At 67.4% G+C, this 112,628-nt stretch carries 107 protein-coding genes, 1 pseudogene and 1 riboswitch (1 of these 109 running past the window's edge); of the genes and pseudogenes, 46 read left to right on the top strand and 62 right to left on the bottom strand.

Annotated elements, in window-relative coordinates; genetic code table 11:
* Positions 1–271 carry the start of a CaiB/BaiF CoA-transferase family protein gene (locus A5775_RS18300; protein WP_067255446.1) on the bottom strand. Its footprint begins 899 nt before the window's first position, so only the first 271 of its 1,170 coding nucleotides appear in the window; its start codon is at positions 269–271; the stop codon falls past the left edge of the window.
* Positions 272–334: 63 nt separating this feature from the next.
* A complete protein-coding gene (locus A5775_RS18295; RefSeq protein ID WP_067255442.1) occupies positions 335–1,255 on the bottom strand; it encodes an NAD(P)H-binding protein in 921 nt (306 codons plus the stop codon).
* An 89-nt stretch (positions 1,256–1,344) separates the two neighbouring features.
* On the opposite strand from A5775_RS18295, the pseudogene A5775_RS18290 reads away from it, so the two are divergent.
* Positions 1,345–1,758 (top strand): annotated as a pseudogene (locus A5775_RS18290) (winged helix-turn-helix transcriptional regulator); the annotation flags it as partial.
* Between the two features lie 88 nt (positions 1,759–1,846).
* Positions 1,847–2,542 carry a DUF427 domain-containing protein gene (locus A5775_RS18285; protein WP_067255437.1) on the top strand — a complete coding sequence of 232 codons (696 nt, stop codon included), beginning with the start codon at positions 1,847–1,849 and terminating at the stop codon, positions 2,540–2,542.
* Here the strand turns inward: A5775_RS18285 and A5775_RS18280 are convergent.
* The 3 genes from A5775_RS18280 to A5775_RS18270 are packed head-to-tail and all read right to left on the bottom strand — an operon-like array spanning position 2,526 to position 5,528.
* Positions 2,526–3,701: an acyl-CoA dehydrogenase family protein gene (locus A5775_RS18280; protein WP_067255435.1), complete on the bottom strand. Its 1,176-nt coding sequence runs from the start codon at positions 3,699–3,701 to the stop codon at positions 2,526–2,528. The two genes, A5775_RS18285 and A5775_RS18280, sit on opposite strands and share 17 nt — an antisense overlap.
* The gene (locus tag A5775_RS18275; RefSeq protein ID WP_067255433.1) at positions 3,702–4,622 is read right to left on the bottom strand and encodes an LLM class F420-dependent oxidoreductase; all 921 of its coding nucleotides are present in this window, start codon (positions 4,620–4,622) and stop codon (positions 3,702–3,704) included. It lies immediately after the preceding gene.
* Between the two features lie 15 nt (positions 4,623–4,637).
* On the bottom strand, positions 4,638–5,528 hold the full coding sequence (locus tag A5775_RS18270) for an acyl-CoA thioesterase II (RefSeq protein WP_067255431.1): 891 nt from the start codon (positions 5,526–5,528) through the stop codon (positions 4,638–4,640).
* Between the two features lie 131 nt (positions 5,529–5,659).
* On the opposite strand from A5775_RS18270, the gene A5775_RS18265 reads away from it, so the two are divergent.
* From A5775_RS18265 to A5775_RS18250, 4 genes are all read left to right on the top strand, one after another.
* Complete coding sequence (locus A5775_RS18265) at positions 5,660–6,136, top strand: polyketide cyclase (RefSeq protein ID WP_067255518.1); 477 nt, start codon at positions 5,660–5,662, stop codon at positions 6,134–6,136.
* A gap of 72 nt (positions 6,137–6,208) precedes the next feature.
* The gene (locus A5775_RS18260) at positions 6,209–7,036 is read left to right on the top strand and encodes an SMP-30/gluconolactonase/LRE family protein (protein WP_067255429.1); all 828 of its coding nucleotides are present in this window, start codon (positions 6,209–6,211) and stop codon (positions 7,034–7,036) included.
* Between the two features lie 19 nt (positions 7,037–7,055).
* Positions 7,056–7,889, top strand: a complete 834-nt coding sequence (locus A5775_RS18255; protein ID WP_067255427.1) for a thioesterase family protein — start codon at positions 7,056–7,058, stop codon at positions 7,887–7,889.
* A gap of 52 nt (positions 7,890–7,941) precedes the next feature.
* Positions 7,942–8,484 (top strand): TetR/AcrR family transcriptional regulator, encoded by a 543-nt coding sequence (locus A5775_RS18250; protein WP_067255426.1) that lies wholly within the window; start codon positions 7,942–7,944, stop codon positions 8,482–8,484.
* Here A5775_RS18250 and A5775_RS18245 read toward each other — a convergent pair.
* The 3 genes from A5775_RS18245 to A5775_RS18235 are packed head-to-tail and all read right to left on the bottom strand — an operon-like array spanning position 8,481 to position 11,702.
* On the bottom strand, positions 8,481–9,821 hold the full coding sequence (locus A5775_RS18245; RefSeq protein ID WP_067255425.1) for an FAD-binding oxidoreductase: 1,341 nt from the start codon (positions 9,819–9,821) through the stop codon (positions 8,481–8,483). The two genes, A5775_RS18250 and A5775_RS18245, sit on opposite strands and share 4 nt — an antisense overlap.
* A gap of 22 nt (positions 9,822–9,843) precedes the next feature.
* Positions 9,844–10,584 carry a glucose 1-dehydrogenase gene (locus A5775_RS18240; RefSeq protein WP_067255424.1) on the bottom strand — a complete coding sequence of 247 codons (741 nt, stop codon included), beginning with the start codon at positions 10,582–10,584 and terminating at the stop codon, positions 9,844–9,846.
* A 17-nt stretch (positions 10,585–10,601) separates the two neighbouring features.
* Positions 10,602–11,702 (bottom strand): diacylglycerol kinase, encoded by a 1,101-nt coding sequence (locus tag A5775_RS18235; RefSeq protein WP_067255423.1) that lies wholly within the window; start codon positions 11,700–11,702, stop codon positions 10,602–10,604.
* A 111-nt stretch (positions 11,703–11,813) separates the two neighbouring features.
* Between A5775_RS18235 and A5775_RS18230 the strand changes: the two genes are divergently transcribed.
* On the top strand, positions 11,814–12,713 hold the full coding sequence (locus tag A5775_RS18230) for an alpha/beta hydrolase (RefSeq protein WP_067255421.1): 900 nt from the start codon (positions 11,814–11,816) through the stop codon (positions 12,711–12,713).
* On the opposite strand, the gene A5775_RS18225 is transcribed toward A5775_RS18230, so the two are convergent.
* Entirely contained in the window at positions 12,710–13,345 is a 636-nt protein-coding gene (locus A5775_RS18225; RefSeq protein WP_067255418.1) for a TetR/AcrR family transcriptional regulator, read from the bottom strand. The two genes, A5775_RS18230 and A5775_RS18225, sit on opposite strands and share 4 nt — an antisense overlap.
* A gap of 157 nt (positions 13,346–13,502) precedes the next feature.
* Here A5775_RS18225 and A5775_RS25530 point away from each other — a divergent pair, with 157 nt between their 5' ends.
* Positions 13,503–13,628 (top strand): hypothetical protein, encoded by a 126-nt coding sequence (locus tag A5775_RS25530; protein WP_003874194.1) that lies wholly within the window; start codon positions 13,503–13,505, stop codon positions 13,626–13,628.
* A 63-nt stretch (positions 13,629–13,691) separates the two neighbouring features.
* On the opposite strand, the gene A5775_RS18220 is transcribed toward A5775_RS25530, so the two are convergent.
* The 4 genes from A5775_RS18220 to A5775_RS18205 all read right to left on the bottom strand — a co-directional run bounded on the left by A5775_RS18220 (position 13,692) and on the right by A5775_RS18205 (position 17,286).
* Complete coding sequence (locus A5775_RS18220) at positions 13,692–15,116, bottom strand: NAD(P)(+) transhydrogenase (Re/Si-specific) subunit beta (protein ID WP_067255417.1); 1,425 nt, start codon at positions 15,114–15,116, stop codon at positions 13,692–13,694.
* Positions 15,113–15,460, bottom strand: coding sequence for an NAD(P) transhydrogenase subunit alpha (locus A5775_RS18215; protein WP_067255405.1), 348 nt, complete (start codon positions 15,458–15,460; stop codon positions 15,113–15,115). Before A5775_RS18215 ends, A5775_RS18220 begins: the two co-directional genes overlap by 4 nt.
* Positions 15,461–16,570 carry a Re/Si-specific NAD(P)(+) transhydrogenase subunit alpha gene (locus A5775_RS18210; RefSeq protein ID WP_067255403.1) on the bottom strand — a complete coding sequence of 370 codons (1,110 nt, stop codon included), beginning with the start codon at positions 16,568–16,570 and terminating at the stop codon, positions 15,461–15,463. It abuts the gene before it with no gap.
* A gap of 245 nt (positions 16,571–16,815) precedes the next feature.
* The gene (locus tag A5775_RS18205) at positions 16,816–17,286 is read right to left on the bottom strand and encodes a nuclear transport factor 2 family protein (protein ID WP_067255515.1); all 471 of its coding nucleotides are present in this window, start codon (positions 17,284–17,286) and stop codon (positions 16,816–16,818) included.
* A gap of 153 nt (positions 17,287–17,439) precedes the next feature.
* Here A5775_RS18205 and A5775_RS18200 point away from each other — a divergent pair, with 153 nt between their 5' ends.
* Positions 17,440–18,660, top strand: a complete 1,221-nt coding sequence (locus tag A5775_RS18200) for an acyl-CoA dehydrogenase family protein (protein ID WP_067255512.1) — start codon at positions 17,440–17,442, stop codon at positions 18,658–18,660.
* Positions 18,653–19,486, top strand: coding sequence for a tyrosine-protein phosphatase (locus A5775_RS18195; RefSeq protein WP_067255401.1), 834 nt, complete (start codon positions 18,653–18,655; stop codon positions 19,484–19,486). The genes A5775_RS18200 and A5775_RS18195 overlap by 8 nt, the downstream gene beginning before the upstream one ends.
* 14 nt (positions 19,487–19,500) lie before the next feature.
* Here A5775_RS18195 and A5775_RS18190 read toward each other — a convergent pair whose 3' ends face one another.
* The 10 genes from A5775_RS18190 to A5775_RS18145 all read right to left on the bottom strand — a co-directional run bounded on the left by A5775_RS18190 (position 19,501) and on the right by A5775_RS18145 (position 29,796).
* Positions 19,501–20,364 carry an SDR family oxidoreductase gene (locus tag A5775_RS18190; protein WP_067255399.1) on the bottom strand — a complete coding sequence of 288 codons (864 nt, stop codon included), beginning with the start codon at positions 20,362–20,364 and terminating at the stop codon, positions 19,501–19,503.
* Between the two features lie 61 nt (positions 20,365–20,425).
* Entirely contained in the window at positions 20,426–21,859 is a 1,434-nt protein-coding gene (locus tag A5775_RS18185; protein ID WP_067255397.1) for an aldehyde dehydrogenase family protein, read from the bottom strand.
* Between the two features lie 106 nt (positions 21,860–21,965).
* Positions 21,966–23,528 (bottom strand): LCP family protein, encoded by a 1,563-nt coding sequence (locus tag A5775_RS18180; RefSeq protein ID WP_067255395.1) that lies wholly within the window; start codon positions 23,526–23,528, stop codon positions 21,966–21,968.
* 112 nt (positions 23,529–23,640) lie between these two features.
* Positions 23,641–24,516 carry an SAM-dependent methyltransferase gene (locus A5775_RS18175; RefSeq protein WP_231995209.1) on the bottom strand — a complete coding sequence of 292 codons (876 nt, stop codon included), beginning with the start codon at positions 24,514–24,516 and terminating at the stop codon, positions 23,641–23,643.
* Positions 24,517–24,575: 59 nt separating this feature from the next.
* Positions 24,576–25,517 (bottom strand): class I SAM-dependent methyltransferase, encoded by a 942-nt coding sequence (locus A5775_RS18170; RefSeq protein ID WP_067255390.1) that lies wholly within the window; start codon positions 25,515–25,517, stop codon positions 24,576–24,578.
* Between the two features lie 33 nt (positions 25,518–25,550).
* Positions 25,551–26,492, bottom strand: coding sequence for a class I SAM-dependent methyltransferase (locus A5775_RS18165; RefSeq protein WP_067255387.1), 942 nt, complete (start codon positions 26,490–26,492; stop codon positions 25,551–25,553).
* A gap of 55 nt (positions 26,493–26,547) precedes the next feature.
* Positions 26,548–27,180 carry a TetR/AcrR family transcriptional regulator gene (locus A5775_RS18160; protein ID WP_067255378.1) on the bottom strand — a complete coding sequence of 211 codons (633 nt, stop codon included), beginning with the start codon at positions 27,178–27,180 and terminating at the stop codon, positions 26,548–26,550.
* A gap of 2 nt (positions 27,181–27,182) precedes the next feature.
* Complete coding sequence (locus A5775_RS18155) at positions 27,183–28,166, bottom strand: pirin family protein (RefSeq protein WP_067255376.1); 984 nt, start codon at positions 28,164–28,166, stop codon at positions 27,183–27,185.
* Positions 28,167–28,244: 78 nt separating this feature from the next.
* On the bottom strand, positions 28,245–28,793 hold the full coding sequence (locus A5775_RS18150) for a Dps family protein (protein ID WP_067255510.1): 549 nt from the start codon (positions 28,791–28,793) through the stop codon (positions 28,245–28,247).
* A 91-nt stretch (positions 28,794–28,884) separates the two neighbouring features.
* Entirely contained in the window at positions 28,885–29,796 is a 912-nt protein-coding gene (locus A5775_RS18145) for a DNA-3-methyladenine glycosylase (RefSeq protein WP_067255374.1), read from the bottom strand.
* Between the two features lie 63 nt (positions 29,797–29,859).
* Here A5775_RS18145 and A5775_RS18140 point away from each other — a divergent pair, with 63 nt between their 5' ends.
* A complete protein-coding gene (locus A5775_RS18140; protein ID WP_067255371.1) occupies positions 29,860–30,258 on the top strand; it encodes a nuclear transport factor 2 family protein in 399 nt (132 codons plus the stop codon).
* On the opposite strand, the gene A5775_RS18135 is transcribed toward A5775_RS18140, so the two are convergent.
* The 4 genes from A5775_RS18135 to A5775_RS18120 form a co-directional block, all read right to left on the bottom strand.
* Positions 30,252–30,632: a DUF427 domain-containing protein gene (locus tag A5775_RS18135; protein ID WP_067255368.1), complete on the bottom strand. Its 381-nt coding sequence runs from the start codon at positions 30,630–30,632 to the stop codon at positions 30,252–30,254. The two genes, A5775_RS18140 and A5775_RS18135, sit on opposite strands and share 7 nt — an antisense overlap.
* A gap of 64 nt (positions 30,633–30,696) precedes the next feature.
* On the bottom strand, positions 30,697–31,512 hold the full coding sequence (locus A5775_RS18130; protein ID WP_067255508.1) for a class I SAM-dependent methyltransferase: 816 nt from the start codon (positions 31,510–31,512) through the stop codon (positions 30,697–30,699).
* An 18-nt stretch (positions 31,513–31,530) separates the two neighbouring features.
* Positions 31,531–32,586 carry an NAD-dependent epimerase/dehydratase family protein gene (locus tag A5775_RS18125; protein ID WP_067255366.1) on the bottom strand — a complete coding sequence of 352 codons (1,056 nt, stop codon included), beginning with the start codon at positions 32,584–32,586 and terminating at the stop codon, positions 31,531–31,533.
* A complete protein-coding gene (locus A5775_RS18120; protein ID WP_067255500.1) occupies positions 32,583–33,089 on the bottom strand; it encodes a nuclear transport factor 2 family protein in 507 nt (168 codons plus the stop codon). The genes A5775_RS18125 and A5775_RS18120 overlap by 4 nt, the downstream gene beginning before the upstream one ends.
* 88 nt (positions 33,090–33,177) lie before the next feature.
* Here A5775_RS18120 and msrA point away from each other — a divergent pair, with 88 nt between their 5' ends.
* Positions 33,178–33,690, top strand: coding sequence for a peptide-methionine (S)-S-oxide reductase MsrA (gene msrA / locus A5775_RS18115; protein ID WP_067255363.1), 513 nt, complete (start codon positions 33,178–33,180; stop codon positions 33,688–33,690).
* Between the two features lie 15 nt (positions 33,691–33,705).
* On the opposite strand, the gene A5775_RS18110 is transcribed toward msrA, so the two are convergent.
* Positions 33,706–35,037: a cytochrome P450 gene (locus tag A5775_RS18110; RefSeq protein WP_067255361.1), complete on the bottom strand. Its 1,332-nt coding sequence runs from the start codon at positions 35,035–35,037 to the stop codon at positions 33,706–33,708.
* Between the two features lie 144 nt (positions 35,038–35,181).
* Between A5775_RS18110 and A5775_RS18105 the strand changes: the two genes are divergently transcribed.
* Both A5775_RS18105 and A5775_RS18100 read left to right on the top strand, forming a co-directional pair.
* A complete protein-coding gene (locus A5775_RS18105; protein WP_067255359.1) occupies positions 35,182–35,787 on the top strand; it encodes a TetR/AcrR family transcriptional regulator in 606 nt (201 codons plus the stop codon).
* Between the two features lie 108 nt (positions 35,788–35,895).
* Positions 35,896–36,108, top strand: coding sequence for a molybdopterin-binding protein (locus A5775_RS18100; protein ID WP_067255498.1), 213 nt, complete (start codon positions 35,896–35,898; stop codon positions 36,106–36,108).
* Positions 36,109–36,135: 27 nt separating this feature from the next.
* Here A5775_RS18100 and A5775_RS18095 read toward each other — a convergent pair whose 3' ends face one another.
* Positions 36,136–37,023 carry an alpha/beta fold hydrolase gene (locus tag A5775_RS18095; RefSeq protein WP_067255358.1) on the bottom strand — a complete coding sequence of 296 codons (888 nt, stop codon included), beginning with the start codon at positions 37,021–37,023 and terminating at the stop codon, positions 36,136–36,138.
* Between the two features lie 29 nt (positions 37,024–37,052).
* Complete coding sequence (locus A5775_RS18090) at positions 37,053–38,297, bottom strand: sulfotransferase (protein WP_067255356.1); 1,245 nt, start codon at positions 38,295–38,297, stop codon at positions 37,053–37,055.
* Positions 38,298–38,325: 28 nt separating this feature from the next.
* Here A5775_RS18090 and A5775_RS18085 point away from each other — a divergent pair, with 28 nt between their 5' ends.
* Both A5775_RS18085 and A5775_RS18080 read left to right on the top strand, forming a co-directional pair.
* Entirely contained in the window at positions 38,326–38,901 is a 576-nt protein-coding gene (locus tag A5775_RS18085; RefSeq protein WP_067255354.1) for a TetR/AcrR family transcriptional regulator, read from the top strand.
* A complete protein-coding gene (locus A5775_RS18080; protein ID WP_067255352.1) occupies positions 38,898–40,001 on the top strand; it encodes a DUF1214 domain-containing protein in 1,104 nt (367 codons plus the stop codon). The genes A5775_RS18085 and A5775_RS18080 overlap by 4 nt, the downstream gene beginning before the upstream one ends.
* 1 nt (position 40,002) lies before the next feature.
* Here A5775_RS18080 and A5775_RS18075 read toward each other — a convergent pair whose 3' ends face one another.
* From A5775_RS18075 to A5775_RS18060, 4 genes are read right to left on the bottom strand one after another with little or no spacing between them, the layout of a single operon-like run.
* Entirely contained in the window at positions 40,003–41,055 is a 1,053-nt protein-coding gene (locus tag A5775_RS18075; protein ID WP_067255350.1) for an LLM class flavin-dependent oxidoreductase, read from the bottom strand.
* A complete protein-coding gene (locus tag A5775_RS18070; RefSeq protein WP_082953066.1) occupies positions 41,055–41,579 on the bottom strand; it encodes an SRPBCC family protein in 525 nt (174 codons plus the stop codon). The genes A5775_RS18075 and A5775_RS18070 overlap by 1 nt, the downstream gene beginning before the upstream one ends.
* A 44-nt stretch (positions 41,580–41,623) precedes the next feature.
* Positions 41,624–42,730: an acyl-CoA desaturase gene (locus tag A5775_RS18065; RefSeq protein WP_067255496.1), complete on the bottom strand. Its 1,107-nt coding sequence runs from the start codon at positions 42,728–42,730 to the stop codon at positions 41,624–41,626.
* A gap of 49 nt (positions 42,731–42,779) precedes the next feature.
* Positions 42,780–43,871 carry a ferredoxin reductase gene (locus tag A5775_RS18060; protein WP_067255346.1) on the bottom strand — a complete coding sequence of 364 codons (1,092 nt, stop codon included), beginning with the start codon at positions 43,869–43,871 and terminating at the stop codon, positions 42,780–42,782.
* A 43-nt stretch (positions 43,872–43,914) separates the two neighbouring features.
* Between A5775_RS18060 and A5775_RS18055 the strand changes: the two genes are divergently transcribed.
* Positions 43,915–44,616: a TetR family transcriptional regulator gene (locus A5775_RS18055; RefSeq protein ID WP_197512702.1), complete on the top strand. Its 702-nt coding sequence runs from the start codon at positions 43,915–43,917 to the stop codon at positions 44,614–44,616.
* A 32-nt stretch (positions 44,617–44,648) separates the two neighbouring features.
* Here A5775_RS18055 and A5775_RS18050 read toward each other — a convergent pair whose 3' ends face one another.
* Positions 44,649–45,002 (bottom strand): hypothetical protein, encoded by a 354-nt coding sequence (locus A5775_RS18050; protein WP_067255344.1) that lies wholly within the window; start codon positions 45,000–45,002, stop codon positions 44,649–44,651.
* Between the two features lie 66 nt (positions 45,003–45,068).
* Positions 45,069–45,674 (bottom strand): GNAT family N-acetyltransferase, encoded by a 606-nt coding sequence (locus A5775_RS18045; RefSeq protein WP_067255494.1) that lies wholly within the window; start codon positions 45,672–45,674, stop codon positions 45,069–45,071.
* A gap of 53 nt (positions 45,675–45,727) precedes the next feature.
* Here A5775_RS18045 and A5775_RS18040 point away from each other — a divergent pair, with 53 nt between their 5' ends.
* The 3 genes from A5775_RS18040 (at position 45,728) to A5775_RS18030 (ending at position 48,965) form a co-directional block, all read left to right on the top strand.
* Positions 45,728–46,825 carry a F420-dependent hydroxymycolic acid dehydrogenase gene (locus tag A5775_RS18040; RefSeq protein WP_156660760.1) on the top strand — a complete coding sequence of 366 codons (1,098 nt, stop codon included), beginning with the start codon at positions 45,728–45,730 and terminating at the stop codon, positions 46,823–46,825.
* A gap of 65 nt (positions 46,826–46,890) precedes the next feature.
* A complete protein-coding gene (locus A5775_RS18035; protein WP_067255342.1) occupies positions 46,891–47,589 on the top strand; it encodes a GAF and ANTAR domain-containing protein in 699 nt (232 codons plus the stop codon).
* 80 nt (positions 47,590–47,669) lie between these two features.
* Complete coding sequence (locus A5775_RS18030; RefSeq protein ID WP_067255488.1) at positions 47,670–48,965, top strand: acyl-CoA dehydrogenase family protein; 1,296 nt, start codon at positions 47,670–47,672, stop codon at positions 48,963–48,965.
* A 6-nt stretch (positions 48,966–48,971) separates the two neighbouring features.
* Here A5775_RS18030 and A5775_RS18025 read toward each other — a convergent pair whose 3' ends face one another.
* Positions 48,972–49,427, bottom strand: coding sequence for a MaoC family dehydratase (locus A5775_RS18025; RefSeq protein ID WP_067255340.1), 456 nt, complete (start codon positions 49,425–49,427; stop codon positions 48,972–48,974).
* Between the two features lie 289 nt (positions 49,428–49,716).
* Between A5775_RS18025 and A5775_RS25690 the strand changes: the two genes are divergently transcribed.
* The gene (locus A5775_RS25690) at positions 49,717–49,890 is read left to right on the top strand and encodes a hypothetical protein (protein ID WP_197512700.1); all 174 of its coding nucleotides are present in this window, start codon (positions 49,717–49,719) and stop codon (positions 49,888–49,890) included.
* A gap of 184 nt (positions 49,891–50,074) precedes the next feature.
* Here the strand turns inward: A5775_RS25690 and A5775_RS18020 are convergent, their stop codons facing one another.
* Genes A5775_RS18020 through A5775_RS18010 form a run of 3 tightly spaced genes read right to left on the bottom strand, consistent with a single transcriptional unit; the run spans position 50,075 to position 51,477 of the window.
* Positions 50,075–50,476, bottom strand: a complete 402-nt coding sequence (locus tag A5775_RS18020; protein ID WP_067255337.1) for a DUF302 domain-containing protein — start codon at positions 50,474–50,476, stop codon at positions 50,075–50,077.
* Between the two features lie 53 nt (positions 50,477–50,529).
* A complete protein-coding gene (locus tag A5775_RS18015; RefSeq protein ID WP_067255335.1) occupies positions 50,530–51,144 on the bottom strand; it encodes a hypothetical protein in 615 nt (204 codons plus the stop codon).
* A gap of 30 nt (positions 51,145–51,174) precedes the next feature.
* Entirely contained in the window at positions 51,175–51,477 is a 303-nt protein-coding gene (locus A5775_RS18010) for a metal-sensitive transcriptional regulator (protein WP_067255333.1), read from the bottom strand.
* 65 nt (positions 51,478–51,542) lie between these two features.
* On the opposite strand from A5775_RS18010, the gene A5775_RS18005 reads away from it, so the two are divergent.
* The 7 genes from A5775_RS18005 to ag85C all read left to right on the top strand — a co-directional run bounded on the left by A5775_RS18005 (position 51,543) and on the right by ag85C (position 58,896).
* Positions 51,543–51,974 carry an MmpS family transport accessory protein gene (locus A5775_RS18005; RefSeq protein ID WP_067255330.1) on the top strand — a complete coding sequence of 144 codons (432 nt, stop codon included), beginning with the start codon at positions 51,543–51,545 and terminating at the stop codon, positions 51,972–51,974.
* On the top strand, positions 51,971–54,877 hold the full coding sequence (locus A5775_RS18000; RefSeq protein ID WP_067255328.1) for an RND family transporter: 2,907 nt from the start codon (positions 51,971–51,973) through the stop codon (positions 54,875–54,877). The genes A5775_RS18005 and A5775_RS18000 overlap by 4 nt, the downstream gene beginning before the upstream one ends.
* Before the next feature lie 44 nt (positions 54,878–54,921).
* Positions 54,922–55,419, top strand: coding sequence for a metallophosphoesterase (locus A5775_RS17995; RefSeq protein WP_067255485.1), 498 nt, complete (start codon positions 54,922–54,924; stop codon positions 55,417–55,419).
* A 57-nt stretch (positions 55,420–55,476) separates the two neighbouring features.
* Positions 55,477–55,938 (top strand): MarR family winged helix-turn-helix transcriptional regulator, encoded by a 462-nt coding sequence (locus A5775_RS17990; protein WP_067255326.1) that lies wholly within the window; start codon positions 55,477–55,479, stop codon positions 55,936–55,938.
* Positions 55,935–56,774, top strand: a complete 840-nt coding sequence (locus A5775_RS17985) for an ATP-binding cassette domain-containing protein (protein WP_067255324.1) — start codon at positions 55,935–55,937, stop codon at positions 56,772–56,774. The genes A5775_RS17990 and A5775_RS17985 overlap by 4 nt, the downstream gene beginning before the upstream one ends.
* Complete coding sequence (locus tag A5775_RS17980) at positions 56,764–57,582, top strand: ABC transporter permease (protein ID WP_067255322.1); 819 nt, start codon at positions 56,764–56,766, stop codon at positions 57,580–57,582. Before A5775_RS17985 ends, A5775_RS17980 begins: the two co-directional genes overlap by 11 nt.
* A 282-nt stretch (positions 57,583–57,864) precedes the next feature.
* Positions 57,865–58,896 carry a diacylglycerol acyltransferase/mycolyltransferase Ag85C gene (gene ag85C, locus A5775_RS17975; RefSeq protein WP_067255320.1) on the top strand — a complete coding sequence of 344 codons (1,032 nt, stop codon included), beginning with the start codon at positions 57,865–57,867 and terminating at the stop codon, positions 58,894–58,896.
* 57 nt (positions 58,897–58,953) lie between these two features.
* On the opposite strand, the gene A5775_RS17970 is transcribed toward ag85C, so the two are convergent.
* The 4 genes from A5775_RS17970 to A5775_RS17955 all read right to left on the bottom strand — a co-directional run bounded on the left by A5775_RS17970 (position 58,954) and on the right by A5775_RS17955 (position 64,063).
* Positions 58,954–59,658, bottom strand: coding sequence for a YoaK family protein (locus A5775_RS17970; RefSeq protein WP_067255318.1), 705 nt, complete (start codon positions 59,656–59,658; stop codon positions 58,954–58,956).
* A gap of 44 nt (positions 59,659–59,702) precedes the next feature.
* Positions 59,703–61,058: a maltokinase gene (locus A5775_RS17965; protein ID WP_067255315.1), complete on the bottom strand. Its 1,356-nt coding sequence runs from the start codon at positions 61,056–61,058 to the stop codon at positions 59,703–59,705.
* Between the two features lie 52 nt (positions 61,059–61,110).
* Positions 61,111–62,892, bottom strand: a complete 1,782-nt coding sequence (gene treS, locus A5775_RS17960; RefSeq protein ID WP_067255483.1) for a maltose alpha-D-glucosyltransferase — start codon at positions 62,890–62,892, stop codon at positions 61,111–61,113.
* A 121-nt stretch (positions 62,893–63,013) separates the two neighbouring features.
* On the bottom strand, positions 63,014–64,063 hold the full coding sequence (locus tag A5775_RS17955; protein WP_067255313.1) for a S1C family serine protease: 1,050 nt from the start codon (positions 64,061–64,063) through the stop codon (positions 63,014–63,016).
* Between the two features lie 139 nt (positions 64,064–64,202).
* Between A5775_RS17955 and A5775_RS17950 the strand changes: the two genes are divergently transcribed.
* The gene (locus tag A5775_RS17950; protein WP_067255310.1) at positions 64,203–64,628 is read left to right on the top strand and encodes a TIGR03668 family PPOX class F420-dependent oxidoreductase; all 426 of its coding nucleotides are present in this window, start codon (positions 64,203–64,205) and stop codon (positions 64,626–64,628) included.
* Between the two features lie 154 nt (positions 64,629–64,782).
* On the top strand, positions 64,783–66,951 hold the full coding sequence (locus tag A5775_RS17945) for an elongation factor G-like protein EF-G2 (RefSeq protein WP_067255307.1): 2,169 nt from the start codon (positions 64,783–64,785) through the stop codon (positions 66,949–66,951).
* 10 nt (positions 66,952–66,961) lie between these two features.
* Here the strand turns inward: A5775_RS17945 and A5775_RS17940 are convergent, their stop codons facing one another.
* Positions 66,962–68,569 (bottom strand): FadD7 family fatty acid--CoA ligase, encoded by a 1,608-nt coding sequence (locus tag A5775_RS17940; RefSeq protein WP_067255305.1) that lies wholly within the window; start codon positions 68,567–68,569, stop codon positions 66,962–66,964.
* Positions 68,570–68,824: 255 nt separating this feature from the next.
* Here A5775_RS17940 and oxc point away from each other — a divergent pair, with 255 nt between their 5' ends.
* The gene (gene oxc, locus A5775_RS17935) at positions 68,825–70,573 is read left to right on the top strand and encodes an oxalyl-CoA decarboxylase (protein ID WP_067255303.1); all 1,749 of its coding nucleotides are present in this window, start codon (positions 68,825–68,827) and stop codon (positions 70,571–70,573) included.
* Here the strand turns inward: oxc and A5775_RS17930 are convergent.
* The gene (locus tag A5775_RS17930; RefSeq protein WP_067255481.1) at positions 70,557–71,489 is read right to left on the bottom strand and encodes a LysR family transcriptional regulator; all 933 of its coding nucleotides are present in this window, start codon (positions 71,487–71,489) and stop codon (positions 70,557–70,559) included. The two genes, oxc and A5775_RS17930, sit on opposite strands and share 17 nt — an antisense overlap.
* A gap of 374 nt (positions 71,490–71,863) precedes the next feature.
* Here A5775_RS17930 and A5775_RS17925 point away from each other — a divergent pair, with 374 nt between their 5' ends.
* Positions 71,864–72,619, top strand: coding sequence for a L,D-transpeptidase family protein (locus A5775_RS17925; protein WP_067255301.1), 756 nt, complete (start codon positions 71,864–71,866; stop codon positions 72,617–72,619).
* 108 nt (positions 72,620–72,727) lie between these two features.
* The gene (car, locus tag A5775_RS17920) at positions 72,728–76,309 is read left to right on the top strand and encodes a carboxylic acid reductase (protein WP_231995208.1); all 3,582 of its coding nucleotides are present in this window, start codon (positions 72,728–72,730) and stop codon (positions 76,307–76,309) included.
* 11 nt (positions 76,310–76,320) lie between these two features.
* Here the strand turns inward: car and A5775_RS17915 are convergent, their stop codons facing one another.
* The gene (locus A5775_RS17915; RefSeq protein ID WP_156660759.1) at positions 76,321–76,956 is read right to left on the bottom strand and encodes a hypothetical protein; all 636 of its coding nucleotides are present in this window, start codon (positions 76,954–76,956) and stop codon (positions 76,321–76,323) included.
* A 119-nt stretch (positions 76,957–77,075) separates the two neighbouring features.
* Here A5775_RS17915 and A5775_RS17910 point away from each other — a divergent pair, with 119 nt between their 5' ends.
* A complete protein-coding gene (locus tag A5775_RS17910; protein ID WP_067255299.1) occupies positions 77,076–78,020 on the top strand; it encodes an NADP-dependent oxidoreductase in 945 nt (314 codons plus the stop codon).
* Here the strand turns inward: A5775_RS17910 and A5775_RS17905 are convergent.
* Both A5775_RS17905 and A5775_RS25525 read right to left on the bottom strand, forming a co-directional pair.
* The gene (locus tag A5775_RS17905) at positions 78,012–79,814 is read right to left on the bottom strand and encodes an NRAMP family divalent metal transporter (RefSeq protein WP_067255297.1); all 1,803 of its coding nucleotides are present in this window, start codon (positions 79,812–79,814) and stop codon (positions 78,012–78,014) included. The genes A5775_RS17910 and A5775_RS17905 overlap by 9 nt on opposite strands.
* A 72-nt stretch (positions 79,815–79,886) precedes the next feature.
* Positions 79,887–80,102 (bottom strand): hypothetical protein, encoded by a 216-nt coding sequence (locus A5775_RS25525; protein ID WP_156660758.1) that lies wholly within the window; start codon positions 80,100–80,102, stop codon positions 79,887–79,889.
* A 246-nt stretch (positions 80,103–80,348) separates the two neighbouring features.
* Positions 80,349–80,521, bottom strand: a riboswitch (M-box (ykoK) riboswitch).
* Between the two features lie 111 nt (positions 80,522–80,632).
* On the opposite strand from A5775_RS25525, the gene A5775_RS17900 reads away from it, so the two are divergent.
* The gene (locus A5775_RS17900; RefSeq protein ID WP_067255295.1) at positions 80,633–81,292 is read left to right on the top strand and encodes an O-methyltransferase; all 660 of its coding nucleotides are present in this window, start codon (positions 80,633–80,635) and stop codon (positions 81,290–81,292) included.
* Between the two features lie 19 nt (positions 81,293–81,311).
* Here A5775_RS17900 and A5775_RS17895 read toward each other — a convergent pair whose 3' ends face one another.
* From A5775_RS17895 to A5775_RS17860, 8 genes are all read right to left on the bottom strand, one after another.
* Positions 81,312–83,306, bottom strand: coding sequence for an acyltransferase family protein (locus tag A5775_RS17895; RefSeq protein WP_067255292.1), 1,995 nt, complete (start codon positions 83,304–83,306; stop codon positions 81,312–81,314).
* 231 nt (positions 83,307–83,537) lie between these two features.
* Positions 83,538–84,968, bottom strand: coding sequence for an aldehyde dehydrogenase family protein (locus tag A5775_RS17890; protein WP_067255290.1), 1,431 nt, complete (start codon positions 84,966–84,968; stop codon positions 83,538–83,540).
* 28 nt (positions 84,969–84,996) lie between these two features.
* Positions 84,997–86,709 carry a thiamine pyrophosphate-binding protein gene (locus tag A5775_RS17885; RefSeq protein WP_067255288.1) on the bottom strand — a complete coding sequence of 571 codons (1,713 nt, stop codon included), beginning with the start codon at positions 86,707–86,709 and terminating at the stop codon, positions 84,997–84,999.
* Entirely contained in the window at positions 86,710–87,849 is a 1,140-nt protein-coding gene (locus A5775_RS17880; protein WP_067255286.1) for a CaiB/BaiF CoA-transferase family protein, read from the bottom strand.
* 13 nt (positions 87,850–87,862) lie between these two features.
* Positions 87,863–88,831 (bottom strand): SDR family NAD(P)-dependent oxidoreductase, encoded by a 969-nt coding sequence (locus tag A5775_RS17875; RefSeq protein WP_067255284.1) that lies wholly within the window; start codon positions 88,829–88,831, stop codon positions 87,863–87,865.
* Positions 88,828–90,687: an NAD(P)/FAD-dependent oxidoreductase gene (locus tag A5775_RS17870; protein WP_197512698.1), complete on the bottom strand. Its 1,860-nt coding sequence runs from the start codon at positions 90,685–90,687 to the stop codon at positions 88,828–88,830. Before A5775_RS17870 ends, A5775_RS17875 begins: the two co-directional genes overlap by 4 nt.
* A complete protein-coding gene (locus A5775_RS17865) occupies positions 90,684–92,084 on the bottom strand; it encodes an SRPBCC family protein (protein ID WP_067255282.1) in 1,401 nt (466 codons plus the stop codon). The genes A5775_RS17870 and A5775_RS17865 overlap by 4 nt, the downstream gene beginning before the upstream one ends.
* Positions 92,084–92,938, bottom strand: a complete 855-nt coding sequence (locus A5775_RS17860) for an SDR family NAD(P)-dependent oxidoreductase (protein WP_067255280.1) — start codon at positions 92,936–92,938, stop codon at positions 92,084–92,086. Before A5775_RS17860 ends, A5775_RS17865 begins: the two co-directional genes overlap by 1 nt.
* Positions 92,939–93,157: 219 nt before the next feature.
* On the opposite strand from A5775_RS17860, the gene A5775_RS17855 reads away from it, so the two are divergent.
* Genes A5775_RS17855 through A5775_RS17830 form a run of 6 tightly spaced genes read left to right on the top strand, consistent with a single transcriptional unit; the run spans position 93,158 to position 100,648 of the window.
* Complete coding sequence (locus A5775_RS17855) at positions 93,158–94,792, top strand: SMP-30/gluconolactonase/LRE family protein (protein ID WP_067255278.1); 1,635 nt, start codon at positions 93,158–93,160, stop codon at positions 94,790–94,792.
* Entirely contained in the window at positions 94,792–95,541 is a 750-nt protein-coding gene (locus A5775_RS17850) for a GntR family transcriptional regulator (protein WP_067255275.1), read from the top strand. The genes A5775_RS17855 and A5775_RS17850 overlap by 1 nt, the downstream gene beginning before the upstream one ends.
* A gap of 4 nt (positions 95,542–95,545) precedes the next feature.
* A complete protein-coding gene (locus A5775_RS17845; RefSeq protein WP_369827888.1) occupies positions 95,546–97,180 on the top strand; it encodes an AMP-binding protein in 1,635 nt (544 codons plus the stop codon).
* Between the two features lie 2 nt (positions 97,181–97,182).
* Positions 97,183–97,965, top strand: a complete 783-nt coding sequence (locus A5775_RS17840; RefSeq protein WP_082953065.1) for an SDR family NAD(P)-dependent oxidoreductase — start codon at positions 97,183–97,185, stop codon at positions 97,963–97,965.
* Positions 97,962–99,491 carry a long-chain fatty acid--CoA ligase gene (locus A5775_RS17835; RefSeq protein ID WP_067255271.1) on the top strand — a complete coding sequence of 510 codons (1,530 nt, stop codon included), beginning with the start codon at positions 97,962–97,964 and terminating at the stop codon, positions 99,489–99,491. Before A5775_RS17840 ends, A5775_RS17835 begins: the two co-directional genes overlap by 4 nt.
* Complete coding sequence (locus A5775_RS17830) at positions 99,488–100,648, top strand: NDMA-dependent alcohol dehydrogenase (protein ID WP_255362117.1); 1,161 nt, start codon at positions 99,488–99,490, stop codon at positions 100,646–100,648. The genes A5775_RS17835 and A5775_RS17830 overlap by 4 nt, the downstream gene beginning before the upstream one ends.
* 4 nt (positions 100,649–100,652) lie before the next feature.
* On the opposite strand, the gene A5775_RS17825 is transcribed toward A5775_RS17830, so the two are convergent.
* Positions 100,653–101,042 (bottom strand): polyketide cyclase / dehydrase and lipid transport, encoded by a 390-nt coding sequence (locus tag A5775_RS17825; RefSeq protein WP_067255267.1) that lies wholly within the window; start codon positions 101,040–101,042, stop codon positions 100,653–100,655.
* A 66-nt stretch (positions 101,043–101,108) separates the two neighbouring features.
* On the opposite strand from A5775_RS17825, the gene A5775_RS17820 reads away from it, so the two are divergent.
* Both A5775_RS17820 and A5775_RS17815 read left to right on the top strand, forming a co-directional pair.
* Entirely contained in the window at positions 101,109–101,486 is a 378-nt protein-coding gene (locus A5775_RS17820) for a nuclear transport factor 2 family protein (RefSeq protein WP_067255265.1), read from the top strand.
* Between the two features lie 43 nt (positions 101,487–101,529).
* A complete protein-coding gene (locus tag A5775_RS17815; RefSeq protein ID WP_067175893.1) occupies positions 101,530–101,751 on the top strand; it encodes a hypothetical protein in 222 nt (73 codons plus the stop codon).
* Between the two features lie 93 nt (positions 101,752–101,844).
* Here A5775_RS17815 and A5775_RS17810 read toward each other — a convergent pair whose 3' ends face one another.
* Together A5775_RS17810 and A5775_RS17805 are read right to left on the bottom strand one after the other, a co-directional pair.
* On the bottom strand, positions 101,845–102,606 hold the full coding sequence (locus A5775_RS17810; protein WP_067255263.1) for a DUF899 domain-containing protein: 762 nt from the start codon (positions 102,604–102,606) through the stop codon (positions 101,845–101,847).
* A gap of 14 nt (positions 102,607–102,620) precedes the next feature.
* Positions 102,621–103,388 (bottom strand): SDR family NAD(P)-dependent oxidoreductase, encoded by a 768-nt coding sequence (locus A5775_RS17805; RefSeq protein WP_067255261.1) that lies wholly within the window; start codon positions 103,386–103,388, stop codon positions 102,621–102,623.
* 159 nt (positions 103,389–103,547) lie between these two features.
* Here A5775_RS17805 and A5775_RS17800 point away from each other — a divergent pair, with 159 nt between their 5' ends.
* Both A5775_RS17800 and A5775_RS17795 read left to right on the top strand, forming a co-directional pair.
* Positions 103,548–104,504, top strand: coding sequence for a sigma-70 family RNA polymerase sigma factor (locus tag A5775_RS17800; protein ID WP_067255471.1), 957 nt, complete (start codon positions 103,548–103,550; stop codon positions 104,502–104,504).
* A 160-nt stretch (positions 104,505–104,664) separates the two neighbouring features.
* On the top strand, positions 104,665–109,500 hold the full coding sequence (locus A5775_RS17795) for a cation-translocating P-type ATPase (protein ID WP_067255259.1): 4,836 nt from the start codon (positions 104,665–104,667) through the stop codon (positions 109,498–109,500).
* Positions 109,501–109,522: 22 nt separating this feature from the next.
* Here the strand turns inward: A5775_RS17795 and A5775_RS17790 are convergent, their stop codons facing one another.
* Positions 109,523–111,097, bottom strand: a complete 1,575-nt coding sequence (locus tag A5775_RS17790) for an AMP-binding protein (protein ID WP_067255257.1) — start codon at positions 111,095–111,097, stop codon at positions 109,523–109,525.
* A complete protein-coding gene (locus A5775_RS17785; protein WP_067255469.1) occupies positions 111,087–111,992 on the bottom strand; it encodes an SDR family NAD(P)-dependent oxidoreductase in 906 nt (301 codons plus the stop codon). Before A5775_RS17785 ends, A5775_RS17790 begins: the two co-directional genes overlap by 11 nt.
* A 298-nt stretch (positions 111,993–112,290) precedes the next feature.
* Here A5775_RS17785 and A5775_RS17780 point away from each other — a divergent pair.
* The coding region (locus A5775_RS17780; RefSeq protein ID WP_156660756.1) for a cutinase family protein at positions 112,291–112,628 on the top strand (338 nt) is incomplete at its 3' end.

Below are 112,628 nucleotides of genomic sequence, written 5' to 3'. Positions count from 1 at the left end.
CGCCGGCGAGTAATTCGAACGCGGTGGCGCGTCCCGCGTCGGTGCCGAGGTCCAGTACGACGCTGCGCTTGGACCGGTTGTCCATTTCGAACGGCGGGTTGAGGCCCATATCGCAGCCCAGCATCCGGCCGAACAGGCGCGCCGGATCACCGGTGGGCGGCTCGATCTTGATCACGTCGGCGCCCCAGTCCGCCAGGATGCCGCCGGCGGCCGGCCCGGCCACCCACACCCCGAGCTCGACGACTTTGACGCCTTCCACCGGTCCCGCCATGGGTAAGTTCCTACCCTGTCGGCGGGCGAAGGCGCACGCATCCCCCCGATTGCGCGGTATGGGTCAGCTCGCCACGCGCTCATCGCCCACCGCGAATCCGCCGTCGTGGACGAAGGCGGCGCGGTTGGCGTCGACGTACTCGGGCACGGTCATGGGTTTGTGCCCGCTGATCACCTCGACCAGGTTGTTCTCGCGGGCGAAAATGCCGTCCTGGTAGTCCTGCGCGACGCTGCTGATGTGCTGGACGAAGAAGTCCGGCCAGCCCTGCGCGGTCAGCCCTGCGGCGAAGGTGGGGATGCCGATCGGCTCGTAGCGCACTGCGATGCCAAGCGCGTCCGACATCTGCCCGGCGATGCCGTAGTGGTCGAGTTCCTCGGCGCCCACCAGCGGATAGATCTGGCGATCGTGGGGAGCCGGGTTTTGCAGGATGGCCGCGATGACGCCGGCCTGGTCGCGTCCGGCTATGGGAGCGTGGCGGCCGTTGCCGAACGGCAGCCGCAGCACGCCCTCGTCGCCGTTGCGGGCCCACTGCCATTTGAGCCATTCGGCGAAGAACGTCGGGCGCAGATGCGTGGTGCCGAAGGCAAACCGGTCCAGCAGGCGCTCGGCGATCCAGTGCTGTTGTGCAGCATTGCTTTTCGCTTCGCGCCGTGCGGAGATCTGGGACATGTTGACCACCGCGCGCACGCCCGCCTCGCTGGCGGCCTGGGCGAAGATGGCCGTGGCCGGCAGCAGGCTGCCCGGGGCGATCGGGTAGCAGAAGTAGGCGGCGCTGACGCCGGACATCGCCGAGCTGACGGCATCGAAGTCGAGCAGATCGCCAACCGCGATTTCGGCGCCGATGGCGGCCAGCGTGTCGGAGCGCTGGTCGCGGCGGTGCACGAACGCGCGCACCCGGTGCCCGGCGTTGAGCAGCATCTCGACGGTGGGTGCGCCGGTGTTGCCGGTGGCGCCGGTGATGAGAAACAGCTGATCCGATGACATTTCCCGACTCCTTGCTGAGTAACGATGACGTTAGTAAGATGTAAGCACGATATGCTGGATAACGCAAGCGTTAGTCAAAAGGGGCCATAATGGAGTTCGATAACCGGCTGCAGGACCGGCAGCAGTGGTCGATTGGCGAAAGCTGTTCGATGTCGAAGGTCCTCGAGCTGCTCAGCACCAAGACCGCCTTCCAAGTGGTCCGCGAGTTGTTCTTTGGCACAAGGCGATTCGAGGACTTTGCAGAACGCATCGCGACGTCGGCCCCGGCAGTGTCTCGGGCGCTCAAGCAACTCGAAGCCGCGGGCATCGTCGCCCGCGTCCCCTACCGGGAGCCGGGTAAGCGCGTCCGCGACGAGTACCGACTGACCGAGGCCGGGGAGGACTTCCTGCCGGTGTTCATGTCGCTGGTGCAGTGGGGAGACACCTATCTGCAGGATGGCCCCGCGCCGCTGTCGTTCGTCGACGCCGCCACCGGCCGGGCAGTTGGGGTGTGCGTGACCACCGACATCGACGCACCGGGAAAGCGGTCGGCCGACATTCAGATACAGCCACGTGATTGGCTAGAGCGGCGAGCGACCGGAAGGACGACGCATGAGTCTGGTAGCAGGGCGCGGTCCCCTCAGCAGCGATCCGGCGGGGCGCTTCTCGCCGGCGATCCCCGAGGGGCCTGAAGGGATCGTCTACGTCGAGCCGCATCCCCGGCGCGTGCAGGCGGTCAAGGACGGACGGCTGGTGATCGACACCGAGCGGGCGCTGATGGTGCACCGGCGGGGGCGTCCACTGGGCTACCTGTTCGCGACCGACGAGGTCGGGGGCCTGCCGAGTGAGCCGGAGCCGGAGGCACCGGGTTTCGTCCGGGTTCCCTGGGACGCGGTCGACACGTGGTTCGAGGAGGGACGCAAACTCGTGCACTACCCGCCCAATCCCTATCACCGCGTCGACTGCCGTCCGACGAAACGGCGCCTGCGCGTCCGCGCCGACGGCACCACGCTGGTCGACACGGACGACACGATGATCCTCTTCGAGACCGCGCTCGAACCGAGGCTGTATGTCGATCCGGCACACGTGCGCACCGATCTGTTGCGGCGATCCGAGACGTCGAGTTACTGCAACTACAAGGGCTTCGCGACGTATTGGTCGTTCGTCTCGGGCGAGAACGCCGTGGAGGATGTTGTCTGGTGCTATCCCGACCCGCCGCCGGAAAGCCTGCCCATCAAGGGGTTTCTCAGTTTCGACGACGCCCGCGTCGACGTGTTGGCCGAGCTGCCGGTCAGCGGCCGTAGCTAGGACGCCCGAGCCCCAGCTCGTGCTGGGCGATCATGTTGCGGAACACCTCCATGGTGCCGCCGTAGATTCCGGCGGGCACGCCGTGCCGGAAGATGAACTCGATGGCACCATCGTCTGCGGAACCTGTTGTATCGGTGGGCAGTGCCGACGCCGTCCCCAGCATGTCCATCAATTCCTGGGCGACCTCACGCATGGTCTGGATGAGCCCCACGCGCCCGTACATCCCGGGAGTCGACATGGCCGCCTCGATTCGGGCGATGCTGCGCCCGAGACGGTATTTCGTCGCCTCGTCGTCGATCGGCCGCCGCCCGCTGGCATCGGGCCTGGACAGGATCGCCGCGACTCCGTCGGCCGCCTCGGCCATCAGGTGGCCGTGCTCTGAGAGCATCGAAATGTTCTGCAGGCCATGGTCTTGGATCTCGGTAACGCCATGTTCGGCGTCGAGGGCGAACCGCATCACCGTCCAGCCACCGTTGACCTCACCGATCCGGTAGAGGTCATCGACCCGCACGTCGCTGTAGTACACGATGTTGGTGCGGTCACCATCCAAGGTGCGGATGCCCTGGATCTCGATGCCGTCGGAATCCAGCGGCACCAGAAACATGGTCAGGTTTTTGTGCTTGGGTCCCTGCGGATCGGTGTTGGTGAGCAGGAAGACGTACTTGGCGTTCTGCGCGTTCGACGTGAACATCTTGGAGCCGTTGATAACCCACCCCTCCCCGTCACGCACCGCACGCGTCTTGCAGGTAGCGACGTCCGAGCCGCCCTCAGGCTCGGTGTAGCCCAGGCATAGCCGTATCTCACCGGACAGCACGCCCGGCAGCACCGCGTCGACCAGCTCGGCCGCCCCGAACTGCTGCACCAACCGCGCGACGACCGCCGTGGTGCCCCAGTGGAACCACGGGGCGTGGGCGCGACCGATCTCGAGGTGGAAGATCCGGCGGCGCACCGGATTGAAGCCGCCTTCGGACTCCAGCTTCCAGTCCGATGTCAGATAGCCCGCTTCGCCCAATGCCAAATGCACTGGCTCACTGAAGTTTTCGCCGGTCTCCCGATCGCGTCGCCGTACCTCATCGGTGACATGTTCGCTGAGGAACTCCCGGAACTGATCGTGGAAATCCTGGTCCTCGGGCGAGAGCGCTACGCGGGAAAAGTCCATTCAGGCCGCGTCGATCACGAGGGTGCGGAAACGGTCGAGGGTCTCGAGCGCGTGCGTCATGCTGTCGCCGGGCAGGTGGACGCTGACCCAGGTCACCCCCAGCTTCGCCAGCGTGTCCAGGCCGTCCAGGTATGCGTCGGCGTTGAACGCGTCGTCGGCGGGACTGCCGCCCTCGAAGTTGGTGAACGTGATGTCGATCGCCGACCAATCCCGGCCCGCCGCATCACATCTGCGCCGCAGGTCCTCGATGCCCTCGGTGAGCTTCTGCACCGAGTCGATGACGGCCGTGCCGGCGGTCTGCGCCAGCTGGGGCGGGGCGGGAAACGGGCACCAGCCGTCGCCGTACTGCGCCACCCGCTGGCGCGATGCGGTGGTGTTGCCGCCGATCCAGATCGGCGGGTGCGGGCTGCTGACGGGCCGGGGGTGCGCGGTGATGCCGCGCGCGCTGAAGTGCTTCCCCTCGAAGGAGACGTCATCCCCGGTCCAGATGGCCCGGATCACCTGCAGCGCTTCCTCGAACAGCTCGGCGCGCTCGTCGTAGCTGACCCCCAGCGCCGCGAACTCGCGTTTGAGGTAGCCCACGCCGACGGCGAGCGTGAAACGGCCGCCGGATAGCAGGTCCAGGGTGGCGCCGGACTTGGCCACCACGAACGGGTTTCGGTACGGCAGCACCACGATGTTGGGGATCAGCCGCAGCGTCGACGTGGTGGCCGCCGCGAAACCCAGTGCGACGAAAGGGTCTAACGCGTCATGACCGCCGGCGTCCAGCCATCGCTGCGACGGCGCCGGGTGGTCGGTGAAGCCGAAACCGTGGATCCCGGCCGCTTCGGTGGCCGCGGCCACCTTCCCGATGCCGTCCCCGCTCGCCAATTCGGGGTTGTAGGGATGGCTGTGCATCGGGTGCGTGATGGTGAAGTGCATCTGACTTTCCAGCCGTCAGAAGCGCGCGCGGGAATCGATCGTGGTGTCACTGGTCCGCAGCGGGCGGATCAGCGCCTCCTGGGAGAACGAGGCCAGCAGCTCCCCCTCCTCCGCGTGCACGGCCCCGCGCACGTACGACATCCCCGCACCCACCTGGGTGCTCTCGTGCGTGTAGAGCAGCCACCCGCCCCAGCGCACCGGCTCGTGGAAGGCGACCGAGATGCTCATCGGCGCGGTGGACACGGTCAGGTGCGCCTGGGCGGTGCCGATGCCTTCGTGCGCGCGCATGGTGGTGGAGATCCCCAGGTGGCCGGTGAAGTACGCCACCAGCGCCTTGGCCAGATCGTCGCGCTGCGGGATCGGGTCGTAGTGCAGCCACGCGTAGAGCTCCGGCGGCCCGACCTCGTCGGGGCTGTTGACGTCGACGACGTCCACCAGGCGCAGCTCGCGGCCGACCATCGGCATCGGGGAGGGGTGGGCATCGGCCGGTGCGGCCACGTTGGGGCGCGGCAGGTGGTGCCGGATGACATCGGCGGTCGGGACATCGGCCAGCGCCGTGATGCTCAGACAGCGCCGGCCGTTCTGATGCACGGCGACGACGGCGGTGGCGGTGGACCGGCCCTCGGCGACGACGTCGAGGATGAGCTCGATCGGCGGGCCGACGGTCACGGCGCGGGAGAACACCGCGTGTGCCGAGCGCACCGACTTGTCCGGGAATCGTTTGGCCACCGCCACAATCGCCTGGGCGAGCACCTGGGTGCCCTCCACCACCTGGCGTTCGTCGCCGACCGCGATGCCGGTGTCACCGGTGAACCGGTCTTGCCCGTCGGCCTGCACGTCAAACAGATCCAGCAGGCCCTGCACCGTCCACTCGATCTGCTTAGATTCCTCGGAAGCTTTCGTCAAATCCGCTCCACCTCTCGCGCTAGCAGCTCACGGCTCAGCGTGACACTTTGAGTAGGATTTGTAAAGCTTGGCTAACAAGACCGCGGGTCAGCGGATCGAAGCGCCCACGGAAAGCACAGGGAGGCAACACCATTGGCATCGTGACCACCACCTCGGAGACCGCGTTCACGCACTCCGCCGAGACCGTGTACGACTTCGTCACCAACCCGGTCAACTGGACGAAGACCTACCCCGGCAGCGCGCACATCGGCGGCTTGCCGGAGCTTCCACTGAAGGTGGGTGACAGCTGGGAGGAAGCCGGACCCGATGGTGACCGGATCTTCAGCTGGCAGCTGGCCGCCGCCGTGCGGCCGACGCTGTTCGTGTTCACCTCGATCGGCCGCCTGGGCCATGACCGCGACGGTCACGGCGGGATGGAGGGCCGAATCACCGTGACCTACCACTTCACCCGGCCGGGCCAGGACGTCACGCTGTTCTCCCGGACCATGACGATCGAGGCGTACAAGCATGCGCCCCTGCCCGATCAGCTCTTCATCCAGGCCAATCCGGCGAGGATCGACGCCTACCACGAGGCCGTCGCGGCCGAACTCGGCCGATCGTCAGATTGACACCAGCACCCGCGGTGCATGACACTTTTTCGGTGTTTTGTAAAGCGGAAGGTCGGCCGAAGGCATGAGCGGATGATCCCCGAGCCGCTGGCCAACGGATTCTGCTTCGGCGAGGGACCGCGCTGGTTCGAAGGCCTGCTGTGGTTCTCCGACATGTTAGGCGAAGCGGTCCACACCTCGACCATGGGTGGCTCGCTGACCACACTGCCGCTGCCGGGGCACTCGCCGTCGGGCCTGGGTTTCCGCCCCGACGGGTCGCTGCTGATCGCGTCGACCGAGGACCGGCGGGTGCTGCGCTACGACGGCGAAACCGTCGTCACCATCGCCGATCTCGCCGACGTGGCGCCGGCCAACCTCGGTGACATGGTCGTCGACGACGTGGGCCGCGCCTACATCGGATGCCAGGCGCTGCGCGGCGGTGTCATCATTCGCCTCGATCCCGACGACAGCGTGACCGTCGTGGCCGAAGACCTGGACTTCCCCAACGGGATGGCGATCACCCCGGACCGCGCGACGCTGATCGTCGCCGAATCGACGGGCCGGCGGCTGAGCGCGTTTTCCATCGGTGGCCCCGACGACCCAGGCGGGCTGACCGACCGCCGGATCTTCGCGGACGGCCTGGACGGGCCGCCCGACGGCATCGCGCTCGACGCCGAAGGAGGCGTGTGGGCGTCGATGACGCTGGCCCATCAGTTCGAGCGGATCGTGGCCGGCGGCGAGGTGACCGACCGCATCGATATGGGCGACCGCGTGGCCATCGCCTGCGCCCTCGGCGGTCCGCAGCGCCGCACGCTGTTTCTCTTGTCGAGCACGGAAGCCTATCCCCAACGCCTGGTCGGCACCCGGCTTTCCCGGCTGGACGCCGTCACGGTGACCACCCCCGGCGCCGGCCTGCCCTGACACTTTGAAGAGGTTGACGATGACCGACGCCTACTACGAACTGATCGACCCGGCCGGCGACGATGCCGGCACGCTGGGCGAGAAGTTCCGGGCGACCGACCTGGCGCGCGGCACCTGGTCGGCGGCGATCCAGCACGGCGGTCCGGTATCGGGGCTGCTGGTCCGGGCGCTCGAGCGGTGCGAACAACGCGACGACACGCGCCTGTCCCGGGTCATCATCGATCTGCTGGGCGGGGTGCCGGCCGAGGGCGACCTGTGGGTCCGCTCCCAGGTGCAACGCCCCGGCAAGCAGATCGAACTCCTCAGCGCCGAGATGCTGGCCCCGGGGCCCGACGGCACACCCCGGCCGGTGGCGCGTGCCAGCGGCTGGCGGTTGCAGCACCAGGACACCCACGAGCTGGCGCACGCGGCGGCGCCCCTGCCCCGGCCGAGAACCGAGGCCTATGACCGCAACCTCAAGGCGAAGGACTGGGACCGTAACTACGTGCACAGCCTTCAATGGCTGTGGCTGACCGAGCCGCTGAGCGACGGCCCCGGCGAATCGTGGATCAATCCGACGGTCGATTTGGTCAACGGCGAGTCCATGACCCAACTGGAACGGCTGTTCGCGGTCGCCGACTGCGCCAACGGCATCGGGAGCAAGCTGGACATCAGCAAGTGGACGTTCCTCAACACCGATCTGGCGGTACACGTGTTTCGTGTCCCCGACGGTGATTGGATCGGGATCAGGGCGGAAACCAGTTACGGGCCGGATGGGATCGGGACGACGATCGGCACATTGTTCGACGAACAGGGCGCGGTCGGCGCCATCCAGCAGTCGGTGCTGGTGCGCCGGCGCCCGGGCCGGGCCTAACGTGGAGGCGAAAGACCATGACACTGCGGCGACACTGCGTAAAGCGTGAATCATGAGCCAGCCGGCGCGGGCGACGACGATCGCCGACACTGACACCTCGACCCGTCAGCGCATCCTGGCGGCCACCGCCGAGGTGCTCGGGCGCAACGGCAAGACCAAGCTGAGCCTGTCCGACGTGGCCACCCAGGCGGGCGTCTCCCGCCCGACGCTGTACCGCTGGTTCGCGTCCAAAGAGGAGCTGCTGTCGGCGTTTTCGGCCTACGAGCGACAGATCTTCGAAAGCGGCCTGGTGAAGGCCACGGCGGGCCTGAAGGGCGTGGAGAAGCTCGACGCCGTGCTGCGGTTCATCGTCGAATACCAACATTCGTACTCCGGTGTGCGCATGGTCGACGTCGAGCCCGAGCACACCATCGCCCAGTTCTCCTGGGTGATCCCGCAGATGCGCGAAGGGCTGCGACGGCACCTGCCCGGGCCCAACTCCGCGGTGAAGGCGGCGACGGTGATCCGGATTGCGATCTCGCACTACATCGTGCGCAGCGACGACGCCGACCAGTTTCTGGCGCAGCTGCGGCACGCGGTCGGCATCAAGGGCTAGTCGAACAACACCGCGGCGTTCAAATAGCCCGTCGGGTCCAGCGCGGCCTTGAGCGTCCGCATCGCGGCGATGTCGGCGGGCTCGCGCGACATGCCGAGGTAGGGCCGCTTGCGACTGCCGACGCCGTGTTCGGAGCTGACGTTGCCGCCGGATCGCGCGATGAGTTCCATCATCGGCCCGTAGAGGTGCTGCTCTTGCTCGCCCGGGCAACGCAACACGTTCAGGTGCAGGTTGCCCTCGCCGATGTGGCCGAACAGCACCGGCAGCGCCCCGGGGGCGTGCGTGTGCACCAATTCGACTGCGTGACTTTCGAATTCGCCGATCGCCGACAGCGGCAGCGACACGTCGAACTTCAGCGGCGGCCCGTATACGCCGAGCACGTCGGCGAGTGATTCGCGCAGCTGCCACAACCGTTGCTGCGCAGCAAGATCCACGCCCACCGCCGGTTCACCGCACATGGGCACGTTCTCGAGCAGTTCGGCGAGGCGCTCGGTCTGGTCATGGTCGGCGGCCAACTCCACCAGCAGTAGCCAGTCCCCGGTGACCGGCGCGCCCACGCCGCGATGCTCGCGGGTCAGCGCGGCCGCCCGGCCGTCGATCAATTCCAGGGCCGCGATGCCATCCACGTCGCGGAAGATGCGGCCGGCGGCCACCAGCGCCTCGAGGTCGGCGAGCCCGCAGATGGCCGTCACCCGGTGCGGGGGGATGGCATGCAGCCGCAGGTCCAGCCCGGTGATGACGCCGAGCGTGCCCTCGGCGCCCACGAACAGCGCCGGGAGGTCGTAGCCGGTGTTGTCGCGGCGCACCCGGCTGTGCCGACGCAGCAGCGAGCCGTCGGGCAGCGCAACCTGCACGCCGATCACCTGCTCGCCCATGTTGCCGTACCGGACGGTGCGCAGGCCGCCGGCGTTGGTCGAGGCCATGCCGCCGACGGTCGCCGTGTCGCGGGCGGACAGGTCCACGCCGAACACCAGACCGGCCGCGGCCGCGGCCTGTTGCACCGCGGCCAGGGTGGCTCCGGCGCCGACCTCGATGCGGCTCTCGACGGTGTCGACGTCCCCGACGGCGTGGAGCCGTTCGGTGGACAACAACACGTCGTCGTGTTCGGGGACGGTGCCGGCCACCAGCGAGGTCCGGCCGCCCTGCACCGTCACATGCGCGCCGGCGTCGCGGCACACCCGCAGCACCTCGGCGACCTGCTCGGCCGAGGCCGGTCGCACCAGCGCGCTCGCCCGCCCGCGGTAACGGCCGGTGTGGTCGACGCCGCGCGCCGCGAGCACGTCGGGGTCGGTGACGACGTGGTTCGGTCCGACCAGGCTCGCCAGACTGCGCAGCATGCTCGCGGTTATAGCACCCGCTCTAGAACTGCTTGTGCGGCACGTCGGTGACCAGGCCGCCGTCCATGATGAACTCGCTGCCGGTGGAGTAGGACGACTCGTCGCTGGCCAGGAACAGGATGAAGGTTGAGACCTCCCGCGACTCGGCCGGGCGGCCGAGCGGGATGGTGACCATGTCGTCGGGCAGGTGTTTGGTCATCGGGGTGCGGATGAAGCCGGGGTGCACGGAGTTGACGCGAATGTTGTGCGGTGCCAACTCCAACGCCGCGGACTTGGCCAGGCCGCGCACCGCCCACTTGGAGGCGACGTATGGGTGCACCATCGGCGCGCCGCGCAGGCCCTCGATGGACGACACGTTGATGATCGAGCCGCCCCCGGCCGCGATCATCGGCTCGACGGCCACCCGCATGCCCAGGAACGTCCCCGTCAGGTTGACGTCAATCACCTTCTGCCACTTGGCAAGATCGAAGCTCTTCAGCGGGCCGAGCGCGACGGTCCCGGCGTTGTTGACCAACACGTTGAGCTTGCCGAATTCGCCGATGGCGGTCTGCACGGCGGCGTCCCACTGGTCGGGCTGGGTGACGTCGAGGTGCACGTAGCGCACCGCGTCACCGATCTCGGCAGCCACCGCTTTGCCCTCGTCGTCGAGGATATCGCCGATCACCACCTTGGCGCCCTCGGACGCCAGCAACCGCGCGTGCTCGGCGCCCATCCCGCGCGCACCGCCACTGATGAGCGCAACTTTGCCGTCTACTCGACCCACCTGGGTCTCCTTTCGATTTAAGTGGTCACCAAAGTGCTTGGTGCGTAAAGGCCTCTTCCGGTGACCAGCGGCAGGTCGAGCGTGGTCCGGATGCCGGGCGGCGCCGCGATCACCGCCGGGATGGCGTTGACGACGCGACCCGCGGCGCCGGCGATCGCGGCGTGGTTGTGGTCGCCCTTGCGGCTACTCGGAATGATGTCGACCGCATAGGAGGGCTCGCCGGTGATCTCGACGCGGTAGGAGCCGTCGCCCGCGGCGGGCTGGGGCAGGTCGGGCCGCAGGTCGGGCCGCAGGCGGGTGACGTGCTCGATGACGATGGCGGGGTGGCCCTTGACCATGCCGCGGATCTCGAACTGCAGCACGGCGACGGTGCCCTTGGCGACGCGGCCGACCGCGATGTCGAAATCCTCGGGTGCGGGCTCGCGCTGGTAGGACTCGGTGATCTCGTCGACCTCGATGCCCAGGCCGGCGGCCAGCTGACGGATGGCGGTTCCCCAGGCGATGCTGAGGATTCCCGGCTGCAGCAGCATCGGGATTTCGTCCATGGGCTTGGCGAATCCCATGTAGTCCATGACCTCGGTCCCGCTGTACGACGCGTAGTCGTGAATCTCCATGCAGCGCACCTGCTCGATGCGCTGACACGTCCCGGCGAGCGCGAACGGGATCAGGTCGTTGGCGAATCCCGGGTCGACACCGCTGATGAAGATGCTCGAATTACCTTGGCGGGCAGTGTCTTCTACGCGGGCGATGTACTTGTCGGGCATCACACCCCACGGGAACTGCAGCAGCCCCGGCGAGGACCCGACGACGTTGATGCCGGCGGCCAGGATGCGCATGACATCGGCCATCGCCTCGGGCAGCCGGGTGTCGCCCATCGCGCAGTAGACGACGCACTCGGGCTTGGCGGCGATGATGGCGTCCAGGTCAGCGACGGCCGCGACGCCGGTGACCACTCCGGCGTCCAGGCCGACGCCGCACAGTTCGCCCGCGTCCTTGCCCACCTTCTCCGGGGTGGAGACGCATACCCCGGTCAGTTCGAACTGCGGGTTGGTGATCAGTTCGGCCAGGGCCAGCCCACCGACATTTCCGGTACCGACGTGCGCGACGCGGATCGCCATGACAGTCTCCGTCCGTTGAGCGCTCAAAACTTTTCTAGACACTAGTCCATTAATTTGGGCGCGCATACCTGCCGGACTGGCCGTGACCGGCGGGGGCAGAATCAATCGCTGATGACACCACGCGAAGACATTCAGTTCCCGTCGGGCGACGACCTGATCAGCGCCTGGCTCTACCGGCCGCCGGGCGGTCGGCCCGCGCCGCTGCTGGTGATGGCGCACGGCCTGGGCGCGGTGCGAACGATGCGGCTGGACGCGTACGCCGAACGCTTCAGTGCGGCCGGCTACGCCTGCCTGGTGTTCGACTACCGCAATTTCGGTGACAGCGCGGGCCGGCCGCGTCAGGTCCTCGACGTCGGCATGCAACTCGCCGACTGGGCGTCGGCCGTCGAATACGCCCGCACTATCCCGGGGGTCGACCCCGACCGAATCGCATTGTGGGGCACCTCGTTTGGCGGCGGGCATGTGATCGCGACGGCGGCGCGGCTGCCGGGCATCGCCGCGGCCGTGGCCCAGTGCCCCTTCACCGACGGCATAGCGTCGGCACGCACCGTCACCAACCCGTCGATCACCGCGCGCATCACCGCGCGGGCGGTGCGCGACGTGCTCGCGAGTAAGCGGGGCAGGCCGCCGGTGATGGTCGCCACGGCGGGCCCGCCCGGCGAGGTCGCGTTGATGAACACACCCGACGCGTATGCGGGCTACCTGCGCCTGGTGCCCGACGGGGTTGACTTACGCAACGAGGTCGCCGCGCGAATCGCGTTGCAGGTCTTCACCTATCGCCCGGGACGCCTGACGCCGAAGATCTCCTGCCCGATCCTGTTCTGCGTGTGCGAGGCTGACTCGGTGGCTCCCGCGGCGGCCACGCTGCGCCACGCGGCAAAAGCGCCGCGCGGTGAGGTCAAGCTGTATCCCGAGGGTCATTTCGCGATCTACGTCGACGACGCGTTCGAGCGTGCGGTCACCGACCAGCTCGGCTTCCTCGACAAGCACCTGAAGGGTGCGGGCTCCTAGGGTCCGAGCGGCGACGTCGTGCGGATCCCCTCGTCGCGGATCAGTCCGCGCAGCAGCGCGGTGCTGAACTCGGCGGCGATCTCCTTGGCCGAGCGTCGTCCGCTCGGCCGCAGCCAGCGGTAGCTGCCCAGCGTCATGCCGATGTAGCCCAGCGCCAGCACGTGCGAGTCGCACTGGTAGAACTCGCCGCTGGCGATGCCGCGGTCGATCAGGCCGTGCACGTGGTGGTAGACCTGCGCTTCCTTCTCGCGCACCTCGGCGACCTGCTCGCTGGTGAACCACTCGGCGATGTAGGGCTGCTCCTGGAAGTACACCGCGGCGCGCTCGGGATCGCTGGCGATGCCGGTGAGCAAGCGGACGGTGTACTGGTAGAGCGCCTCGCGCGCCGTCCAGGACGGATCGTCGTGCACGGCGGCCAACGTGCCCTCGGCGGCCTGCCGGTAGATGTCGAACAGAATCAGCGACTTGCTGGCGTAATAGTGATAGACGGTCGCCTTGTTCAGGCCGATCACGTCGGCCACATCATCCATCCGGGTGCCGTGATAGCCCCGCGCCGCGAACAGCTTGGTGGCGACGGCCAGCAGCTCTTCGCGCCGCGTTTGCCCATTGGGCGTGATGCTGTCGGTGGGCATCTGTTCTCACTATCGTCGGTCCGGGCAGGCCAGGCCCGCTTCGGCCAAGAATAACTATCAATCAACTGGTTGGACAGTTTAAGCAAAAACGCCGGGTGTCACGTCGACGGGCATGCGACTAGACTCCTCATCGAACGAGATTCGAGAGGTGGGACCGATGGATCCGAGTCCGGATTACGACGGAAGCGACGAGATCGAGTTCTTCATGCGGTACCTCACCTGGGGTTTGCGCGGTGTCACGGACGGCAACGGATACCCGCCGCCGGCCTACCCGCCCGTCTGACCCCATCTTTTTCGTGGTGACCCGCCGCGCCCAGCTCCGCTGCGCTTGCGATCACCACGATGGCTACAACGCCTTGAGCTCCTCGGCGACTGCGGTCACCGATTTCTTCGCGTCGCCGAACAGCATGCTGGTGCCCTCTCCGTAGAACAGCGGGTTGTCGATGCCCGCGAACCCGGAGTTCATCGACCGCTTCAGCACGATCACCGACCTGGCCTTGTCCACGTTGAGGATCGGCATGCCATAGATCGGGCTGGACGCGTCGTTGCGGGCCGCCGGGTTGGTGACGTCGTTGGCGCCGATGACGATCGCGACGTCGGTGCGCGCGAACTCGTCGTTGATGTCGTCCATGTCCTTCATGGCGTCGTAGTCGACCTCGGCCTCGGCCAGCAACACGTTCATGTGCCCGGGCATCCGGCCGGCGACCGGGTGGATGGCGTACTTGACCTCCACGCCTTTGTCTTCCAGCAGGGCCGCCATGTCCTTCACGGCATGCTGCGCCTGCGCGACGGCCAGGCCATAGCCCGGCACCACGATCACCTGGTTGGCGTAGGCCATCTGGATCGCGGCGTCCGCGGCCGAGGTGGCCTTGACCGTCTTGTCTCCCCCGGCGTCGCCGCTCGGGGCGATCCCGCCACCGCCGAAGCCGCCCGCGACGATCGCCGGGATCGAGCGGTTCATCGCCTTGGCCATCAGGTTGGTCAGGATCGAGCCGGACGCGCCGACGATCATGCCCGCCACGATCATCGCGGTGTTGTTCAACGCCAGACCCGCCGCGGCGGCCGACAGCCCGGTCATCGCGTTGAGCAGCGAGATGACCACCGGCATGTCGGCGCCACCGATGGGCAGCACCACCATCAGACCCAGCACGCCGGCCGCGGCGAGCAGCCCGATCATCCACCACAGCGGGGCCCCGCCGGTGCCGGGATGGGCGTGGACGCCGATCACGACGGCGGCGACGACGGCGGCGGCCAGCAGCAGCAGGTTGACCGGCTGTTGGGCCCGCCCGAATCCGATCGGTGCGCCCGAGATGATCTCCTGCAGCTTGCCGAACGCGATGGTCGAACCCCAGAACGAGATCGACCCGATGATCGCCGCGAACAACGACGCCACCACGATGTGCACGGTCGGCGACTCCCCGTGCTGGAAGGCCGAAAACCCGTCGGTCTCAATGAATTCCGACAGCGCGATCAGCGCGACCGTGCCACCGCCGACGCCGTTGAAGAACGCCACCAGCTGCGGCATGGCCGTCATCTTGGTGTAGCGCGCCGGCGGGACACCGAGCACGACGCCCACCACCAGACCCGCGATGATCAGCACCCATTGGTCGGTGTGGCGGATCTTGACCAGGGTCGCCGCCACCGCGATGGCCATCCCCACCGCGGCGATCAGGTTGCCCCGCACCGCCGTTTTGGGCCCGGTCAGGCCCATCAGGCCGTAGATGAAGAGGGCGAAAGAAATGATGTAGAGGCCGATTACCAAGTAGTTCATTTGGCGGCCGGCTCCTCACTCGCGGCGGCACCCGATGTTCCGGCGGCGACCGGTTTCTTCTTGCCCTTGAACATGCCCAGCATCCGGTCGGTGACGATGAACCCGCCGATGACGTTCAAGGTGCCGAACACCACCGCGACGAACAGGATGATCTGCACCGCCAGCGAGGGGTGCTCGACCGAGCCGAACACCACCAGCGCGCCCAGCACCACGATCCCGTGAATGGCGTTGGTGCCCGACATCAGCGGCGTGTGCAGCGTGTTGGGCACCTTGGAGATGACCGCGAAGCCGACGAACCCGGACAGCACCAGGATCGCCACGTTGGCCAACAGTTCGTCGTACATCTAGGAATCCTTCTGTGCATGGTCGCGGGTCACACACGACTCGGCGACGACCTCGTCGTCGAAATCCGGCGCCAGCTTGCCGTCGGTGAGCAACAGGTCCAGCAGCGCGGTGATGTTCTTGCTGTAGAGCTCGGAGGCGTGCTCGGGCATCGTCGCCGGCAGGTTCAACGGCGAGGCGATCGTGACGTCGTGCTTGACGACCGTCTTGCCGGGTTCGGTGAGCTCGCAGTTGCCGCCGGTCTCCCCGGCCAGATCCACCACCACGCTCCCGGGCTTCATCGCCTCCACCGCCGCGGCGGTCACCAGCCGCGGCGCCGGGCGGCCCGGTACCAGCGCCGTGGTGATCACGACGTCGAAGCCGCTGATGGCCTTTTCCAGTGCCTGCTGCTGCTGCGCGCGTTCCTCGTCGGTCAGCTCCCGGGCATACCCGCCCTCGCCGGCCGCGTCAATACCGATGTCGAGCCACTGCGCGCCCACCGAGCGCACCTGGTCGGCGACTTCGGGCCGCACGTCGTAACCGGTGGTGCGCGCACCCAGCCGCTTGGCCGTCGCCAGCGCCTGCAGCCCGGCCACGCCGACCCCGAGCACCAGCACCGTGGCCGGCTTGACCGTTCCGGCGGCCGTCGTCAGCATCGGGAAGAACCGGGTCGACTCCGAGGCCGCCAGCAGGACGGCCTTGTAGCCGGACACGTTGCCCTGCGAGGACAACGCATCCATGGCCTGCGCCCGCGAGATCCGCGGGATGGCCTCCAGCGCGAACGCCTGCACACCCGCCTGCTTCAGAGCACCGATCGAGTTCTCGGCATTGCGTGGCGCGAGGAAGCCGATCAGCGTCTGCCCGCTGTGTAGCTTGCCGACCTCGTCCGCGGTCGGCGGCGCGACCTTGACCACGACCTCGGCGGCCCACGCATCGCCGATGGTGGCGCCGGCCTCGGTGTAGAGCGCGTCGGGCAGCAGCGCCCGCTCACCCGCGCCGGACTCGACCACGACCGCCACGCCGCTGCCCACCAGCGACGCCACCGCCTTCGGCACCAGCGCGACCCGCCGCTCGTCGGTCCCGGACTCGGCGACCACTCCTACCTTGACCGCGTTGGTCTGCGCATCTGTCATGGCGCGTGCATCTACTTTCCGTACTTTTCCGTACTGTCCTGCCGATGGGCGTGGCGCCGGCTCGGCCGCGCGCTTCGCTACCTTAACCAGGTTTCACCATGGATGGGTGATCGCCCACAGCGGGATACCCCGGCCGTCGGCAATCGACTCCGGGTCGATGGTTCGCCGCGGCACCGCGATGCAGTAGCGCCTGCCGCGTTGTGACGTCACAAGAGCGCGTTGTTGCGCCCGGCCTGTCAGAGGGGCTACCAGAGCGGGATGTCGTGGCCGTGTTCGGACGACGGGCGGGGGCCGAAGTAGCGTCGCTGCGACTCGTCGATCGGCACGTCGTTGATGCTGGCTTCGCGGCGCGCCATCAGCCCCGACTCGGTGAACTCCCACAACTCGTTGCCATAACTGCGGTACCACTGGCCGGACTGGTCGTGGCATTCGTATTGGAACCGCACGGCGATCCGGTTGTCGTGAAAGTCCCAAAGAACCTTGCGCAGCGCGTAATCGAGTTCGCGCTGCCACTTGCGGGTCAAAAACGCCACGATCTCGTCGCGGCCCACGACGCGCTCGCCCCGGTTTCGCCACTGCGAATCGACCGTGTAGGCCAGGCTGACGCGCTCGGGATCTCGGGTGTTCCAGGCATCCTCCGCCGCCTGCACCTTTTGGATCGCGGTTTCCCGCGTGAACGGCGGGAACGGGGGGCGGGCTTGCGAGCTGTCGGTCATGACGTCCATCGTGCGCGCAGCGCGGCCGGGAGCGCAGCGCGGCCGAAAAATCAGCCCCGGCCGGGTGTCTTCACCGTCGATTCAGCGTTGCGCCGGCGACCGGAAACTCGGCGACTCGACACGTGTCCTATCGTGACGGGCATGGACTTCGCGATGTCGGCCAAGGCCACCGACTACCACAAGCGGTTGTCCGACTTCATGACTGAGTTTGTCTTTCCGGCTGAGGCCGCCTACGACAACTACCGCCACGAGGCCGGCGCAGGCGACCACACCGTTCCCCCGGTCATCGAGGAACTCAAAGCCAAGGCCAAGGAGCGCGGCCTGTGGAACCTGTTCCTGCCGGCCGAGTCGGGGTTGACCAACCTCGAATACGCCCCGCTGGCCGAGCTGACCGGCTGGAGCCTGGAGCTCGCCCCCGAGGCGGTCAACTGTGCGGCGCCGGACACCGGGAACATGGAGACCCTGCACCTGTTCGCCACCGAGGAGCAGCGCAAGCAGTGGCTGGAGCCGTTGCTGGCCGGCGAGATCCGCAGCGCGTTTTCGATGACCGAGCCGGCCGTCGCCAGCAGCGACGCCCGCAACATCCAGACGTCCATCGTTCGCGACGGCGCCGACTACGTGATCAACGGGCGTAAGTGGTGGACCTCGGGCGCGGCCGACCCGCGCTGCAAGATCCTGATCGTGATGGGCCGCACCAACCCCGAAGCGGCCAGTCACCAGCAGCAGTCGATGGTGCTGGTGCCGATGGACACTCCTGGCGTGACGGTGGTGCGCTCGACGTCGGTGTTCGGCTGGCAGGACCAGCATGGGCACTGCGAGATCATCTACGACAACGTCCGGGTGCCGGCCACCAACCTGCTCGGCGAGGAAGGCGGCGGCTTCGCGATCGCTCAGGCCCGGCTCGGCCCGGGCCGCATCCACCACTGCATGCGGGCGCTCGGCGGGGCCGAACGCGCGCTGGCGCTGATGGTGCACCGCGCAAACAACCGCATCGCGTTCGGCCGTCCGCTGGCGGACCAAGGTCTGGTGCAGCAAGCGATTGCCAAGTCGCGCAACGAAATCGACCAAGCCAGGCTGCTCTGCGAAAAGGCGGCGTGGACCATCGACCTGCATGGCAACAAGGCCGCCCACCTGTTGGTGTCGCAGATCAAGGCGGTGGCGCCGCAGGTGGCGTGCGATGTCATCGACCGTGCGATCCAGGTACACGGCGCCGCCGGCGTCAGCGACGACACGGTGCTGGCCCGCCTGTACGGCTGGCACCGCGCCATGCGGATCTTCGACGGACCCGACGAGGTGCACATGCGCACGATCGCGCGCACCGAGATCGGCCGCGAGCAGTCCCCGTTCGCCGCAGCGGTGACCCCGGATGACTGAGGCGCTGCGAGAACTGTCCGGCGCGTGGAACTTTCGCGACGTCGCCGACGGTGCACCGGCGATTCGGCCGGGGCGGCTGTTCCGCTCCGGTGAGCTGAGCCGGCTCGATGACGGAGGCCGCGCCACACTGAGCGAGTTGGGCATCACCGACGTCGCCGACCTGCGCGCGAACCAGGAAGTCGCAAGACGTGGTCCTGGTTTGGTTCCCAACGGCGTCGAAATCCACCGGCTCCCCCTACCTGATCTCGGCGACGAGGCGCGAAGCGACGACCCAGAAGATGCAGCCCCCCACGAGACGGCGTTTCGGCGCCTGTTCCAGGGTGATGCCGATCAGTCCGACGAAGAAGTCAACGAAGCCGCGGTCCGGCACATGATCGACGAGTACCGGCAGTTCCCGATCCGCAACGGGGCGCAACGCGCTGTGCGACAAGTTTTCTCGATGCTGGCTTGCGGGCGTTCGGTGCTCACGCACTGCTTCGCGGGCAAGGACCGCACCGGTTTCGTGATCGCCACGGTGCTGGAAGTGCTCGACGTCGATCGCGACACGATCGTCGCCGACTACCTGCGCAGCAACGCCGCGGTACCCCAACTGCGCGACCACATCTACGAGATGATCCAGCAGCGCTCCGACACCGAATTGACCCCGGAGGTCCTCACGTTCACCAAGGCCCGGCTGGCCGACGGTGTCCTCGGTGTGCGCCCGGAGTACCTGGACGCGGCACGCCACACCATCGACCAGGAATTCGGGTCACTGGACGCGTATCTGCGCGATGCCGGTGTCACCGAAGCTGAGGTGGACCGGCTCCGCGCAGAGCTCCTGGCCTGAGTCGCCCGCCGGGCTCAGCCCAGCTTGAAGTTGGCCTGCTGGGCCGCGGACAGATCGGTGATCTGGCCCCACTTGGCGGCGATGTCTTCGACCGACGGCACGCTGTCGAAGGTGATGCCGGCGTTCTGGAACAGCGCGGTGCGCTGCACCTTGCCGCCGCCGACGATGAACACCGAGTCGGTGTCGGTCAACTCCTCGGTCATCAGGTAGGCCACCACCGGGGCGACGTACTCCGGGGTGAGCTTCTCGAAGACCTCCGGCGGCAGGATGTCCTGCGTCATCCGGGTGGCGGCGATCGGCGCGACCGCGTTGGTCTTGATGTTGTACTTGGCGCCCTCCTGGGCCAGCGTGTTGATCAGGCCGACCAGGCCGAGTTTGGCGGCGCCGTAGTTGGCCTGCCCGAAGTTGCCGAACAGCCCGCTGGTGGAGGTGGCGACGACGACACGGCCGAAGCTCTGCTCACGGAAGTGCGGCCACGCGGCGCGGATGACGTTGTACCCACCGTAGAGGTGCACCTTGAGCACGGCGTCCCAGTTCTCGAACGTCATCTTGTGAAAGGTGCCGTCGCGCAGGATCCCGGCGTTGCTCACCACGCCGTCGACCTTGCCGAATTCGTCGAGCGCGGTCTTGATGATTTTCTCGGCGCCCTCGGGCTCGGCGACGCTGTCGTAGTTGGCGGCCGCCCGGCCACCGGCGTCCTTGATCTCCTTGACGACATCGTCGGCCATGTTGTGGCCGGCGCCGGTGCCGTCGCGCGCTCCACCGAGGTCATTGACGATGACGCTGGCACCCTCTTTGGCAAGGGCCAGGGCGTACTCACGCCCCAGTCCCCCACCGGCTCCGGTGACGACGATGACACGATCCTGCACTCCGGGCATAAGTTTCCTCTCTGATGTGAAAAATTCTGTCCAGCAAGTAATTTGGTGCGGAAAACGATGCCTAGAACATCCGGCGGGCCATCTTCATGGCGCGATCGGTGTAGGGCGGGTAGATGAAGCTCGACAGGTCGGGCCGGGTGGGCTTGGTCAGCACCGACTTGCGGTGACTGAACTCTTCGAAGCCGAACTTGCCGTGGTAGGCACCCATGCCCGACGCGCCGACGCCGCCGAACGGCAGCTTGGCCGTCGACACCTGGAAGGCGAGGTGGTTGACCAGCATGCCGCCGGCCGGCACCTCCTTGATCACCCGCTCGCGGGTCTCACGACGCTTGGTGAACAGGTAGGCCGACAATGGCTTGGGTCGTGAGTTCACGAAACGTATTGCCTCGTCCAGGTTTTTGACGGTGACCACCGGCAGCACCGGCCCGAAGATCTCGTTTTGCATCAGCGGGCCGTCCGGGTCGGGGTCCACCACGACGGCGGGCTGGATGCGCAGGCTCGACGCGTCGCACGCCCCGCCAACGACGACGTTGCCGTCCCCGCCGGACAGGTAGCTGCTGATCCGGTCGAACTGTCGCTGGTTGACGATCCGCATGCCGTCGGGCTTGTCCGCCGTGAACTTCGCGATGGCGGCGCCGATCTTGCTCACCAGCTCGTCGCGGATCGTGGCGTCCGCCAACACATAATCGGGTGCGACGCACGTCTGCCCGGCGTTCAGCAGTTTCATCCAGGCGATGCGCTTGGCCGCCACCTCCACGTCGGCGTCGGCCGCCACGATCACCGGGCTCTTGCCGCCGAGCTCCAGGGTGCACGGTGTCAGGTGCGGGGCCGCGCCCTCGTAGACCTTGCGGCCGATCTCGGTGCCCCCGGTGAACAGCACGCGGTCCAGACCCTGCCCGATCAGCTCCTGGCTGGTCGCGCCGTCACCCTCGACGACGGCGATCGCGTCGTTGTCGAGATATTTCGGCACCAGCTCCGCCATCAAATGCGCGGAGGAAGCGGCGATTTCCGACGGCTTGAGGATGACGGCATTGCCCGCGGCGATCGCGCCGACGGCCGGACCCAAGGTCAGGTAGAACGGGTAGTTCCACGCGCCGATGATCAGCACGGTGCCGTACGGTTCGTACTCGATCCAGCCGCGGCCCGGCAGCTGCGGCATCTCGAGCAACTGGTATCTGCGTTTCGTCCACCGGCGAACCTTTTTGGCCGCGAACTTCGCCTCGCCGGCGGTCGTCGCGATGTCGGCGATGAAGGCCTCGAAGGGGCTGCGGTCCAGGTCTTCGGCGAGGGCGGACGCGATGGCGCCCTCGTTCTCTTCCATCAGCTTCACCAGCTGCAGCAACTGCTGCTTGCGCCATTCGACGTCGCGGGTGCGTCCGGTGGCGAAGGTCTGACGAAGACGCGCAACCGTGGCGGGGATGTCGACCGGTGCGGTCCCGTTCGTGGAGTCCTTGGCGGGCGATGTCTTCGATGCAACCGATTCGGTGGTCATCATTGTCCTTCCCGAGCAGAGTTCCGCCGCGTGGCGGCCGCTCATCGGTGATAACCGCGATACTAACCATCCGGTTGGGAGAGCAGTAGGAAGGATCCGGCCCGAACGGTTACTTGACGCAGGGGACGCTCGACGCCGTCATCTGGCTGAGGTTGGTCGGTGCGGGAGCGCGGTCGCCGGTGCCGGTGGCGGCGACGGCACTCACCTGCCCGGACGCCGACGAGCCGCCGGCCGCGCCGGGGTTGGCGAGATAGTCCGCGGCGGGAAACCGCGCTCCCACAGTCAGCCGCACGGTTCCGGAGGCCACGGTGACTTCGGCAGTCGCTGGTACGTGCAGTTGCTCAGCCAGGACCTGTGCGCCCGCACCGGCCCCGGGGCCGTATTCGATCGTGCTGTCGTCGGCCGGGGCGGTGGCGGTCGTGGTGCTGCCCCGGGTGAAGCCGCGGCCGGCGAAGGCCTCCTCCAGCGCGGCCGCGAGTCCGTCGCGCGAGCTGGCGTTGACGACGTCGAGAATGACGGGTTCGGCCACCGCGGGCGGCTGGGCGGTTGGTGACGCGGCGTCGAGGGCGCCCGGTGCGTCCGACATGAAGCGCTCGTTGACGATGCGCCGGATTTCGGGAAGGTCGACGAGGTTGATGTCGGATCCGTTCGGGTCCTTGCCGAAGCCCGAGATCGGCAGGGTGTAGAGCGACAGCGGCCGCTCGCTCAATCGCGAGGCGCGCGAGGCGAGCTGGCCGAGGTCCAGCCCGGCGTCGACGGCGACGTTGTCACGGGCGACCTGAAGGATCTTGCGCAGCCCGCTCATGCTGGACAGCACACCGCCGCTGCGCGCCGCTTGGACCAACGACACCAGGAACGCCTGCTGACGGCGTGTCCGGTCGAAATCGGTGAAAGAGCCGTCGTTTTCGTCGCGCCGCTGCCGCACGAACGCCATCGCCTCCGCCGCATCGATGCGCTGAACCCCTTGGTGGAAATCCGCACCCGAATAGCTGTCGTGCGTATCGCCGTTGAGGCACACCGTGATTGGTTCCACGGCCTTGGCGATCTGGAAGAAGGCGCCCAACGTGACCTCGACGAAGTGGTCCACCGAAATACCCAGGAAATCGTTGACGGCGCTGATTTCGGCCGTGCGTCCGGCCTCGCGGGCGGTCTGCTCGCGGGCCGCCAAATCGGTTGCTCCCGCGCCCCCCGAATTCCCGGCGGCCTGCGCGTTCAACGACTGCTGATAGGCCAGCCCGTAGGCCTGCTTGATCTTGCCCGTGCAGACCGAGCCCGGGCAGCCCGGCAACTCGGCGTAGTCGTCGCGGGGGATCGATACCGCGGTGACCGGCCCGTCGCGGTCCGAAATATGCACGACGATAAGGACATTGGCGTTGTAACCACCCGAGGTTTCGTCGCCGGCGTGCAACGCCTCGTAGATCTCCTGCGGTAGCGGCCGGCCATTCTGGTCCAATCGGCTGTCCAGGCCCATCAGCAGGATGTTCTGGTTGTCGCCGAGCGATGCCGCCCCGTTCGGCAGGGCGTGGGAAATGATGATTCTGCCCAGGGCGGTGTGGTAGCCCGTCCAGCCGATGCCGGTGATGGCCATGACGAAAGCCGAAGCGATGCTGGCGACGAGCCGGCCTTTCAGCAGCACCCAGCGGGGTGAGTGATCAGACCCGCAGCTGCCCATAATGAGTCATCATTGTCCCCGATGACCTGGCGAAATCCCGGTAACCGCGGCCGCGAGCCAAGGGTGTACGCGCTAGGTGTCTACGGCGTCGAGTGCGGTCGGGCCTGATCGCTCAGGGCTTGGCTGCCGTCACGAAGCTGTTCGCGAACGGCCGGTCTTCCGGCTGGGGGGTTCGGCCCAGTCGCAGCCCCTCATCGCGCGCACTCACCGTGCTCGTGGTCCAGCCGTGGGCGGTGAACCACTCAGCGCAGTCGGGGCGGCCTTCGTCAGAGAACCAGAGATCAAACGGGTTGAAGGAGGTGTCCAGACCGCGCGCTTCGCGCCTGGCCCGCAGTTCGTGCCACCGCTGTTCGGCCTCGCGGCGCTTATCAGCGTCCACCCCGAAGTTTTCAACGGCCACCCGGCTGCCCGATCCGCTCAGCGCGTCGATCGAGGCGAACAGGGCCTCCTGTGCCGACGCAGGAAGGAAGGGCAGCAGCCCTTCGGCGAGCCACGCGGTCGGCTGTCCGGTGTCAAAGCCGTTGTCGCGCAATGCCTGCGGCCAGTCGTGGCGCAGGTCGACGGGCACCGGCCGGCGGTCGGCGGTAGGTGCGGCGCCGTGGTTGGCGAGCGTGTCGCTCTTGTACTCGAGCACCCTGGGCAGATCGATCTCGTACACGACGGTGCCGGCCGGCCAGTCGAGCCGGTAGGCGCGCGAATCCAGGCCGGCGGCCAAAATCACGACCTGCCGGATACCGGCGCCAGAGGTTTGGGTGGCGTCGGCGAAGTACGCGTCGAAGAAGTGGGTGCGCACGGCCTGGTAGTTGATCATGTAGGCGGCGTTCGGGGCGCCGTCCTCGGAGTCGTCATCCGGATCGCCCGCCCACCACGCGGCGACCTGCTCACGGACTCCCTCGAGCTCGGGTGTGGAAACGAGCGGTTCGGCGAATCGATCCTGGATGAGCGGATCGGCGCTGGCGGTCTCGGCGGCACGGGCCAGCGCGACCATCACCGCGGTCGCCCCGACGCCGGTGGCGATGTCCCAGGAGTCGTCCGCGGTGCGCGCCACTACAGGCGCTCGGCGATGACGAAGTCGGAGAAGGCGTCCCTGTCTTCGTCCAGCTCAGAACTTTGCACCCCGCGGTTCAGGCGGTGCATCTCGTCGATCGAGTTCTGCGCGGTGGCGCGCCAGCCGTGGTCGTTGAGCCAGTCGGCGAGGTTCGCGCGATGCTCGTCGCGGTACATCAGCTCGCCGACGTCGACGGTCTCCTCCAAGCCGAGCTGGTCGGCCACCTTCTTGAACCGTTCCCGCATCTGCTGGCGCCGCTCCTCGGCGTGCATCGGTGCGGTCTCGGCGGAGACCCGGCTGCCCGCCGGACTCAGCTCGCAGATCTGGGTGAACAACTTGTCCTGCGCCTCGGCGGGTAGGTACATCAGCAATCCCTCGGCCAGCCAGGCGGTCGGTTGCGTGCGGTCGAATCCGGCGGCAGTCAGGGCCGCGGGCCAGTCTTCCCGCAGGTCGATCGCCACCTCGCGGCGATCGGCCGAAGGCGTGGCGCCGCTTTCGGCCAGCGTGGTGGTTTTGTAGTCCAGCACCTGGGGCTGGTCGATCTCGTAAACGGTGGTGCCGGCCGGCCAGTCGAGGCGGTACGCCCGCGAGTCCAGCCCCGACGCGAGGATGACCACCTGCCGGATCCCGGTGGCGACGGCGTCAGCGAAGTACTCGTCGAAGAAGTGGGTCCGCACCGCCTGGTAGCCACGCATGTGCTGGATCCGAGCGGCGGATTCTTCATCGATGGCTTCGATCTTGGCCACGACGTCCGGGTCGAGCATGGCTTCCCATAAGACCTCGGCACCGGCGTTGTTGACGAGCAATCGGGCGTAGGGGTCGCGGATCAGCGCGTCGGGCTGTTCGGTCTCGATGGCCCGGGCGGCGGCCACCATCACGGCGGTGGTGCCGACGCTGCTCTTGATGTCCCAGGTGTCGTCGTGGGTGCGCAGTGAGCTCATGGTCTTGCTCCTCGGGTTGGGTGAAAGGCGAAGTCAGGCGGTGGTCGCGCCGAGGCGCGCCCGCAGCAACGTGCTGCGCACCGCCTCGTCGGAAAGATCGTCGGGTACCGGGCGGCCCAGGCGAGCCATCTCGTCGCGGTTGTTCACGCTGTGCACCTGCCAGCCGTGGTCGGTCAGCCACGCGGCGGCATCCGAGCGGTCCGGCTCGTGGTAGGTCAGCGCCTGGACGTTGACATCCAGACCGAGCCGCTCCCGCATCCGCAACCAGCGCTGCGAGTTGCTCCGCGAGTTGATGCCGAACACCTCGATCGCGACCTGGCTGCCGGGCGCGCTGAGCGCGGTGAACATCTCGAAGAGCCGGTCCTGCGCGTCGCTGGGCAGGTACGGCAGCAGTCCTTCGGCCAGCCAGGCGGTCGGTTGCGTGCGGTCGAAACCGGCGGCGGTCAGGGCCGCGGGCCAATCCTCACGCAGGTCCACCGGGACGGGATGGCGGATGGCCGTGGGCACGGCACCGTGCCGTTGCAGGATTCCGGCCTTGTACTCCAGCACCTTGGGCTGGTCGATCTCGTAGACCGTGGCGCCGGTGGGCCAGTTCAGCCGGTAGGCCCTCGAGTCCAGCCCGGCGGCCAGGATCACCGCTTGCCGAATCCCGGAACGGACCGCGCCCTCGAAATACTCGTCGAAGAAGTGGGTGCGCACGGCCTGGTAGTCGATGCCGGTCCGATGCGAGCGCCGCCCGTGCGGATCATCGTCGAGCCAGGTCAGCTCCGGGTCGGCCAGCCGTGCCCACGCCGGACCGGCCGACGACACCAGCAGACGGGCGAACTCGTCGCGAATCAGCGGATCGGTCCCGGCGGTTTCGGCCGCGCGCGACGCGGCGACGCCCAGCGCGGTGGCGCCGACGAGTTCGGTGATGGACCAGCTGTCGCCGGCAGACCGCACGGAAGGCGGTATCGAGGCATCCAGGTCAGTCATATCCCGACCATGGTACCGGAATAAGTTAGTTAGCCTATACGCTTAGTGGGCAACTTCACTCGGGCGGCCGGAGCGCGCCTTCCAGAAGCCGGCGCATCAGTCCGGTGAGGGCCAGCAAGTTTTCCGGGCTCTCCACGTAGCCCGCGTACAGACCCACCCCGCAGACCAACACGAGCAGTGCCTCGACCAACGCCGAAGCTTCGATGTCCGTGACGATCTCGCCGCGCTCGATCGCCTCATTGACGACACGCAACAGAAATTCCCGGGCAAGCCGTACGGAATCGTTTTCGATTCCGATCAACTCCGGATGGCGTTGCGACTCAAGGGCGCCGCTGATTAGAAAGGCGGACCCGGCGGGATTCTCAGAATTAGCTCTCGTCGCTTCGGAGATGAATGCCGTCAACTGCGCCGCGAGCGTGGTCTCACCTTCGGCTTGTTTGATACCGGCCCCGATGACGAATTTGTTGGTCTCGTCCAGAACCTCCCGATAGAGCGCCCGCTTGCTGGAAAAATAGTGGTTAATCGCCGGCCGGGTCAGGTCGGCGCGCGCCGCGATGGCCTGGAAGGTCGCGCCGTCGTAACCGCGTTCGCTGAACACGAGACGCGCAGCTTGGACGATCCGCTTCCGGGTCTCGTCAGCCTTTGCTGCAGGCGGACGCCCCGGCCTGCGATTCCCCCGTGGAAGCATTGCTAAAGTGTGCCACCGCCGTGGTGGGGCACTAGCGCATTTGGCGGAATACTGCCAAATCTTCCGGCTCGGTAGTCGTCGAGCGCCTCGATCAATTCCGCGCGAGTGTTCATCACGAAAGGTCCGTAGTGGAATATCGGCTCGCGAATGGGCCGACCGCCGAGAAGCAGCGCATCAATGGCGGTTGCGTGGCCCGAATCCCGGTCCCGCTGGGCGCCGACGGTGATCCGATCGCCGGGCCCCAGGACGGCTAACTGCCCCTGGTGGATCGGGTGGGCGACCGGGCCGACGTATCCGCTGCCCGACAACACGTACACGAGCGCGTTGAAGTCGCGGCGCCATGGAATATCGAGTCGGGCGCCGTTCTCCACCGTCGCGTGCGCGAGGGTGATCGGCGTGTGCGTGGCGCCGGGGCCGCGGTGGCCGTCGACCTCGCCGGCGATGATGCGGATCAGCGCTCCGCCGTCATCGGACGCGAGCAGCGCCGCGTCGCCACCCTCGATGGCCTGGTATCGCGGCGGCGCGAATTTGTCCTTCTTCGGCAGGTTCACCCAGAGCTGGACGCCGTGAAAGAGGCCCCCGCTGTCGACCAGTTCGGCCGGCGGCGTCTCGATGTGCAGGATGCCCGAGCCGGCGGTCATCCACTGCGTCGCTCCGTCGGTGATCAGGCCGCCACCGCCGTGCGAATCCTGGTGCGCGAATTTGCCGTCGAGCATGTAGGTCACGGTTTCGAAGCCGCGGTGGGGGTGCCAGTCGGTCCCCCTGGGCTCTCCCGGTTGATAGTCGACCTCACCCATCTGGTCCATGTGCACGAAGGGATCCAGGGCAGCGCTGCTGATCCCGGCGAAAGCCCGGACGACCGGGAACCCCTCGCCCTCATACCCCCGCGGACCGGTGGTGATCGATCGCACCGGCCGCTCCGTGTCGGCGGGGCCGGGACCGTGGACCCGCGGCAATGTCAGGGTGTTGGCCGTCACTGCGGGCATCTGACCTCCTCATGTTGCGGACTATCCGTATAACCGGACTGAGGTCCACTTATTCCGGAGCGTCCGCGAACGCGGTCGTCAGGATTTGCTGCGCGCGCTCTTGGCGGCCGACTTCTCGGTGCTCTTGCCCGCGTGCGCCAGCTTTCCGCCGGCGCTTTCCAGGTGCGCCCGCACGAACCACTGGAACTTCTCCAGCTGCCCCGCCTGGCCGATCAACAGATCCTGGGTCACCTGGTCGAGTTCGTCTGTCTCGTCGATGTATTGGCGGATGTCCTCGATCACGCCGGTGTAGACAAGGTCGAGCGCGGCCAAGTGAGCCTGGACGGTGTCGCGGCCGACCGAATAGTCGTCCCAGGAGCGGTCCTTGATGATGGCGCCCGGTGTGCCCTGCGGCGAAGAACCCAGTGCGGCAATGCGTTCCGCAACATCATCGGCGAAGGCGCGCACCGCATCCACTTGCGGGTCGATCATCTCGTGCACACCAATGAAGTTCGGGCCCACCACGTTCCAGTGAATATGCTTGAGCGTCAGGTGAAGATCGTTGTAGGTGCTCAGTTGCTTTTGCAGCAGTTCGGTGAGCCGCGCCGCCTGCTTGTCGGTCAATCCGGGAATTGTGAACTGAGTCATCGCTTGTTTCCTGGCTTCCTTCCACATGGGTTTTCCACACCGTTATTTGTCTTGTTGGGTACCCGATGGCGAGTGCGAAAAACGCGGCGGATCAAAGCGAGTGGATTTGCTGCACCGGCAGCCGTGGCCCCCGCCGGGGTTCGTACGCCAATCCGCTGGCTTCGAGCAACCGGACCACACGCTGGCGGTGCGGCCGCATCGGCTCCAGCAGTTCGAGCATGCCCGCGTCGTCGACGGGCTCACCCAGCAACGTCCAGCCGATCATCTTCGGGATGTGGTAGTCGCCCACCGACACGGCGTCGGCGTCGCCGAAGGCCCGTTGCGCCGTCTCGGCCGCGGTCCACTCGCCCACGCCCGGCAACGACGTCAACGCCTCGCGCGCCTGTGGGGCCGGCCGTGACGTCAACCGCTCCAGCGAGGCGGCACGCCGCGCGCAGGTCACCACCGTTTGCGCCCGCCTGGGGTCGACGTTGGCGCGATGAAACTCCCACGACGGGATGCTTCGCCACACCTGCGCCGACGGCAGCACCCGCATCCCCTCCGGGGCCGGTCCCGGCGCCGGCGTCCCGTACTTGGTCACCAGCACGCGCCAGGAGCGAAACGCATCGGCACCGGGCACCCGTTGCTCGATGATCGCCGGGATCAACGCCTCCAGCACCAGCCCGGTGCGGCTCAGCCGCAGGTGCGGGACCCGTTGGTGCGCGGCGGCAACCGTGGGATGGCGCGGCACGAAGTCCGAGGCGTCGTCCTCGACACCCAGGATGGCGGGCAGCATTTCGAGGAACTCCTGCGCGCCGCTGCCCCACGCCACACCGTGCGCGGCGTTGGGGGCCGCCCGGCTGATCCGCGCCGTGACCGGGCCGGTGGGCAGCAGGCTGGTCCGCCAGATCGAGCCGTCCCCGGGGGCCCGGAAGCACGGGTCCCCGAGGCCACGGCGAAGCGGCGCCAACGTGTGCCCGAAGCTGGCGGCCCCGGGAAACACCACCGTGCGCGTGCTCTTCACCTGATGACTCTCCGACCGCTCTGATTGACCGTGAACTCCGTCCCCAGTCAGTATTGCGGTGTGATGACGCCGTTCGATGACCCTCAGGGCGAACTGGCCTGGATGTTCCTGCAGAGCACCAGCGACGGCGGCGATCTGGACGAGGGTTTCGCGCTGCTGCGCGACGACTTCACCTTTTGGACGCTGTACACGCGCACCCCGTGCGACAAGGACACGTTCCGGCGCGCGATCGAGCGGCGCAAACACGACCTCGAGCTGGTCATCGACTTGGTGCGCTGTGTCAACGAGGGAGAGACGGTGGTGGTGGAGGCACACGCCACCGGCACGACGTCGGACGGCATCGCCTACGACAGCCCCTTCGTGTGCATTTTCGACACCCACGACGGGCTGATCGTCTCGATGCGCCTCTACAGCGATACCCGGGCGACAGCGTCCGCGCTGCCCGGGTGGGTCCCCTACTGAGCCGAGACGCTGATCTCGGCCTTGTTGGGATAGAACGCGACATGCCCGGCGATCGCGGCGACCGCCGGATACGGCTGCTCGTAGGTCCAGATCACGTCGTCGACGGTGTCACCGGCCCCGGTGGTCACGCTGTAGTAGCTGGCGTCGCCCTTGAACGGGCAATACGTGGTGGTGTCGGTGCGGGTAAGCCGGTCCTGTACCACATCGGCCATCGGAATGTATTGCACCGCAGGGATTGTGGCTTCGCGCAATTCGAGCGCGGCGCTGGTGTCCGCGACGAGCTCGCCGTTGACGCGTACCTGAACCCGCCCCTTCGTGGGCTCGATGGTGATCGGGTGTCCGGCGTTTGGCTCTAACACTTGCCGATGGGCCATGATCGATACCTCCTAAAGACGCCTATCGGTTTTGCAACACCGATGCGCTGTCAACCCTTCCCGGTCAGGGCGGACCGAACGCGTAGCGGTGGTACTGAGACATGTTCGCCGCGGCGGGAACCACCGACATGGCCCTGCCCAGCGCTTGATAGACGGGCGGGAGCCGCGCGAAGGTCTCCGATTCGAACCACCGCTGCCAGGACAGCAGCCGGGTCCCGGGCACGGCGGCGAGGATATCGGCGGGCGCGTCGATGCCCCAGCGCAGCGTCGAGCCGGAGCGGCGCACCACTGCGTTGATCCACTGCGACTTGATGGCCAGCCGGTTGAAGGCGTCGAACTGGATCTCGCCGGTGTGGAAGCGCTCGACGACGCGCCGCAGCAGCGCGACACCGTCCGGTTCGTCGAGATACATCGTCAGGCCTTCGCCGATCATCAGCGTGGGCCGGTCATTGGGTATCTCGGCCACCCAGGCCGGGTCGGTGACCGCGGTGGCGACGACGCGGCGGTGTTCGGTCGCCGGGTACAGCCGGGTGCACAGGTCGGCGACTTCGGGGTAGTCGATGTCGTACCACTGGACCTGCGGGCCCGGTTGGAGCCGGAAGTACCGGCTGTCCAGTCCGCACCCGACGTGCAGGACGACGGCGCGGGGGTGGGCGACCAGGAATTGGCGGACCCAGATGTCGAAGTGGGCCGTGCGCGTCGTCACCGATGTCGAATTGCGGGGCGTGATGGTCGTTTTCGACCAGTCGTAGTCGATCCGCTCGACGACTTCCTTGGCGTAGCGGTCGCCCAGGATGGGCTTGGGCAAATCCGCGTCGAGGGCTTTGGCGTACAACGTGGCCAGCATGGTCTGCGGCGGTCCGTGGAGGTCGAGCCGGATGCGGTCCACGCGGCGAGCTTATTCGGCCCGGGTGGCGGTGCTGTCCTGTGTGTCTGTTCGCGCGGTCTGCGCGCCCTTCAGCGCCGCCCAGAAGCGGGCCGCCTCGCGGATGGATTCCTCGACGGGGCGCGGCCGCCAACCCAATTCGCGGACGGCCTTGCTGTGGTCAACGGGCGCCTCGGCACGCATCATCCGCACCGACGCGAGGCTGAGTTCGGCGTCCTTGCCGGTGAGCCGGGCCCGCAGGGTGCCCAGCGCGCCGAGGGCGTACAGCACCGGCACCGAGATGGAACGTCGTGGTGGCGGCACACCGGCTTCGTCGGCCGCGATCCGCACCACCTCGGTCAGGGCGATCATCCGCTCGGAAATCAGGTACCGCTCGCCGATGCGCCCGCGGTCGGCGGCCAACAGCATGGCCCTTGCGGCGTCGGTGACGCCGACGACTTCCAGCGCGATGCCGTCCATCGTGAAGGGCAGCTTGCCGAACACGGCGCCGGCGATGAACGCGCCGTGTGGGGTGCGACCCCAGTCTCCGCTGCCGTAGGTCGTCGACACGCACATCGCCACGGCGGGCAGTCCCGCCTCGGCCACGTAGCGCATCACCAAATCCTCGGCCTGGACCCGGGATTGGACATAGTCGGACAACCCGCGAGTGGCGACGATGTCTTCTTCGGTCGCCACGTGCCCGTGTCGCCGGCCGACCGTCGCGTAGGTGCTGGTGAAGACGAACCGGTGCAGGTCGGGTTGCGCGACGGTCACGTCGAGGACGTTACGCAGGCCTTCGACGTTGGTGCGAAACAGCGGCGAGGTGTCCCGCAGCCAGGCGCGGGTGTCGACGACGCAGTAGTAGACGTCATCGACGCCGTCCATGGCCTCCTGCAGCACGGCGGTGTCGAACACGTCGCCGTGAAACCGGGTCACCGCGAGGTCGTCGATGGCGCGGGTGTTGGCACCGGCACGCACCATCGCCCGGACTTCGAAATTCTCCGCTGCGCCCTGGGCCACGAGCTGGCGAGTCACGTGCGAACCGAGGAAACCGTTGGCGCCGATCACGAGCTTGGGTTTCGTGCTCACTGGGCGCCTCCGTACTGGTCCATGAAACGCGCGGCGTCCTCGTCGAGGGTGCCGAGTTCCTGCGCCTTTCGGCACCACTTCAACGTGGCCTGCACGAAGCGCAGCGGGTTGTAGATGTCTTCCTGCTGACGCCACAGGCCATCACCGGCGTAGGTGATGATCGAGATGTTTGTCGCGCCGATGACGGTGCCGTCGCCGGGATCGCGCATCGGGTTGTCGAGTTCCATGATGATGCGTCCCGTGGGCTCGTCGATCACCGACCACAGCGACGGGAACGCGACCATGTGGCTGCCGGGGAAGCTGCCCATCGTCGCACTGATCCACTCGCGGACCTCGTCGCGGCCATGCATCGTGCCCGCGGCGTGCTCGATGTACAAGACGTCGGGTGTGTAGTGCTGGACCCACGCGTCCCAGTCCTGCGACTGCGCCGCGGCATCGACGGTCGCTTCGAATTTCTCGAAGGCCTCGGCCAGTTCGCTACGGGAGAACTTCGGCGTGCTCATGATTTCGCGGCACCATTGCAGCTCATCGGCGGAGTGTAGCCTGGGCGTCATTGTGGCCGGTCAATGTGGCGGGTTAGGAGGACGAGCGATGACGAACCAGAAGGCGATTCTCGCCGGCGGGTGTTTCTGGGGAATGCAGGAACTGATCCGCAAGCAGCCGGGGGTGGTGTCGACCCGGGTCGGCTACACCGGCGGCGACGTCCCCAACGCGACCTACCGCAACCACGGCACGCACGCCGAAGCGATCGAGATCGTCTACGACCCGGCGGTCACCGACTACCGGTCGATCCTCGAATTCTTCTTCCAGATCCACGACCCGACAACGAAAGACCGCCAGGGCAACGACCGCGGGCCCAGTTACCGGTCGGCCATCTTCTACCTGGACGAGGAGCAGAAGGGGATCGCGCTGGACACCATCGCCGACGTCGAGGCGTCCGGCCTGTGGCCCGGCAAGGTGGTGACCGAGGTCAGCCGGGCCGGCGACTTCTGGGAAGCCGAGCCCGAACACCAGGACTACCTGCAGCACTATCCGAACGGATACACCTGCCACTTCATCCGCCCGGGCTGGAAACTACCGCACCGGGCCGCCTCGAACCAGTAGCGGACCCCGCCGAATTCAGCGGCGGCGCACCACAATCCGCCCGCCGTCCTTCGGGGTGAACGCGACCCCCCGGCAGTGCCACCGCTCGCCGGGCGCATCTGTTGTCTCAATCGTCAAGTGGCGCAACACCGTCCGGAGCACGACATCCATTTCCATGTTGGCAAACGCCGCCCCAACACAGCGACGGGTCCCGCCACCGAACGGAACCCAGGACAGCGCCGACGGTTTCGTTCCCATGAAGCGCTGCGGGTCGAAGCGACCAGGATCGGGAAACAGCTCGGGGTTGTCGTGAAGCTGTGCGATGCCGACGATGATCGAATAACCGCGCGGAATCAGCCACTCGCCCAGTTGATAGGTCTCGGGGTAAACGTGGCGACCGGCGAAGTCGATCACCGTCCTCGCCCGTTGGACCTCCAGGATCGTCGCCTGGCGCAGCTCAGCGCCGCCTTCCTCGCCGGCCCCGTCGGCCTCTTCGACGAGGGCCGTCAGCAAATCGGGGTGCCGGCTGATCCGCTCGAATGCCCACGCCAGCGTGGACGCGGTGGTTTCGTGGCCGGCGGCCAGCAGGGTGAGGAGCTCGTCGCCAATGTCCTTGTGTGACATGGCTGAACCGTCGTCGTATGTGCTGCGCAGCAGCAGGGCCAGCACATCGGTCCGCTCGGCGAAGTTCGGGTCCGCCCGCTCGGCCGCGATCAACGTGTCGATGACGTTGTCGTACTGACGCCGCCACTCGTCCAGGCGGTGCCATGGGCTGAACCGGCCGTAGTTTCTTTTCGGCTTCGGCAGCGCAGCCAGACGCGAGCCCAGGGTGACCCATGGCGGGATGAGCCGGCGCAGCTCGTCGAGTTCGGCGCCGTCGGCCCCGAAGACCGCACGAAGGATAGCGTTCAACGTGATCCGCATCATCGACGGCAGCGTTGCGAAAGACTCACCCTGCTGCCAGCCGGCGATCTCGCGCAGCGTCTCCTCTTCGATGATGCTCTCGTAGTTCTTCATGCTCTTGCCGTGAAACGGCGGCGCCAACAGCCGCCGGCGGCGGCGGTGTTCATCGCCCTCGAGCGCAAACACCGACCCGGCGCCGAACAGCCTGCTCAGATTGGGCTGGATGTTGCCGAGCTCGTCGGGGCTGGTCGTGAAGATCTGTTTGGCCAACTCCGGGTCACTAACGGCAATGACGCGCCCCCACATCGGGAGACGCAACGCGACGACACTCCCATACCGGCGCGACAGTCTTCGCATCATCGAACGCCGCGACATCGCGAAACCAATGCCCTGAACCACCTTGGGAATTCGCGCGACCGGCGGCAGCTTGGTCGCGGCCGGTGGGGCGGTGGCTACTTCACTCATGGCGTCATTGCTCCCAACATCTGCCCCGGGACGGGGTTGGTACCGCGATGTACCACAGACCTTTCCGAGTACGGTACTCTGAAGTACCAAAGCTGACAAGATCCGTATCGAACCGAAAGGGGGCACCCGGCCGTGACCTCAGCAATGACTGCAACGGATGGCGACCCCGATCTCGGCGAGATCGATCCGTTTCGGCAACGGCTGCTCGACGGGCTCGCCACCTCGATCACCGAGCGCGGCTATCGCGCCAGCACGGTCGCCGACGTCGTCCGCTGCGCACGCACGTCCAAGCGCACTTTTTACGACCACTTCGCCGGCAAGGAAGAGTGCTTCCTCGAGCTGTTGGCCGTCGACATCGAGAAACTGGGCGCGAAGATCGCGGCATCGGTCGACGCCGAAGCCGATTGGCACGCACAGATCCGCCAGGCGGTCGACGCCTATGTCGGATACATCGAGGCCCGGCCGGCCCTCACGTTGAGCTGGATCCGTGAGTTGCCGTCGCTGGGTGCGGCCGCGCGCCCGGTCCAGCGCCGCGGGTTGCAGTTGTTGACCAGCCTGCTGATCGACCTCAGCGCCAGTCCGGGGTTCCGGCGCGCGAAGCTGCCGCCGTTGACCGCGCCGTTGGCGGTGATCCTGTTGGGCGGTCTGCGGGAGCTGACCGCACTTGCGGTCGAAGACGGAAAACCGGTCCGAGAAATCGTGGAACCGGCCGTGGATGCGTCCGTAGCCCTGCTCGGCCCGCGGCATTGAGTCGGTCCCGTCCCGTAAATGAAGGCGTCACAAGCCATTCCGGCCGCGGCCCGGCGGGGGCTAGGCTCACCGCAGACCCCCACCCGTTCCGACATGGAGGATTCTGCGATGCGGCTCTCGACTCGAAACCAGCTCCGGGGAAAGATCACCGAGGTCGAACTCGGCTCCGTGATGGCCGTGGTGAAGGTGACGCTCGATGGTGGCGATCAGGTCGTCACGTCATCGGTCACCAAGGATGCCGCGACCGAGCTCGGGCTCAAGGTGGGGCAGCCGGCGACCGTGTTCATCAAATCGACGGAAGTCACCATCGGCGTCGACTAGCGGCGTGCCGAAAAGCCCTCCGGCGGCTTATTTTTCGGCGAGAAAGGCGCGCACCCGGTCCAGAACCAGATCGGGGCGTTGGTCGACGATCCAATGGCCGACGCCGTCAACCAGTTCGACCTCGAAATCTTTGATGCGATCGGCATAGCCATCGGTGAGATCCGGCGTGATCACCGGATCCTTGGTGCCCGTCAGCCAGCGGACGGGCACATCGACACGAGCATCGTTGAATTCGCCGCGCATCCATTTGCGCATCTCTTTGGTTTGGAAGCTGCGATACCACCGCGAACCGGCCTCCGCGTGGCCGGGCTGTTGCATGCACTCGATGTACATGCGCGTGTCCTCCTCGGGCAGGGTGAAACCGCCACCAACCCATGACCCGAGCATGCGCACGAACCGGGAGTTGGGATCGCTGATCACCCGCGGCCCGATGACCGGCAGCGAAATCGGGATCTGATACCAGAACCGCCAGATATTGCGCAGGGTCGACAGACTCGGCTTCACCCACGGCGCAACGGTATTCACGCCGAAAAAGCCGGTCACCTTTTCCGGGTGGCGCAGCATCATGATGAACGCGACCGGCCCGCCCCAGTCGTGGGCCACCAGCTTGACCGTCGCGACACCCAACCGGTCCAGCACCCCGGCCAGATCGTCGGCCATCTCGTCCTTGGTGTAGCTGGAGCGCGGTGCCGAACTCCAGCCCGAGCCGCGCAGGTCCGGACACAACACCCGGTAGCCGTCGGCGGCCAGCGGCCCGATCAGCTCGCGCCATTCCCACCAGTTCTGCGGGAAACCGTGCACCAGCATCACCACCGGCCCGCTCGCCGGACCCGCGTCCGCGACATGGATCGTCACGCCGTTTCCGAGATCGACGTACCTGTGTTCGACACCGTCCAGCGCGGGCATTGTGACCATGAGTTGAGAACGTAGCGGCTCGGCAGGACTTAGGCCAGAAACCGTTCGACATACGGCGCGAAGCGCTCCCGCAGGTTGTCCTCGCTCAGCCCGAACATCTCATAGGACGTTTCGACATTGCCCAGCCGCCCGCGCCGGTGGCCCGCCAGGTAGTCCGCGACGGCGTTGCGCGCCTCGTCGGTGAAGGGCTCGCCGGCCAGGCCGTAGACCCGCTCGGCCACGCCGGCTTCGTCGGCCATGAAGTCGTCGAACCGGATGTCGATCGAGCGGGCCGGACCGATGGTGTCTCGGTCGCGCACCAGCGCGGTGAGCATCTGGTCGAGGCGCTCGATCCACGAGTTGGCGATCTGCTCCACCGGCACCGGCGAGCGGTGCATGCGTGCCGAGTAGGTGATCATCGCGATCATCGACAATGCGACCGGCACGGGATCGCGGTGGGTGAACACGACGATGCTGTCGGGGAACACCCGATCCAGGACAGGCACCTGTTCGAGGTGCTGTGGCGACTTGAGCAGCCAGCGGCGTCCGCCGCGCAGGAACTGCATCGCCCGCAGCTGGGTGGCCAGGTATTGGTAGTGCGGCGTCTGGTCGTGGGCCTGGTAGTAGTCACGCCAGCGGGGCACCTCGGCGAGCGTCTCCAGCAACATCGTGGACACGTCGTTGGCCAGCAGCTGGATCTCCTCGTGGACGTGGTCGGTGGTGATCTCGTGCATGCGGGCGAAATGCGGCATCACCATGTTGATCACCCCGACCGTGACGTCCATCCGAGTACGCCGCGGATCCGGTTGGACACCAACCTCATTCGGCATCGGGAAGGGCTCGTTGCTTTCCCAGTACGGCATGGTGCGGAAGGTCGGCGGTGCGGCCAGCATGTTGTGCAGGTGCGTGGTGCCGGTGCGGGGCAGCCCGGCGATCACCACCGGCGAGATCAGTTCGATGTCGTTGATCTCGGGGTGGCGGCGCAACAGGTCGGCCAACAGCAGCCGGTTTTTGAGGATCTGCAGCAGTTGCCCGTAGAAGTTCACCGCCCCGGCGCCGTGCAGCCCGTCGATCTCACGCAGCGCGGCGAGGAAGACATCGAGGCGTTCCCGGTAGTCGTCGGGCCCGAAATCGTACAGCCCGGTGTCCTCGCTGGCCTTGGCGTGCAGGGCGTCGGCGTCCAGCGGGCATTCCGGGGCCATCGCGGTCATCATGTCGAGGATCTGCTGACCTTCGGCGCTGAATCGGGGCGTGGCCAGGTCATCGAGGGACACAGAGCGAACGGCATCGGTCACGCCGACTTATGTTACTCTCAGTTTCGTAATGGTTGTTGATTTTGGCCGGCCCCGTGATCCTCGTATCGACGCCGCGGTGTTACGCGCGACGGTTGAGTTGCTCGCCGAGACGGGTTATCCGGGGCTGTTGGTCTCCGACATCGCCCAGCGGGCCGGCACCAGCAAGCCCGCGATCTACCGCCGCTGGTCCAGCAAGGCACACCTGGTGCACGAGGCGGTGTTCCCGATCGGCGCCGGCACCGCCATTCCCGACACCGATTCGACGACCGACGGGCTGCGCGAGATGGTGCGCCGCACAATGGCTTTCCTCACCACCCCGGCGGCCAGGGCTGCCCTGCCGGGCCTGATCGGCGAAATGGCCGCCGATCCGAGCCTGCACTCGGCGCTACTGGAGCGCTTCGCCGGCGTCATCGGCGGGGGTCTGGCCGACTGGCTCGCGGCGGCGGCGGCGCGTGGTGAGGCGCGGCCGGACGTGACCGCCGCCGAACTGGCCGAGACCATCGCCGGCATCGCGCTGGTAGCCCTGCTCACCCGTGCCACCGAACTCGATGACGCGTGGGTCGATCGCACGACAAGGTTGCTCCTGAAAGGAATCAGCGCATGACGCACGAATCAACGGCCGCCTGGCAGGAATTGCTGAAAACCCTTGGCGGCCTCGATCGCTCGTTCTTGGAGGGAGACCGTGCCGTCACCGATGACCGGCACATCGCCGACGGCTATCGCATGCTTGCCACGACTCTGGGTGTGGCTTTGGACACCTACCTGTTCCCCGAACCCGATCGGCCGCAATTCATCGCGGTGAACACGCCGTTCCGCCGCGACCGCCGCTGGGGCGGCGACAACACCGACGCCTACTACCACATATGCCCGGTCGATCCCGCCCGCCGCTACCGCATCACCGGGAATAGCGGTGACAGCGTTTACTTTTCGGTCACCGCCTACAACGAACCGACGCGCGGCGCGTGGTCGGACCGGGTGGTCGCCATCGTCCGTGACAGCGACCTTGATATCGACGCCGACGGCAACTTCTCCTTCGAATTCCCCGCGACGCCCGACGCGGCCGTGCTGATGACCCGCGACTACCAAGCCGATCCGCTGACCGGTCGCCCGGTTGTCTGGCGGATCGAGGCGCTCGACGAGCCGTCGCCGATCCGGCACGGAGACACGGAGACCGCGGCCCGCTTGCGGGCGGTCGCGACCTGGCTACAAACCATGTTCGCCATCGTGCCGCTGGCCGTCGGAGACCGGGTGGACGATGCTCACGCCCTCGGGCATGAAACCGCCCACGCCGCAAACGCGTTCGCCGACCCCTACCAGGTACCGGACGCCAACTTCGGCTGGTCGGCGCGCGACGCCTGCTACTCGTATGGCAGTTTCGTGCTCGACGAGGACGAGGCGCTGGTCATCACGCACTGGCCACCGTCATGCAGATTCTGGAATCTGGTGGTGTGGAACCAGTTCATGGCGACCTTCGGCGCGCAAGACGCCCGGTGCTCCCTGAACGGCCACAGCGCCGCCCTCAACAGCGACGGCTCGGTGACGGTCGTCTTGTCCCCCAGTAAGACCGCACACCCGAATTCGCTTACCACGCTGGGCTATCCGCGTGGCAACCTGGCATTCCGGTGGTTCCTGGCCGACGGTGTGCCGCAGCGGCCCGAGGTGAAACTCGTCAAGGCTGCCGACGCCCCGGCCCACCCGCACTGAGTCAGGCGGTCGACTGGACCAGCTCGATCGCCCGGCCCAAGGTCTCCAGCTTGGCGTCCAGCGTCTCGCCCGCGGGATACAGCCGCACGGTGTTCACGCCGGCATCGCGCCACACCGCAAGGCGCGCGGTGACCATCGCTTCGGTCCCGATGAGCGTGGTGGCCAGCACCATCTCGTCGGTCACCAGACCGGCCGCCCCGTCCCGGTCGCCGCGCTGCCAGCGCTCGCGCACCTCGGCGGCGACCTCTGCCCAGCCCTGCCGGCTGTAGGCCCGGTTGTAAAAATTTGTGTTCGACGATCCCATGCCGCCGAGGCTGAACGCCAGCTCTTTCTTGCGGCCCCCGACCATGCCCCGCAACTCGTCTTCGTCTGCGGCAAAAGCGACTTCGGCGCCCTGGCAGATGTCGATGTCGGCGCGAGTACGATCCGCGGCCGCCAGCCCGTCATCGAGGTGCGCGAAATAAGCCGCGCCGGCGCCTTCGGGAACAAAGCTGGTGCCCAGCCAGCCGTCGGCAACCCGTCCGGTCAACCGCAGCATCGCCGGTGACAGGGCGGCCAGATACACCGGAATGGAGTGTTCGGCGCGGGTCGACAACCGCATCGGCACCGCATCGCCGCCGGGCCGAGGAATGTCGAAAACGGTCCCCGCATAGGAGATCTTCCCGCCGGCGAACGCCCGCCGCACGATGTCGATCGTCTCGGAGACGCGCGTCAGCGGCCGGCTGAACGAGACACCGTGCAGGCCCTCGATCACCTGCGGGCCCGAGGCGCCCAACCCGAGCAGAAACCGCCCTTTCGAGAGGTTGGACAACGTGATCGCGGTCTGGGCGACCATGACGGGTGACCGGGTGCCGACCTGAAGGACCCCGGAACCCAACAGCATCCGCTCAGTCCGCGCCGCCAGGTAGCCCAGCCCCGACGGCGCATCCGCGCCCCACGCCTCGGCCACCCAGCAGACATCGAGACCCAGCTTCTCCGCCTCGACGACCAACGAAGTGACCTCGGCGATCTCGCTCCCGCCGCCGGACAGCTCGACCGTCGTGGCGGTCCGCATCACTGGATTCCGTGCTCGGCCAGTCGTTTGATCGCCGCCAGGGTATTCCCGATCGCGCCCTCGAACTCGCGCAACCGCACGAACACAATCTTCTGTTCCTTGTCGGGCATCGACTCGATGGCCACCGACAGGCCCGACCGTCCCGGCCCCATCTGCATCCAGTAGGTCAGGACGGTGCCCTCGTCACGGGGCGCCAGCCGGAAGCGCCACATCGCCGCGGGGTCATCGGGTTCGCCGACGGCCCAGGCGAATTCGCGTGGCTGATCGCAGGCGACGATCTGCGAGGTGCTGTCCCACTGCCCAAACGCGTCATGCGCGTTGTGTCCGATGAAGCGAGCGCCGACCCGCGGGCCGTCCGATCCCTCGGCCCATTCCACCGCCTTCAGCTCGTCGCTGAGCGCGGGCATCAGCGCAATATCGGAAACCAGGCTCCACACCCGGGCCGGGTCGGCGTCGATCCACGTCGAGGCTTCCACTGTCGGGGCATCCGCATAGCGCGCGCCGGTCCATTCCACGGACCTCATTGTGCCCCTGTCCCGGCGCGAGGCAATGCCCGGACCGCGCGAGCTTACGCGGCGACCGGCTCGAGCTCGGCAGACTTCTCGGCGCTGGCTTTGCGCACCCAGGAGTCGGGGAAGGTCAGCCGGACAATCTTGCGGACGACGGTGCCGAACTGGCGCATCAGCGGGCCGCGGTTGTACGGGATTCCGTAGCGCTCGCAGATCCGTTGCACCTCGGGCGCGATCTCGGCGTAGCGGCGGGCCGGCATGTCCGGGAAAAGATGGTGCTCGATCTGGTGGGAGAGATTGCCGGACAGCAGATGAAAGAGCCGGCCCCCGGTGAGGTTCGCCGAGCCGAGGACCTGGCGGAAGTACCACATGCCGCGCGACTCGTCCTTGGTTTCCTCGACGGTGAATTCCTGTGTGCCGTCCGGAAAGTGACCGCAGAAGATGATCATGTACGACCACACGTTGCGCATCAGGTTGGCGGTGAGATTACCGGTGAAGACGAACGGCGCGAACGGCCCGGCCAGCAGCGGAAAGGCGACGTAGTCCTTGAGCGTCTGCCGGCGGGTCTTTTTCCAGATCGCCGCGAGCACCTCGCGCTTGTCCTCGAGGCGGATTTCGCCGGAGCGGATGCGCTCGGTTTCCAGTTCGTGCAGCGCGACGCCGTACTGGAACAACACCATCAGCAGGAAGGCGTAGATCGGGTTGCCGAGGAAGTAGGGCTGCCACCGCTGGTCCTCGCTCATCCGCAGGATCCCATAGCCGATGTCGCGGTCCATTCCGACGATGTTGGTGTGGGTGTGGTGCATGTAGTTGTGCGAGTGGCGCCATTGGTCGGCGGGGCACGCGGTGTCCCACTCGAAGGTGCGACCGGAGATCGCCGGGTCGCGCATCCAGTCGTACTGGCCGTGCATGATGTTGTGGCCGATCTCCATGTTGTCCAAGATTTTTGCGACGCCGAGCATCGCGGTGCCCACCAACCAGGCCGGTGGCAGGAACAGCAGCGCCCGGCCACCTACTTCGAGCGCACGCTGGGCCTTGATGACGCGGCGAATGTAGTCGGCGTCCATTTCGCCGAGGTCTGCCATCACGCGTTCTTTGATGGCGTCGAGCTCGCGGCCGAAGGCGTCGGCCTGCTCGGGTGTCAGGGTGATGTTGCCGTTCGACATGGTGATGTCCTCCAAGTGTTTTGGTCTGGTGGGGCCGGATGTTCGGCCGTTAGAGCGATAGGTCCACGTCACCGACCGGAACGGACACGCAGATCTGCACATCCTCGTCGGGAGCGGTCGAGACCGCACCGGTGATCAAGTTGCGCACGGTGCCGGCCGTCTTGCGCCGCGTGCAGGTGTGGCAGATGCCCATCCGGCATCCGTTTTCCGGGGAGAGGCCCGCGGATTCGGCCTGTTCCAGCAGCGAGCGTCCGTCGTCGACGATGTCAACACCGCTGTCGGAGAACGTGACTCGCCCGCCCGACGGATTTGCCGGTGTGTCGAAAGCCGGTGGGACGAAGCTTTCGGTGTACACGGTGTCGCAGTGCGATTGGACCGCCTCTACCAGAGCCGGTGGCCCACAAACGAATACCGCGTCCGGTGATGGCATCGCGGCGGCCAGGTGCTCGGGGCCGAAACGTCCGGTCAGGTCACCGCCCCCCGAGCGGGTGTAACCGTGTAGCACCCGCACTGTGGGCATCGCGGCCAGCTCGTCGCGGTAGCAGGCCTCCGCGGGGGTGCGCGCGTAGTGGACGAAGGCGATCTCGCCCGGGTGCCCCTGGGCGACCAGGGTGCGCAGCATCGCCATCACCGGGGTGATCCCGCTCCCGCCGGAGACGAACAGGATCCGGCGGGGCCGCGCCGTCAGCGTGAAGTCGCCGCCGGCGCCGTCCAGACCGACCACCATGCCGGGCCGGGCGTGTTCGTACAGGTGATTGGAGACCAGCCCTCCCTCGTGCCGGCCGATGGTCAGCTCGAGGGTCGTCGACCCTTCGGCGTTGGCCGGGGAATAGCAGCGGGTGTGCCGGCGCCCGTCGATCTCAACGGTCAGGTTGACGTACTGGCCGGCTTTGACGGTGTGGGCGGACAGAAAGGTGTCGTTGGGTGTCAGCGTGAGCGTGACGCTGCGGGGCGTGGTCCGGCGCACGTCGGTCACCTTGGCGCGGGCTTCGCCCAGCGTCCACGTCGGTGCGACGAGCTCGGTGTAGCGGTCGACGCCGTGCGGACCGGTCAGCAGGTCTAGTAGCTCTGAACCCAACACGCGCTGGCGGAATGTCCGCGCGAGGACCCGGCCAGAAGCCTGAGCGGTTTGAGTGAACATATGTATACCGTGCGACGGCAACCGCCAGGTCGTCAAGGGTTTAATGGCCGTATGTGGTAGGGTTCACACAGTGAACAGCCGTACTCCTGGCTCACGGACGCGCGGCTCCGGACGCGAACGCTCGCGGGAAAGTCAGTCGCGCGAGGAGCGCAAGGAGGCGACGCGCCGGGCCATCATCGCAGCGGCCCTCAAGCTCTTGCAGGACCGCAGCTTCTCCAGCCTCAGCCTGCGCGAGGTGACCCGCGAGGTCGGGATCGTGCCGGCGGCGTTCTATCGCCACTTCGAGTCGATGGAGGCGCTGGGCCTGGTCCTGATCGACGAGTCGTTTCGCAGTCTGCGTGACACCCTGCGCGACGCGCGCGCCGGCAAGCTCGACCCGAACCGGGTGATCGAGTCGTCCGTCGAGATCCTGGTGGCCAGCGTGGCCGACAGGCGCGAGCACTGGCGGCTGATCGGCCGCGAACGCAACAGCGGCCTGTCCGTGTTGCGATATGCCATTCGCACCGAGATCCGGCTGATCACGTCGGAATTGGCCACCGACCTGGCGCGTTTCCCGGGGTTGAACAAGTGGACCACCGAGGATCTCAATGTGCTGGCGACCCTGTTCGTCAACGCCATGATCGTCATCGCGGAAGCCATCGAGGATTCGCAGAGCATCGAGGCGACCGAGGACATCCGCCGGCTCGCGGTCAAGCAGCTGAGGATGATCGCGACCGGCATCGCCGGCTGGCGAAGCACTCCCTGATCACGTCGTCTAGTAAACAGGCGAGCACTGACTTACTCATCGACGACGTCGTACAGCGAATCGCCGTCTTCCGGGGTGCCGTCGATCTGGCCCCGGTGCGCGCGCCGCGGACCGTCGTCGGCCGGCTCGGTGGCATCGGGCACATCGGGCTCCTCGGCGGCCAGTCGATCGTCGAGGGATTCGCCCTCGCGTTCTTCACGCGCCGTCACGCCGAACCGATTGGCCTCGCTCCAGCCCTCGGGGGGATCGACGACGATGTCGCCGTCGTCGTTGCGCAGCTCATCCGAGTCGGTACCTTCGCTCGCGTTCAGGGTGTCACCAGGACCGCCCTCTTCGGGGAAGTCGGCGGGATCTACCAGATCGTCGGCTTGCGGGTTGTCGCTCATGCCGAACCGGTTGCCCGCCGGGTTGGGTGGCTAAACGCGGGCGCGTGGCGCCCGTCCGCGGCACGGCTACCGCGGCGCCCGCCACATGGCCCACATCTTCGGACCGCCGTCGGGCAGGGCGATCTCGCGGGTGACGGTGAAGCCGAAACGCTCGTAATACGGGACGTTTTCGGATTTGGTCGACTCGAGGTAAGCCGGACAGTATTCGGCGTCACAGCGGTCCAGCCGCGAGCTCATCAGCGCCTGACCGAATCCCTTCCCCCGGACCGCCGGGTCGCTGCCGATGACCGCCAGATACCAGTGCGGTTCCTCGGGGTGGACGCTCTTCATCAATTCCTGGACCGCGCGCCCGCGCTTCGAGCGCAGCCCGAAGACCCGGAGGAACGTGGGCGTCATCGCCAGCTGCGCACCGGGCGTCTCCTGCCACTGATCGGGCGGATCCCACAGCGCCGCGGCGCCGACACCGGAGTCCTCGGAGGCCACCTCCACGCCGCCGCGGGCCAGATGGTGGTGGCGGGTCATCGTCGCGAACATCCGAGCCAGGTGCGCGGTGCGCTTGTCCCGGTCGGGCATCAGCCAGATCATCACCGGGTCGTCGTAGAACGCGCGGGCCAGGGTGCGCGACAGTTCACGGACGTCGGCCTTGAGCGCGGGGCGGACCTGTGGGGTCATCGGCATCAGGCTAGTGGGTGTGTGAGGCGATGCGGGGGGGTATGCCGACCCGGGTGAGGCGCATCTCGCGGCGAGCGTTCGGGCGGGTGGCCGCCGGCGCGGGCATGCTCGGGTCCGTCGGGCTGTCCGACGGCTGCGCGACACCGGGCGCCGACCACGGCAAGTCGACCGGCCCACCACCGCCCTCAGGCAAGGGCGTGGGGTTCGTGCTCTCGCATGAGCAGTTCCGCTCCGACCGGCTGGTCACGCAGGCCCAGGCGGCCGAAGAGGCCGGCTTTCACTATGTGTGGGCCAGCGACCACATTCAGCCGTGGCAGGACAACGAGGGCCATTCGATGTTCCCGTGGCTCACGCTGGCGCTGGTCGGCAGCGCCACCAACCGCGTTTCGTTCGGCACCGGGGTGACCTGCCCGACCTACCGCTACCATCCCGCTACGGTCGCTCATGCCTTCGCCTCGCTGGAAATCCTCAACCCGGGCAGGGTGTTTCTGGGAGTCGGCACCGGCGAGCGACTCAATGAACAAGCCACCACCAATTCCTACGGCAACTACGCCGAGCGCCATGACCGGCTGGTCGAAGCGATCGACCTGATCCGCCGGTTGTGGAGCGGATCACGAATCTCTTTCTCCGGTCGATACTTTCAGACGAACTCGTTGAAACTCTACGACGTCCCGGCCACACCGCCGCCAATCTTCGTGGCGGCCGGCGGCCCGAAGAGTGCGAAACTGGCCGGGCAGTACGGGGATGGCTGGATCACCCAGGCCCACGATGTGGCGGACCCAAAACTGTTGGCGGCCTTCGGTGCCGGAGCGCAGGCCGCCGGGCGTGATCTGGGTACGTTGGGCAAACGCGCCGAATTGTTCGCGGTCGTCGGCGACAGCGCCAAGGCGGCCCGCGCCGCCACGCTGTGGCGCTTCACGGCCGGCGCCGTCGACCAGCCCAACCCCGTCGAGATCCAGCGCGCGGCACAGTCAAACCCGATCGACAAGGTGCTGACCGACTGGACCGTCGGCACTGACCCGGCCCCCCACATCAGCGCCGTACAGCGGGTGCTCGACGCCGGCGCGGTCCCCTTCCTGCACTTTCCCCAAGACGACCCGATTGCCGCGATCGACTTCTACCGCACCGACGTCCTGCCGAAGTTGCGCTGAACGGAGCCTCATCGCGACACCGCCGGGGGTGACGCATTGGGGCACATCGTGCAGAATGCGCCCCTATGGAGTCCTTAGACCCGGCCTCGAAGCACGAGTTGGCCGTGCGCATCGCCGAGCTCGCCCGCGAGATCGCCACCCCACGCTCGCTCGACGACGTCCTCGCCGACGTGACCACCGCCGCGGTCGAGCTGATACCGGCCACCGATATCGCGGGAGTGCTGCTGCTCAAGGCGGGCGGGGAGTTCGAATCGGTCGCGGACACCGACAGCCTGGTTGCCAAGCTCGACAAACTGCAGCACGACTTCGCCGAGGGACCCTGTCACGACGCCGCCCTGAACGAAACGATCGTGCGCACCGACGACCTCCGTGACGAGCCGCGCTGGCCTAAGTACGCGCCGGCGGCCGTCGAGCACGGGGTGCTGAGCAGCCTGTCGTTCAAGCTGTACACCGCGGAGCGCACCGCCGGTGCCCTGAACCTTTTCAGCTTCCGGCCCCACGTGTGGGACACCGAAGCCGAGACCATCGGAACCGTGTTCGCCGCGCACGCCGCCTCGGCGATCATGGCCGGGCGCCACGGACGGCAGATGCAATCGGCCCTGTCGACACGAGACCGCATCGGGCAGGCCAAGGGCATCATCATGGAGCGCTACCGCATCGACGACGTCCGCGCCTTCGAGTTGCTGCGTCGGCTGTCTCAGGAGAGCCAGACCAAGCTCATCGACATCGCCCAGCGCGTTATCGATACCCGCGGCGAGGACTGATCCTCTGCCGTCCCGCTCTAGGATGGGGTGGCTTCATCAACGAGTCCGGCGCGGCGTCGCGCCGGGGAATGGTGGCCACGGTGTGGGACTTCGAAACTGACCCCGAATACCAGGCGAAGCTGGACTGGGTTGAAAAATTCATGGCCGAGGAACTGGAACCGCTCGACCTGGTCGCTCTCGACCCTTATGACAAAAAGAACGCCGAGATGATGGCCGTCCTGCGGCCCCTGCAACAGCAGGTGAAGGAACAGGGGCTGTGGGCCGCGCACCTGCGCCCGGAATTGGGCGGCCAGGGCTTCGGTCAGGTCAAACTCGCGCTGCTCAACGAAATCCTGGGACGATCCCGCTGGGCGCCGTCGGTGTTCGGCTGCCAGGCACCGGATTCCGGCAACGCCGAGATTCTCGCGCTGTTCGGCACCGACGAGCAGAAGGCCCGCTACTTGCAGCCCCTACTGGACGGCGAAATCACCTCCTGCTATTCGATGACCGAACCGCAGGGTGGCTCGGACCCGGGGCAATTCGTCACCGCGGCCACCCGCGACGGCGACTACTGGGTCATCAACGGCGAAAAGTGGTTCTCCACCAACGCGAAACACGCGTCGTTCTTCATCGTCATGGCGGTCACCAACGCCGAAGCCCGCACCTACGACAAGATGTCGCTGTTCATCGTGCCGGCCGAGACGCCGGGCATCGAGATCGTGCGCAACGTCGGCGTCGGTGCGGAATCGTCACAGCGCGCCAGCCACGCCTACGTCCGCTACAACGACGTGCGGGTGCCCGCCGACCACGTGCTGGGCGGCGAGGGACAGGCGTTCATGATTGCGCAGACCCGGCTCGGTGGCGGCCGGATTCACCACGCGATGCGCACAATAGCGTTGGCGCGCAGCGCCTTCGACATGATGTGCGAACGGGCGGTGTCGCGCAAAACCCGCCACGGGCGGCTCGCCGATTTCCAGATGACCCAGGAGAAGATCGCCGACAGCTGGATCCAGATCGAGCAGTTCCGGCTGCTGGTGCTGCGCACCGCGTGGCTGATCGACAAGCACCACGACTATCAGAAAGTGCGGCGCGACATCGCGGCAGTGAAGGTTGCCATGCCGCAGGTGCTCCACGACGTCGCGCAGCGGGCCATGCACCTGCACGGTGCGCTCGGCGTCTCCGACGAGATGCCCTTCGTCAAAATGATGGTCGCCGCCGAGTCGCTGGGCATCGCCGACGGCGCCACCGAACTGCACAAGATGACGGTGGCCCGCCGCACCCTTCGTGAATACGAGCCCGTGACAACACCTTTCCCGTCGGCTCATATCCCGACCCGGCGAGCCGAAGCCCAGGCGCGGCTGGCCGAACGCCTGGAACACGCGGTCGCCGAGTTCTAAAGCGCCTCAGGCGACGAAGCGGACCACGCTCTCGGCCACGCACGCCGGCTTGGCCGATCCCTCGATCTCGACGGTGGTCGATATGGTCGCCTGCACGGCACCGTTACCCACGTCGTCGACGCTGACCAACGAACTTTGCGCGCGGACCCGCGAGCCGACCGGAACGGGCGCGGGGAAACGAACCTTGTTGAGGCCGTAGTTGATTGCGAGCTTGATGCCGTTGACGGTGTAGATCTGGTGCTGCAACTGCGGCAATAGCGCCAGGGTCATGAAACCGTGGGCGATGGTCTTGCCGAACGGGCCCGAGGCGGCTCGCTCCGGGTCGACGTGGATCCATTGATGATCGCCGGTCGCGTCGGCGAACAGGTTGACGTCGTCCTGGGTGATGGTGACCCACTCACTGTGACCCAGAGCCTCGCCCGCAGCGGCGGTGAGGTCGGCGACTGATTCGAAGGTGCGCATTGGGTGTTCTCCTTGGGTTTCGGCTGCCAACAATAGCGCCGGGGCCGCGCGACATGGCCATCAGGCCGACAGGACCTGGGCCGACTACGCCTGACCGGGAGTCGCCACGGATGCATCAGCAGGATCGGTCGGCCGGACGAACTGTGCGTGATCGCCGACGGGCCACACGGCTGCCACATCCGCCACCCGGCACCGCTCGACTTCCTGGCGCGGTAGCCACCCGGCGTGTTTCACGGTGGGCAACGTGGGAATCCCTACCTGAACGCAATGAGCTGCAGGGAAGGAAAGCATGCTCGAAGGCAAGGGACACAAGTCCGAATCAGACGTGGACGCCGAAACGCACGAGGCACGGTCGCGCGCCGCCGCAGGCGAGGACGACGGCTCGTACGTAGGGGCGGCCGGTTCTGACGACACGTTCGACGCCGGCGAGACCGGAGCTGAAGCGCGAAGCCAAGACAGCTGATTCCCGCGCGCGGATATTGCGGCTTTCGCTGGACCGCGGCGCCCACTAGGCGATGCCGTACAGCACCACCACGATGCCCGCGATCACGAGCGTGCGGGCCGTTATCACTCGGTGCCGATCTTGAATCCAACGTCTTAGCCGTTCAAGTCGTGGATCAATTCGTGGACGAAAACGAAGGGGCTGGTTACCCGAGCGCGTCGATCGCCGCTTGCAGCCTGGTGGTGGCCTCGTCCGCAACGTCCTGCAGAGCCCCCGCCTTACCGGTCACCGTGACCATGAGTTGGGGGTCCATCGCCTCGACCAGAACGGCATCGCCGTCGCCGGCCGGGTCGGAACGCACCACCACGTTGCACGGCAGTAACTGGCCGATCTGGCGGTGGATGTCCAGCGCGCGATGTGCCAGCCCGGGGTTGCAGGCACCCAGGATGAGATAGTTCTCCATCTCCTCGCCGAGCTTTTGCTTCAGGGTGGCTTTCACGTCGATGGTGGTCAACACGCCGAAACCCTGGTCGGCCAGTGCCTTTGTCGTCCGGTCCACCGCGTCGTCGAACGAGGTGTGCAGCGTGGTGCTCAATCCTGATGTCATGTGTTTCTCCTCTTTTCACCCTTGAACTACCCAAGTTTTCGTCGCGCACCGGGCTAGGCGCGACTCCGTGGTCGCTGCAACTGAGCGAACTGCGGGGTTGCGGCCAACGTGGCGACCGCATCGAACAGCGCGGTGCCGGCTTCGGCATCGGGCAGCGCGGTCAGCACCGGCCCGAAAAATGCGTGTTTGCCGATCCGCAGGATCGGGCTACCGCCAGTTTCACCCAGCGCCTCTTGGCCCGCTTGATGTTGGTGCCGGATGAACCCGTCCAAGGAAGTGTCCGAAACCGCCGCTGCCGTGGCGCCACGGGCCCCCACCGTCATCAAGACGTGCGCGACGAGATTGGCGTCAATGGGCTCGGAACGCTCGAAGTATCGCTCGCCGAACGCGAAATACGCGTCCACCCATCCCGCGGGGCCGTGGTCGCGGGCGAGGGCGGCCATCAGCCGACCGACCTGTTGCGAGTCACGCATCCGGGCCTGCTGTGCGGGCGTGAGGTCCCGTCCCTCGTTGAGAGCTGCCAGGCTCATCAGTTGCCAATCGATGGCCGATCCGGTTGCTTCGGCAACCGCGCGTAGCCAACGCGCGGTGTTCCACGAAAACGGGCATACCGGGTCTAGCCACAGCGTCACCTTCGGTTCAGTGTGATCGCTCTCGGTGGGGGACATTCGCCCTTCCCTTTCGTAACAGCTGAGCTATCAGGCCAGGCTCAAGAACAGTTTCTCCAGTTCATCGATCGACACGGCCGGCTGATCGTCCGAGCGCGTGATGCAGTCGCGCAAACCCGAAGCGATGATTTTGAAGCCGGCGCGATCCAATGCCTTCGACACCGCCGCCAGCTGGGTGACGACGTCTTTACAGCTGCGCCCCTGCTCGATCATCGCGATGACTCCCCCGAGCTGGCCGTGGGCCCGGCGTAACCGGGTGAGGACGACGTCGATGTCGCCGGGATCATGCCTCGCGACGTCCGCTTTCCGCGGTCCGTTACCTTCGATTGCCATGACTTCTTTATACCATACCCCGTAGGGTATATCTTGAATGGCGAAGGAGTCTTGAAGGGATCTCGATGTTGACGTTTGTGAAACGGACGTGGGTGGCGCTCGTCGTCGTGGCGGCGGTTGCCCTGGGCGGTGTCGCCGTCGACCGGCTCCGCGGTGTTTTCGGCTCCGACGCGATCTTTACCGCGACGGGCAGCAGCGCCGAACCGCTGGAGCCCTCGCACATCAAACGAGTGACCTACGAGATCTACGGACCCAGCGGCACAACAGGAAGCGTGAGCTACCTCGACAAGAACGCACAGCCGAAACAGGCGGACTTCACCGCCCTGCCGTGGACCCTCACGGTCACCACAACCGTGCCCGCCGTGATCGCCAGCATTGTGGCGCAAGGGGATAGCGATGACATCGGGTGCCGCATCACCGTCAACGGTGATGTCAAAGACGAACGCTCCTCGGCTGGACGCCACGCCCAAACTTCCTGTCTGGTGAAAGCCGGATGAACGCCGACAACGACGCTCGTCCAAGATTCATGCGGTTCGTCCGCAGGTTCGCCGTACCCATCCTGGTGGCATGGCTGCTGTTGACCGTCGCGCTGAATGTGCTTGTGCCACCGATCGAGTCGGTCGCCCGGAATCACGCGGTGACGATGTCACCTCAAGATGCGCCGGCGATGATCGCCGCCAAGCGCATCGGCGCGACATTCCACGAGTCGGATTCCGACAGCACCGCGATGATCGTTGTGGAGGGCGATAAGCCGCTCGGAGAGGAAGCGCACCGCTATTACGACGGCTTGGTGAAGAAGCTGGCGGCCGATCCCGAGCACGTGCAGCACGTCCAGAACGTGTGGGGAGATCCGCTCACCGCCGCCGGAGTCCAGAGCCGCGACGGCGAAGCCGCCTACGTCCAACTCAATTTGGCCGGCAATCAGGGCAGCACCCTGGGCAACGAATCCGTGGACGCCGTACGGGAGATCGTCGACAAGTCGGCGCCGCCCAAGGGGCTCAAGGTCTACGTCACCGGCCCGGCACCGCTGACGACGGACATGAACGAGGCCGCCGATAAAAGCATGTTCAAGATGATGGGCGTGACGGGCGTGGTCATCATGATCATGCTCTTCATCGCCTACCGTTCCATCAGCACGATGCTTCTGGTTCTCGTGATGGTGGGTTTCGAGATGGGCACGGCCAGAGGGCTTGTCGCGCTCCTGGGGAACTCTGGCCTATTGGGCTTTTCGACGTTCGTCGTTGCGATGCTGTCCTCGTTGGCGATCGCGGCCGGAACCGATTACGCGATTTTTCTCATCGGGCGCTACCAGGAGGCTCGTCAGGCCGGCCAGGACCGAGAAGTCGCCTATTACACGATGTTTCGCGGGACCTTCCATATCATCTTGGGATCGGGGCTGACGATCGCCGGGGCCACCTTCTGCCTCCACTTGGCCCGGCTGTCGTATTTCAAGGCGCTGGGCATTCCATCCGCGTTGGGGTTGGTTGTCGTTGTCGCGGGCGCGCTCACCGCGGCGCCGGCGGTAGTCGCCGTAGCCAGCCGATTCGGCCTGCTTGATCCGAAGCGGGCCGTCAAAGTCCACGGATGGCGGCGGATCGGCGCCGCCACGGTGCGCTGGCCCGGTCCCGTGCTCGCGGCCTCGCTAACCCTCGCGATCGTCGGCATCCTGATCATGCCGAGCATGAAGATCAGCTACAACGATCGCTTCTACATTCCCAGCAGCTTGCCCTCGAACGTCGGATACGCGGCCGCCGAGCGCCATTTCACCGCCGCGACAATGAATCCCGACATCCTCATGGTCGAGAGCGATCACGACATGCGCAATAGCGGCGACATGATCATCCTGGACCGGATTGCCAAGGACGTCTTTCGCTCGCCGGGAATCGCGATGGTGCAGAGCATCACCCGCCCGCTGGGCGGGCCGATCGAGCACACGTCGATACCGTTCCAGATGAGCGCCCAAGCGATTCCGATCCAGCAGAACCTTCAGTTCATGAGGGACCGGACGGCCGACATGCTCACGATGAGTGACGATCTCGGCGCCATGATCGGCTCGATGGAACGCATGCAGCGCTTGCTGGGACAGATGAGTGACACGACGCATCACATGGTCGGCGACATGCACGAGATGCAAGCCACGTTGGACCAGATGCGAGACCATCTAGCGGACTTCGACGATTTCGCCCGACCGTTCCGCAGCTATTTGTATTGGGAACAGCACTGTTTCAACATCCCGGTCTGTTGGGCTTCCAGGTCTGTGTTCGAGGCGATCGACGGTGTGGACAAGTTCAGCGAGAACATGAGAGCGCTGATCAAAGACATGACCAACGTGGACGCGATAGTGCCGCAGATGCTCGCGCAGTTCCCCCCGATCATCGCGGTGGCGAAGTCCATGCAAGGGACTTTGCTCACGATGCACAGCAGCTTCTCGGGCCTGGTCACGCAGATGGCCCAGATGACCGATACCGCCAGCGCGATGGGCCAGGCTTTCGACGCCTCCAAGAGCGGCGACTATTTCTATCTCCCGCCGGAGGCGTTCCAGAATCCCGACTTTCAGCGCGGTTTGAGGCTCTTCCTTTCGCCGGACGGCAAGGCGGCGCGCTTCATCATCACCCACGACGCGGATCCCGCGACGCCAGCAGGCATCTCCACGGTCAAGCCGGAACTGGCGGCCGCATACCAAGCCGTGAAGGGAACCAACCTGACCGGGGCGAAGTTCTACCTCACCGGCACGGCGGCCATCTACCGTGACATCCAGGCGGGGTCCCAATATGACCTGCTGATCGTCGGAATAGCGGCTCTGACACTGATTTTCGCCGTCATGCTGATTATCACCCGAGCCTTGATCGCGTCTTTGGTAATTATCGGGACGGTGCTGCTGTCGCTGGGTGCCGCGTTCGGGCTCTCGGTGTTGGTGTGGCAACACCTCTTTGGCCTGGAGTTGAACTGGATCGCCCCGGTGTTCGGGCTGATCATCCTGCTCGCCGTCGGATCCGACTACAACCTGTTGCTGGTGTCACGGTTCCAGGAGGAGATCGGCGCCGGACTGAGGACGGGCATCATCCGATCCATGGGCAGCACCGGCGGAGTCGTCACCGCGGCGGGCCTGGTCTTCGCCTTCACCATGATGTCGATGGTCGCCAGCGACCTGCGCTCCATCGGCCAGGCCGGAAGCACGATCGGCCTCGGCCTGCTGTTCGACACCCTGATCGTGCGCTCCCTGATGACACCGTCCATCGCGGCGCTGCTCGGCCGCTGGTTCTGGTGGCCGCTCCGGGTCCGCCCGCGGCCGGCGAGCTACCTGCTCCGGCCCTTCGGGCCGCGTCGACTCGTTCGTTCGCTCCTCCTCGGCGAGGACGCGGATGCCTCAACGGCCAAGCGGCAAAACGCCATGGCATGAACGCCTCGGCCCGCCACCGACCCCGCGTGGCGCACGATGGTTCCGTGAAGTTGCTGCTGATTGCCGATACCCACATCCCGCGACGCGCCCGCGACCTGCCCGCGGCGGTGTGGGATGAGGTGGCCGGGGCCGACGTCGTCATACACGCCGGTGACTGGATAGCGCCGGAGTTCCTCGACCGCCTGGAAAGCAGGGCGGCCAGGCTGGTGGCGTGCTGGGGAAACAACGACGGCCCGGCATTGCGGGCCCGGCTGCCCGAGCGGGCCGACGTCACCCTGGCGGGTGTGCGGTTCACCGTCGTCCACGAGACGGGTGCAGCGGCCGGGCGCGAGGCACGCATGTCGCGGCTGTATCCCGACAGCCAGGTGGTGGTGTTCGGGCATAGCCACATCCCCTGGGACAGCACCACCGAGACCGGGCTGCGCCTGCTCAATCCGGGTTCGCCGACGGATCGGCGCCGCCAACCGTTCTGCACATATATCACCGCTGACGTCTACGACGGCGCCGTGACCGGCGTCGTCCTGCATCGCCTCCCCAAGTAGCGGGTACATACCGTGCGCAGAGCTTGCCCGCATAAATAGCTCGGCTACAGAGGTATTATGGCGGAAGTGAAATCACGCACCGATGTCGCGGCCGACCTGTTCGGCGTGGTCGGCCGGTTCCGGCGGGAACTACGCAGGTCGGCAGGGCGCGCGTTCGATTCGTCGCGCCTCTCCGAATCGCAGTCCGAGCTGCTGTGGCTGGTCGGACGACGTCCGGGGATTTCGGTCGGCGCCGCCGCCGCCGAGCTCGGGTTGGTCCCCAACACCGCCTCGACCCTGGTCACCAAGCTGGTGTCCCACGGACTGCTGCGCCGCACCGCCGGCGACACGGACCGCCGGGTGTGCCGGCTCCAGCTCGCCGAGCCCGCCCAGCAGATCCTCGACGCGTCCCGCGCCGCGCGGCGCGCATTGTTGTCCGAGGTACTCGACGAACTTGACACCGACGAAATCGAGTCCTTGACAAAGGGATTGGAGGTCCTCGATACGATGACCCGAATGCTCCAGGAGCGGCGATCATGAGCGGATCGCTGCCGATGGCCATCGACGCAAAGCACCTGACCTACCGCTACGGCCAGTTCACCGCCGTCGATGACGTGACATTGCGTGTTCGGCCCGGCGAAACCATGGGGCTGTTGGGGCCCAATGGCGCCGGGAAGACGACCATGGTCCGGATGCTGACCACGTTGGCCCCGGTGCAACAGGGCGACCTGCACGTTTTCGGCATGGACGCGCGCCGCCAAACCACCGATATCAGAAGCAACATCGGCTATGTGCCGCAACAGCTTTCGATCGAGCCCGCCTTGACAGGCCGGCAGAACGTGGAGTGGTTCGCACGGTTGTACGGTGTGCCGCGCGCTGAGCGCTCCGATCGCGTCGATGGGGCGCTGGCCGCCATGGACCTGTCGGACGTGGCCGACCGGATGGCATCGACCTACTCCGGCGGCATGGTCCGCCGTCTCGAGGTGGCGCAGGCACTGGTCAACCGCCCATCACTGCTGGTCCTGGACGAACCGACCGTGGGGCTGGATCCCATCGCGCGCGACGGCGTCTGGTCGCAGGTGCGAAAGATGCAGGCCCGGTTCGGCATGACCGTGCTGCTGACCACCCACTACATGGAGGAAGCCGACGCGCTCTGCGACCGGGTGGCGCTGATGCATCACGGCGCCTTGCGGGCCGTCGGCGCACCCGGGGCGTTGAAGGCCCAGCTATCCACGGGGTCGCCGGGCGCCACGCTCGAGGATGTATTCCGCCATTACGCGGCAACGGGTTTGGACGACGCGGCGGCGTCGCCGGACGAATCCGGGTCCCTCCGCGAAATCCGTTCCAGCAGAAGGGTGGCGCGCCGTGTCGGTTGATAACGCAGTGGCGGCAACGTTGGTCCGCGCGCCGCGGGGATGGCAGCGCGTTGGCGCGCTGTCCAGTCGCATCGGGGCATTCGCGATCGTCGAACTGCAGAAGCTGCGACATGACCGGACCGAACTCGTCACCCGGATGGTGCAGCCGGCGCTGTGGCTGCTGATCTTCGGCACCACGTTCAGCCACTTACACGTCATCGCAACCGGATCGGTGTCGTATCTGGCCTTTCTGGCGCCCGGGATCATCGCCCAGTCGGCGCTGTTCATCTCCATCTTCTATGGGATACAGATCATTTGGGATCGGGACGCCGGAGTGCTCGCCAAACTCATGGTGACGCCGGCGCCGGCGTCGGCGCTGATCACCGGCAAGGCATTTGCGGCCGGCGTGCGTTCGGTGGCCCAGGTTGTCGGCGTGATGGCGCTGGCGTACCTGATGCGTGTCGGCCTGACGATCAATCCCCTGCGGATCGTGGCAGCGATGGGCGTCGTCATGCTCGGTGCCGCGTTCTTCGCCTGCCTGTCGATGACGTTGGCCGGCCTGGTGCGCAACCGCGATCGTCTGATGGGCATCGGACAGGCGATCACGATGCCCTTGTTCTTCGCCTCCAACGCGCTGTACCCGGTTGACGTGATGCCGGCCTGGTTGCGGGTGCTGAGCAAGGTCAATCCCCTCAGTTACGAGGTCGACGCGCTGCGGGCGCTGCTGATCGGCACCGCCTTCAACCCAGTCGGCGTCGTGGTGTTGGTAGTGGCGGCGGTGCTCGGAATCGCCGCAGCGTCAACGCTTTTGCGTCGCCTGGTCGCCTAGTGTCGTGAGTCGTTATTCGACTGGTTTCGCATTTCTGAGTCGGGACACCAAGCCCCGCCGGTGATAGCGGACGCGCTATCGCATCGCAAGATGCCGGCACGGTTCCGAAAGCCGATCGTGACCCGAATGTGATGATTTCTGGCCGACTCTCAATCGTTAGCCAACCGCGATCTGTCGCTGCGGCCGCGACAACCGATTTCGGCACTCGCCCTGTGTTTGACTCCCCGAGAACAGATTCCACCGCATGGTGCGGCAGATGAAAGTTGGGATGGGTAGAGAGCTATGTCGTTCATCGAAAAGGTGCGAAAGTTGCGTGGCGCGGGGGCGAACATGCCGCGCCGACTGGCGATCGCGGCCGTGGGGGCCTCCCTGCTGTCCGGTCTCGTCGCGGCAACCGGCGGCTTCCCCACCGCGGCGGCCTTCTCCAAGCCGGGACTTCCGGTGGAATACCTCGAGGTGCCATCACCGTCGATGGGCCGCAACATCAAGGTCCAGTTCCAACCCGGCGGCGCACACGCCGTGTACCTCCTGGACGGTCTGCGCGCGCAGGAGGACTACAACGGCTGGGACATCAACACCCCCGCCTTCGAGGAGTTCTACCAGTCCGGCCTGTCAGTGATCATGCCGGTCGGCGGCCAGTCCAGCTTCTACAGCAACTGGTACCAGCCGTCGGTGAGCAACGGGCAGAACTACACCTACAAGTGGGAGACATTCCTGACCCAGGAAATGCCGCTGTGGATGCAGGCCAACAAGCAGATCTCCCCGGCGGGCAACGCCGCGGTGGGGCTGTCGATGTCGGGTGGTTCGGCGCTGATTCTGGCCGCGTACTACCCGCAGCAGTTCCCCTACGCCGCCGCCCTGTCGGGCTTCCTGAATCCGTCCGAGGGTTGGTGGCCCACCCTGATCGGTCTGGCGATGAGCGACTCGGGCGGTTACAGCGCCAACAGCATGTGGGGCCCGTCTACCGACCCGGCGTGGAAGCGCAATGACCCGATGATCCAGATTCCGCGGCTAGTCGCCAACAACACCCGCATCTGGGTCTACTGCGGCAACGGCACTCCGAGCGACCTGGGCGGCGACAACATGCCGGCCAAGTTCCTGGAAGGTCTCACGCTGCGCACCAACGAACAGTTCCAGAACAACTACGCGGCCGCGGGCGGGCGCAACGGGGTGTTCAACTTCCCGGCCAACGGGACACACTCGTGGCCCTACTGGAACCAGCAACTGATGGCCATGAAGCCCGACATGCAGCAGGTGCTGCTGGCCAGCAACACCACCGCACAACCGGCGCAACCGGCGCAACCGGCCACCTAAAACCCGACGACCCGATGACCCGACGAACCAGCATCGGCAGTAGCGCACCGGTCAGCGCTACTGCCGATGCTCTTTTTCACCCGCGCCGAGCAGGGCGCGCCGGTCGGAGTGGAAGTACGTGTAACCGGTGGTGAAGGCGCACACCACCGTGGCCATCACCAGCATCCATGTCCCGTTGACGAACTGGCTGATGAAGCCGCCCACGGTTGCGCCCAGCACGAAGCTGGCGAACAGCAGAAAATAGCCCAGCCAGTCCCCCGCCGTCCCCCCGGCGATGTGGCGTTCGATGCCCTGGCCCATCTTGACCAGCGTCCCGGTCACATAACTGAGCGAGACCGACACCTCGCCGTCCTTGACGAAGGACGTGTTCAGGGCTCCAATGCCGAAGGTCAACAACATGATCGGCGCGAAATCGAGCAGATTCTCTTCCCAGCCCTCGTCGATGACGTCCACCATGGTGGCCGCCGCCAGACTGAACGTCGTCAGCACCGTCGGCCCATGCGGGTGCGCCACCCAGAAATGCCGCCGGCAGACCGAGGCGATCACCACCCCGGAGACGAAGCACACGATCAACACACCCGCCGTCACGGAGAGCAACACGTCGCCGCGGAAATACCCGAGCATCGCCCGCTGGGCGTTCCCGGTCATGAAGGTCACGAAGTAGCCGGCGGAATGGGTGAAGGCGGTCGCTCCCAAGATCCCCGCCACCACCGCCAGCACCCACGACAACCGCGACTCACTGTTGTTGATCTCGTTCGGCACACGCACATGCTTCCAGACGGCAGCGCTGCGCGCAGCGCACGAGGCTAGACGGCGGTCAGACGTGCGATGGAGCGCAACGGGATCGGCAGCCAGCCGGGCCGGTGCCGCGCCTCGTAACCGGCTTCGTAGACGGCCTTGTCGAGTTCGTAGGCGGCCAGCAGCTGCGCCGAATCGCGTGGGTCGATCCCGGAGGCGGCGGCGTAGCCGTCGCAGAATGCGGTGCGATTGCGTTCGACCCACTCGCGGGCCCGGGCCGCCAACTGCTTGTCATCGGCCTGGTCCACCAGTGGCCCGTACGCGGCGTAGTCGAAGGACCGCAGAACGCCGGCCACGTCCCGCAGCGGCGAATCGGGCGCGCGGCGTTCCTCGAGTGGCTGCCCGGGTTCGCCTTCGAAATCGATGAGCAACCAGCTCTCCGGCGTGCGCAGCACCTGCCCCAGGTGCAGATCACCATGGACACGCTGCACGGTGATCGTCTCGGCGACCAGCTTGCCGAATCGCTCTTCGATGGTTGCCGCGCACTCCCTGAGCTCGGGAACCAGTGCCACGGTCGACGACAGCCGCGCCAGCACGCTGTCCACCGGGAAGACCGCTTGGGAGGTGCCCAGGGTCTCGGCCAGGGTGGCGTGCACGGAGGCCACGGCCTCACCGAGGCGGAAGGACTCCCCCGCGAAGTCGCCGCCGACCTCGTACGCATACAGATCGCCTTCGGCGAACAGGTCACGCACGCTGGCGGTGGCCATCGCCCAGCCTTCCGCGGCGTTGGCGGCGAACTCGGTCACCATGCCCAGCGGCCACACCTCATCGGCGGAGCCGCCCGGACCCGTCATCTGGTAGGTGCCCAGCAGCCGGGCGACGTGCGGGTTGCCCGCGCGGCCCAACACGCGGTTCAGCTCGATGTCGGGGTTGATGCCGCTGCTGACGCGGCGGAACAGCTTGAAGATCGCGTCTCGGTCGAAGATGACGCTGGTGTTGGACTGCTCGGCGTCGGACACGTGCGACATCGCCTCCAGCGGCAGCGCGACGTCGGGCTCTTTGGCGAATCGCACCTCCACGCCGGACGCTTCCCGCACGGCCGACGAGTCGATCAACGACAGCAGGAACTGCGGCGCATCGGCGTCATACATCGCGTCGAAGCCGGTCCGGTCGTCGGCCGCGCCGATGGTGGCGACGTTGCTGTACTCGGAGACCGGGGCGGAATCCCAGCGCACGATCACCTGGTAGCGGTGCCGGGACCCGTCGGCGTAGTCCGTGTCGACGAGGACCAGGTCGAGGTCGTCCCGCAATCCGACGACGACGCTCGGTTCAGCGGCGGACAACTCGCGGTTGCGCCCGGCATACCAGCGTTGCTGCGGAAGCCACTCAGACCAGGGCAGCTTGCCCGGTTGGGTCGCGGTCATTTGCGCCACTCCTCTAACTCAGTTGGCGTCGGATCGTGGCCGGCGCGAGTGGTCATGCGTCCTCCTCGCATCCGGTCAGCCGGAACCAATAGAACCCGTGTCCCGGCAGCGTCAGCAGATAGGGCAGGTGACCGATGCGCGGAAACTCCACCTGCCCGGTCAGCTCGACCGGCGTGCATCCACTCCAATGCTGCAGATTCAGTTCGATCGGCTGCGGGAACCGCGACAGGTTGTTGACGCACAGCACGGTGTCGCCGGCTTGGTCTCCAGCGGGCACCTGCCGCACGAACGCCAGCACCGACGGGTTCGAGCCGCCCAGTTCTTCGAAACTCCCCACGGCGAAGGCCTCGTGCCTGCGTCGCACGACCAGCATCGTGCGGGTGAAGTTGAGTAGCGAGGTGGAGGTGTCACGCTGGGCCTCCACATTGACCGCCTGATAGCCGTAGACGGAGTCCTGGCTGGCCGGCAGATACAACCGGCCGGGGTTGGCCTTGGAGAAGCCGGCGTTGCGGTCCGGTGTCCACTGCATTGGGGTGCGTACCCCGTCGCGGTCCCCCAACCAGATCACGTCGCCCATGCCGATCTCGTCACCGTAGTACAGGACCGGCGAGCCGGGCAGCGACAACAGCAGCGCGGTGAACAGCTCGATCTGGTTGCGGTCGTTGTCCAGCAACGGCGCCAGGCGGCGGCGGATACCGACGTTCGCCTTCATCCGCGGATCCTTGGCGTACTCCGAGTACATGTAGTCGCGTTCTTCGTCGGTGACCATCTCCAGCGTCAACTCGTCGTGATTGCGCAGGAAGATGCCCCACTGGGCCATGTCGGGGATCTGGGGCGTCTGGGCCAGGATCTCCGAAATCGGGAACCGTGATTCGCGGCGGACCGCCATGAAGATGCGCGGCATCAGCGGGAAGTGAAACGCCATGTGGCATTCGTCGCCGCCGGTGCTGGTCTCACCGAAGTACTCGACGACGTCGGCAGGCCACTGATTGGCCTCCGCCAGCAGCACCCGGCCCGGGAATTCGTCGTCGACGACCTTGCGGACGCGCTTGAGGAAGGCATGCGTCTCGGGCAGGTTCTCGCAGTTGGTGCCCTCCCGCTCGAACAGGTAAGGCACGGCGTCCAGCCGGAACCCGTCGATCCCGAGGCCGAGCCAGAACCGGAGGACGTCGATCATCGCTTCCTGCACGGCCGGGTTTTCGTAGTTCAGGTCCGGCTGGTGCGAGAAGAACCGGTGCCAGTAGAACTGCTTGCGCACCGGGTCGAAGGTCCAGTTGGACTCCTCGGTGTCGATGAAGATGATCCGGGCGTCGGTGTAGCGCTCGCTGGTGTCGCTCCACACGTAGTAGTCGCCGTACGGGCCGTCGGGATCGTGACGCGACTCCTGAAACCAGGGATGCGAATCCGAGGTGTGGTTCATCACCAGGTCGGTGATCACGCGGATGCCCCGCTCGTGCGCGGCGTTGAGCAGCGCGACGAAATCCTCGACCGTCCCGAACTCGGGCAGCACCTTGTAGAAGTCCCGGATGTCATAGCCGCCGTCGCGCAGGGGCGAGTCGTAGAACGGGGGCAGCCAGATGCAGTCGATGCCCAGCCACTGCAGATAGTCCAGCTGCCCTAGCAGTCCGCGCAGGTCACCGGCGCCGTCGGCGTTGGCGTCGAAGAACGCGCGGACCAGCACCTCGTAGAACACGGCGTGCTTGAACCAGGTCGGGTCGGTGGGTAGCGCGGCGGCGTTGTTGAAGTCATCGGAGTCGGGGTGCTCGACGACGCCGTCCTGGACGTGACTGCCCCCTTCGGGATGGTGCTCGACAGCTTCTCTTGCGTCGTTCATCAAATCCACGATGCCACGGGTACCCGAGGCGCGACATTCGGAATCACGCCCATACGTCGATGACGAATCACGCCCGGTGGCAAACGAATTGGCCACCGGGTGGACGTCGTCGCCGGGCGGGTCAGGCCGGCGGCCCCTCCGCCAGCGTCACGTTCGCCGTGTGCTCGACGCCGTCATTGGTGCGGTAATGCACCGCGATCCTGTCCCCGGGGTGGTGCGGGACGAGCACCTCGGTCATGGACGTCGCCCCGGTGATCGCGACGTTGTCGACGCCGGTGATGACATCACCCGTGGCGATATCGGCGGCATCGGCGGGACCGCCGTTGACCACGCGCTGCACCCGCGCGCCGTTGCCGTTGTTGTCCATCACGCCCACGCCGAGGAATGCGGTGGGGCCGATGTGCACGGTGTTGGAGCCGGCGCCGGACCTGATCTGGCCGGCGACGCCCATCGCGCGGCCGATGGGAATGGCGAAGCCCTGCCCGCCCGACATCTTGTAGCTGTCGGTCGCGGCGGTGTTGACGCCGATCACCTGCCCGGCGTTGTTCACCATGGGCCCCCCGGAGTCGCCCGGCCTGATCGCGGCGTCGGCCTGAATAAGGCCGCCCAGGTTCTCCTGCGCACCGGTCAGGGTGTCGGTCGCCGACACGCTCTGGTTGAGCGCGACCACCTTGCCGGTGACCGCGCTGGGTGTCCCGCCCTGACCGCCGGCGTTACCGAGCGCGACGATCGACTCACCCACCGTGGCCTCACCGCCGATCGCGGCGGTGGGAAGCCCGGCCGCGCCACGAAGCTGCAGCACCGCGATGTCTTGCGTCCGGTCGTAGCCGACCACGTCCACCGCGTAGGTCTGCCCGTTGCCGACGTCGAACGCGCTGATGTCGGTCGCACCCGAGATCACGTGGTTGTTGGTCAGCACGACACCGTTCGGATCGATCACGATGCCCGTGCCGGCGCCTACCGCGTTGTTGTAGCCGAACTTGGTGTCGATGTTGACCACCTGCGGCCCCACCTGACCGACCATCGCCGATGGGTCCAGCGGCAGGGCGGGCGGTGACGCGGTCGCAGGCGCAACAGCGACACCGGCGTTCACGCCGAGGCCGAGTGCGACCACCGCCGGCACGCTGACCACCCATGACCACCAGATCGAGCGGTGGTGCGATTTGCTCATCCCGTCACCCTCCTGCTTCGCGGTAAACAACAAACTGTCCCGGCCTCAGGCTCTGGGCGGCACAATTTTGTGTATATAACCGTAATGCAGGTAGCTATGCCAGGCATGTGACAGGTCTGATCGGCCTAGGCTTGGCGCGGTGGGCGAATTCGACGCCAAGGCCAGGTTCGCCGAGTCCCCGGTAGCCCGGCTGGCCACGATCACGCCGGGCGGGCGACCGCACCTGGTGCCGGTGGTCTTCGCGGTCGCCACCGACCCGGGCGGTGGCCCAGACGTGGTGTACACGGCCGTCGACGCGAAGCCGAAAACGACGCGGCGATTGCGCCGGCTGGCCAACATCGACGCCAACCCCCGGGTGAGCCTGCTCGTGGACCACTACGCCGACGATTGGACGCGATTGTGGTGGGTGCGGGTCGACGGCGTCGCCACCATCCACGACCACAGCCCCGCCATGGAGTTCGGGTATCGGCTGCTACGCGCGAAATATTCTCAGTATCAATCGGTTTCGCTGGACGGTCCGGTGATCGCCGTCGCCGTGCACCACTGGTCCAGCTGGCACCACTGAATCGCCGCGCAGCGCCGGTGGGCGCACGCCCGGATCGACCGGGCTTTCGATCTGGCACGACGGTCTTGTGGTCGACGGAAGTTGGGTGAATGGTAGCTAGATAGGTGCTAGCTAGGTCAGCGAGGGCGCGGTCCGGGCAACCTGGAGGAAAGTCATGGCGGACAAGACAAATACTTCCCAAGGCGCGGGAAACGCTCCTACGGCCAACGGGCCGGACCAGATTCGCAACGTGGTCCTGGTGGGACCGTCGGGGGGCGGCAAAACCACACTCGTGGAAGCCCTGTTGGTCGCCTCCGGCGTCTTGACCCGAAGCGGCTCGGTGACCGACGGCAACACGGTCTGCGACTACGACGAAGCCGAGATTCGGCAGCAACGGTCGGTGGGCGTCGCCGTCGCATCCCTGTCGCACGACGGCATCAAGGTCAACCTGGTCGACACACCCGGCTACGCCGACTTCGTCGGGGAGTTGCGGGCCGGGTTGCGGGCCGCCGATTGCGCGCTGTTCGTGATCGCGGCCAACGAAGGCGTCGACGAGCCCACCAAATCGCTGTGGCAGGAATGCGACCAGGTCGGCATGCCCCGCGCGGTGGTGATCACCAAGCTCGACCACACCCGCGCGAACTATCAGGAGGCGCTGGCCGCGGCCCAGAATGCGTTCGGCGACAAGGTCTTACCGCTTTACCTGCCGAGCGGTCTGCCCGCCTGTCACGGGCTGACCGGTCTGCTGTCGCAGGCGCGCTACGAATACGCCGACGGCAAGCGAACCGTGCAGCCACCGGACCCGTCGGACGCCGAGCAGATCGAGGAAGCGCGCGGCGCGCTGATCGAAGGGATCATCGAGGAGTCCGAGGACGAGTCGCTGATGGAGCGTTATCTGGGCGGTGAGTCCATTGACGAATCCGTCCTCATCGCCGACCTGGAGCGGGCCGTCGCCCGGGGTTCGTTCTTCCCGGTGATCCCGGTCTGCAGCACCACCGGAGTGGGCACCCTGGAATTGCTGGAGGTCGCCACCCGCGGGTTCCCGTCGCCGATGGAACACCCACTGCCGGAGGTCTTTACGCAACTCGGCGCTCCGCACGCCAGCCTGACGTGTGCCGCCGATGCGCCATTGCTCGCCGAGGTGGTGAAGACGACGTCGGACCCGTACGTGGGCAGGGTCAGCCTGGTCCGGGTGTTCTCCGGGACCATCAGGCCCGACACGACGATTCATGTGTCGGGCCATTTTGCGTCGTTCTTCGGCGGCCCCGAAGGGGATCGAGGCAATGGCCATGCGCACCCCGATCACGACGAGGACGAGCGCGTCGGGGCGCTGTCCTTCCCGCTGGGCAAGCAGCAGCGCCCGGCCACGGCCGTGGTGGCGGGCGACATCTGCGCGATCGGCAAGTTGAGCCGCGCCGAGACGGGCGACACCCTCTCGGACAAGTCGGAGCCGCTGGTCCTGAAGCCCTGGACCATGCCCGAGCCGCTGCTGCCGGTCGCGATTGCCGCCCACGCCAAGACCGACGAGGACAAGTTGTCGGTGGGGCTGGGCCGGTTGGCCGCCGAGGACCCGACGCTGCGGATCGAGCAGAACTCCGAAACCCACCAGATCGTGCTGTGGTGCATGGGTGAGTCCCACGCCGGCGTGGTTCTCGATGCGTTGGCCAATCGGTACGGCGTCACCGTGGACACCGTGGAGCTCCGCGTCCCGCTGCGAGAAACCTTCGGCGGCAAGGCGAAAGGCCATGGCCGTCACGTCAAGCAGTCCGGCGGGCACGGTCAGTACGCGGTGTGCGACGTCGAGGTGGAGCCGCTGCCGGAAGGCAAGGGATTCGAGTTCGTCGACAAGGTGGTCGGCGGGGCGGTGCCGCGCCAATTCATTCAGAGCGTGGAGAAGGGCGTGCGCGCCCAGATGGAGAGGGGGGTGCACGCGGGCTACCCGGTGGTCGACATCCGCGTCACCCTGCTCGACGGCAAAGCGCACAGCGTCGACTCGTCGGACTTCGCATTCCAGATGGCCGGCTCGCTGGCGCTGCGGGAGGCCGCGGCCGCAACGAAGGTGGCGCTGCTCGAGCCCATCGACCAGATCTCGGTCATGGTGCCCGACAATTTCGTCGGTGCGGTGATGGGCGACCTCTCCAGCCGGCGCGGCCGCGTCCTCGGGTCCGACACGGCGGGCAACGAACGCACCGTCGTCAAGGCCGAAGTGCCCCAGGTGGAGCTGACCCGCTACGCCATCGACCTGCGGTCACTGGCGCACGGCGCCGCATCGTTCACGCGGTCGTTCGCCCGCTATGAACCCATGCCGGAATCCGCCGCGGCCCGGGTGAACGCGGGCGTCTGAGCGCGGGTTCCTACGTCGCGCGACCGAACCGCTCGGCGACGGCGCGGCGGTCCAACGACCCTTTGGCGGTGTGCGGCAACTCCGCCACCCGCTGGAACCCGGCCGGCACCTCGAAGGGGGCCAACCGGTCGCGGCAGAACGACGTCAGCTCGTCGGCTGTCGGCGCGGCCGATCCGCGGGGGACGATCACCGCGGCCACGGTCTCGCCGTAGAGCTCGTCCGGCCTGCCGAATACGGCTGCCTCCAGTACGTCGGCGTGGCTGGACAGCACCGCCTCGACGCGCTCGGGCGAGATCTTTTCCCCGCCCCGGTTGATGAGTTCCTTGATCCGGCCGCGAATCACGAGGTCGCCGGCCGCCGCCTTGGTGCCCAGATCACCGGTGTGCAACCATCCCCGCGTGAAGTTGGCGTCGGTGATCGACGGGTCGCCGAGGTAGCCCCGCACCACGGTGGGACCGTGCAGCCAGACCTCGCCAACGGCCTCGGCGGGCAACGTCTGACCGTCGGGCCCGACGATCCGGATCTCGGGTCCGGTCGATCGTCCGACGAGACCCGGTGTGGCACCGGGGTTTTCGCTGTATCCGGCGCCTTCGACTGCGGTGGTGGCCACTTGGTGGGTCGCCTCGGTCATCCCGAATGCGCTCACCACCGGCGCCGAGAACGTGTCCTGTAGGGCCTGCGCCGTTTCGGCGGTGAGCGGCGCGCTGCAGCTGCGGATGAACCGCAGGGCGCCGGTGCTCGCGGGCCGTTCGGTTCTGGCGCGTTCCAACAGGATCTGATGGATCGTCGGGACGGCCGTGTACCAGGTGGCCCGCACGGCCTCGATGTCGTCCCAGAACGTGTGCGCCGAGAAGCGTCCGCCCGCGGGCAGCAACACCGAACCCCCGGACGCCAGGGTGGCCAGCAGCGCGGCGAGCAGCCCGTGCCCGTGGTACAGCGGCATCACCGCGACCGTCGAATCCTGCTCCCCCAGACCGTACCCGGCGACAATGGCCGCGACCGAGCCGGCGATATTGTGGCGCGTCCAGGGCACCATCTTGGGCAGCCCGGTGGTACCGCCGGTGAACATGATCATGGCGTCGTCGTCGCACAGACCCTGCGGCGCCGAAACGTCGCGCTCGGGTGCGGCGGTGGCGTTCAGGCCGACCGTCGGGGCGGCGTCGTCGGGTCCGACGTTCACCGCGATTTCCCACTGCGGCACGCGCTGCGATGCCGCAGCGCCGGCGTCGCTTTCGGGATCCTGGAGGTGGTCCACGAGCACCGCCCGCGCGCCCACCGCCTCGCTGCGGGCGTGCTGCTCACTGATCGGAAGGGCCGGATCGAGCGGAGCCACAACGAGATCCGCTCGCGACGCCGCCAGCAGCCCGACGACGAACTCGGCGTTGCTGCCGGCGCGCAGCGCGACCCGGTCACCCGCCAGCAGGCCGCCGGCCTTCAGCTGTGCGGCCAGATCGTCGACCAGCCGGGTCACGTCGCGGTAGCTGACCGGTATGCGTTCGGCGGTAACGACCAGCGCGCGCGCCTGCGGCGACCGGTGCGCCACCGCCGCGACCAGGTCGGCGATGCGCGGGCTCGCGGATTGGGTGACCTCGCCGCCGGTTGTCGAATCGGACCTCATCGCCGCGCTCCTTCCCATTCCTGCCGTCCGTGTGCCGTCGTAAGTCACCCTGCCGGGCGGCCATCGTGCCCGTCCAATACCGATTCACTCACGACCGATAACCGTGGGCTATCGAAGGGCGGTACCGTCGAGCCGACCTGCGGCGATAGACCGCGTCAATCGTCGGATAGCGCCTTCGACTTGGACATACGCCGGGCGCCGGGGTCACAGTGATGGCTACGTCAGTACGCCCGCCCGCACCCGAGGAGTCACCACATGTCCACAATTCCGGCATCGGGGACCGACGCGCCGGGGTCGGCCCGCATGGTCGACGGCTTCCACCTCGTGGTGGAGGCGCTCAAGGCCAACGACGTCGAGACCATCTACGGGATCGTCGGCATCCCGATCACCGACCTCGCCCGGACCGCGCAAGCGTCGGGCATCCGCTACATCGGCTTTCGGCAGGAGGCCTCGGCCGGCAATGCCGCCGCGGCAGCCGGCTTCCTCACCCGCCGCCCCGGTGTGTGCCTCACGACGTCCGGGCCCGGCTTCCTCAATGGATTGCCCGCGCTGGCGAACGCCACGACGAATTGCTTTCCGATGATCCAGATTTCGGGTTCGAGCGATCGGGCACTGGTGGATCTGCAACGCGGCGACTACCAGGACCTCGACCAGCTCAACGCCGCAAGGCCGTTCGCGAAGGCGGCCTACCGGATCAACCGGATCGAGGACATCGGTCGCGGCATCGCGCGCGCGATTCGCACCGCCGCCTCCGGGCGCCCCGGCGGTGTCTACCTGGACATCCCCGGTGACGTCCTGGGCCAGGCACTCAAGGCCTCGGACGCCGCCGGCACTATTTGGCGGGTCGTCGATCCCGCGCCCCGCCAGCTGCCGGCGCCGGACGCGGTCGATCGCGCGCTGGGCGTGCTGGCCCAGGCGCGCCGACCATTGATCGTCCTCGGTAAGGGCGCGGCGTACGCCCAGGCGGACAACGCGATTCGGCAGTTCGTCGAGGTCTCCGGAATCCCGTTCCTGCCGATGTCGATGGCCAAGGGGCTGTTGCCGGATTCCCACCCGCAGTCCGCCGCGACCGCACGGTCGCTGGCGATCGCACGCGCCGACGCCGTACTGCTGGTCGGCGCCCGGCTGAATTGGCTTCTGGGCCACGGGGAGTCACCGCAGTGGTCCACCGATACCCAATTCGTCCAGGTTGATATCGCGCCCACCGAATTCGACAGCAATCAGCCGGTCGCCGCCCCGCTGGCCGGCGACATCGGTTCGGTGATGTCCGCGCTGTGTGACGCCGTTGCCGCACAACCGATCGCCGCGCCAGCGGACTGGACCGGTGAACTGGCCGACCGCAAGGCACGCAACGACGCCAAGATGCGCGAACGCCTGGCCGAAGACCCGCGCCCCATGCGGTTTTACAACGCCCTCGGCGCGATTCGCGCTGTGCTGCAGGACAACCGCGACGTCTATGTCGTCAACGAGGGCGCCAATGCGCTCGACCTGGCCCGCAACGTCATCGACATGGAAATGCCGCGGCACCGGCTCGACACCGGAACCTGGGGCGTCATGGGGATTGGCATGGGCTACGGGATCGCGGCCGCGGTCGAGACCGGCAGACCGGTCGTCGCGATCGAGGGTGACAGCGCATTCGGCTTCAGCGGAATGGAGATCGAGACCATCTGTCGCTACCGGCTGCCGGTGACCGTCGTCATCCTCAACAACGGCGGCGTCTATCGCGGTGACGAGGCAGCGGCCGGCACGGCCGCACACCCCTGGGATCCCGCCCCAACCGTGCTGAACGTCCGGGCGCGCCACGAACTGATCGCAGAGGCGTTCGGCGGCAAGGGGTATCACGTCGCCACGCCCGCCGAGCTGCGCGCGGCGCTGACCGAGGCGATCGGCTCCGGGGCGCCGTCGATCATCGACTGCGAGCTCGACCCGGCCGCCGGCGTGGAAAGCGGACATCTGGCCAACCGCAACCCGGCCCGCGCGGCCGCGGTCAGCGACGGCGGGTGACGCCCAGGAGTTGCGCGTCGAAAAACTCGTTCAGCGCCAGCCTTTCGGCCGATGCGGCCAGCGCACGCGCGATCGGCGACCCGGGTCCGCTCGAATTGGTCGCCAACACGACGTCGGCTTTGAGCACCGGGTCGACCATCTCCACAGCCCGGATTTCGGGGCCCAGCAGCGAGGTCCACAGCCACGTGTGCGGCACGATGGACGCCCAATTTCCGGTGGATGCCGCGGCGATTAGTGAAGCGACGGAATCGGTTTCCACTTGCGGGCTGACGGTGATGTCGTGGTCGGCGAACGCCTTGTCGATGATCTGGCGGTCACGCATGTCGGGGGTGAGCAGCGCCAGCGGTAGCTGCGCGGCCTGGGCCCAGGTCATCGTCGCCGCGCCGGATCCCGGCATGTCCGCAGGCGATAGCAGCACGTAGCGCTCCTGGTACAGCGGGACGAGGTTCATGTCGTGGGCCTCGCCCGGCGCCGCGTGCACGACGGCGGCGTCGAGTTCGAATTCGCGCAGGCGCCGGTAGAGTTCGGTTGCCGCCAGCCGGGACAGGATCTGGACCTTCACCAACGGATGCGCAGAGCAGAACGCCGAGAGCACCATTGATGCCGTCGTCGAAGCCGTCGGCACCGTGCCCAGCCGGAGCGTCCCGGTGATGCCCGAGCGCACGGCGTCGACCTCGGCCTTGAACGCGTCGTGCTCGGCGAGAATCCGTCTGGCCCAGACCACCAACCGCTCCCCTTCGGGGGTGAGGCCCTCGAAACTATGGCCGCGATTGATCAGCGTGACGTTCAGCTCGCGTTCCAGCTTGGCGATCGCGGCAGACAGCGCGGGCTGGGAGACGAAGCATTTCTCGGCCGCCCGGGCGAAGTGTCGCTCGGAGGCGACCGCGACGAAATACTCCAGCTGACGGAAGAGCACCCGCACTCCTCGGGGGTCGGGCTCGGGCTTGGGGCACCGATCTCGCTGAGGCTAACGCGCCGCCGACAGATGCGCCAAGCCCGCGACCGGTATTCGTCGGCGCCCGCGGGCGGTCCGGGTCGTTGCGGCCGCGAAAACCGCAGTATCGGTTCCACTTTCACGCAGATGCTGCTCGGGCGCCGCGTGGGGGCAGGGATTCTCGAGGGGTGTCGACTCGCCGCCCGTTGTGCCCCTGACCCGATTGAACCCAATCGGTATTCGGATCGTGACCGTGGCGACCGCGGCGTGCTGTCATTGTTTGCTGAAACTGGCAATTCGTGGGTAACCCGTAGAATATCCGTGTGTTGATCGCACCATCTCGAAGGGTGGACGCTATGCGTCGAGGTGTTCGTTATCTATTTGTTATGGTCGCGATCACGGTCATGGGCTTGGTGGGATCGGCGGGCCGTGGCACCGCCGCGGTGCCGACGCCGCAATCCACTCCCGGCGTCGCCTCGATTTTGCCCGCCGACGGCGCCGTGGTCGGTGTGGCGCACCCCGTCGTGGTGACGTTCACTGCGCCGGTGGCCGATCGGGCCGCCGTCGAGCGGTCGATCCACGTGACGTCGCCGAGCAATACCCCGGGGCACTTCGAGTGGGTCCAGAACACGGTCGTGCAGTGGGTCCCCAACCAGTATTGGCCCCCGCACACGCACGTCTCGGTGGGCGTGCAGGCGCTGACGACCGGTTTCGACACCGGCGATGCGCTGCTCGGGGTCGCCAGCATCTCCAAACACACCTTCACAGTCAGCAGGGACGGGGAGGTACTGCGCACCATGCCCGCGTCGATGGGCAAGGCGAGCCGGCCCACCCCGATGGGTAGCTTCACCGCGCTGGAGAAGCAGCGCACCGTCGTGATGGACTCGCGCACCATCGGTATTCCGCTCAGCTCCCCCGAGGGGTACAAGATCACCGCCCAGTACGCCGTCCGGGTCACCTGGAGCGGCGTCTACGTGCACTCGGCTCCGTGGTCGGTCGATTCCCAGGGCTACGCCAACGTCAGCCACGGCTGCATCAACCTCAGCCCCGACAACGCCGCCTGGTACTTCAACCAGGTCAACGTCGGCGACCCCATCCAGGTCGTGGCCTGAGCGCTGCGCAGATCCCCCGATGTGACAGTCGTCACACGCGTTGAATGGAAGAGCGGCTTGCGCCGGTGAGTTCCCGTTGAAGCGAGGTATCTGAACGAGAGGCGGGCCATGACCGGTGATGCGAAGCACACGAAAGTTAGCTCTAGAGGCCCGATCAGCCCGGCGCGCGAGCGGGTAGCCGACCGCATCAGCGAGTTGGCCGCCAACGACGAACAGTTCCGCAACGCCGAACCCGATATTTCGCTACAGCAGGCAGCCCGCCAACCGGGCCTGCGCCTGCCCCAGATTCTTGAGCTGTTCGTCGACGGTTACGCCGAGCGTCCCGCGCTGGGCTGGCGGGCCAGGACACTGAGCACCGATGCCGCGACCGGGCGCACCACCACACGACTGCTCCCCCGGTTCGACACCATGACCTACCGCGAGCTGTGGGCCGACGTCCGCGCGATCGCCGGCGCGTGGCGGCACGACGCCGCGAACCCCGTGTCGCCTGGGGATTTCGTCGCCACAGTCGGTTTCGCCAGTCCGGAATACCTGACCCTCGACCTGGTCTGCGGCTACCTCGGGCTGGTGGCCGTTCCACTGCAACACAACACGACCGCCTCACGGTTGCGCCCCATCGTCGACGAGGTCGAGCCGGCGATACTGGCTGCCGGGGTCGACTATCTCGACCTCGCCGTCGAAGCGGCGTCCGGTAGCGCATCGCTGCGGCGCCTCGTGGTCTTCGACTACCAGCCCGAGGTCGACGAGCAGCGCGAAGCGCTGCAACGCGCCCAAGCCAAGCTGGCGGCCGCCGGAATGGCAGTAGCCATCGAGACATTCGACGAAACCGTCGAACTCGGACGTAGCCTGCCGCCCGAGCCCATGTACACCGGCGACACCGATCAGCGGCTGGCCATGATCATGTACACCTCGGGCAGCACCGGACTGCCGAAGGGGGCCATGTACACCGAGCGGATGCTGACCAAGGTGTGGACCAACGAGCTGATGCCCGACTTCGCGGACACCCCCGTGCTCAACGTCAACTTCATGCCGCTGAATCACCTCGGCGGCCGGATACCGCTGTCGACGGCATTCCAGGCGGGCGGCACCAGCTACTTTGTGCCGGAAAGCGATCTGTCCACCTTGTTCGACGACTGGAACCTGGTGCGCCCCACCGAAATGGGACTGGTACCCCGGGTGGCGGAGATGCTCTACCAGCGTTACCAGAGTGCCGTCGACCGGCTCGTGGCTTCGGGCGCCGACGCGGCCTCCGCCGAGGCCCGGGCGGGAGCCGAGCTGCGTGAGCAGGTCCTTGGCGGACGCATCGTGACCGCCTTTTGCGGGACGGCACCGCTGGCCGCGGAGATGCGATCCTTCGTCGAAACATGTTTGGACGTCCACGTTCTCGACGGCTACGGGCTGACCGAGGTCGGCATGGTGACCAAGGACGGGCGCATGAATCGTCCCCCGGTGCTGGACTACAAGCTCGTCGACGTTCCCGAACTGGGCTATTTCCACACCGACAAGCCTTATCCGCGTGGCGAATTGCTGGTGAAGTCGTTGACCGCCATGCCGGGATACTTCAAACGGCCGGACGTCACCGCCAAGGCGTTCGATCCCGACGGTTACTACCGGACCGGCGACGTGATGGCCGAGCTGGAACCGGATCGGCTGGCCTACGTCGACCGTCGCAACAACGTATTGAAGCTCGCGCAGGGCGAGTTCGTCGCTGTCGCACGCCTGGAGGCCGTGTTCGCCAGCGCACCGCTGGTCCGCCAGATCTTCGTCTACGGCAACAGCGAACGACCCTATCTGCTGGCCGTCGTCGTGCCGACCGCCGACGCCGCGGAGCGATTCGCCGGCGACCCCGACGGCCTGAAGGCCGCGCTCGCCGAATCCCTACGCCAATCGGCACAACTCGCCGAACTGCAGTCCTACGAAGTGCCGGTCGACTTCATGGTCGAGACCGAGCCGTTCAGCGAGGACAACGGCCTGCTCTCCGGCGTGGGTAAGTTGCTGCGACCGAAACTCAAAGAGCACTACGGCGATCGGCTCGAGCAGCTCTACGCCGATCTGGCCGAGCACCGCGTGACCGAGCTGCGTTCGCTGCGCGAGGGCGCGGCCGATCGCCCGGTGATCTTCACTCTGACTCGGGCCGCCGAGGCGCTGCTGGGTGTGGCCGGCGGCCCGCCCGGGCCCGACGCGCTGTTCATCGAACTCGGCGGCGATTCCCTGTCGGCGTTGACCTTCTCCAACCTGCTGCGCGACATCTTCGATGTCGACGTGCCCGTAGGAATGATCACCGGGCCGGCGACCGATTTGGGTCAGCTCGCGCAATACGTTGAATCCGAACGCAAATCGGGATCTCGACGGCCCGCTTTCGCGACGGTACACGGTCGTGGCGCCGCCGAAGTCCGCGCGGCGGAGCTCACCTTGGACAAGTTCATCGACGCGAAGACCCTGGGCGGCGCGCCGACGCTGCCGCGCGCGGCCGGCACACCACATACGGTCCTGCTGACCGGCGCCAACGGGTACCTCGGACGCTTCCTGGCCCTCGAATGGCTCGAGCGGCTGGCCGAGACCGGCGGGAAACTCATCTCCATCATCCGGGCCACGGACACCGCGGCGGCCGTCAAGCGGCTGGAGGCGGTTTTCGACAGCGGGGATCCGCAATTGCTGGAGCGATTCCGCGCGCTGGCCGCCGAGCACCTGGAGGTCATCGTCGGTGACATCGGCGAACCGAATCTCGGGCTGGACCAAGCGACTTGGCGGCGCCTCGCGCAGAGCGTGGACCTGATCGTCCACCCGGCCGCGCTGGTCAACCACGTGCTGCCGTACGACCAGCTCTTCGGCCCCAACGTCGTCGGCACCGCCGAGTTGATCCGCCTGGCGATCACGACGCGAATCAAACCGGTCACGTACCTGTCGACCGTCGCGGTCGCCATGACCGTCGATCCCGGCGCGTTCGCCGAGGACGGCGACATCCGCGCGGTCAGCGCGATACGTCCGATCGACGACAGTTATGCGAACGGGTATGCGAACAGCAAGTGGGCCGGCGAAGTGCTGCTGCGCGAGGCGCACGATCTGTGCGGGTTACCGGTCGCGGTCTTCCGGTCCGACATGATTCTCGCGCACAGCCGGTATGCCGGCCAGCTGAATATGCCAGACGCGTTCACCCGGTTGATATTCAGCCTGCTGACCACGGGCATCGCGCCGTCCTCCTTTTACCAAAGCGACGCTCAGGGACGGCGGGCGGTGGCGCACTACGACGGGCTGCCCGCCGACTTCGTCGCCGAAGCGGTCACCACGCTCGGCGAGCAGATGGCAACGGCCGCCGATGATGTCGCGCGCTTCCGCTCCTATGACGTGATGAATCCGCACGACGACGGCGTTTCGCTGGACGTGTTCGTCGACTGGTTGATCGCCGCCGGGCACGGCATCCAGCGCATCGAGGACTATGACGAATGGCTGGGCCGCTTCACCACGGCCCTTCGCGCCCTGCCGGACAAGCAGCGCCAGCATTCGGTGTTGCCGTTGCTGGACGCCTACCGGAAGCCCGAAACACCGCTGCGTGGTGCGCCGGCCCCCACCGGCGTCTTCCGCCGCGCGGTGCGAACGTCGAAAATCGGCCCGGACGAGGACATTCCGCACCTGACGGCGGCGTTGATCGACAAATATGTCGCGGATCTGCGCTTGCTGGGTTTGGTGTAGGCCGCGCTGCGCTAGCTGGGCAGGCCCCTCTTGATCGCGGCGTCTTGCTTGCGCGCGACGTCGAGGGTAATGGTCGGATCGAACGGGTCGTTGGGTGCGCTGTCGAATTCCAGGGTGACGAGCCCCTTGCCCTCGGTGAACAGCAGCACCGTCATCGCCTGCGAGTTGTCGGGGGAGGCGCCCGACACCGCTGACCCGTTGGCGCCGACGGCCAGGGGTTGCCAGTTGCCGACCACCTTGCCCGCGTAATCGCTTTTGCTGCTGGCGAGTTCGGCCGCGGCCGCCGACGGATCGGCGGTCACCACGATGGTGTCCCACAGGCGGCGGCTGCTGTCGGCGTTAGCGAACAGCTGCGCGACCCCGGGCGCGTTGTTGGGGTTGAGCATCGGCGACTGGGGCGCGGTGAGGTCTCCGCCCACGTCGCTCGGCTTGATCAGCAAAAAACCGTAATCGGTGGGTTGCCCGGGCGGCGGCCCGGTGACCGCGCTCGAGCCGGTCGGGGAAGCCGACGGGCTCGACTCCGTCGCGGAGGGCGGCGACGAAGACTGGTCAGCGCCGCTGCAGGCGGTGCTCGCCGCACCGATCGCGACAAGCGCGGTCATGTGCAGCAAGGCCCGGCCGGTGATGCCGATCCGAGGAACCTCCACGCCTGCTCCTTCCCCCCGCGGCTGTTACGAACATAAGCCCAACGGGCCGCCGGGGGTACCTCTTCGCGTGCCTATGCTGGCGTGGGTAAGCGCTCCCTTCGCGCGGTGAGGAGATCGGCATGACGGCTGCGGCGGCGCGCGCCGTACGGTTCGACCGTTACGGAGGACGCGAGGTGTTGTACGTGGCGGACATCGACATGCCCACGCCCGGCCCGGGTGAGGTGGTCGTCGAAGTTCGCGCGGCCGGGATCAACCCCGGCGAAGCCGGCATCCGGGTCGGGGCGATGCACGAGATGTTCCCCGCCACCTTCCCCTCCGGCGAGGGCAGCGATCTGGCCGGCGTCGTGACCGCGGTGGCACCCGGGGTCACCGAGTTTGCGGTCGGCGACGAGGTTTTGGGGTTCAGCTTGCGCCGCTCCAGCCACGCGACCCACACCGCTGTTCCGGTGGGCCAATTGATCCGCAAGCCCGCCCAACTCAGCTGGGAGGCAGCGGGTTCGCTCTACGTGGCCGGTGTGACGGCGTACGCGGCCGTCCGCGCGGTGGCGCCGCGGGCGGGTGAGACGGTCGCCGTGTCGGCAGCCGCGGGCGGGGTGGGCAGCCTGGTCGTGCAACTTCTGGTGCTCCACGAGGCGCGCGTCCTGGGCATCGCGGGCCCCGGCAACGCCGACTGGCTGCGCGCGCATGGCGTCATCCCGGTCGCCTACGGTGACGGGCTCGCCGAGCGGCTGCGCGAGGCGGCGCCGGACGGGATCGACGCGTTCGTCGACCTGTTCGGCCCGGACTACGTCCAGCTCGCCGTGGATCTCGGCGTGGCACCCGAACGCATCAACACCATCATCGCCTTCCAGAAGGCCGGCGAGGTGGGCGCCAAGACCGAGGGCAGCATGGACGCCTCGACACCGGAAGTGCTCACCGAAATGGCCGGCCTGATCGTTTCCGGCGCCATCGAGTTCGACGTCGCCGCAACCTATCCGCTGGACCGGGTCGCCGACGCCTTCGCCGAACTCGAGCAACGGCACACCCACGGGAAAATCGTTCTGCTGCCTACTGACTCACAATGACACGACAGGTCCGACGATACCGGCCTGCACGATCTTGATGATGACGAAGGCGACGGCCAACACGAGATAGCCCCGCAGGGTGAGCAACCCCGCCCGGCGCATCGGCGACATTGCCGGCCGGTCAAGCGCGGCGAGGCTGGGGGTTTGCCAGTTGGCCCGGTCCTGCCGCCGCACGGCACGCCGCTCGGCACGGGTGAGCGATGCGGCGTCGTCCAGTTCGTCGACCTGCTCCGGGTCCAGCCCGCCCCCGAGCGTGCGCACGATGGCTTCCGCGTCGGCCAGGTTACGATGCCGCCGGCCGACGATGATCATCACGGCGCCGCCGACGATGCCGATCACGGCACCGGCTCCGAGCCCGGCCCCGATGGTGGCGGTGGACAGATCGGGGAAGAAGGTCGTCGCCGTCAGCGCCAGCGACAACAGCACCAGGCACCACACGATGGTCCATGCAACGATGTTCTGCCGCACCGTGTTCACCCACGGTCCCAGCACCGCGCGGTCGTTGCACAGCAACACCAGAAAGACGGTCGCCGAGGGAAGCAGCACGCCGGCGAGCGCCTGCACACCTTGGGTCACCAGGCCCAGGATGTGGTCGGGGCTGAAGGAGACCGCCGCCGAGACAGCGAGCAGCACCGCGTAGCCGCCGTAGAACAAGGGGGCCTCGCTGATCTTCCAATGCAACGAGTGCCGCTTGCCCATCGCATCACCGACGGCATAAGTGGTCGCCAGGCCGACGGCGTTGGCGCCGATCAGCGACGCGTCCAGCAGGATGATCGCGAACAACGCCCCCACCGTGCCGCCCAGATGCCTGTGCAGCCCCGCGGCCACCGCGCCCGCGTCGGTGAAGTGACCGGCATCGGCGGTGCCCGCCAATCCGAACGCCGTTACCGCCATCAACGCCGTCGCCCCGACCATGACCACGACGATCCCGATCACCAAATCGGCTCGCCCGTAAGGGATCCAGCGCGCGGTGATGCGCTTGTCCACCACGTTGGACTGCTGGAAGAACAGCTGCCACGGCGCGACCGTGGTTCCCACGATCGCGACCACCAGCAGCAGCACGGTCGAGTTCAGCCCACCGGGGAATTGCGGAATCAGTCCGGCCGCGGTCGCTTTCGGGGCAGGATGCACCAGCAGCACCATCGGGATGATCAGCACGTTCACCGCGATCAGCAGGAACATCAGCCGCTCCCAGCGGCGAAACGACCCCCCGGCCACGACGGCGAACAGCAGCACCGCGGCGGCCGGGACCGCGACGATCTTCGGGCAACCCAAAAAGCCGAGAGCCAGTGACACACCGATGAATTCGGTGACGATCGTCAAGGCGTTCAGGACCAACAGATCACCGACGCTGAAGGCGCCCCAGAACTTGCCGAACCGTTCGAAGATCAAGCGCGCATGACCCACCCGGGCGATCGCGCCCAGCCGCAGCACCATTTCCTGGTTCACGTAGAGCACCGGAATCATCAGGGCCAGCGTCCACAGCAGGCCCATCCCGTAGTCCTGGCCGGCCTGTGCGTAGGTCGCGACGCCGCCGGCGTCGTTGTCGCCCACCATGACGATCAGGCCGGGTCCGCTGATGACGGCCAATGTCTTCAGTCGCCGCCAGCGGCCACTCACTGCCCCGCCGGTGCCGTCGCGCCGGATGCGACCGAACGCGCCGACGATGTCGCCGACGTGCGCGGTATCCAACACCGTCGGGCCCGCCGCGTCGGCATGCGGGCTGTCCGCCGCGGTGGCCGTGCGGCCCAAAACCGGGCTGGGCCGGCCACCGGGGGTGTGGATCGACGTCATCTGATCCTCGCTATTACGAATCGTTCTCACCTCGGGTGAGGACATGCGGTTGCACTCGCTGCGCGGAACGGATCACCAGTGGTTGTCGGGGCGGCCCGACGCGTGTCCACCCAGCGAGGCGGTGACGACCGCGATCGGCATCCGCGAGACGTACAGGTTGGCCCGCTCCTGTGGAGTCAGGTTGGTCCGCAAGTGCAACTTGTCGGCCAGCAACCGGCCCGCGCGCAGCATGGACCGGCCGCGTCCCGTCGGAGCGGCGGAAAAACGGTGTGTAACAACAAAAGCCATGATCTTCTCCTGCCAGGGGTCCGATCGGCATCGACACTGTCCGTGGGACGGATCAGCCGCGCAGGACCAGAAGGAGGTCAGGCGGCGGAAAAAATGCCGGAACCGGATCGGGACAAAACGAAATTCGGATACGGACTATCGCCGGGACTCATCTCGCCCTCACCTCCTCACGGCCAAGACACACGCGGGTGTCACCACATTCACCTGAACGAGAGGCAGGAATGATCGACGGCACCAAAGCCGCCGGTCGCACCCCTCTCGTCGGAGCTTCGGCACTGCACGGCGTATCCGGAACGTTCCAGAAGCCACTTGGGCTCAACCCTTGGGTCCGGGAAGAGCTGTCCTGACCCGGGGCGTCTCTCGACGTTCGGGGTCAGTGGCCTGTATCCATGCAGACGCCTCACCTACCGAGGTGCTTGCGGAGTCCATAGTGGCACCGCGGCCCGGGCTCGTCAAACTCATTTGCGCCCAGCGTGGCGCCGCCGCGGTCTCCCAGAGCCCGCCCAGGCTGCGCGCCTAGGCTCGGCGAGATGACCACAACGCTGCAGGATCCCCGGGTCGCATCGACGCTCGACCGCATGTACGTCGAGTCGAAGAACCAGATGTCGCTGTTGCGCGAGCGGCGTGGCACGTTCGATCAGCCGATGACCGCCCAGGAGCGGGCCGAGGCGATGAGCGAGTTCTACATCCCGGTGACGCCCGAGGCCGGCCGGCTGCTGTATTCACTGGTGCGCGCCACCCGCCCGGCGACCGTCGTCGAATTCGGGATGTCGTTCGGCATCTCCGCCCTGCATCTGGCCGCCGCCGTGCGCGACAACGGGAGCGGCCGGGTGGTGACCACGGAGCTCAGTGAGACCAAAATCGCGGCGGCGAGGAAGACGTTCGCCGAGACGGGCTTGGACGATGTGATCACGATCCTGGAGGGCGATGCCCTGACCACGCTGAAAAGCCTGGATGGACCGGTCGATCTCCTGCTGCTCGACGGTTGGAAAGATTTGTACCTGCCCGTCATCGAGCTACTGGAGCCCCGCCTGTCCACGGGTGCGTTGGTCATCGCCGACAACGCCAGCTCGGCCGATATGGCGCCCTATCTCGACCGCGTGCGCGACCAGACCAACGGCTACGTCAGCTTCAACTTCCAGGTTCGCGGCAGTGACAGCATGGAAATCAGCTGCCGCACAGGCACTTAGGAGAATTACCTCAGCGGGGCTACCGCAGCGATTCCTCGAGCCACGGCGTCAGCCATTTCACCCCTTCCGGGGTCAGGTGCACCCCGTCGCTGCGCACCTTGATGCCGTCGACCTTGGCGGTATAGACGCCGTCGGGGCACAGCTTCTTGTTCAGGTCGAGGATCGCGACTCCTGGATGGTGGCTGACCGTCTTGCGCAACATGGTGTTCCACAGGTTGACCCGGTCCGGCTGGTCCTCCGGATACAGCCGACCGTCCGGCTTTTCACCGCCGCGGCTGTAGGGCACGGTCGCGACCACCACCCGCACACCGGTGGAACCGGCGATGGTGAGCGCCCGCTCCAGCTCGCCGTTGAGGTAGGCGTCGAAGGTCGGGTCGCCGATGTGGGTCCACTGGCCCTCGTTCACGCGGTCCACGGTTTCCCAGCGGCCGATGATCAGCAGCGCGACGTCCGGCTGGTCCTGGCTCACCTGCCGCGCCCAGCGGATCGGCCAGCCATCACACTCGGATCGCTGCTCGAGGGTTTGGCCCACGTACCGGTACGGCGTCCCCCGCACCAGGCTGCATCCGATGACGGTGTGGTCGAGGAAGGCGAATCCCGGTGTCGGCGGAAGGTAGTGCATCCACGTCCACCCGATCGAATCACCGAACACCGAGACGGTGAACGGCCGATTGGGATCCCGCGGCCGGCTATCTCCCGGTGGCGACGATGAGACCGCCGCGACCGCCGAGACGCCGGGTGGCAGACCGACCTCGCGCAGCCCCGGCCCGGTCCCCACCGGAACCACCAACAACGTCACCGCCGCGGCGCTGGCCACGGTCGCCGCCGCCAACGGCAGCAGCGGCACCCGCGCCGGGCGCCACCGTCGGATGGGCTGCTCGAGCACCCAATACGACGCCGCGGCCACCACTACCGTGGCGGCGCACCGCGCGGCGAACAACGGCAGGCCGGTCCACCCGGTGCGTTCGCCGTTGAGCGCCAAGAAGATTGGCCAGTGCCACAAGTAGACCCCGTAAGAGATGGTCCCGAGCCACACCAACGGCGGCAATGCGAGCGCGCGGGCGACGACGCCGCGCTGCTCCAGGGCGACCGGGGCGATGACGACGACGGCCGCGATCGCGACGCCGATCAGCAAGCCGTGGCGGAATTCACCGCTGGCGCCGGTGGCGTAGTGGGTCGCCGCCGCCAGCCCCGCCAAACCCAACACCGGCAGGATCCGGGCGGCGCGCCGCCCCCACCGCGTGCGGATCATGCACCAGCCGCGGTTCATCGACGGCCAATCCCGCACCAGCAGGGCGGCGGCCGCCGCGCCGACCAGTAGCGCCTGCGCGCGGGTGTCGGTGCCGAAGTAGATCCGGTCGCGGGTGCCATCGGAGGCCATCACGATGGCGAGCGCCGCGGACACCAGCGCCCCCACGGTGGCGATGACGAACGTGGCGAAGCGCACCCCGCCGACGGTGGCCCGGGTGAAGCGGCGCCTCGCGCGCGCGGCCAGCGACAGCGCCACCGCGATCAACAGCAGCGGCCAGACGAAGTAGTACTGCTCCTCCACCCCGAGCGACCAGGTGTGCTGCAGCGGCGACGGCGGCGCGCCCTGGGTGAAGTAGTCGGTTTTCTGGGCGACGAACCGCCAGTTCGCCATCCACACGAACGCCGCGATGGCGTCGTCGCGCAGGCCGGTGAGCGACCGTTCGGGCAGCAGTTCCCGGGCCGCGGCCACGGCGAGCACCATCAACACCAGCGCCGGCAGCAGCCGCCGCGCGCGCCGGATCCAGAAACCGGTGAGTTCGATGCGGCCGGTCCGTCCCAGCTCGTCCAGCAGCAGCGAGGTGATCAGGAATCCGCTGAGAACGAAGAAGACGTCGACGCCGATGAATCCGCCGCTGACACCGGGGATGCCACCGTGCCCGATGAGCACCAGCGAAACCGCGATCGCGCGTAGGCCGTCGAGCGCCGGGATCCCGCTGCGCCGCTCCGGCCGGTCCCAGACCGCCAGCCGGCCAACCCTGCGCACGGGGGCGACCCATCGGGGCCGAGTACGACGAGCCGGTGCGGGGTGAGACCCGCCCGGCTCGGTGCTCGCCGTCAGCGCGCCGTGACTACCATCCCGCCCGGCGCCATGGTTGATGCCGATACGTCGTTGCCCCTCCTCGTGAACGGGGCCAGCTTAAGGGCGGAGGCGCGGGATTGCGTGGAGGACACGCAACGGTTTTGCGTCGTGGTGCGTTCGGTTTCGGGGTCGGCGTCAGGCCTTGTCGGGCGCGTAGCCCAGCGTGCTCTTGACCTCCAGGTACTCGTGGAAGCCGAACTCGCTCCATTCGCGGCCATTGCCGCTGCGCTTGTAGCCGCCGAACGGCGCGTTCATGTCGAACGCGTGGTTGATCGTCACCCATCCCGCGCGGATCCGGCGAGCAACATCACGCGCCTTGTCGAGGTCGGCCCCCGAAACGTAGCCGGCGAGGCCGTATTCGGTGTCGTTGGCGATCTCGACGGCGTGGTCGATGTCGTCATAGCCGAGGATGCACAGCACCGGTCCGAAGATCTCCTCGCGCGCGATCGTCATGTCGTTGGCGACTTGCGCGAAGACGGTCGGCTTGACGTAGTACCCCGTGTCCAGCCCCGCCGGCCGGCCCGGGCCTCCCGCGACGAGGGTCGCGCCCTCGTCGATGCCCTGCTGGATCAAGCGCTGCACCTTCTCGAACTGTGACCTCGAGGCCACCGGCCCGATCGCCGTCGCATCGCCGGCGCTGCCCACCTGGACGTGCTCCGCTGTCTCGCGCGCGATGGTGATGGCCTCGGCCATCCGTGAATTCGGCACCAGCATGCGCGACGGCGCATTACAACTCTGTCCGGAGTTGGGCATCATGTTGGCGACGCCCGCGCGGACGCCGTCGGCGAAGCCGCTGTCATCGAGGACGATGTTGGGGCTCTTACCGCCGAGTTCCTGGGTCACGCGCTTCACGGTCGGGGCGGCTTTGGTGGCTACCTCGATGCCGGCGCGGGTGGATCCGGTGAACGACACCATGTCGATGTCGGGATGGCTCGCCAGGGCCGCGCCCACGCCCGGGCCGTCGCCGTTGACGAGGTTGAACACCCCGGCCGGCACGCCCGCGGCGGCCAGGATCTCGGTGAAGACGTAGGGCGAATACGGGGCCACCTCAGACGGTTTCAGGACGACCGTGCAGCCGGTGGCCAGCGCCGGATAGACCTTGACCGCGACCTGGTTGATCGGCCAGTTCCAGGGCGTGATCAAACCACAGACGCCGATCGGCTCCTTGGCGATCAAGGTCGCCCCTTTTCGTTCCTCGAACGGGAAGTTCTTCAGCGCGTCGATGGCCGTGGTGAGGTGGCCGATGCCGAGAAAGACCTGCGGTCCGGCGGCCAGTGAGGGCGGCGCGCCGATTTCCTCGGTGACCGCCTCGGCGAGATCGTCCGCCCGCTTCTGGTATTCGGCGAGGATGGCCTGCAACAGGTCCAGGCGCTGTTCGCGGGTGCTCTGCGACCAGTCGGCGAAGGCCCGCCGGGCGGCTTGGACCGCCACGTCGACATCGGCCGCCGACCCCAGCGAGATCTTTCCCGAAACCTGTTCGGTTGCCGGGTTTTCCACGTCGAAGGTGTTAGGCCGCACCGGGTCGACCCACTGTCCGTCGATGTAGAACTTCAGGTATTCGCGCATAGCTTGCACTCTTCCTTAGTTGCGACGCTTACTGGGTGCCTTCTGCATACCAGGTGCGGAATCGGTCGTATTTGGGCATCTCCTCGGAGTTGGCCTTCGGGTCGATGCACACGTGCACCACACCGACTTTGCCGCTGGCGTAGGCGCGCGCGATGGCTGGCCCGATCTCCTCTTCCTTCTCGACGAACTCACCGTGGCAGCCGAAGCCCTCCGCGATCTTGTCCATCCGGACGTCCTTGCTCCAGTGCACGCCGGGCTGCGGTGACGGTTGGGAGAACGTGCGCTTGTAGACGCCCACCTCCAGGCCCCACTGGTGGTCGACGCCCACCACGCACACCAGCGGAAGGTTCTGCCGCGCAGCGGTTTCCAGCTCGGCGATGTGAAAGAGGAACGCCGAGTCGCTGGTCAGCAGCATGACGGGGCGGTTACCGCCCTCGGCGACGGATGCTCCCACCGCGTAGGGCAGGCCGGTGCCGAGGTGGCCGAAGTTCTGGTTCCAGATCACATCGCGCGGTTTGGACTGCGAGTAGGTCCACTGAAAGATGACGGTCGCGCCGCCATCGCGCACCATGATCGCGTCCTCGAGTTCGTTGAACGCCTTGGTGGCCTCAACGACGTATCGCGCCGGGTGAATCGGCGAACGACCCGACGGCGCGGTCTCGGCGAGCGAAGCGAGCTCCTCGGCGTCGGCGTTGACCAACTTCTCGAGGTTGGCCGACGGGGCGCGCGGCGTGTCCCGGAGCGCGTCGATGAGCTGCGGCACGACGCCGCGCAGATCGCCCACCAGCGGCACGTCGAACTGGCGGTTGACGCCGATGGCGGCCGGGTCCTGCTCGACGTACACCCATTTGCGATTCGCATCGTTGTCCGCCCAGTGCTGAGTCCGGCCGTAGTGCATCGGCTCACCGAGTTCGGTTCCCAGCGCGACGCACAGGTCGGATTCCTCGACTGCCTCGTTGGCGGCCGGGGAGAACAGGTAGGGGAATGTCCGCTCCTGCAGGCCCGGGATGTACGACGTACCCCCGGAGGTCTGGATGACCGGGCAGGCCATCAAGTCGGCGAGCTCCTTCACCGCGGGACCGGTACGCGACGTGTGCACGCCATGGCCCACCAACAGAATCGGGCTCTTCGCTTCGCGAATCAGCTTTGCGGCCTTGGCGATCTCAGGGGCTCCCGCCCCCTGGTTGACGAGGCGATACCGATGGGGCGGCAACGGATCCGGCACGTCGAGCTCTTCCAGGATGACGTGCGACGGGTACTCGATGTAGGCCGGGCCGGGTGTGCCCGACATCGCTCGCCGGATCGCCTCGTGGATGATCTCATCGGTCTGGTCGGCGTACTCGATGGACGCGCTGTACTTGACGGATGGGGCGAAAAGCGGCTCCTGACGGACGAATTGGATACGTCCGCGCCGGACCCGGCGTTCGGTGATGCGGGCGCGCTGGCCGCCGAGGAAGATCACCGGCGAGTTCTCCACCAGTGCGCACTGGATCGCTCCGGCGATGTTGGCCATGCCCGGGCCGAGCGTGCCGATGCAGAGACCGGGCTTACCCGTCATCCGCGATGCCGCCTCGGCCATGAAACCCGCGCTCAGTTCGTGATGCGGCGCGACCACCGACCACCCGCGGGCGTCGGCCTCGGCGAACATGTGCACGAAGTTCGGGTCCGGGATACCGAACAGGGTGTTCATCCCCTCGGCCTCGAACAGGTCGAGAATCCTCTGATAGACCGGCACACCCATTTAAATTTCCTTTCCCTCGCGAGCGCCAATTTCGGCGAGTATTTCTTCGGTGTGGGCGCCGAGCTCGGGCGCCGGCCCCGCGACGCGACCCGGTGTCTGCGAGAACCAGGTGGGTACGCCCGGGAAGCGCACCCGTCCGTGCGGGGTGTCCACCGTCTCGAACATGCCGACGGCGTTGAGATGCGGATCGTCGAAGAGGGCGCCGGGCGTGTTCAGCGGCGCGGCCGGTATCTCGAGTTGGCGCAGCAGCGCCAACCACTCCGCGGTGGAGCGCTCTTTCATCGTCTCGGCCACCAGCCCGTAGACGGTGTCGATCTCGCGGGCGCGCTGTTCCAGCGTCGAATACAGCTCGCTGGCCCACGGCGGCTGGACGGCTTTCATGAACGCGTTCCAGTGCTTGTCGTTGTAGATCAGCGCCGCGATGTGGCCGTCGCTGGTGCGGTACGGCCGGCGGTTGGGCGCCACGGTGCGCGGATACACCGCGGGCCCCAGCGGCGGGTCGAACAGGGCACCGTTGGCGTGTTCGACGAGCATGAACGACGCCATGGTTTCGAACATGGCGACCTCGACTTCTTGCCCTTCGCCGGTGCGCTCGCGATGAAAGAGCGCCATGGTCGTCGCGTACAGCGCCGTCAGCCCGGCGATCTTGTCGGCCATGATGGTGCCGACGTAATCGGCCTCCCCGGTCAACTGCTGTTGCACCGCCGGCACACCACATTCGGCCTGGATCGTGTCGTCATAGGCGGGCCGATCGCGATCGGGCCCGCGCCGCCCGTACCCGTAGCAGTTGGTGTAGACGATCGCGGGGTTGATCGCGGCGACGTCGTCGTAGCCGAAGCCGAGCTTGGCGATCGCCTTGGCGCGCATGGAGTGGATGAACACGTCGGCGGTCTCGACCAGCGCGCGCAACGCCCGCGTTCCGGCGTCGGTTTGCAGGTCCAGCACGATCCCGCGCTTGCCCCGGTTCACGTTGACGAATACCCCGCTCATGCCCGGCGCCGGGCCCACCGAGATGTAGCGGGTGTTATCGCCTTGGGGCGGTTCGACTTTGATCACGTCGGCGCCCATGTCGGCCATGATCTGCGTGCAGTAGGGACCCATCACCATCGCGGTGAGATCGATCACGCGCACGCCGGCCATCGGGCCCGTCGGGCTAGCCATTGAGCGCTCCTTGATCGGTCGAGCCATGTAGCTCGTTTGACCTCTGCGCCAGATCGAAGCTGTAGCGGATGTGCTGGTCATGCCCGTCCGGGACGACCGGGAAGATGAGGGGCGCCTCGACGTAGCGGATCGCATCCAGATGGCTGCCGATGTCCTCGATCGTCCACGACGACCGGCACACGCCCGGGCTCTCCGCGATGACCGCCCGGGCCACGCGCCCCGCCAGCGCGATGAACAGCTCGCCGGTCACCGAGCAGGATTCGTGTGCGAGCCAGCCCACCACGGGCGCAACGAGTTCCGACCCCATCGGGGGGTAGGCCGACGTGTCGATGCCTTCCGCCATGCGCGTCACCGCCGCCGGCAGGATCACGTTGCACCGCACGCCCTCGGCGGCGCCTTCCAGCGCGGCGACGTTGGACAACCCGATCACGCCGGCCTTGGCGGCCGCGTAGTTCGCCACGCCGTGGTTGCCGTACAGGCCGCCGATCGATGACGTCAGCACGATGCGGCCGTAGCCGGCCTCGCACATCAGCGGAAACGCCGGCCGCACGACGTTGAACGCACCTCGCAGATGCACGTCGAGCACGGCGTCGAAGTCCTCGTAGCTCATCTCCTTCAGCGAGCCGCGCCGGACGTTGCCGGCATTGTGCACCAGGATGTCGATGCGGCCGTAGTGCTCGAGCGCGGTCGCGATGATCGCGTCGCCGCCGTCGGCGGTCGCGACCGACGCGCTGGTCGCGACGGCCTGTCCCCCGGCCGCGGTGATCTCCGCGACGACCTGCTGGGCCGGACCGGCGTCGACGCCGTCCCCGTCAAGGCCGCCGCCGACGTCGTTGACGACCACCTTCGCTCCGCGCGAGGCCAGCAGTTGCGCGTACGCGCGACCCAACCCGCGGCCGGCTCCGGTCACCACGGCAACGCGGCCGTCGAATCGCAGTTGCGCTGCAAGGGTTTCGCTCAAGTGCCGAGCACCAACCCGTCCAGGTCGCCCTTGTCGCGCCACAGCCGCAACAAGTCCTCGAAGGCGTAAAAGCCGGGACCGTACGGCTCCCCCAGGTGCGACCGGATGCCCTCTCCCCCGCCGCCGCCTTCGTTGTTGTAGTAGCCGGGCGTGCACTGGGCGTCGAATGCCGAATTGTCGACCGCGGTCTCCCGGATCGTCGCGCACCACTGCTCCTGCGCCGCCTGGCTGGGCTCCACGGTGGCCGCACCGCGTTTCAGGGCCTCGGCGATGATGTAGGCGATGTGCTCGCCCTGCAGCTCGTAGTTGGCGGCGATGTTGGCGGAGATGCCGACCTGGGTGAAACCGGTGTAGAACTGGTTCGGGAATCCGCGGCTGGTCATCCCGTGCAGCGTCTTGTAACCGTCGCGCCAGTAGTCGAACAGCGACAGCCCGTCGCGCCCCTCGATCGTCTCCATGGAATAGCGGCGGCTGATCTCGGTGGTGATTTCGAAGCCGCTGGCATAGATGATGCAGTCGACGTCGTACTCGACGCCGTTGGCCACGACTCCCGTCTCGGTGATCCGTTCCACGCCTTTGGAATCGGAGACGTCGACGAGGGTGACGTTGGGCCGGTTGAACACCGGCAGGTACTCGTCGTTGGACAGCGGCCGCTTGCACAGGAACCGGTAGTAGGGCTTGAGCGACTCGGCGGTCTGCGGGTCCTCGACGATCACGTCGATGCGGCGGCGCAGCCGCTCCATCAACTTGTAGTCCTCTTCTTCGCGGATCGCCATGAACTGCTCGGGTGTCATCGACGCGGGGTCGTCCAGCGCGAGCACCCGCGCGGCGGTGTTGCGCCCGAGCTCGGTCCAGAAGTCGCACACCAGATCCGGCTGACCCAGCGCCATGCCCTCGAACGTCCAGGAGTGGAAGTTGCGTTGCCGTTCCCGCTGCCAGCCCGGCCGCAGCGACTTCGCCCAATCCGGGTCGGTGGGCGCGTTGTTGCGCTGGTCGACCGTCGAGGGGGTGCGCTGAAAGACGTAGAGGCGCTCGGCGTCTCGGGCCAGGAACGGGACGATCTGGATCGCGGTGGCGCCGGTGCCGATGACGGCGACCTTCTTGTCGGCGAGCTTGTGCAGGTTGCCGCCGGTGTCGCCGCCGGTGTAGTCGTAGTCCCACCGCGACGAGTGGAACGCGTGCCCCTTGAAGTCCTTGATCCCCGCGATACCCGGCAGCTTCGGGCGGTGGAAGGGGCCTGACGCCAGCACCACGAACCGGGCGCGGATGTCGTCGTCGCGGTTGGTACTGATGCGCCAGCGTCTGATCTCCTCGTCCCAGCGCAGGTCGCGCACCTGGGTGGAGAAGATCGCCGAATCGTAGAGACCGAAGTACTTGCCGATGTTCCGGCAGTGCTGGTAGATCTCAGCACCGTCGGCGAACTTCTTCGACGGCATGAAGTCGAGTTCTTCGAGAAGCGGTATATAGCAGTAGGATTCGTTGTCGCATTGGATGCCCGGATACCGGTTCCAGTACCAGACACCGCCGAAGTCGCCCCCGAGCTCGATGACGCGTACGTCGTCGACGCCGGCCTTCTTCAGGTGGGCCGCCGACAGCAGGCCCCCGAAACCGCCGCCCAGGACCGCGACGTCGATATCCTCGGAAATCGCGTCGCGTGGCGTCGCGGGGGTGTAGGGGTCGACCTCGTAGTAGCCGGCGAAGTCATCCTCCAATTCGATGTACTGCTTGGAACCTTCCTTGCGCAGCCGCTTTTCGCGCTCCAGGTGGTACTTCTCGCGCAGCGTGGCGATGTCTACGTCGTCGGGCGTCTGAGTGGGCCCGCAATTGTCTCGGTACTTTTCCATGTCGGGGGTCATGCCGAGGGGGACTCCTTACCTGACAGGTGTTGGGGCTCACCGGAACCCATGTATCTCGACAATTGGTAGTGCAGGTTGACGGTGCTGCGTTCGCGGTACGGGTTGGGCTTGGTGCCGCCGAAGCCGAGCGACTTCATGCCCTGCTGCACGGCGGCCATGTTGGAGAAGTCTTGCGGCAGGACCGACCGCCACCTGGGGTCGCCGACCGGCGTGTACTCCCATTCCGTCTGGGGCTCTTGCCCTTTCGGGTACAGCTCGAAGACCGACACCTCGAAGATGCACATGTCGGGGTTGTAGCTGGGATGCGGACGCGCGCCGTAGCACAGCGCGCTGGTCAGGCCCTGCCCGATCTGGAAGTTGGGAAAGATCTGCCACGCGGTGCCGGCCTGCCCGAGGATGTCGGCGGGAATCGTCGGCCAGACCACGCCGCGGGCCTCGTCGTCGCGGCGTGCCGAGGCCAGCCAGTGCTCGAGGACCTTGTCGGCCGGTGTCCCCTCGGGCAGCTCGTCGACCAGGCGCCTGGCCGCGTTCACCAGCGTCTGGGTGGTGGTGGCGTTGGTTTCCTCCATCGTGTACACCTGCATCTGGGCGGTGGACACCCGCGGGTCGGTGCCGCTGCCGAGGCGGATCTTGGACTTGGTGGCCTCCATGTCCTCGGGGGCGTCGTAGCCGATGTTGCTGTGCTTGCCTTGGGCTTTCGCCCACCCCTTGAACTCGCCGAACTTATTGAACTCGGGATGGGTGGTGTAGACGTGGTAGGTCTCGTTGAAGGCCTCCAGCGCGACCTTCCAGTTGCAGTCGAAGGACAGCCACTTGCGCCATTTGTAGCGCATGTTTTCCAGGCCGAACGAGTCGAGGATCTTCGCGGCGGGGAACAGATAGTCGGCCAGCGGCTCGCAGTCGGGGTCCATGTTGATCCACAACCAGCCGCCCCACGTGTCGACCCGGACCGGTCGAAGGTGGGTGTTCTCGGGGGTGAGCGCGTCCTGCCAGTCCTGTTGCTCACGGATGTGCGTGCACGCCCCCTCCAGGCCGTAGGTCCAGCCGTGAAAGCCGCAGACAAACGACTTTCGGGTGCGGGCACAGGCATTCTTGGCGCCCTCGGGCGTGTCGATCAGCCGGCGGCCGCGGTGCATGCACACGTTGTGGTGCGCGTGAAATTCGTGCTCGCCGGTGCGCACCACGATGATCGAGTCGTCGAGAATGTCGTAGGTCAGGTAGCTGCCCACCTCGGGCAATTCCTCGACGCGGCCGACCTGCTGCCAGACTTTGCGCCACAGCTTGTCGCGTTCGGCGCGGGCATAGTCCTCGGAAATGTATGCCTCGACACCGATCGTCATCGGTGTCGAGAGCTCTTCGACCGCTTCGGAATTCACGCTCTTGTCCAGGTCGGTCATCACATCCTCCTGATCGCCGTGCGAAAGGATTCGTCTTTGAGGAACAGTGACGTGTTGTCGGCGCCGAGATGGCTCCACTTGAGGCCCAGCCCGCCATCGACGAGCAGCGTCTGGCCGGTGATGTAACTCGACATCTCCGAGAGCAGAAAGACGATGGCGCCGGCCTGCTCCTCGGGCCGCCCCCGCCGGCCCATCGCGATCGCCTGACGGTCGCGCTCGGGGTCCTCATCGACGTAGGTGCGCGAGGCCGCGGTCTCGGTGACGCCGGGCGCGACGGCGTTGACCCGGATACCGGCCAGCGCCAGTTCGAGGGCCATCGTGCGGGTCATCGCGGTGATGGCGGCCTTGGCGGTCCCGTAGGCGATGTGGAACGGCGCGGTGTTCATGCCGCTGATCGACGAGAGCGACACGATCGACCCCGGCCGTTGCTGCGCGACGAGCTCGCCGGCCACGGCCTGGCTCATGAAGAATGCCGTTTCGAGATTGTCGGCGAAGATCTTGCGCCAGTCGCTGCGCGTCACCCGGGTCGACGGCATCCAGGTCGACGGCTCGGCGCCGCCGGCGACATTGACCAGCCCGTACAAGTTCCCGTCGGCGCGGCGCGCGTGGTCGATCACCGCGGCAATGCCCTCGTCGGTGGAGGCATCGGCCGCGACCGGCACCACGGCCAGCCCCTGCTGTGCCAGCGGGGCGATGTGCTCGTTGAGGTTTTCCTTCGATCGACTCACCGCGATCACCGTGGCCCCGGCCCGGGCGGTCATGGCCGTGACCGTCGTGCCGATACCACCCCCGCCCGCGCCGGAAACCACCACGACGCGCCCGTCGAGTCTGAGGAGATCCTCGTGATCGTCCATGACCTGCTTTCGCCTCCGCCGACGCCGTCCGACGCGCACAGCGGGATCTACCGCCAATTTGTCCGGACAAAATATGGCATTCTGCCCGTTGGAGAACACTATTCCGATCCGTGAACTTCGCTGTCAAGGTCGAGCCGGGGCGCTTTGGCGGCTATTGTCTGGACTACGAGGAATTGATAACGTCCAGCCCAACCGGCTGACGGAAGGACCTCGGCGAGCATGTCCATTTCACGGGCCCTCTCAACGCAGCCCTCGCGGTACGCCCCCTCGAATTCCGCACCACCGCCCATCGATGTCGCGCCCGGCTGGGACCTCGAACGCGTCACCGCGCCCAGCCGGCTGTTCGGCGCCAACGGTTTGCGCACCGGCCCGGACGGCCGCATCTACATCGCCCAGGTGACCGGCAGTCAGATCAGCGCGCTGGACCACCGCACCGGGGAACTGGTGATCGCCAGCCCCAAGGGCGGCGACATCGTGGCGCCCGACGACGTCGCGTTCGACGCCGGCGGCAACCTGTACGCGACCGAAGTGATGGACGGCCGGGTCAGCGTGCGCGACGCCCACGGTCACACGCGGGTGCTGCGCGACGACGTGCCATCGGCCAACGGCATCACCTTCCATCGGGACCGGCTGTTCATCGGTGAATGCCGTGAAGGCGGACGGCTGCTGGAATTCGACCTGGCGGGCGGACCGCCACGGGTGTTGCTGGAGAATGTGCCCTCACCGAACGCGATGGAGGTCGGCCCGGACGGCCTGCTGTACTTCCCGGTGATGGGCGCCAACGAGATCTGGCGCGTCGACCCCGACGGCGGCGAGCCGCAGTGTGTCGCAGGCGATCTCGGCGTGCCCGACTCGGTCAAGTTCGACGCGCACGGCTACCTCGTCTCGACACAGGTGGCGAGCGGCCAGGTGCTGCGCATCGATCCTCGCAGCGGCGAACAGCGCTTGCTCGCCCAGCTTAATCCCGGGCTGGACAACTGCACCTTCGTGGGCGACCGACTGTTCGTCTCCAACTTCACCGGCGAGATCACCGAGATATCGCCCGACGGCACAACGACATCCGTGTTGCCGGGCGGACTCAACTGGCCGATGGATTTGGCCGTGGGCCATGACGGCCAGCTCTACATCGCCGACGGCACCTACTTCTACGTCGCCCTGCCCGACGGCTCCTTGCACACCGCGGGAATGTTGTTCAGCCCCGGCTATCCCGGCTTCCTGCGCGGCGTCACCGCGAGCGGACCCGGGGAGTTCGTCGTCACGACGTCGGGCGGCCAGGTCGCCGGCTACCGGCCCGAGGCGAACGAAACCGATGTGCTGGCAGATGGTTTCGACCAACTTTACGGTGTCGCGGTGAGCGCGCACGGTGTGGTGTTCGCGGAATTGGGCACCGGGCGGGTGCTGTCGCTGCGGTCGGGGGTGATCGAGGTGCTGGCGACCGATCTGCGTGAGCCGGTCGGTGTCGCGATCGATGCCGACGGGGCTCCTCTGGTGGCCGAGGCCGGAGCGGGCCGGGTGATCCGGGTGAGCGGGTCGCGGATCGACACCGTTGTCGCCGATCTACAACGCCCGCAGGGCATTCTGGTCCAGGGCGGTGTGCTCTACATCGTCGACGCGGGCGCCAAGGAGTTGGTCGCGTTCGATCTCACCAGCGGCGCGCGCCACACGATCGCGTCCGGGCTGCCGGTCGGCGCCCCGCCGGGCGTGACGCCCAAGCCGCTGCGTGGCATGCCGCCGTTTTCCGGGCCGCAGGGCCCGTTCGCCGGCATCACCGCCGCGGCCGACGGGACGCTGTACATCTCGGCCGACGGCGACGGCAGTGTGCTGGCTTTGCGCCCGAGCGGGCAAGGCCGCTGATGACCCAGGCCATCGCGGGCGACCACCGCTACCTCCAGATCGCACGCACGCTGCGTAAGGAGATCGTCGACGGGGTGTACCCGGTGGGCTCGCAGCTGCCGACCGAGCACCAACTGTGCGAGCGCTTTGCGGTGAGCCGCTACACCGTTCGCGAGGCGCTGCGCCGGCTGCGGGAGGATAATCTGGTCGCGTCCCGGCCGCGGGCGGGCACCCGGGTGGTGCCCCGGCCGGCGTCGAGTTCCTATGCCCAGGACGCGATGTCGATCGACGACCTGCTGGCGTTCGCGGCCGGCGCGCAGCTGACCATCGAATCCAACGCGATGGTGACGATCGACGACGACCTCGCCGCCCGGACCGGTCTCGAGCCCGGCACCCAGTGGCTCTCGGTGCGCGGCTACCGGCAGGCCGACGGCGCGTCCGTGCCGCTGTGTCGAACGGAGTACTACATCAGCCGGAGCTTCGCCGCGGTCGGCAGGCTGCTGCAGCGCCATGCCGGTCCGATCTTCCCGTTGATCGAGGATCTGTTCGGCGTGAGCGTCTCCCAGTTACACCAGGAGATCGCGGCCGTCCTGTTATCGCCGGAACTGGCCGACGGGCTCGGCGTGGAAGCGGGGACGGCCGCGCTGCAGATGCGGCGAACCTACACGACCTCCGACGGCGACGTGGCCCAGGTGACGATCAATACCCACCTGTCGTCGAGGTTTCGGTACGCGATGACCATGCGGCGCGTCACCGGTCAGGCCGGTTGAGTTGATCGCCCGGGCCCGCCACGATGCGGCACACGCCTTCGAGGCTTACCGCCGCGGGCTGTGGGTGCACGCCACGCTGGCCGATTCCCTGCGCGCGGCCGCAGAGGCATCCCCGCATCGAATAGTGCTGGCGGACAAGGGTGTTCGGCTGGATTGCGCCACGCTGTACGCGCAGGCCGGCGCCCTGGCGGCGGCGCTGGTGGCACGGCTGCCCACCGGCAGCGTCGTGTCGTTCATGCTGCCGAACTGGCACGAGACCGCCGTCATCTATCTGGGCGCGACGCTGGCCGGCATGGTGGTGAACCCCATCTTGCCGTCGCTGCGCGACCACGACCTGCGCTTCATCCTCGAAGACGCCGACACCGCAGTCATTTTCGTACCACACCGATACGGCGGCCACGATTACGCCGCGATGCTCGAACGCGTGGTGGCCCCGATGAGCCGGGCGCCGGAGGTTGTCGTGCTGCGCGGCTGCGAAACCAGGCACGCCGGTACCCACACGCCCTATTCGGACCTGCTCGGCCAGGCCCCGGACGCCGCGGCACTTCCGGCGCTCGATCCCGATGCCGTGCGGATGGTTCTGTACACCTCCGGCACCACGAGCCGTCCGAAAGGCGTGCTGCACACCCACAATTCGATACACGCGCTGATCTGTCAGATCCGCGACCATTGGATGATCGACCCGGGCGACACGTTCCTGGTCCCCTCGCCGGTCGCCCATATCGGCGGCTCGATCTATGCCTTCGAATGCCCGTTGCTGCTGGGCACGGCCGCGGTGCTCATGGACCGCTGGGATCCCGCCGAGGCGCTCGCCCTGATGAACACCGAGGGGTGCACCCACATGGCGGGGGCCACTCCGTTTCTGCAACAGCTGCTCTCGGCCGCCGAACACGCCGGCACCCACCTGCCCGACCTGAAGGTGTTCATCTGCGGCGGCGCATCGGTATCGCCGTCGCTGATCCGGCGCGCCACACAGTACTTCGACCGCGCGGTGGTCACCCGGGTGTACGGCTGCACGGAGGTGCCCGTCGCGACCGTCGGCGCTCCGCGCCCGGAGGAGGCCCGCTTTGCGGCGGACACCGACGGCAGGCCCGGCATCGCCGAGATCAAGCTCGTCGCACACGAAGCCGCGCCCGCGGGTGACGGGGAAATCTGTGTGCGCGGTCCGCAGATGCTGGCGGGCTACCGTCATCCCGACGACGGCGCCGACTCCTTCGATGCCGCAGGGTTTTTCCGCACGGGGGATCTCGGGCGCTGGGTCTCAGCCGGTTCCTCAGCCGGTTTTGAAGACCGGTACCTCGTCGTGACCGGCCGGGCCAAGGACGTCATCATCCGCAGCGGCGAGAACATCTCGGCCAAGGAGGTTGAGGACCTGCTCACCGACCATCCCGGCATCGCCGAGATCGCGGTCGTGGGGTTACCCGACGAGCGCACCGGGGAACGGGCCTGCGCGGTGATCGTTCCGGCGGGTGAATCGAGCCCGGACGTCGCGAGCCTGCTCGCGCTGCTGGTGAGCAAGGGGGTCGCCAAGTTCAAGGCGCCCGAACAGGTGGTGATCTGGGATGCCCTGCCGAAGAACGACGCGGGCAAGGTGCTCAAGCATCGGATCCGAGCGGCGTTAACACGGGCGGAAGACTAAGGATGGGTGAGATGCAGGTCGCAATCGTCACGGGAGCAAGCAGCGGCATCGGCCTGGGTTGTGCGACAAAGCTCGCCGAGATGGGCATGGCGGTCCTCGGCACAGGTCGCGACAGGGCGCGCCTGACCGCGCTGGAGAAGGCGGTCAACGATCCGGATCGCGTCGCCGCACTTGCCGTCGACCTGACCGACGACGACGCACCGCGACGCATCGTGGACCTCGCGGTGAAGCGATGGGGCCATATCGATTTCCTGATCAACAACGCCGGGGTGGGCAGCCCCAAGCCGCTGCACGAAACCGACGACGAGACCCTGGACTATTTCCTGGGTTTGATGCTGCGGGCGCCGTTCCGGCTCGCGCGCGAGGCGCTGCCCCACATGGGGCCCGGGTCGGCGATCATCAATGTGACATCGACGTTCGCGGTCGTCGGCGGCCTGCGCGGCGGCGCCTACTCCGCGGCCAAGGGCGGGCTGACCGCGCTGACCACGCACATCGCCTGCCAGTACGGCGCGTCCGGCGTGCGCTGCAACGCCGTCGCGCCTGGGGTGACGGTGACCCCGATGGTCGAAAAGCGCTTGGAGGACGAGCGATTCCGCAAGATCAACACCGAGATGACGCCGCATCAGCGGTTGGGCCGTATCGACGACATCGCCAGCACGGTCGCCTTCCTGTGCTCGCCGGGCGGAAGCTTCATCAACGGCCAAACGATCGTCGTCGACGGCGGATGGAGTTCGACCAAATATCTGTCGGAGTTCGCCTTGTCCTCGCAGTGGATCGAGCGATGAATCTGTTTGCGATGCTCGATCGGGCCGCGAGCGGGTTCCCCGATCGAGGCGCCGTGTATCACGGGAATCACCGTCTGTATACGTGGATTGAGTTGCGAGACCGGGCGTTACGGCTGGCCGCATCGATCCGCCAACAACACGGGGGCGGCGCTCGCATCGCGATCGCCACCCACAACCGCCCGGAGATCATCGAATTGATGTTCGCGGTCTGGGCCGCCGAGTGCGCGCTCGTGCCCATCAACCACAAGCTGCATCCACGGGAGATGGCCCAGATCCTCCACGACGCGGGCGCGGCGCGGTTGTTCGCCTCCTCGGCCATCGGCGCCGAATTGGCGTCCCTCACCGCCACGCCCATCGAAACCCTTGAATCCCGGTGCTATTCACGCCGATTCGATACCACCCCGTCGGCGCCGCCACGCACCGACCCGTCGGCGCTGGCGTGGCTGTTCTACACCAGCGGAACCACCGGACGGCCGAAGGGCGCGATGCTGTCGCACCGCAACCTCACGGCGATGACCGTGGCCCACCTCGCCGACATCGACGCCCCGGACGAGGACTGCAGCCTCCTGCACGCGGCGCCGATGTCGCACGGCTCCGGCCTCTACGTCCTGCCGTACGTGCTGCGCGCCGCCCGCCAGGTGGTGCCCTCCTCGGGTGCGTTCGACCCCGATGAGTTCCTCGATCTCTGCGAACACCACCCGGATTGCAGCGCATTTCTGGCGCCGACGATGGTGCAACGCCTGGTCGATACAGGCCGCACCCGGCCGGGCAACCTCAAGGCGATCGTCTACGGCGGCGGTCCGATGTATGTCGAAAGCTTGCGCAGGGCGATCACGGCGTTCGGCCCGATCTTCGCCCAGATCTACGGGCAGGGCGAGTCGCCGATGACCATCTCCGGGCTGCGCCGCGCCGATCACGAATCGGACGACGACGCGATCCTGGGTTCGGTCGGCTATGCGCGCTCGGGCATGGAGGTCGCGGTGCTGCGCACCGACGGCCGCCCGGCGCCCGCCGGCGAGATCGGCGAAATCGTCTGCCGCGGTGACGCGGTCATGTCCGGCTACTGGCGAAACCCCGACGCGACCCTCGCCACGATCAAAGACGGCTGGCTTTACACCGGTGATATGGGCTCGTTCGACGCGCGTGGTTTCCTCACGCTGCGGGATCGGTCGAAGGACGTCGTCATCAGCGGCGGCAGCAACATCTACCCCCGGGAGGTGGAGGAGGTGCTGCTGGAGCACCCCGGTGTCGCCGAGGCGTGCGTGGTCGGCACCCCCGACGCCGAATGGGGCGAGGTGGTGGTCGCGTTCATCGTCGGCACAGGCGATTCCGCCGACCCCGCGGCGCTGGACGCGCACCTGTTGGCGCGCATCGCCCGCTTCAAACGGCCCAAGCGCTACGAATTCGTCGACGAGCTACCGAAAAACAGCTACGGCAAGGTGCTCAAGCGGGAGCTGCGCGCAAGGTTGGCGCCGCGCTCGCCGGAGCTCCTCGAATACCAAGAGACATCCAGGAGGTCGCAATGAAGTGTCGTGCCGCTGTGATCCGCGGGGTCGGCCAGGACTGGGAGATCCGCGAGATCGAACTCGATCCGCCGCGCGGCGGTGAAGTCCTGGTGCGGATCGCCGTCGCCGGAATCTGCCACTCCGACGACCATCTGTTCACCGGCGATGTGGTGCCGACCCCCGAGGTGCTGGCCGCCAGCGGTCAGCCCGCACCGGATTGGTTCCCGCTGCTCGGCGGTCACGAGGGCGCGGGCGTCGTCGCGGAAGTCGGGCCGGGCGTGACCACGGTGCAGCCGGGGGATCACGTGGCGCTCTCGTTCATTCCCGCGTGCGGCAGTTGCCGGTTCTGTGTCAACGGTCAGAGTTACATCTGCGACATCGGTGCGAGCCTGTTCGTGCGGGAGATGCCCACCGACGGTACGTGCCGCCGGCATCTCGGCGACGAAAACCTGTTGGCCTATGGACAACTCGGCACCTTCGCCGAATACGCGGTGCTGTCGGAAAGGTCGGTCATCAAGATCGACGAGGCCATCCCGTTCCATGCCGCCTCGCTGGTGTCGTGCGGCGTCAGCACCGGCTGGGGTTCCGCGACGATCTCGGCGGGCACCGAGCCCGGTGACACCGTCGTGGTCATCGGCACCGGCGGTGTCGGGATGAACGCCCTGCAGGGCGCGCGGGCCGTCGGTGCCAAGTATGTCGTCGCGGTGGATCCGGTTGAGTCCAAGCGCGATTCGGCCAAGATCTTCGGCGCCACCCACACCGCCGCCACCGCGCAGGACGCGATACCGGTGGTCAAGGAGATCACCGCCGGTCTGATGGCCGACCGCGTCGTCGTCTGTCCCGGCGTGGTGCACGCAGACTTGATCCCGTTGGCGATGGCGCTGCTGCGTAAAGGCGGGATCTGCGTGCTCACCGGCATCACCCCGTTCACCGAGCCGCCGGTTCCGTTGGTCCTGCAGGAGATGACGCTGTCGGCCAAACAGCTCAGAGGGGCGCTGTACGGCGGCATGAATCCGCGCACCAGCGTGCCGATGCTGCTGTCGTTGTATCAGGCGGGCGCGGTGAAACTCGACGAATTGGTCACCCGCCACTACCAGCTGGACCAAATCAACGAGGCGTTCGTGGATCTGCGCGAAGGCCGCAACATTCGCGGCGTGATCGACTTCGCCGGCGTGTGACCGGTCAACCGGATTCGAAATGCCTCCGAATGCCGGCGAGCATCTCGGCGTGCGCCTTGACCGCCTCGCGGATGGTCACCACCCCGGGTGACTGGTCGGCCTCGGTCAGCACGTCGCCGCTGGCGGGCACTCGCAGCCGGGCGTAGTAGGTGGTCCGTATGGTGAACGGTCCCAGCGGGATTCGGTCGACCACCCGGTAGCTCTGCTGGTAGCCCTCGGGGGTTTCGTTGCGGGACAGCGTTTCCACGGACACGATCAGCGGGTGTACGAGCCTGATGTTGTCCAGGTCCACGTAGAAGCCGCGCACCGCATCGGGCGGCGCTGGCACGTGCTCGGACAGCCTCCGATCAGCGTGGACGAAGAGCAACGACCGAGCCCGCGAATGTAACGCCACGGCGACATTCTGCCGGTTTTTTCGCCGTGGCGTTACGCTCGGCACAGCGCGAGGAGCGGAGGCGTGATGGGCAACGCGACGGAAGGTCACGTGGTCGAGCGCTACCTGGACTGCCTGGCCGCTCACGACTGGGACGCACTGGCCGACACGCTCAGCGAGCAAGGCCTGACCCGGGAGGGCCCGTTCTGCGACGTCGTCGAGGGCAAGGCGCACTACGTCGCCTACCTGCGCAAGGTATGCACCAATCTCGCGGGTCATCGGTTGAAGGTGCGGCGGGTCTCGCACGTGAACTCCCGGGTCTGCTACGCCGAGTTGTCCGAGACATTCGAGATCGATGGCGTTGCGACCACGTGGCCCGAATGCATTCTCTTCGAGCGGGGACACGACGGGTTGATCTCTCACGTCAGCGTGTTCTTCAAGCAGCGGCCGGTCGGCCCCACGTAGCGGTCTATTCCCTCACTTGCGGAATTGACCTAACGTGTCATGGATGGAGGCAGATGGAACTCCGGAGTCGGTGCCGGTCGAGAAGTTGCACTCGGGCGACCCGATCACCGATTGTGGTCAGCGGTACATAGTTCTCGAATCGAAGGCACTCAGCGACTGCGTGGTCCTCGAACTCGAATCCCGGGTGGATCACCAACTGCAGGTCATCGAAAAGTCGTTCCCGGCCGGTTATCAGGTCGGCAGGGCGAACCACCGGATTTTATAGCCGAAGAATTCTCGGCAGAATAGTGCGCGCGTAGCCGGTCGACGGCTACCGCGCATTCGTGTTTTTCGGGCGTTTTTACTCCATGAGCGCCACTTAGCTCTTCAGCGGCGGGCGGATGTCGTTGGGGTCGTTGGGATCCGGCTCGCCGAACCAGCGCGACGGCTCGTGCTCGCCGTAGGCGTCATGCCAGTCCCACCACTCGTACGGCGCGGTCTGCGGATAGCCCTCGGGCGAATCCTCCCAACTTTCCTGGCGTCCGAGCGCGGTCATGTCCAGGAAGCTCCAGGTGGTCCCCAGCGCCTCGTCGCCACGGTTGTTGACGAAGTAGGTGCGAAACACCCGATCGCCGTCGCGGATGAAGGCATTGGTGCCGTGCCACTCGTCCACCCCGAAGTCGGCATCGAAGGCGCCGGCGGTCGTGTGCTTGATCGTGTGCTTGATTGTGTACCAGGGCATCTTCCAGCCCATCCGGGCCTTCAGGCGCTCGATGTCGGGCTGCGGCGCTCGCGACGCGAACACCAACGTGGTGTCGCGGGCGTTCAGGTGGGCCAGGTTGCCGACATGGTCGGCCATCATCGAGCAGCCCCGGCAGCCGTGCTCGGGCCAGCCGTCGATGTCGGGCCCGTAAAAGGCGCGGTAGACGATGAGTTGGCGCCTTCCGCCGAACAGGCCCAGCAGGTTGACGGTGCCTTCGGGCCCTTCGAACTCGTAGCCGGGGTCGACGGCCATCCAGGGCATCCGGCGCCGCCGGGCCGCGAGCGCGTCACGGGCCCGGGTGAGTTCCTTCTCCTTCTCCAGCAATTGTTGATGCGCGGTCGCCCACTCGTGGGCCGACACGATCGGGGGTGTGTTCATCGCGATCCGCCTTCTCAGGTCAGCGGCGCGAGGCCGGCGGCGGTCAGGAGATAAGCGTCGTGGTCCGAGCCGCCGGCGGCGAGCTCGAGCACCGACTTGCCCACCTGTTCGGCGGTGAGCGCGGGCCCGGCGGCCTGCAAGAAGGTGTCGACGTCGACGCCTTGCCGCTCGGCATAGGCCGTCACGGCGACCGCCCCCAGGTCGGTGGCCGGCGTCAACCGCGGCAGCACGGCGGTGAAGCCGATCCCCAGCCCGGCGCGGTGCGATTCGGTGGCGGCGTAACCGGAGATGAACCTGACGGTCGCCTTCGCGCCGGCATAGCCACCGGACAGCGGTGATCCGGCCAGGGCCGCTCCGCTGGACATCGCGATCACCGAGCTGCCCGGCGCCAGCGGGAGGCGCAGCGCGTGGCGGACCCAGTGAAACGCCTGTGCGACATCGGAATTCCAGTTCTCACTGAACGTCTCCCAGGTCTGATCCTGCAGCGGTGCCATCCGCGGTGTCACCCCGGCGCACAGCACCAGGGTGCGCGGCCGGTACCGGTCGATGAGCCGGCCGGCCGTGTGCGGATCGGCCGCGTCGGCCACCACCGGGGTGAAGGTGTCGCCCAACTCGGCGCGCACCTCCTCGAGTTGTGATCGGGTGCGCGCGACGCCGACGACCTCGGCGCCGGCCGTCGACAGCGCGGTGGCGATCGCGCGGCCGAATCCGCGGCCGGCCCCGGTCACGATTGCGGTGCTGCCGACGAGCCCGTCGGGGCGGGGGTTTGGGGTGTGGGTCATTTCGTGCTCGCTTCCTCAGGTGGACTGCGGCCGTGCCGCGCCTTCACTTATTCAGATACGGCGCGCCGGCCGGATTCATCGCTCGGGGACCGATGAATTTCGACGGCCGGATGTCTCTACACAGGAGTAGGTTCACCTCGCAGCCGAGAGGAGAGGGTGGTGCCGGCGCAGGAGGAGTTCGTCGAACGGGCGGCACCGTTTCGTGCCGAGCTGATCGCGCATTGCTACCGCATGCTGGGCTCGGTGCACGACGCCGAAGACCTCGTCCAGGAGACCTACCTACGGGGCTGGCGCGGTTATGCGGCCTTCGAGGAGCGCGCGGCGTTGAAGACCTGGCTCTACCGGATCGCGACGACCGCCTGCCTGCGTGCGCTGGAGAACCGCGCCCGCCGCGTGCTGCCGGCCGGGCTGGGGGACGGCTCGATCGACGTGGACGCCGACCTGGACGCGAAGGCCGGCGCGCACGCGTGGCTCGAGCCCATCCCGGACGCCATGGTGTTCAGGACGCCCGAAGAGGATGTCACCGCGAAGCAGAGCGTGCGGCTGGCCGTGATGACCGCCCTTCAGGAGCTGCCCGCCCGCCAGCGCGCGGTGTTGATTCTGCGCGACGTCGTGCAATTCAGCGCCGCCGAGGTCGCCGAGCTGTTGGAAACCACCCCCGCCGCGGTCAACAGCTCCCTGCAGCGCGCTCGGGCCCACCTTGCCGAGCTTTCTCCCACCGAGGAACGCATGACCGAGCCGGACGACGCCCGGCGGCGCGACTTGCTCGACCGGTATTGCGCGGCCTTCGAAAACGCGGACATGGCGGCGCTGACCTCGCTGCTGCAAGAGGACGTCAAGCTCGAAATGCCGCCTCTGCCAGTCTGGTTCGCCGGGCGGGACACGGTGCTGCGGTTCCTTGCCGGGCGCGCCCTGGCTCAGCCCGGCGATGTCGTCATGATCCCGACCGCCGCGAACGCGCAACCCGCCGTCGCCGAGTACCGGCGCGCCGCCGACCGAGTGATGCGGGCCCATTCGATCCACGTCCTGACCCCGGGCAGCGCCGGGATCGCCGGCATCACGGTCTTTCTCGACCCCGGCTTGTTCAGCGCGTTTGGTTTATCTTCGAGCCGGTAATGTTTCTGCCAGGGACGTGATTGCAGCCCTTGCTATCTAGGGAAGCCGACCTGCATCGCCAGGGGTGTCGTCGCACGGTTTACCTTCCCGCCCCGCGTGTGGACACGTCCTTCACACGCCGGGATCATTAGGCGCGGGAGACGTAATTGAAGGGTGACGAGTGAAGATTCCCGGCGTTTCCAGCGTCGTCGCTGGTGTGGCCGGCAGCGCCGCACAGGTGGTACGGGCCGGCGTATCGACCGCGGCCGGGGCCGCCGGAGCGCTGCAGACATTAGCCAGCCCCGTCACCGAGCTGGCCGGCCCCGTCATCCAGTCGGTGGCTCAAACGACAGGCCGAGCAATCGGGTTGGACAACTCCGGCGACGGCGCCCCGATCGTGCCGCCGGTGCGCTGGCACAGCGGGCAGCGGGTGCACCTGGACCTGGACCCATTGCTGCCGTTCCCCCGCTGGCACGAGTACGCGCCCGCCGTCGAGGAGCCGGTGCGCAGAATCCCGGGCGTCGCCAAGGCGCACGTCGAGGGTTCGCTGGGCCGGTTGGTGGTCGAACTCTGCGACGACGCGGACCACGACGCCGTCCTGGACGAGGTGCGGTCGACGGTCGCGTCCATCGCTTCCGACATCACCTGGTCGAAGTCGGAGTCGGCAACGCCGTCCGCGCCCTTCGCCGACCCGGGCAACCCGCTGGCGATCCTGGTGCCCCTCACGGCGGCGGCAATGGATCTGGTCGCGATGGGCGCCGCGGTCACCGGATGGGTGACCCGACTGCCCGCCGCGCCGCAAACCACCCGGGCCGCGGCCGCGCTGATCAACCATCAACCGCGCATGGTCTCGATCCTCGAAGCGCGACTGGGCCGGGTGGGCACCGACATCGCGCTGGCCGCGACGACGGCCACCGCCCACGGCCTGACCCAGTCGCTCGGCACACCGATGCTCGATCTGACGCAGCGCACCCTGCAAATCTCCGAGGCCGCGGCGCACCGCCGGGTGTGGCGGGACCGGGAACCCCACCTGGCCTCGCCCCAGCGGCCGCAGGCCCCGGTGGTCCCGGTCATCTCGTCCGCCAACTCGGAGGTGCCCCGGCACAGCTGGGCGGCCGCGGCCGCCGGCGAGGCTTCCCACGTCGTGGTCGGGGGGACCATCGACGCGGCGATGGACAAGGCGAAGGGTTCGATGGCCGGGCCGGTGGAAAGCTACGTCGATTCCGCGGCGAACGGCTCGTTGATCGCCGCGGTGAGCGCGCTGGTGGCCGGCGGCGGCACCGACGACGCGGCCGCCGCCATCGAAGCCGGGGTGCCGCGGGCCGCGCACATGGGCCGGCAGGCGTTCGCGGCGATCCTGGGTCGCGGACTCGCCAATTCCGGGCAACTGGTTCTCGACCCGGGCGCGCTGCGCCGCCTGGATCGGGTGAAGGTCGTCGTCATCGACGGCGCCGCGCTGCGCGGCGATCACCGGGCCGTCCTGCGCGTCCGCGGCGACGCGCCCGGCTGGGACCATGACCGCGTCTACGAGGTCGCCGACGCGCTGCTGCACGGTGAAGAGGCGCCCGAGCCCGACCCGGACGAGTTGCCGGCGACCGGCGCACGGCTGAAATGGGTTCGGACCCAAGGACCATCGGCCACGCCCGCGCAAGGCCTGGAAAGCGCCGACCTGATGGTCGACGGCGAATGCGTGGGCAGCGTCGACGTCGGCTGGGAGGTCGACCCCTACGCGATTCCTCTCTTCCAGACCGCACACCGCACGGGCGCCCGAGTGGTCCTGCGCCACGTCGCCGGCACCGAGGACCTCACCGCCAGCGTCGGTGCGACGCACCCGCCCGGCACCCCGCTGTTGAACGTGGTCCGTGAACTGCGAGCCGATCGCGGACCGGTGCTGCTGATCACCGCGCTCCACCGGGACTTCGCATCCACCGACACCCTGGCCGCCCTCGCGATCGCCGATGTTGGTGTGGCGCTTGATGATCCGCGTGCCGCCACGGCATGGACCGCGGACATCATCACCGGCACCGACCTGGCCGACGCGGTGCGGATCCTGTCGGCGATCCCGGTGGCCCGATCGGCCAGCGAATCGGCGGTGCACCTCGCCCAGGGTGGCACGACGCTGGCCGGGCTGCTGCTGGTCACCGGTGAGCAAGAAAAAACCACCAACCCGGTGAGCTTTCGGCGCTGGCTCAACCCGGTCAACGCCGCCGCGGCCACGGCCCTGGTGGCGGGAACGCTTTCGGCCACCCGGGTGCTCCGACTGCCCGATCCCACCCCCCAACCGCTGACCGCCTGGCACGCGCTGGAACCCGAGATCGTCTATTCGCGGCTCGCCGGCGGTGCGCGGCCGCTGGCCGTCGAGACCGAGCCATCGTGGCGGCGCCGTCTCGACGACCTGTCCTACAGCCCGGCCTTGGCGCCTTTGCGCACGCCGCTACACAACATGGCCCGGCTGGCGTCGGCCACCCGGACCGAACTCGCCGATCCGCTGACCCCCATCCTCGCCGTCGGGGCGGCGGCGTCGGCGATCGTCGGCAGCAACATCGACGCCCTCTTGGTCGCGGGCGTCATGACCGTCAACGCGATAACCGGTGGGGCGCAACGGCTCCGGGCCGAGTCCGCGGCCGCCGAGCTGTTCGCGGAGCAGGACCAGCTGGTGCGCCGGGTGGTCGTTCCGGCGGTCGCGACGACGCGCCGCCGGCTCGACGCCGCCCAGCACGCCACCCGCACGGCGACGGTGTCCGCGAAGTCACTGCGGCCCGGCGACGTCATCGATCTGGCGGCGCCCGAAGTGGTGCCGGCCGACGCCCGCCTGCTGGTGGCCGAGGACCTCGAGGTCGACGAGTCCCTGCTCACCGGCGAGTCGCTTCCCGTGGACAAGCAGGTGGACCCCGTCGCCGTCAACGACCCCGACCGCGCCAGCATGCTCTTCGAGGGCAGCACCATCGTCGCCGGCCACGCACGGGCGATCGTCGTGGCCACCGGGGTCGGGACCGCCGCGCACCGCGCGATCTCGGCGGTCGCCGACGTCGAAACGGCGGCCGGGGTGCAAGCACGGCTGCGGGAACTCACCAGCAAGGTGCTGCCCCTGACGCTGGCCGGCGGCGCGGCGGTGTCGGGGTTGGCGTTGCTGCGCCGCGCGCCGCTGCGCCAGGCGGTGGCCGACGGTGTCGCGATCGCCGTGGCCGCCGTCCCGGAGGGGTTGCCCCTGGTGGCCACCCTCTCCCAGCTCTCGGCCGCCCAGCGGCTGACGGCCCGCGGCGCCCTCGTTCGTGCGCCGCGCACCATCGAAGCGTTGGGCCGCGTCGACACCATCTGTTTCGACAAGACCGGCACGCTCACCGAGAACCGGCTGCGCGTGGTGTGCGCCGTGCCGGTCGGGACCGACCCGCGCGACCCGCTCCCCACACTGACCGATCCGCAATCGGCGGGGCTGCTGCGGGCCGCCGCGCGGGCCTCCGCCCAGCCGCAGGACGGCCAGGGCCACGCCCACGCCACCGACGAGGCGATCCTCACCGCGGCGAATTCGCTGAACGGCCATGGCGATTCGGATTGGACGATGCTCGCGGAGGTGCCGTTCGAGTCCAGTCGCGGCTTCGCCGCCGCGATCGGCGCCCTGGGCCACGGCGGCGTTGCCAACGGGCACCCCGCTGAGGCACCGGTGCTGATCCTCAAGGGGGCTCCCGAGGTCATCCTGCCGCGCTGCCGGTTCGCCGACCCGCAGGCCGACCAGGAGCGGGCCGAAAGCGTCGTCCGTGGTCTCGCCGAACAAGGCCTGCGGGTGCTCGCGGTGGCCCAGCGCGGGTGGAAGCACGACACCGACGACGACGACACCGACGCCGACGCCGTGGATGCCGCCGCAGAGAACCTCGAACTGCTCGGCTATGTCGGGTTGGCCGACACCGCCCGCGCATCGGCGCGCCCGCTGATCGAAGCGCTCACGGACGCCGGCCGCGACGTCGTGCTGATCACCGGCGACCACCCGATCACGGCACGGGCGATCGCCCGACAGCTGGGCCTGCCCGCGGACGCGCAGGTGATCACCGGCGCCGAACTCGCCGGGCTCGACGAGGACGCGTGCGCCAAGATGGTGGCCGATGTGCCGGTCTTCGCGCGCGTCAGCCCGGAGCAGAAGGTGCAGATCGTGGCCGCCCTGCAGCGCTGCGGGCGAGTGACAGCGATGGTCGGCGACGGCGCCAACGACGCCGCCGCGATCCGGATCGCCGACGTGGGGATCGGGGTGAGTGGGCGCGGTTCGTCGGCCGCGCGCGGCGCCGCCGACATCGTCTTGACCGACGAGGACTTGGGCGTGCTGATGGACGCACTGGTCGAAGGGCGCAGCATGTGGGCCGGCGTCCGGGACGCCGTCACCATTCTGGTCGGCGGCAACGTGGGCGAAGTCCTGTTCACCATCATCGGCACCGCCTTCGGCGCCGGCCGCGCGCCGGTGGGCACCCGTCAGCTGCTGTTGGTCAACCTGCTCACCGACATGTTCCCCGCGCTCGCGGTCGCGGTCACGTCGCAATACGTCGAACCCGACGAAGCCGAGTACGAATCCGCCGAGGAGGCCGAAGAGGCGCGCCGACAGCACCGCCGCGCGCTGCTGACCGGTCCCACGCCTTCCCTCGACGCCCCCCTGATGCGTCAGATCGTCACCCGCGGCGCCGTGACCGCGGCCGGGGCGACGGCGGCCTGGGCTATCGGGCGGTGGACGCCGGGGACCGAACGCCGCACGGCGACAATGGGTTTGACCGCACTGGTCACGACGCAGCTGGCGCAGACGCTGCTGACCCGTCGGCACAGTCCGCTGGTGGTGGCGACCGCGCTGGGCAGCGCCGGTGTGCTGGTCGGCATCGTGCAGACGCCGGTGCTCAGCCAGTTCTTCGGGTGCACGCCGCTGGGACCGGTCGCCTGGTCGGGCGTGCTGGGCTCCACCGCGGGCGCCACCGCGATCTCGGCGCTGGCGCCCAACTGGCTGGCCCAGCAGGTCGCCGCCTTGGAGCCCGGCGAACAGTGAGCCCTGGCCGGACGAATCGTGTTCAGCCGGACAGTTCCTTGCGCAGCACCTTGCCGGTGGGGTTGCGCGGAATGCTGTTCACGACATTGATGTCGCGGGGCTGTTCGAAGCGCGAGACGCGGCTCTTCAAGTACTCCCGGAGCTCCGGCACGTCGATGTCGCTGCCCGGCTGCGCCACCACGAACGCCGCCAACCGCTGGCCGAACCGTTCGTCGGGCACGCCGATGACCACGTTCTCGGCGATGGCGGGGTGCTGGGCGAGCGCGTTTTCGACCGCCCGCGGATAGACGTTCTCGCCGCCGGAGATGATCATGTCGTCTTCGCGGCCGACGATGAAGAGCCGGCCCGAGTTGTCGAGGTAGCCCATGTCGCCGGTGCCGGTCATGCCGTTGACGACAGCCTTCGCCTCTGCGGCCGAGCCGTCGGTATAGCCCCTTCCCGCCAAGTCGCCGCCGACGAAGATGCGTCCGGTCACCCGCGGCCCCACCGCTCGGTCGCTCTTGTTGAGAATCCGCACCGGGCAGCCCGCGACCGGTTTTCCGACGGTTTCGGGCGCCTCACGCAGGTCCGCCGGCGTTGCCAGAGAACCGATGCCGACCTCGGTGGAACCGTAGCCGTTGTAGAGGATGTCCCCGTAGGCGTCCATGAACCGCTGCCCCAGCGTCGGGTCGAGGCGGTCGCCGCTGGACATCACCACGCGCAGGTGCGGCACCGGGTTTCGCGCCCGCACCCGCTCGGGCAGGTCGAGGATGCGCGCGAGCACGACCGGCACCGCGGTGAAGGCGTCGGCGCGGTGCAGCGACGCCTGGGCGAGCGCGGCTTCGGCGTCGAACTGACGGTGCGTGAGCACCGTGCCGCCGAGCGCGACCGTCAGCATCAGCATGCCAAGCCCGAGCCCGTGAAACATCGGCATCGCCACCGAGATTCGCGACCCGGTGCGCAGCCGGGTGCGGTCGAGGATCGTCACCCAGACGCCCACCGCGGACCGCATCTCCGGTGCGCGCGGCACCCCTTTGGGTTTGCCGGTGGTGCCCGACGTCAGCAGTACGATCCGCCCCGGCGCGGCCACGCGCGGTCGCCGAGCGCCCTCCTCGGCGGAGACCGTCGCCGGATCGACCGTGACGACCGATGCGTCGGCGGCCCGGATCCGCTCGGTGAATTCGTTGTCGGCGACCATCGTTGAGATGCGGTGGGCTCGCACGGCCGCGGCGAGGGCGTCGCTGCGGAACTCCGTGCTGATCGGGACGACGTCGGCGCCCAGGAGCGCGGCGGCGAAAATGCCCGCGACGAAACCGCGGCCGTTGCGGCACATAACCCCGACCGCGTGGCCGGGGGCAACTCCGTCGCCGGACAACCGCCGCGCCAGTGACTCGGTTTCGCGTTGCAGCCGGCGGTAACTCAGGGCGCCGTCGTCGTCGATGATCGCCGTCCGGCCGGGCCAGCGGGCCGTCGTGACCGCCAACAGCGTGTAGGGGTTGGTGCCGCCGCGGTGCGCCTCGCGAAGAAGCCGCAGGCCCGCCAGCGGCGATGGCGGAGTGAGCAGTCCGGAGAGCAGCAGCGCCCGGGCGGTGGTGGCGGCCACGCGGTCATTCGTCACGGTGGGCCCCGTCGGAATCGGTGAAGAACCGGCGATGCCACAGCCGGGCGGCGTAGTCGGCCGGCCCGGCCAGCAGCACCGAGGCCAACTCGGCCGGCAGCACCCAGGGCGGTTCCAGGGTGCGGGGCCGCTCGATGACCGCTTTGGCGATGGCGTCGGCGGCCTCGTCCGGCGACAGGCCGGGCAGCCGGCCCAGCAGGGGCGTGGGCGCGATCATGCGGGTACGGACCAGCGCGAAGTAGACGGTGGTGACGTCGATGCCGTCCGCGTGCAGTTCCGGAGCCACGCTGCGCAGCCACCGGTCGAAGGCCCCCTTGGATGCCTGATAGGCGCCCCATTGCGGACCCGGCACCACCCGCACGCCGACGCTGGACACGTTCACGATGTGCCCGCTGCCGTTGTCACGCATGGCCGGCAGCAGTCCCAGCAGCAGCCGGACGGGCCCCAGGTAGTTGATATCGATGGTGCGCTGGAAGTCATGCGCCCGGTGGTACTGGTGATGCAGCGAGCGGCGCAATGACTTGCCGGCGTTGCTCACCACGATGTCGAGCGGACCATGCTCGTCGGTGATCTGCTTGGCCAGGCCGCTCACCGCGGATTCGTCGGTGAGGTCGGCGGGGTAGGCGACCGCGTGTCCGCCGCCGGCGTTGATCGACGCCGTCAGGTCGCAGAGCCTGTCCTTGGAACGGGCGACCACCAGCACGGTCGCGCCGGCGGCGGCCAGACTGCGCGCGGTCGCCTCGCCGATGCCGTAGGAGGCGCCGGTCACCAAGGCGGTCTTGCCGGAGGCGGCGGCGCGCAGCTTGTCGGGATCCGACACCCGCGCCGGATTGGCCACGTGGTCTCCCGCTTTGTTGAGGACCACGTTGAGGGCCTGCGCTAGTGCGTTCAACATCGCTGCCGCATTCACTCGAGCCGCTTGCGGAGGGCGGCTGTTGCTCAACCGTGCCCCGCCTCGTAACTACGAGTAGCAGACCACATTGCGTTCCGGTGCCGCGCTCCGGCCCGGCCGTGACGGCCTCGTGGCCATCCCGATGAGGCGCGGGACGCGAGGGGCCCGGGCGTTCATACCGGATGAGCGCCGCGCACAACCGATCTCACTCCGCCCCATCGGCGGCGGTTCTTTTATGAGAACACAGTAATTTCGGCGTTTCCTGTGTTTAACGCGCGTGTCGAATGGGCACAATGGCGGCATGTTTGCGCGCCGCATCGTTCGTTCGCTTGGTCCAGCAGTAGTTATCGCAGCATCGGGCATGGCCGCCTCGGCCGTGTCCGGTTCCCTCATCCCCACCGCTTCGGCCCAGTGCCCCGACGTCCAAGTCGTCTTCGCCCGCGGCACCGGCGAAGCCCCCGGCGTCGGCCCCACCGGGCAAGCCTTCGTCGACGGGCTACACCAACGCGTGGGCGACCGCTCCTTCGACGTCTACCCCGTCAACTACCCCGCCACCGAGCAATGGGACACCGGCCTCGACGGCATCAGAGACGCCAGCAACCACGTCGTATCCATGGCCCACGACTGCCCCAACACCAA

The organism is Mycobacterium sp. 852002-10029_SCH5224772 (assembly GCF_001667315.1).
Lineage (GTDB): Bacteria > Actinomycetota > Actinomycetes > Mycobacteriales > Mycobacteriaceae > Mycobacterium.
This window is presented reverse-complemented; position numbering and strand designations above follow the sequence as displayed.

What these genes read in the sequence shown, in the direction of transcription:
- A5775_RS18295 (WP_067255442.1), bottom strand. Translation starts at nt 1,255, where the DNA reads ATGTCATCGGATCAGCTGTTTCTCATCACCGGCGCCACCGGCAACACC.
- A5775_RS18285 (WP_067255437.1), top strand. Translation starts at nt 1,847, where the DNA reads ATGAGTCTGGTAGCAGGGCGCGGTCCCCTCAGCAGCGATCCGGCGGGG.
- A5775_RS18280 (WP_067255435.1), bottom strand. Translation starts at nt 3,701, where the DNA reads ATGGACTTTTCCCGCGTAGCGCTCTCGCCCGAGGACCAGGATTTCCAC.
- A5775_RS18275 (WP_067255433.1), bottom strand. Translation starts at nt 4,622, where the DNA reads ATGCACTTCACCATCACGCACCCGATGCACAGCCATCCCTACAACCCC.
- A5775_RS18260 (WP_067255429.1), top strand. Translation starts at nt 6,209, where the DNA reads ATGATCCCCGAGCCGCTGGCCAACGGATTCTGCTTCGGCGAGGGACCG.
- A5775_RS18255 (WP_067255427.1), top strand. Translation starts at nt 7,056, where the DNA reads ATGACCGACGCCTACTACGAACTGATCGACCCGGCCGGCGACGATGCC.
- A5775_RS18250 (WP_067255426.1), top strand. Translation starts at nt 7,942, where the DNA reads ATGAGCCAGCCGGCGCGGGCGACGACGATCGCCGACACTGACACCTCG.
- A5775_RS18245 (WP_067255425.1), bottom strand. Translation starts at nt 9,821, where the DNA reads ATGCTGCGCAGTCTGGCGAGCCTGGTCGGACCGAACCACGTCGTCACC.
- A5775_RS18235 (WP_067255423.1), bottom strand. Translation starts at nt 11,702, where the DNA reads ATGGCGATCCGCGTCGCGCACGTCGGTACCGGAAATGTCGGTGGGCTG.
- A5775_RS18230 (WP_067255421.1), top strand. Translation starts at nt 11,814, where the DNA reads ATGACACCACGCGAAGACATTCAGTTCCCGTCGGGCGACGACCTGATC.
- A5775_RS18225 (WP_067255418.1), bottom strand. Translation starts at nt 13,345, where the DNA reads ATGCCCACCGACAGCATCACGCCCAATGGGCAAACGCGGCGCGAAGAG.
- A5775_RS25530 (WP_003874194.1), top strand. Translation starts at nt 13,503, where the DNA reads ATGGATCCGAGTCCGGATTACGACGGAAGCGACGAGATCGAGTTCTTC.
- A5775_RS18220 (WP_067255417.1), bottom strand. Translation starts at nt 15,116, where the DNA reads ATGAACTACTTGGTAATCGGCCTCTACATCATTTCTTTCGCCCTCTTC.
- A5775_RS18215 (WP_067255405.1), bottom strand. Translation starts at nt 15,460, where the DNA reads ATGTACGACGAACTGTTGGCCAACGTGGCGATCCTGGTGCTGTCCGGG.
- A5775_RS18210 (WP_067255403.1), bottom strand. Translation starts at nt 16,570, where the DNA reads ATGACAGATGCGCAGACCAACGCGGTCAAGGTAGGAGTGGTCGCCGAG.
- A5775_RS18205 (WP_067255515.1), bottom strand. Translation starts at nt 17,286, where the DNA reads ATGACCGACAGCTCGCAAGCCCGCCCCCCGTTCCCGCCGTTCACGCGG.
- A5775_RS18200 (WP_067255512.1), top strand. Translation starts at nt 17,440, where the DNA reads ATGTCGGCCAAGGCCACCGACTACCACAAGCGGTTGTCCGACTTCATG.
- A5775_RS18195 (WP_067255401.1), top strand. Translation starts at nt 18,653, where the DNA reads ATGACTGAGGCGCTGCGAGAACTGTCCGGCGCGTGGAACTTTCGCGAC.
- A5775_RS18190 (WP_067255399.1), bottom strand. Translation starts at nt 20,364, where the DNA reads ATGCCCGGAGTGCAGGATCGTGTCATCGTCGTCACCGGAGCCGGTGGG.
- A5775_RS18185 (WP_067255397.1), bottom strand. Translation starts at nt 21,859, where the DNA reads ATGATGACCACCGAATCGGTTGCATCGAAGACATCGCCCGCCAAGGAC.
- A5775_RS18180 (WP_067255395.1), bottom strand. Translation starts at nt 23,528, where the DNA reads ATGGGCAGCTGCGGGTCTGATCACTCACCCCGCTGGGTGCTGCTGAAA.
- A5775_RS18175 (WP_231995209.1), bottom strand. Translation starts at nt 24,516, where the DNA reads ATGGTCGCGCTGGCCCGTGCCGCCGAGACCGCCAGCGCCGATCCGCTC.
- A5775_RS18170 (WP_067255390.1), bottom strand. Translation starts at nt 25,517, where the DNA reads ATGAGCTCACTGCGCACCCACGACGACACCTGGGACATCAAGAGCAGC.
- A5775_RS18165 (WP_067255387.1), bottom strand. Translation starts at nt 26,492, where the DNA reads ATGACTGACCTGGATGCCTCGATACCGCCTTCCGTGCGGTCTGCCGGC.
- A5775_RS18160 (WP_067255378.1), bottom strand. Translation starts at nt 27,180, where the DNA reads ATGCTTCCACGGGGGAATCGCAGGCCGGGGCGTCCGCCTGCAGCAAAG.
- A5775_RS18155 (WP_067255376.1), bottom strand. Translation starts at nt 28,166, where the DNA reads ATGCCCGCAGTGACGGCCAACACCCTGACATTGCCGCGGGTCCACGGT.
- A5775_RS18150 (WP_067255510.1), bottom strand. Translation starts at nt 28,793, where the DNA reads ATGACTCAGTTCACAATTCCCGGATTGACCGACAAGCAGGCGGCGCGG.
- A5775_RS18140 (WP_067255371.1), top strand. Translation starts at nt 29,860, where the DNA reads ATGACGCCGTTCGATGACCCTCAGGGCGAACTGGCCTGGATGTTCCTG.
- A5775_RS18135 (WP_067255368.1), bottom strand. Translation starts at nt 30,632, where the DNA reads ATGGCCCATCGGCAAGTGTTAGAGCCAAACGCCGGACACCCGATCACC.
- A5775_RS18120 (WP_067255500.1), bottom strand. Translation starts at nt 33,089, where the DNA reads ATGAGCACGCCGAAGTTCTCCCGTAGCGAACTGGCCGAGGCCTTCGAG.
- msrA (WP_067255363.1), top strand. Translation starts at nt 33,178, where the DNA reads ATGACGAACCAGAAGGCGATTCTCGCCGGCGGGTGTTTCTGGGGAATG.
- A5775_RS18110 (WP_067255361.1), bottom strand. Translation starts at nt 35,037, where the DNA reads ATGAGTGAAGTAGCCACCGCCCCACCGGCCGCGACCAAGCTGCCGCCG.
- A5775_RS18105 (WP_067255359.1), top strand. Translation starts at nt 35,182, where the DNA reads ATGACTGCAACGGATGGCGACCCCGATCTCGGCGAGATCGATCCGTTT.
- A5775_RS18100 (WP_067255498.1), top strand. Translation starts at nt 35,896, where the DNA reads ATGCGGCTCTCGACTCGAAACCAGCTCCGGGGAAAGATCACCGAGGTC.
- A5775_RS18095 (WP_067255358.1), bottom strand. Translation starts at nt 37,023, where the DNA reads ATGGTCACAATGCCCGCGCTGGACGGTGTCGAACACAGGTACGTCGAT.
- A5775_RS18085 (WP_067255354.1), top strand. Translation starts at nt 38,326, where the DNA reads ATGGTTGTTGATTTTGGCCGGCCCCGTGATCCTCGTATCGACGCCGCG.
- A5775_RS18080 (WP_067255352.1), top strand. Translation starts at nt 38,898, where the DNA reads ATGACGCACGAATCAACGGCCGCCTGGCAGGAATTGCTGAAAACCCTT.
- A5775_RS18075 (WP_067255350.1), bottom strand. Translation starts at nt 41,055, where the DNA reads ATGCGGACCGCCACGACGGTCGAGCTGTCCGGCGGCGGGAGCGAGATC.
- A5775_RS18070 (WP_082953066.1), bottom strand. Translation starts at nt 41,579, where the DNA reads ATGAGGTCCGTGGAATGGACCGGCGCGCGCTATGCGGATGCCCCGACA.
- A5775_RS18065 (WP_067255496.1), bottom strand. Translation starts at nt 42,730, where the DNA reads ATGTCGAACGGCAACATCACCCTGACACCCGAGCAGGCCGACGCCTTC.
- A5775_RS18060 (WP_067255346.1), bottom strand. Translation starts at nt 43,871, where the DNA reads ATGTTCACTCAAACCGCTCAGGCTTCTGGCCGGGTCCTCGCGCGGACA.
- A5775_RS18055 (WP_197512702.1), top strand. Translation starts at nt 43,915, where the DNA reads ATGGCCGTATGTGGTAGGGTTCACACAGTGAACAGCCGTACTCCTGGC.
- A5775_RS18050 (WP_067255344.1), bottom strand. Translation starts at nt 45,002, where the DNA reads ATGAGCGACAACCCGCAAGCCGACGATCTGGTAGATCCCGCCGACTTC.
- A5775_RS18045 (WP_067255494.1), bottom strand. Translation starts at nt 45,674, where the DNA reads ATGACCCCACAGGTCCGCCCCGCGCTCAAGGCCGACGTCCGTGAACTG.
- A5775_RS18035 (WP_067255342.1), top strand. Translation starts at nt 46,891, where the DNA reads ATGGAGTCCTTAGACCCGGCCTCGAAGCACGAGTTGGCCGTGCGCATC.
- A5775_RS18025 (WP_067255340.1), bottom strand. Translation starts at nt 49,427, where the DNA reads ATGCGCACCTTCGAATCAGTCGCCGACCTCACCGCCGCTGCGGGCGAG.
- A5775_RS25690 (WP_197512700.1), top strand. Translation starts at nt 49,717, where the DNA reads ATGCTCGAAGGCAAGGGACACAAGTCCGAATCAGACGTGGACGCCGAA.
- A5775_RS18020 (WP_067255337.1), bottom strand. Translation starts at nt 50,476, where the DNA reads ATGACATCAGGATTGAGCACCACGCTGCACACCTCGTTCGACGACGCG.
- A5775_RS18015 (WP_067255335.1), bottom strand. Translation starts at nt 51,144, where the DNA reads ATGTCCCCCACCGAGAGCGATCACACTGAACCGAAGGTGACGCTGTGG.
- A5775_RS18010 (WP_067255333.1), bottom strand. Translation starts at nt 51,477, where the DNA reads ATGGCAATCGAAGGTAACGGACCGCGGAAAGCGGACGTCGCGAGGCAT.
- A5775_RS18005 (WP_067255330.1), top strand. Translation starts at nt 51,543, where the DNA reads ATGTTGACGTTTGTGAAACGGACGTGGGTGGCGCTCGTCGTCGTGGCG.
- A5775_RS18000 (WP_067255328.1), top strand. Translation starts at nt 51,971, where the DNA reads ATGAACGCCGACAACGACGCTCGTCCAAGATTCATGCGGTTCGTCCGC.
- A5775_RS17990 (WP_067255326.1), top strand. Translation starts at nt 55,477, where the DNA reads ATGGCGGAAGTGAAATCACGCACCGATGTCGCGGCCGACCTGTTCGGC.
- A5775_RS17985 (WP_067255324.1), top strand. Translation starts at nt 55,935, where the DNA reads ATGAGCGGATCGCTGCCGATGGCCATCGACGCAAAGCACCTGACCTAC.
- ag85C (WP_067255320.1), top strand. Translation starts at nt 57,865, where the DNA reads ATGTCGTTCATCGAAAAGGTGCGAAAGTTGCGTGGCGCGGGGGCGAAC.
- A5775_RS17965 (WP_067255315.1), bottom strand. Translation starts at nt 61,058, where the DNA reads ATGACCGCGACCCAACCGGGCAAGCTGCCCTGGTCTGAGTGGCTTCCG.
- treS (WP_067255483.1), bottom strand. Translation starts at nt 62,892, where the DNA reads ATGAACGACGCAAGAGAAGCTGTCGAGCACCATCCCGAAGGGGGCAGT.
- A5775_RS17955 (WP_067255313.1), bottom strand. Translation starts at nt 64,063, where the DNA reads ATGAGCAAATCGCACCACCGCTCGATCTGGTGGTCATGGGTGGTCAGC.
- A5775_RS17945 (WP_067255307.1), top strand. Translation starts at nt 64,783, where the DNA reads ATGGCGGACAAGACAAATACTTCCCAAGGCGCGGGAAACGCTCCTACG.
- A5775_RS17940 (WP_067255305.1), bottom strand. Translation starts at nt 68,569, where the DNA reads ATGAGGTCCGATTCGACAACCGGCGGCGAGGTCACCCAATCCGCGAGC.
- oxc (WP_067255303.1), top strand. Translation starts at nt 68,825, where the DNA reads ATGTCCACAATTCCGGCATCGGGGACCGACGCGCCGGGGTCGGCCCGC.
- A5775_RS17925 (WP_067255301.1), top strand. Translation starts at nt 71,864, where the DNA reads ATGCGTCGAGGTGTTCGTTATCTATTTGTTATGGTCGCGATCACGGTC.
- car (WP_231995208.1), top strand. Translation starts at nt 72,728, where the DNA reads ATGACCGGTGATGCGAAGCACACGAAAGTTAGCTCTAGAGGCCCGATC.
- A5775_RS17910 (WP_067255299.1), top strand. Translation starts at nt 77,076, where the DNA reads ATGACGGCTGCGGCGGCGCGCGCCGTACGGTTCGACCGTTACGGAGGA.
- A5775_RS17905 (WP_067255297.1), bottom strand. Translation starts at nt 79,814, where the DNA reads ATGACGTCGATCCACACCCCCGGTGGCCGGCCCAGCCCGGTTTTGGGC.
- A5775_RS25525 (WP_156660758.1), bottom strand. Translation starts at nt 80,102, where the DNA reads ATGGCTTTTGTTGTTACACACCGTTTTTCCGCCGCTCCGACGGGACGC.
- A5775_RS17900 (WP_067255295.1), top strand. Translation starts at nt 80,633, where the DNA reads ATGACCACAACGCTGCAGGATCCCCGGGTCGCATCGACGCTCGACCGC.
- A5775_RS17890 (WP_067255290.1), bottom strand. Translation starts at nt 84,968, where the DNA reads ATGCGCGAATACCTGAAGTTCTACATCGACGGACAGTGGGTCGACCCG.
- A5775_RS17885 (WP_067255288.1), bottom strand. Translation starts at nt 86,709, where the DNA reads ATGGGTGTGCCGGTCTATCAGAGGATTCTCGACCTGTTCGAGGCCGAG.
- A5775_RS17880 (WP_067255286.1), bottom strand. Translation starts at nt 87,849, where the DNA reads ATGGCCGGCGTGCGCGTGATCGATCTCACCGCGATGGTGATGGGTCCC.
- A5775_RS17870 (WP_197512698.1), bottom strand. Translation starts at nt 90,687, where the DNA reads ATGACCCCCGACATGGAAAAGTACCGAGACAATTGCGGGCCCACTCAG.
- A5775_RS17865 (WP_067255282.1), bottom strand. Translation starts at nt 92,084, where the DNA reads ATGACCGACCTGGACAAGAGCGTGAATTCCGAAGCGGTCGAAGAGCTC.
- A5775_RS17860 (WP_067255280.1), bottom strand. Translation starts at nt 92,938, where the DNA reads ATGGACGATCACGAGGATCTCCTCAGACTCGACGGGCGCGTCGTGGTG.
- A5775_RS17855 (WP_067255278.1), top strand. Translation starts at nt 93,158, where the DNA reads ATGTCCATTTCACGGGCCCTCTCAACGCAGCCCTCGCGGTACGCCCCC.
- A5775_RS17850 (WP_067255275.1), top strand. Translation starts at nt 94,792, where the DNA reads ATGACCCAGGCCATCGCGGGCGACCACCGCTACCTCCAGATCGCACGC.
- A5775_RS17840 (WP_082953065.1), top strand. Translation starts at nt 97,183, where the DNA reads ATGGGTGAGATGCAGGTCGCAATCGTCACGGGAGCAAGCAGCGGCATC.
- A5775_RS17835 (WP_067255271.1), top strand. Translation starts at nt 97,962, where the DNA reads ATGAATCTGTTTGCGATGCTCGATCGGGCCGCGAGCGGGTTCCCCGAT.
- A5775_RS17830 (WP_255362117.1), top strand. Translation starts at nt 99,488, where the DNA reads ATGAAGTGTCGTGCCGCTGTGATCCGCGGGGTCGGCCAGGACTGGGAG.
- A5775_RS17820 (WP_067255265.1), top strand. Translation starts at nt 101,109, where the DNA reads ATGGGCAACGCGACGGAAGGTCACGTGGTCGAGCGCTACCTGGACTGC.
- A5775_RS17815 (WP_067175893.1), top strand. Translation starts at nt 101,530, where the DNA reads ATGGAGGCAGATGGAACTCCGGAGTCGGTGCCGGTCGAGAAGTTGCAC.
- A5775_RS17810 (WP_067255263.1), bottom strand. Translation starts at nt 102,606, where the DNA reads ATGAACACACCCCCGATCGTGTCGGCCCACGAGTGGGCGACCGCGCAT.
- A5775_RS17805 (WP_067255261.1), bottom strand. Translation starts at nt 103,388, where the DNA reads ATGACCCACACCCCAAACCCCCGCCCCGACGGGCTCGTCGGCAGCACC.
- A5775_RS17785 (WP_067255469.1), bottom strand. Translation starts at nt 111,992, where the DNA reads ATGTTGAACGCACTAGCGCAGGCCCTCAACGTGGTCCTCAACAAAGCG.